Origin of the sequence: Bartonella sp. ML70XJBT (assembly GCF_028618425.1) — a bacterium.
In the GTDB taxonomy this organism is placed as follows: Bacteria; Pseudomonadota; Alphaproteobacteria; order Rhizobiales; family Rhizobiaceae; genus Bartonella.
This window is the reverse complement of the sequence record NZ_JAQISX010000006.1, coordinates 1-108,077: the sequence shown is the minus strand read 5'-3', so window position 1 is coordinate 108,077 and position 108,077 is coordinate 1. Positions and strand designations below refer to the sequence as shown.

Annotated in this window: 85 protein-coding genes and 4 pseudogenes; 43 read left to right on the top strand and 46 right to left on the bottom strand. The window is 39.4% G+C overall.

Features of this window, described 5'->3' with window-relative positions; genetic code table 11:
• The first annotated feature begins 50 nt into the window (after positions 1–50).
• Positions 51–422, top strand: a complete 372-nt coding sequence (locus PVV65_RS04265; protein ID WP_273789330.1) for a helix-turn-helix domain-containing protein — start codon at positions 51–53, stop codon at positions 420–422.
• A 556-nt stretch (positions 423–978) separates the two neighbouring features.
• Positions 979–1,350, top strand: coding sequence for a helix-turn-helix domain-containing protein (locus PVV65_RS04260; RefSeq protein WP_273755000.1), 372 nt, complete (start codon positions 979–981; stop codon positions 1,348–1,350).
• Between the two features lie 1,127 nt (positions 1,351–2,477).
• Here the strand turns inward: PVV65_RS04260 and ybgC are convergent.
• The 7 genes from ybgC to PVV65_RS04225 form a co-directional block, all read right to left on the bottom strand.
• The gene (gene ybgC, locus PVV65_RS04255) at positions 2,478–2,918 is read right to left on the bottom strand and encodes a tol-pal system-associated acyl-CoA thioesterase (protein WP_273754998.1); all 441 of its coding nucleotides are present in this window, start codon (positions 2,916–2,918) and stop codon (positions 2,478–2,480) included.
• Between the two features lie 210 nt (positions 2,919–3,128).
• The gene (gene ruvB, locus PVV65_RS04250) at positions 3,129–4,220 is read right to left on the bottom strand and encodes a Holliday junction branch migration DNA helicase RuvB (protein ID WP_273789326.1); all 1,092 of its coding nucleotides are present in this window, start codon (positions 4,218–4,220) and stop codon (positions 3,129–3,131) included.
• A 13-nt stretch (positions 4,221–4,233) separates the two neighbouring features.
• Positions 4,234–4,848: a Holliday junction branch migration protein RuvA gene (gene ruvA / locus PVV65_RS04245; RefSeq protein WP_273755061.1), complete on the bottom strand. Its 615-nt coding sequence runs from the start codon at positions 4,846–4,848 to the stop codon at positions 4,234–4,236.
• Between the two features lie 13 nt (positions 4,849–4,861).
• The gene (gene ruvC / locus PVV65_RS04240; protein WP_273789329.1) at positions 4,862–5,377 is read right to left on the bottom strand and encodes a crossover junction endodeoxyribonuclease RuvC; all 516 of its coding nucleotides are present in this window, start codon (positions 5,375–5,377) and stop codon (positions 4,862–4,864) included.
• 268 nt (positions 5,378–5,645) lie between these two features.
• Entirely contained in the window at positions 5,646–5,837 is a 192-nt protein-coding gene (locus tag PVV65_RS04235) for a hypothetical protein (RefSeq protein ID WP_273789325.1), read from the bottom strand.
• Between the two features lie 184 nt (positions 5,838–6,021).
• The gene (locus tag PVV65_RS04230) at positions 6,022–6,540 is read right to left on the bottom strand and encodes a DUF1465 family protein (RefSeq protein WP_208440045.1); all 519 of its coding nucleotides are present in this window, start codon (positions 6,538–6,540) and stop codon (positions 6,022–6,024) included.
• Positions 6,541–6,753: 213 nt separating this feature from the next.
• Positions 6,754–7,896, bottom strand: coding sequence for an OpgC family protein (locus tag PVV65_RS04225; protein WP_273789324.1), 1,143 nt, complete (start codon positions 7,894–7,896; stop codon positions 6,754–6,756).
• A 360-nt stretch (positions 7,897–8,256) separates the two neighbouring features.
• On the opposite strand from PVV65_RS04225, the gene PVV65_RS04220 reads away from it, so the two are divergent.
• The 8 genes from PVV65_RS04220 (at position 8,257) to PVV65_RS04185 (ending at position 15,241) form a co-directional block, all read left to right on the top strand.
• Positions 8,257–8,919, top strand: a complete 663-nt coding sequence (locus PVV65_RS04220; protein WP_273789323.1) for a thiamine phosphate synthase — start codon at positions 8,257–8,259, stop codon at positions 8,917–8,919.
• Between the two features lie 370 nt (positions 8,920–9,289).
• Positions 9,290–10,030 carry a TIR domain-containing protein gene (locus PVV65_RS04215; RefSeq protein WP_273789322.1) on the top strand — a complete coding sequence of 247 codons (741 nt, stop codon included), beginning with the start codon at positions 9,290–9,292 and terminating at the stop codon, positions 10,028–10,030.
• Positions 10,031–10,593: 563 nt separating this feature from the next.
• On the top strand, positions 10,594–10,959 hold the full coding sequence (locus tag PVV65_RS04210) for a helix-turn-helix domain-containing protein (protein WP_273789321.1): 366 nt from the start codon (positions 10,594–10,596) through the stop codon (positions 10,957–10,959).
• Positions 10,960–11,371: 412 nt separating this feature from the next.
• Positions 11,372–12,415 carry a tetratricopeptide repeat protein gene (locus PVV65_RS04205; RefSeq protein ID WP_273789320.1) on the top strand — a complete coding sequence of 348 codons (1,044 nt, stop codon included), beginning with the start codon at positions 11,372–11,374 and terminating at the stop codon, positions 12,413–12,415.
• A gap of 412 nt (positions 12,416–12,827) precedes the next feature.
• Positions 12,828–13,193, top strand: coding sequence for a helix-turn-helix domain-containing protein (locus tag PVV65_RS04200; protein WP_273789319.1), 366 nt, complete (start codon positions 12,828–12,830; stop codon positions 13,191–13,193).
• Between the two features lie 475 nt (positions 13,194–13,668).
• Positions 13,669–13,812: a hypothetical protein gene (locus tag PVV65_RS04195; protein ID WP_241455922.1), complete on the top strand. Its 144-nt coding sequence runs from the start codon at positions 13,669–13,671 to the stop codon at positions 13,810–13,812.
• A gap of 49 nt (positions 13,813–13,861) precedes the next feature.
• The gene (efp, locus tag PVV65_RS04190) at positions 13,862–14,437 is read left to right on the top strand and encodes an elongation factor P (RefSeq protein WP_144752673.1); all 576 of its coding nucleotides are present in this window, start codon (positions 13,862–13,864) and stop codon (positions 14,435–14,437) included.
• A 12-nt stretch (positions 14,438–14,449) separates the two neighbouring features.
• A complete protein-coding gene (locus PVV65_RS04185) occupies positions 14,450–15,241 on the top strand; it encodes an inositol monophosphatase family protein (RefSeq protein WP_273754985.1) in 792 nt (263 codons plus the stop codon).
• Positions 15,242–16,477: 1,236 nt separating this feature from the next.
• Here the strand turns inward: PVV65_RS04185 and PVV65_RS04180 are convergent.
• Complete coding sequence (locus PVV65_RS04180; protein ID WP_273789318.1) at positions 16,478–17,905, bottom strand: hypothetical protein; 1,428 nt, start codon at positions 17,903–17,905, stop codon at positions 16,478–16,480.
• 292 nt (positions 17,906–18,197) lie between these two features.
• A complete protein-coding gene (locus PVV65_RS04175) occupies positions 18,198–19,988 on the bottom strand; it encodes an ABC transporter transmembrane domain-containing protein (RefSeq protein WP_273789317.1) in 1,791 nt (596 codons plus the stop codon).
• A gap of 188 nt (positions 19,989–20,176) precedes the next feature.
• Between PVV65_RS04175 and rpmE the strand changes: the two genes are divergently transcribed.
• A complete protein-coding gene (gene rpmE / locus PVV65_RS04170) occupies positions 20,177–20,398 on the top strand; it encodes a 50S ribosomal protein L31 (protein WP_005774581.1) in 222 nt (73 codons plus the stop codon).
• Positions 20,399–20,904: 506 nt separating this feature from the next.
• Positions 20,905–21,138, top strand: a pseudogene (locus PVV65_RS04165) (ABC transporter); the annotation flags it as partial.
• A 982-nt stretch (positions 21,139–22,120) separates the two neighbouring features.
• On the opposite strand, the gene PVV65_RS04160 reads toward PVV65_RS04165, so the two are convergent.
• From PVV65_RS04160 to tkt, 7 genes and pseudogenes are all read right to left on the bottom strand, one after another.
• Complete coding sequence (locus PVV65_RS04160; protein ID WP_273789316.1) at positions 22,121–22,462, bottom strand: hypothetical protein; 342 nt, start codon at positions 22,460–22,462, stop codon at positions 22,121–22,123.
• A gap of 779 nt (positions 22,463–23,241) precedes the next feature.
• Positions 23,242–23,346, bottom strand: a complete 105-nt coding sequence (locus tag PVV65_RS04155; protein ID WP_273789315.1) for a class I fructose-bisphosphate aldolase — start codon at positions 23,344–23,346, stop codon at positions 23,242–23,244.
• A gap of 10 nt (positions 23,347–23,356) precedes the next feature.
• A pseudogene (locus PVV65_RS04150) lies at positions 23,357–23,692 on the bottom strand (class I fructose-bisphosphate aldolase).
• Between the two features lie 200 nt (positions 23,693–23,892).
• The gene (locus tag PVV65_RS04145) at positions 23,893–24,924 is read right to left on the bottom strand and encodes a class I fructose-bisphosphate aldolase (protein ID WP_273789314.1); all 1,032 of its coding nucleotides are present in this window, start codon (positions 24,922–24,924) and stop codon (positions 23,893–23,895) included.
• A 109-nt stretch (positions 24,925–25,033) separates the two neighbouring features.
• Positions 25,034–26,227: a phosphoglycerate kinase gene (locus PVV65_RS04140; protein WP_273789313.1), complete on the bottom strand. Its 1,194-nt coding sequence runs from the start codon at positions 26,225–26,227 to the stop codon at positions 25,034–25,036.
• Between the two features lie 592 nt (positions 26,228–26,819).
• Positions 26,820–27,827, bottom strand: a complete 1,008-nt coding sequence (gene gap / locus PVV65_RS04135; RefSeq protein WP_273789312.1) for a type I glyceraldehyde-3-phosphate dehydrogenase — start codon at positions 27,825–27,827, stop codon at positions 26,820–26,822.
• Positions 27,828–28,007: 180 nt separating this feature from the next.
• Positions 28,008–30,014: a transketolase gene (gene tkt / locus PVV65_RS04130; protein ID WP_273789311.1), complete on the bottom strand. Its 2,007-nt coding sequence runs from the start codon at positions 30,012–30,014 to the stop codon at positions 28,008–28,010.
• A 347-nt stretch (positions 30,015–30,361) separates the two neighbouring features.
• On the opposite strand from tkt, the gene PVV65_RS04125 reads away from it, so the two are divergent.
• Positions 30,362–30,637 (top strand): DUF4164 domain-containing protein, encoded by a 276-nt coding sequence (locus tag PVV65_RS04125; RefSeq protein ID WP_005774573.1) that lies wholly within the window; start codon positions 30,362–30,364, stop codon positions 30,635–30,637.
• Between the two features lie 28 nt (positions 30,638–30,665).
• The gene (locus PVV65_RS04120; RefSeq protein WP_273789310.1) at positions 30,666–31,043 is read left to right on the top strand and encodes a cell division protein ZapA; all 378 of its coding nucleotides are present in this window, start codon (positions 30,666–30,668) and stop codon (positions 31,041–31,043) included.
• A gap of 737 nt (positions 31,044–31,780) precedes the next feature.
• Here PVV65_RS04120 and pyk read toward each other — a convergent pair.
• Together pyk and PVV65_RS04110 are read right to left on the bottom strand one after the other, a co-directional pair.
• Positions 31,781–33,217, bottom strand: a complete 1,437-nt coding sequence (gene pyk, locus PVV65_RS04115; protein WP_273789309.1) for a pyruvate kinase — start codon at positions 33,215–33,217, stop codon at positions 31,781–31,783.
• Positions 33,214–33,702: a DUF1036 domain-containing protein gene (locus PVV65_RS04110; protein WP_273789308.1), complete on the bottom strand. Its 489-nt coding sequence runs from the start codon at positions 33,700–33,702 to the stop codon at positions 33,214–33,216. Before PVV65_RS04110 ends, pyk begins: the two co-directional genes overlap by 4 nt.
• Before the next feature lie 265 nt (positions 33,703–33,967).
• On the opposite strand from PVV65_RS04110, the gene PVV65_RS04105 reads away from it, so the two are divergent.
• Positions 33,968–34,228, top strand: coding sequence for a DUF2312 domain-containing protein (locus PVV65_RS04105; RefSeq protein WP_039760779.1), 261 nt, complete (start codon positions 33,968–33,970; stop codon positions 34,226–34,228).
• 591 nt (positions 34,229–34,819) lie between these two features.
• Here PVV65_RS04105 and rimJ read toward each other — a convergent pair.
• The 4 genes from rimJ to PVV65_RS04085 all read right to left on the bottom strand — a co-directional run bounded on the left by rimJ (position 34,820) and on the right by PVV65_RS04085 (position 38,918).
• On the bottom strand, positions 34,820–35,383 hold the full coding sequence (gene rimJ, locus PVV65_RS04100) for a ribosomal protein S5-alanine N-acetyltransferase (protein WP_273789307.1): 564 nt from the start codon (positions 35,381–35,383) through the stop codon (positions 34,820–34,822).
• A 533-nt stretch (positions 35,384–35,916) separates the two neighbouring features.
• On the bottom strand, positions 35,917–37,782 hold the full coding sequence (locus PVV65_RS04095; RefSeq protein WP_273789328.1) for an ABC-F family ATP-binding cassette domain-containing protein: 1,866 nt from the start codon (positions 37,780–37,782) through the stop codon (positions 35,917–35,919).
• A complete protein-coding gene (locus PVV65_RS04090; protein WP_273789306.1) occupies positions 37,782–38,168 on the bottom strand; it encodes a glycine zipper domain-containing protein in 387 nt (128 codons plus the stop codon). The genes PVV65_RS04095 and PVV65_RS04090 overlap by 1 nt, the downstream gene beginning before the upstream one ends.
• A gap of 114 nt (positions 38,169–38,282) precedes the next feature.
• Positions 38,283–38,918 carry a thiamine diphosphokinase gene (locus PVV65_RS04085; protein ID WP_273789305.1) on the bottom strand — a complete coding sequence of 212 codons (636 nt, stop codon included), beginning with the start codon at positions 38,916–38,918 and terminating at the stop codon, positions 38,283–38,285.
• Between the two features lie 151 nt (positions 38,919–39,069).
• Here PVV65_RS04085 and PVV65_RS04080 point away from each other — a divergent pair, with 151 nt between their 5' ends.
• Positions 39,070–40,632 (top strand): M48 family metalloprotease, encoded by a 1,563-nt coding sequence (locus PVV65_RS04080; protein ID WP_273789304.1) that lies wholly within the window; start codon positions 39,070–39,072, stop codon positions 40,630–40,632.
• A 216-nt stretch (positions 40,633–40,848) separates the two neighbouring features.
• Here the strand turns inward: PVV65_RS04080 and PVV65_RS04075 are convergent, their stop codons facing one another.
• Together PVV65_RS04075 and PVV65_RS04070 are read right to left on the bottom strand one after the other, a co-directional pair.
• Entirely contained in the window at positions 40,849–40,995 is a 147-nt protein-coding gene (locus PVV65_RS04075; protein WP_273754953.1) for a hypothetical protein, read from the bottom strand.
• A 31-nt stretch (positions 40,996–41,026) separates the two neighbouring features.
• Positions 41,027–41,938, bottom strand: coding sequence for an RNA polymerase factor sigma-32 (locus PVV65_RS04070; protein WP_005774560.1), 912 nt, complete (start codon positions 41,936–41,938; stop codon positions 41,027–41,029).
• Positions 41,939–42,531: 593 nt separating this feature from the next.
• Between PVV65_RS04070 and PVV65_RS04065 the strand changes: the two genes are divergently transcribed.
• The 3 genes from PVV65_RS04065 to PVV65_RS04055 all read left to right on the top strand — a co-directional run bounded on the left by PVV65_RS04065 (position 42,532) and on the right by PVV65_RS04055 (position 45,370).
• The gene (locus PVV65_RS04065) at positions 42,532–44,118 is read left to right on the top strand and encodes a hypothetical protein (protein ID WP_273789303.1); all 1,587 of its coding nucleotides are present in this window, start codon (positions 42,532–42,534) and stop codon (positions 44,116–44,118) included.
• Positions 44,119–44,139: 21 nt separating this feature from the next.
• Positions 44,140–44,481: a ferredoxin FdxA gene (fdxA, locus tag PVV65_RS04060; protein ID WP_273754949.1), complete on the top strand. Its 342-nt coding sequence runs from the start codon at positions 44,140–44,142 to the stop codon at positions 44,479–44,481.
• Positions 44,482–44,785: 304 nt separating this feature from the next.
• Positions 44,786–45,370, top strand: coding sequence for a CarD family transcriptional regulator (locus PVV65_RS04055; protein WP_273754948.1), 585 nt, complete (start codon positions 44,786–44,788; stop codon positions 45,368–45,370).
• Positions 45,371–46,332: 962 nt separating this feature from the next.
• Here PVV65_RS04055 and rpmF read toward each other — a convergent pair.
• Positions 46,333–46,512 (bottom strand): 50S ribosomal protein L32, encoded by a 180-nt coding sequence (gene rpmF / locus PVV65_RS04050; RefSeq protein WP_005774555.1) that lies wholly within the window; start codon positions 46,510–46,512, stop codon positions 46,333–46,335.
• Positions 46,513–46,933: 421 nt separating this feature from the next.
• On the opposite strand from rpmF, the gene PVV65_RS04045 reads away from it, so the two are divergent.
• Positions 46,934–47,836: a polyprenyl synthetase family protein gene (locus PVV65_RS04045; RefSeq protein ID WP_273754946.1), complete on the top strand. Its 903-nt coding sequence runs from the start codon at positions 46,934–46,936 to the stop codon at positions 47,834–47,836.
• Between the two features lie 217 nt (positions 47,837–48,053).
• On the opposite strand, the gene PVV65_RS04040 is transcribed toward PVV65_RS04045, so the two are convergent.
• Positions 48,054–49,217: an MFS transporter gene (locus tag PVV65_RS04040; protein WP_273789302.1), complete on the bottom strand. Its 1,164-nt coding sequence runs from the start codon at positions 49,215–49,217 to the stop codon at positions 48,054–48,056.
• A gap of 798 nt (positions 49,218–50,015) precedes the next feature.
• Complete coding sequence (gene ispG, locus PVV65_RS04035) at positions 50,016–51,257, bottom strand: flavodoxin-dependent (E)-4-hydroxy-3-methylbut-2-enyl-diphosphate synthase (protein ID WP_273755056.1); 1,242 nt, start codon at positions 51,255–51,257, stop codon at positions 50,016–50,018.
• An 898-nt stretch (positions 51,258–52,155) separates the two neighbouring features.
• Between ispG and PVV65_RS04030 the strand changes: the two genes are divergently transcribed.
• Both PVV65_RS04030 and PVV65_RS09945 read left to right on the top strand, forming a co-directional pair.
• Entirely contained in the window at positions 52,156–52,443 is a 288-nt protein-coding gene (locus PVV65_RS04030; protein WP_273754943.1) for a hypothetical protein, read from the top strand.
• A gap of 803 nt (positions 52,444–53,246) precedes the next feature.
• Positions 53,247–53,384 (top strand): EexN family lipoprotein, encoded by a 138-nt coding sequence (locus PVV65_RS09945; protein ID WP_342752501.1) that lies wholly within the window; start codon positions 53,247–53,249, stop codon positions 53,382–53,384.
• An 820-nt stretch (positions 53,385–54,204) separates the two neighbouring features.
• On the opposite strand, the gene PVV65_RS04020 is transcribed toward PVV65_RS09945, so the two are convergent.
• The 9 genes and pseudogenes from PVV65_RS04020 to PVV65_RS03980 all read right to left on the bottom strand — a co-directional run bounded on the left by PVV65_RS04020 (position 54,205) and on the right by PVV65_RS03980 (position 65,743).
• Positions 54,205–55,209 carry an HlyD family secretion protein gene (locus PVV65_RS04020; protein ID WP_273754942.1) on the bottom strand — a complete coding sequence of 335 codons (1,005 nt, stop codon included), beginning with the start codon at positions 55,207–55,209 and terminating at the stop codon, positions 54,205–54,207.
• A gap of 23 nt (positions 55,210–55,232) precedes the next feature.
• Positions 55,233–56,864, bottom strand: a complete 1,632-nt coding sequence (locus tag PVV65_RS04015) for an MFS transporter (protein ID WP_273754941.1) — start codon at positions 56,862–56,864, stop codon at positions 55,233–55,235.
• Between the two features lie 24 nt (positions 56,865–56,888).
• Positions 56,889–57,305 carry a F0F1 ATP synthase subunit epsilon gene (locus tag PVV65_RS04010; protein WP_273754939.1) on the bottom strand — a complete coding sequence of 139 codons (417 nt, stop codon included), beginning with the start codon at positions 57,303–57,305 and terminating at the stop codon, positions 56,889–56,891.
• A 125-nt stretch (positions 57,306–57,430) separates the two neighbouring features.
• On the bottom strand, positions 57,431–59,038 hold the full coding sequence (atpD, locus tag PVV65_RS04005) for a F0F1 ATP synthase subunit beta (protein ID WP_273754938.1): 1,608 nt from the start codon (positions 59,036–59,038) through the stop codon (positions 57,431–57,433).
• 19 nt (positions 59,039–59,057) lie between these two features.
• The gene (locus tag PVV65_RS04000) at positions 59,058–59,981 is read right to left on the bottom strand and encodes a F0F1 ATP synthase subunit gamma (protein ID WP_273789301.1); all 924 of its coding nucleotides are present in this window, start codon (positions 59,979–59,981) and stop codon (positions 59,058–59,060) included.
• A 20-nt stretch (positions 59,982–60,001) separates the two neighbouring features.
• Complete coding sequence (gene atpA / locus PVV65_RS03995) at positions 60,002–61,537, bottom strand: F0F1 ATP synthase subunit alpha (protein WP_273754934.1); 1,536 nt, start codon at positions 61,535–61,537, stop codon at positions 60,002–60,004.
• On the bottom strand, positions 61,537–62,121 hold the full coding sequence (atpH, locus tag PVV65_RS03990; protein ID WP_273789300.1) for an ATP synthase F1 subunit delta: 585 nt from the start codon (positions 62,119–62,121) through the stop codon (positions 61,537–61,539). The genes atpA and atpH overlap by 1 nt, the downstream gene beginning before the upstream one ends.
• 1,132 nt (positions 62,122–63,253) lie before the next feature.
• A pseudogene (locus PVV65_RS10005) lies at positions 63,254–63,508 on the bottom strand (primosomal protein N'); the annotation flags it as partial.
• Between the two features lie 27 nt (positions 63,509–63,535).
• Complete coding sequence (locus PVV65_RS03980) at positions 63,536–65,743, bottom strand: primosomal protein N' (protein ID WP_273789327.1); 2,208 nt, start codon at positions 65,741–65,743, stop codon at positions 63,536–63,538.
• 998 nt (positions 65,744–66,741) lie between these two features.
• Here PVV65_RS03980 and fsa point away from each other — a divergent pair.
• Entirely contained in the window at positions 66,742–67,395 is a 654-nt protein-coding gene (gene fsa / locus PVV65_RS03975) for a fructose-6-phosphate aldolase (protein WP_273789299.1), read from the top strand.
• Here the strand turns inward: fsa and PVV65_RS03970 are convergent.
• The gene (locus tag PVV65_RS03970; RefSeq protein WP_273789298.1) at positions 67,392–67,985 is read right to left on the bottom strand and encodes an LPS assembly lipoprotein LptE; all 594 of its coding nucleotides are present in this window, start codon (positions 67,983–67,985) and stop codon (positions 67,392–67,394) included. The two genes, fsa and PVV65_RS03970, sit on opposite strands and share 4 nt — an antisense overlap.
• Positions 67,972–70,626, bottom strand: a complete 2,655-nt coding sequence (leuS, locus tag PVV65_RS03965; RefSeq protein WP_273789297.1) for a leucine--tRNA ligase — start codon at positions 70,624–70,626, stop codon at positions 67,972–67,974. Before leuS ends, PVV65_RS03970 begins: the two co-directional genes overlap by 14 nt.
• Positions 70,627–70,791: 165 nt before the next feature.
• Between leuS and PVV65_RS03960 the strand changes: the two genes are divergently transcribed.
• The 6 genes from PVV65_RS03960 (at position 70,792) to PVV65_RS03935 (ending at position 78,155) form a co-directional block, all read left to right on the top strand.
• Positions 70,792–71,481, top strand: coding sequence for a YggS family pyridoxal phosphate-dependent enzyme (locus PVV65_RS03960; RefSeq protein ID WP_273789296.1), 690 nt, complete (start codon positions 70,792–70,794; stop codon positions 71,479–71,481).
• A 1,080-nt stretch (positions 71,482–72,561) separates the two neighbouring features.
• Complete coding sequence (locus PVV65_RS03955) at positions 72,562–72,813, top strand: hypothetical protein (protein ID WP_273789331.1); 252 nt, start codon at positions 72,562–72,564, stop codon at positions 72,811–72,813.
• A gap of 652 nt (positions 72,814–73,465) precedes the next feature.
• A complete protein-coding gene (gene acs / locus PVV65_RS03950) occupies positions 73,466–75,409 on the top strand; it encodes an acetate--CoA ligase (RefSeq protein WP_273789295.1) in 1,944 nt (647 codons plus the stop codon).
• A gap of 473 nt (positions 75,410–75,882) precedes the next feature.
• The gene (ftsE, locus tag PVV65_RS03945; protein WP_273754926.1) at positions 75,883–76,542 is read left to right on the top strand and encodes a cell division ATP-binding protein FtsE; all 660 of its coding nucleotides are present in this window, start codon (positions 75,883–75,885) and stop codon (positions 76,540–76,542) included.
• Positions 76,535–77,488, top strand: a complete 954-nt coding sequence (locus tag PVV65_RS03940; RefSeq protein ID WP_273789294.1) for an ABC transporter permease — start codon at positions 76,535–76,537, stop codon at positions 77,486–77,488. Before ftsE ends, PVV65_RS03940 begins: the two co-directional genes overlap by 8 nt.
• Positions 77,489–77,492: 4 nt before the next feature.
• On the top strand, positions 77,493–78,155 hold the full coding sequence (locus tag PVV65_RS03935; RefSeq protein WP_273789293.1) for a YdcF family protein: 663 nt from the start codon (positions 77,493–77,495) through the stop codon (positions 78,153–78,155).
• A 1,331-nt stretch (positions 78,156–79,486) separates the two neighbouring features.
• Here the strand turns inward: PVV65_RS03935 and PVV65_RS03930 are convergent.
• The 7 genes from PVV65_RS03930 to PVV65_RS03900 form a co-directional block, all read right to left on the bottom strand.
• Positions 79,487–84,466: a type ISP restriction/modification enzyme gene (locus tag PVV65_RS03930; protein WP_273789292.1), complete on the bottom strand. Its 4,980-nt coding sequence runs from the start codon at positions 84,464–84,466 to the stop codon at positions 79,487–79,489.
• A gap of 1,561 nt (positions 84,467–86,027) precedes the next feature.
• Positions 86,028–88,013, bottom strand: a complete 1,986-nt coding sequence (locus PVV65_RS03925; protein WP_273754918.1) for a MacB family efflux pump subunit — start codon at positions 88,011–88,013, stop codon at positions 86,028–86,030.
• A gap of 3 nt (positions 88,014–88,016) precedes the next feature.
• Complete coding sequence (locus tag PVV65_RS03920; RefSeq protein ID WP_273754916.1) at positions 88,017–89,237, bottom strand: efflux RND transporter periplasmic adaptor subunit; 1,221 nt, start codon at positions 89,235–89,237, stop codon at positions 88,017–88,019.
• Positions 89,234–90,712 carry an efflux transporter outer membrane subunit gene (locus tag PVV65_RS03915; RefSeq protein ID WP_273754914.1) on the bottom strand — a complete coding sequence of 493 codons (1,479 nt, stop codon included), beginning with the start codon at positions 90,710–90,712 and terminating at the stop codon, positions 89,234–89,236. The genes PVV65_RS03920 and PVV65_RS03915 overlap by 4 nt, the downstream gene beginning before the upstream one ends.
• Positions 90,713–90,780: 68 nt before the next feature.
• Positions 90,781–91,590, bottom strand: a complete 810-nt coding sequence (locus PVV65_RS03910) for an exodeoxyribonuclease III (protein WP_273754913.1) — start codon at positions 91,588–91,590, stop codon at positions 90,781–90,783.
• A gap of 35 nt (positions 91,591–91,625) precedes the next feature.
• On the bottom strand, positions 91,626–92,237 hold the full coding sequence (locus PVV65_RS03905; protein WP_273754912.1) for an outer membrane lipoprotein carrier protein LolA: 612 nt from the start codon (positions 92,235–92,237) through the stop codon (positions 91,626–91,628).
• Positions 92,238–93,746: 1,509 nt separating this feature from the next.
• Positions 93,747–96,197, bottom strand: coding sequence for a DNA translocase FtsK (locus tag PVV65_RS03900; protein WP_273789291.1), 2,451 nt, complete (start codon positions 96,195–96,197; stop codon positions 93,747–93,749).
• Between the two features lie 784 nt (positions 96,198–96,981).
• Between PVV65_RS03900 and PVV65_RS03895 the strand changes: the two genes are divergently transcribed.
• A complete protein-coding gene (locus PVV65_RS03895; RefSeq protein WP_273789290.1) occupies positions 96,982–98,259 on the top strand; it encodes a ubiquinone biosynthesis hydroxylase in 1,278 nt (425 codons plus the stop codon).
• Between the two features lie 1,216 nt (positions 98,260–99,475).
• Here the strand turns inward: PVV65_RS03895 and PVV65_RS03890 are convergent.
• On the bottom strand, positions 99,476–99,763 hold the full coding sequence (locus tag PVV65_RS03890) for an H-NS family nucleoid-associated regulatory protein (protein WP_142416710.1): 288 nt from the start codon (positions 99,761–99,763) through the stop codon (positions 99,476–99,478).
• 128 nt (positions 99,764–99,891) lie between these two features.
• Here PVV65_RS03890 and PVV65_RS03885 point away from each other — a divergent pair, with 128 nt between their 5' ends.
• The 13 genes and pseudogenes from PVV65_RS03885 to PVV65_RS03825 form a co-directional block, all read left to right on the top strand.
• On the top strand, positions 99,892–100,506 hold the full coding sequence (locus PVV65_RS03885; RefSeq protein ID WP_273789289.1) for a hypothetical protein: 615 nt from the start codon (positions 99,892–99,894) through the stop codon (positions 100,504–100,506).
• Positions 100,506–101,138: a TrwN protein gene (locus PVV65_RS03880; RefSeq protein ID WP_273789288.1), complete on the top strand. Its 633-nt coding sequence runs from the start codon at positions 100,506–100,508 to the stop codon at positions 101,136–101,138. The genes PVV65_RS03885 and PVV65_RS03880 overlap by 1 nt, the downstream gene beginning before the upstream one ends.
• A 126-nt stretch (positions 101,139–101,264) precedes the next feature.
• On the top strand, positions 101,265–101,564 hold the full coding sequence (korA, locus tag PVV65_RS03875) for a KorA family transcriptional regulator (RefSeq protein ID WP_273789287.1): 300 nt from the start codon (positions 101,265–101,267) through the stop codon (positions 101,562–101,564).
• Entirely contained in the window at positions 101,527–101,841 is a 315-nt protein-coding gene (gene trwL / locus PVV65_RS03870; RefSeq protein ID WP_273789286.1) for a VirB2 family type IV secretion system major pilin TrwL, read from the top strand. Before korA ends, trwL (PVV65_RS03870) begins: the two co-directional genes overlap by 38 nt.
• Positions 101,842–101,978: 137 nt before the next feature.
• The gene (gene trwL / locus PVV65_RS03865) at positions 101,979–102,299 is read left to right on the top strand and encodes a VirB2 family type IV secretion system major pilin TrwL (RefSeq protein ID WP_273789285.1); all 321 of its coding nucleotides are present in this window, start codon (positions 101,979–101,981) and stop codon (positions 102,297–102,299) included.
• A 120-nt stretch (positions 102,300–102,419) separates the two neighbouring features.
• A complete protein-coding gene (gene trwL / locus PVV65_RS03860; RefSeq protein ID WP_273789284.1) occupies positions 102,420–102,737 on the top strand; it encodes a VirB2 family type IV secretion system major pilin TrwL in 318 nt (105 codons plus the stop codon).
• Positions 102,738–102,873: 136 nt separating this feature from the next.
• Positions 102,874–103,194 carry a VirB2 family type IV secretion system major pilin TrwL gene (trwL, locus tag PVV65_RS03855; RefSeq protein ID WP_273789283.1) on the top strand — a complete coding sequence of 107 codons (321 nt, stop codon included), beginning with the start codon at positions 102,874–102,876 and terminating at the stop codon, positions 103,192–103,194.
• Between the two features lie 137 nt (positions 103,195–103,331).
• Positions 103,332–103,649, top strand: coding sequence for a VirB2 family type IV secretion system major pilin TrwL (trwL, locus tag PVV65_RS03850; RefSeq protein ID WP_273789282.1), 318 nt, complete (start codon positions 103,332–103,334; stop codon positions 103,647–103,649).
• Positions 103,650–103,782: 133 nt separating this feature from the next.
• Entirely contained in the window at positions 103,783–104,094 is a 312-nt protein-coding gene (locus tag PVV65_RS03845; RefSeq protein WP_273789281.1) for a conjugal transfer protein, read from the top strand.
• A gap of 12 nt (positions 104,095–104,106) precedes the next feature.
• Entirely contained in the window at positions 104,107–104,415 is a 309-nt protein-coding gene (locus PVV65_RS03840) for a type IV secretion system protein VirB3 (RefSeq protein WP_273789280.1), read from the top strand.
• A gap of 2 nt (positions 104,416–104,417) precedes the next feature.
• Complete coding sequence (locus PVV65_RS03835) at positions 104,418–106,889, top strand: VirB4 family type IV secretion/conjugal transfer ATPase (protein ID WP_273789279.1); 2,472 nt, start codon at positions 104,418–104,420, stop codon at positions 106,887–106,889.
• On the top strand, positions 106,886–107,662 hold the full coding sequence (locus tag PVV65_RS03830; protein WP_273789278.1) for a type IV secretion system protein: 777 nt from the start codon (positions 106,886–106,888) through the stop codon (positions 107,660–107,662). Before PVV65_RS03835 ends, PVV65_RS03830 begins: the two co-directional genes overlap by 4 nt.
• Before the next feature lie 213 nt (positions 107,663–107,875).
• A pseudogene (locus PVV65_RS03825) lies at positions 107,876–108,077 on the top strand (trwi protein); the annotation flags it as partial.

The following is a 108,077-nucleotide window of genomic DNA, read 5'->3' as shown; positions in this document are numbered from 1 at the left end:
ACTCCCGGAATACCAACGCGAGGGCGCTCGCAACCGGCGGGGGGCTTAACATGCAAACCAAAAATTCACATTTTAACGATATTTCTATTGGCAAAAGAATTCGTCATAGAAGAATGTCAATGAGGCTTTCTCAAAAAGAATTAGGGAATTCTTTAGGTGTTAGTTTCCAACAAGTCCAAAAATACGAAAAAGGGTTAAACCGTGTAAGCGCAGGACGTTTGCTAGAAATTGCCAACTTACTGGAAGTTCCGATGAGCTTTTTTTACGCGGATATTGCTACAAAAGAAGATAATCTCACAAAAGAACATCATTCCCACTATGATCAAGAAATCTATAGTGAAAAAGAACACACCCTTTTGAAAACTTTTAGAGAACTCCACCCTAAAAAACAAAAGGCAATTTGGTGGTTAATTTTCGATTAGGTAAAAGCACGCACAAAGCTCCAATCCTTTATTGCATTTTTACAGATCCACGTTTTTACGCTTTTCTATCTTTACAAAAAAACTCCAAACCAACACCTTGCACCACTGCGTAAACACTGGTCCATTAACAATCGGGCTTCTTATGTAGCAAAATATCCCCTACGAACTTCAGATCATTACCCTTCAAACGGATAATACTTCATAAAGCACGCCTTGCCTTATCCCGAATATTCCTGCTCTCTTCATCATCCCTTAAAACAACACTGTTTTACGAATGTGCAGCATAGCCAATGCTTTAATTTTTCTTGCCAATCTCTTGAAAGTACTTTATCAATTAGAAGATATTTTGATCGTCTACGCACCGATCAAGAGGGAAAACAAGCCCTAAATCCGAGCGTACAATTATGCCCACTTTTGTGGGTGTCCCGGGATTCCGGGAGTTTTTGCTATGTCCAGGTGCTTACCAGCACTAAAAGCAAAAAGCTGACTCGGATTCAGTACTTGTTACTCCCGGAATACCAACGCGAGGGCGCTCGCAACCGGCGGGGGGCTTAACATGCAAACCAAAAATTCACATTTTAACGATATTTCTATTGGCAAAAGAATTCGTCATAGAAGAATGTCAATGAGGCTTTCTCAAAAAGAATTAGGAAGCCATTTAGGTGTCAGTTTCCAACAAATCCAAAAATACGAAAAAGGGTTAAACCGTGTAAGCGCAGGACGTTTGCTAGAAATTGCCAACTTACTGGAAGTTCCGATGAGTTTTTTTTACGCGGATATTGCTACAAAAGAAGATAATCTCACAAAAGAACATCATTCCCACTATGATCAAGAAATCTATAGCGAAAAAGAACACACCCTTTTGAAAACTTTTAGAGAACTCCACCCTAAAAAACAAAAGGCAATTTGGTGGTTAATTTCCGATTAGATAAAAGCACGCACAAAGCTCCAATCCTTTGTTTCATTTTTACAGATCCACGCTTTTACGCTTTTACATCTTGAGAGAAAGCAGCAAACGAAACATTCAAACCACGCTTCACGCCATAAAAAAGGTCTATCGACACGCTGGCTTCTGGTTATAGCGGATTTCTCAGCTGATTATTTTATAGGTTATCACCCTCTCTCAAAAAAAGTGTTTCCCAGCCTACCCTAAGATATTCATCCCCCCGCTTTCACAAGCCCCCCTTACATTTACATTGCGCAACGACTACCGCCCTAAAGAGCAGTGTTTTATGACATGATAGGATAAGCGTTTCCAGCTCAAAATCTGCGATCAATCTTGGCACTTAAAAAACTTTATAAAAGACATTTTATGCCTTTATCAATCCTTTTTATATCCCCTCATCAACCCGCGTGTGACAAGAAAAAATGTGACATGCAAGAAAATGATTTTGATGAATTCACAAAAGAGTTTACAAAGAAAAACTCTTACAAGCCTTCTCTGAAAATGACAACGTAATGAATGATCATGATCAATAAAGTTTCATCATGATAAGATGACACATTGCCTCAGGCGGATATTGTTTCTCTCATTTTCCCTCAAGTTTCATAAGCCCCCTTGAGCACAAAAAAAACCAAAAATAACCCACCATAAAATGCCTCACCCCATGCCCCTCATTCAATATCCCTTCTATGTAAATCTAATATAATTAAGTCTCATATAATCCCATGCAGTCTCATTGTGCTTTGAACACGCCCTTTTCAATGATGAACTTCATCTCTCTAGCACCATGAGATAACTTTAAAGCTTCTGTAACTTTAAAAAAAGCCTTTTTATCCTCTTGACTTCATGAAAACCATCCCCTTCATTTTCTTGACTCACTTGCAATATTAAATCATTATGACAATTGAAAATTGTTCATATATTTTTATATTTTTTCAATGACTTATATATTATTCTCTTATGAGAGTGTAAGCGAATGATTTTTATGGTTTCAAAATGGAAAAGAGCTTGAAATAAGAAAATTTTACGACACCCACGGGCTCTCATTTTAATTGAATAAAGCTATATTAGCTTTATCAATCAAACTGTTGTAAATTCAACAACCAAGAGTTTTAACCAAGCAGTTTTGCAAAAAGCTCTTTGGGTAAACGTCGCGGTTTTGCTTCTTCATTAATCAGAGCAATTTCAACTTTTGCTGTTACCAACGTAGTCGCCTCATGCACAATCGATTGCTCCATAAAAAAGCGTGCTCCTTGGATATGATTAACACGTGTTTTAACGACTAAAAGATGATCAATTTGGGCTGGTCGTAAAAAACTAATTTCCATATGACGCACAACAAAAAACAATTTTTCCCCTTCCCCCCCTGCAGCTAACATTTTATTATTAAAACCGGTATCCCGTAAAAACTCTGAACGTCCTCGTTCAAAAAATTCTAGATAACGCGCATGATAAACCACACCGGAAAAATCTGTATCAGCCACATAAACGCGCACCTGAAAATTATGAAAAGCATTTTTATGATTGCTTTTGAAAGGCGTTATTTCTGTCATTGACTTCATGTCCCGTAAAATCATTTAAGATAGCAAATTGTTTATCAATCAAAAGATTGAACATATTTTTGTGTTGAAGTTGTGAAAAAAAAAACACAAAATTCTCCATCGTCCTAAAGCTTTTCGATCAGAAACAAGAACCAGAAGAACGCTTCTTGTTCTTATAAGAGCTTACGATAAATCATCCGCACAGTTTTTAAAAAAGGTTCCTCAGTCATCTTCCCCATCCCATAAAGTTTTCTGCAGTGATGCATTATCTTGAGCATCAGAAAGTTGCGTACGCTTTTGTATCGACGTTGAAGCAGGCGCAGCAAGTCCTAAATGGCTCCACGCCTTTTCCGTGAGAATGCGTCCTCGAGCCGTTCTCTGAATAAAGCCTTGTTGGAGAAGATAGGGCTCAACGATATCTTCAATCGCATCGCGTGGTTCTGATAAAGCAGCTGCAATGGTTTCAATGCCCACCGGTCCCCCTAGAAAAGTTTCCGCAATCAGCAGCAAATAACGCCGGTCAAGTGGATCAAGCCCAAGATGATCGACCTCAAGGCGCGAAAGCGCTTCATCGGCAATTTTTTGATCAATTTGTTTTGCTTTTTTTACCAAAGCAAAATCACAAACGCGCCGTAAAAGCCGTCCAGCGATGCGTGGGGTCCCCCGTGCTCGGCGTGCAATTTCATGGGCACCATCATCACTGATCTTGACAGCAAAAAGCCGCGCATTACGCTGCACAATATATTCCAATTCCTCTATCGTATAAAAATTAAGACGAATAGGGATGCCAAAACGGTCTCTGAGTGGTGTGGTCAAAAGCCCCAACCGTGTAGTTGCTGCCACTAAAGTAAATTTAGCCAGATCAATTTTAACCGAGCGTGCCGCCGGTCCTTCCCCAATGATCAAATCGAGTTGATAATCTTCCATCGCTGGATAAAGAATTTCTTCAATCGCCGGATTTAAGCGATGAATTTCATCAATAAACAAGACATCGCGTTGTTCAAGATTGGTCAAGAGAGCAGCCAAATCTCCTGCTTTAGCAATAACCGGTCCTGAAGTAGAGCGAAAATTAACCCCTAATTCTTTTGCCATAATTTGTGAAAGTGTTGTTTTTCCCAGTCCCGGTGGTCCTACAAACAAAACGTGATCTAGCGCTTCTTGCCGCGTTTTTGCGGCTTCAATAAATATTTTTAAATTGGCCCGTGCCGCCTCTTGACCAATAAAGTCATCAAGAACTTGTGGTCTTAAGGAACGATCCGGATCGTTGGGAAGGGGCGCAGCTCCTAAAAGGCGTTGATCTTCATCTTTATGCATTGTTACCTTTTATTCAAGTAGGAGAAGAAAGCAATTTGAGACTATGGCGGATCAAGAGGGCAGAAGAAATAGTTTCTCCTTCAAGGCTGTTCATGGAAAGAGCAAGAGCCCTGGCTGCTTGCTCACGTTCAAAGCCTAACTTCATCAACGCAGAAAGCGCATCCTGCGCAGGTTGATCAGCCCTCTCATGCTGCGGAATTGAAATAGTCTTGACCGCTTGTTCAAAGGGGAGCGTTTTACTTTTCAACTCACCCACAATTCTTTCGCTGACTTTTTTACCAACGCCCGGTGCTCGACTAATCATCGCTCCATCGTTTAAAGCAATAGCTTGTGCAAGTTCATCTGGTGATAAAGTGCCCAAGATTGCTAGAGCAACCTTAGCCCCTACGCCTGGAACATTTTGGAGCATACAAAACCACTCCTGTTCAGCTCTTGTCGCAAAACCAAAAAGGCGGATTGCCTCTTCCCGAACATGCGTTTCAATAAAGAGACTTAATGCCTCCCCAACAGAGGGCAAAGAAGGACGCAACCGATTTGAGATAAAAACAACATAGCCCACACCATGAACATCAAGAACGATATAATCCTCAAAGATATGTTCAAGCGTGCCCTTTAACTTGCCAATCATATCGCCATCCCAATCACATCGCTATCCTTGCCTGATAAGATTGCTCAATCCTCTTACGATGCATGCTATGGCAAAGAGCAAGAGCAAGGGCATCTGCCGCATCATTACTATCAAATTCAGCCCGTGGGAGGAGAACTTTTACCATCATATGAATTTGTTCTTTAGCGCCATGCCCAACACCAATAACCGATTTTTTCACCTTATTGGGTGCATACTCAAAAACAGGACACTTTGCCTGTGCAGGAACCAATAGCGCAATCGCACGTGCTTGCCCAAGTTTTAGCGTTGCTGTCGCATCTTTGTTGACAAACACATGTTCCACCGCGGCTTCATGGGGCATAAATTGATGCACAACCTCTGAAAGACCTTTATGGATCTGACAGAGTCTGGAAGCCAGATCACACTTTACATCGGAAGAAACCGTCCCTGCTGCAACAAACTGAAGACGATTACCCGCAAGATCGATAACGCCCCACCCAGTATACCGTAGTCCGGGATCAATGCCTATAATACGAATCGTCTCTGCCATAACCCCCAGTTTATACACTTTTCCCCCTTTTGAATAAAGGCTCGCCCACAAAGAAAACAGCAGTAAAACATAAAACCAGCAAAAAGAGGAGCCTATATCATGAATTAATACAGTATAACACATGAACAAACAGAAGCTTTATGAGATGTAAAAATGCCATCGAACAAAACAATATACACCTTACAAGAAAGCAAAACCAACGCATAAAAAATCCCCTTTTATCTCATCTTTCCCCTTTTATCTCATCTTTAATGTCATAATGATTAAATCATCGAAAGCAAGCACAGAGAGGATTTTGATATATCAATGGCAAAAATTCTTCTCTCTGGATAATATATACGCCATCGAGTCTTTTTTCGTTATACCGCCCAAAGGCTGTCTTCAACAATTCGATTTGTTTTGCCAGCGGATTTTCATCTTCTAAAGTATTGGAAGCGGCTGCTTCCCACCCCGCACGCATAGATTTTATGCGTGCCTCTCAAACGGGCGTGAATGAGCAACAAATTGGCGGAAAATTTCCGGAAGTTCGTTCCAATGAGGCGTTTCAAATTCCAATGAGGGAGTCTGAAGGGAAACTTTGACGATTTCTTTTTTTATTTAGTCTGATGACATTTCCCCTTGGACAAAAGCCAAAAGAATATCCTCTAAGAGCGCCCAAAAGCGGTTTTAAGTAATTCGATTTGTTTTCCTACTGGATTTTCATCTTCTAAAGTACTGGAAGCAGCCGCTTCCCACCCTGCGCGCATATATTTTATGCGAGCTTCTAAACGCAGTGAATGAGCAACAAATTGGCGGAAAATTTCCGGGAGTTCGTTCCAATGAGGGGTTTCAAATTCCAATGAGGGAGTCTGAAGAGAAACTTTGACGATTTCTTTTTTTATTTGTTCTGATGACATTTCCCCTTCGCGCTCTGCCCGAAGAAGAAGGAGTTGAGAGGCTATTTGCATCAGCCGTGTACTTAAATACATCGCCTCTTTTGCATAGAGTGCAGAAATTTCCGCTGAAAGGGAACGCGCGACAACTTTCCCTTCTGAATCGATATAGGCTGCTGTTTTTTCAATCAGCGCCATCGTCTCTTCATAGAGACGATTAAAAGCATTTTCAAAAGCATTATGCTCAATCATGATAATAGGTTCATCATAAGGACGTTTATGTACGCTCACGCTTTTATACTCCAAGGATCAGCACAAAACCACACTGTTCAATATTATATCACTCAATTATATCACTTAACGAACAGAGTCTTAAAAAGTTTCTTTTGTTGCTGTGTGAAATGCTTTTTTTTAAAATGACTACCTCTTTTAATTTTTTTGTGCAATGCGCTTTTTATACTAAGGTTAACGCAGCCGCACAAGGATCATGGGACCGTGTTTTTCTTATAAACGGATCAATTTCCTTGAAAAAGCCCCCTGCAAAGACTGTCGTTTTTCACAATAATAGGCAACACCAAATTGCAGAGCTATCCCCGTTATCATTAAGAGGGTATCGGAAAAAAAGGTTGCTGTCATCACTGTTTTGATAATTTGTCCAAACATCGCAAAAATAGTTCCTGTTACAAAGACCGGTAAACTATGTTTTCCTAAGATTGCTAAAGGATGTTTCTCTGAAACAGAAAACCATTTATTGACGCACGGCAACGAAAGAATAAGAAAAGATAATGCAAGAACATGGAGCAAACGTGGCAAGCTTAAAAAAGTTTTATTAAAGTTGAGCAATGGGGAAGACCAGCCCAACCAACCCAAAATGCCCCACCAGTTTAAGCGAACCCATAATAGTGCCACCAAGAGATAACCTGCCGCACACATTACCCAAAAAGACTTAAAGGCGATTGTTTTTCCTTGTTTAAGCGCTAAAGTACTGGTCAAGCCTATGACAAACAAGAATTGCCAAGACAAAGGGTTCAAAAACCATTTTCCCTTTATAGGATAAGAAGGAGGGGCAATTTTATACAGTCCGCAGATGAGATAGAGTATAAATGAGCCCAAAAGCAGCCACTTTGTCTGTTTACGCCCCACATATAGGATAAAAGGTGCAAAAAACATCAAAACCATATAAAGCGGCAGAATATTATTATAGCCTAATTGATGTCCCAAGCTTAAACTATGCAAAAATGCTGTAAGCGGCTGTGCGACAAAAAGCCCCATATTGTTCATTGCTAACAGTTTTTCTGTTCTCCATAAGAAAAAGGCCCCTAAAAATAGGCTTAATGTGACAAAAGTAGTCAAAAGATATGCGCCATAGAGCTGCAAAGCCCTATACCAAAATTTACGTAGAATGAAGGAAAAAGGCTTCTTCTGTAACCGCGCATGAAAGCTTAAGCCCAGCGAAACGCCTGAAAGCAAAACAAAAACTTCTGCAGAATCAGAAAAGCCAAAATTTTTGTGGGTTATATGCTCATAGAGCGTTCCGGGAATATGGTTGATAAAAATCGTCAATAAAGCTAAAGAACGAAAAACATCAATGCGTGTATCACGACGAAAAGGCTGCGTCTTATGATCAACAACGGCTTGGTATTTCATAAAAATGGACTCCCACGCGTCACAAAACTTTGAAGTTACATAAAATGGTGGTTACCCTTATCGCAAACAAGCATGAAAAGGATGAAACTTTAATTTTTAAGAGTCAAGTTTCTTTTTAAGTATTTATTTTTAAAAGGCAAAAGAACTAAAATGACCACACGTATATCACAATAAAAAGGCGCCATCTTATGCTTAACAATACACTCATATATCATCAATAGATTCCCATAGGTTACAAAGCTCTTAAAGCCATATGAAAAAGGCATTAGGATCATCCGCAAACAAAGGAAGGATGAAACTTTAACTTTTAAGTATTATTTTTTTAAAGAGATATTATTTTTTAAAAGACTGGGATATGGTATGACACAACGAAAAAATAAACAGATTGAATCCCCTCTTTTTCCTCAATTGGTTTTAACCCTTGATGTTCGGCGCAATATTACACACAGCTTTTTGCATCCTATTTTGCAAACAAAATCTTTTGCCTGTGTCATCCTTTACGATTCTGAACAGCAGAGAGATGATGGCTCTTTTTTACAAAAACAGGCTCAAACTTACGCAGAAGATATTCAAAACAATGATGCCGCTCTTCTTATCGCTGGTGACAGCCGCATTGCTGGACGTATAAAGGCTGATGGATTGCACATAGAAGATGATCTTAACGCTCTTGAAAGCTTTAAAAATCAGCAAAAGGAACAAAAAATCATCGGCTTTGGCAATCTACGCAATCGCCATAGTGCTATGCTTGCAGCAGAAACAGGGATTGATTATCTTCTCTTTGGCAAATTAGGGGCTGATAAAAAACCCCAAGCGCACCCTCGCAATCTTCAGTTAGCTACATGGTGGGCAGAAATTATGGAAACCCCCGCCATTATTCAAGCCGGCAGTGATTTTGCAACTTTTGATGAAGCCTTAAAAACGGGATGTGAATTCATTGCCATGGAAGAAGTTATTTTAGGGAACGACAATCCTTTACACCTGCTTCAACTTTGCCAAGAAAAATGTAAAAACACGCCCTTGTAAAACGCCTCCTTTTTTAATTGACTCTTGTGAAAGAAAAAGCCCCCCAGATTAAAGCATACTCAAAACACGCGCCCCACCCCACCAAACCTTACAGACACGCACATTCTATAGACTAAAAAGAACCGCCCCGCCCTTCTTTAAACAGCAAGCGATTGTGTAAGTTTTGATGAAGAGACCGCCTGCGAATTCATTGCCGTGAAAGAAATCATCTGTACCTACGATAATCTTTTCATAGTGCTTGAAATGATAAAAGAAAAATCATAACAATGTATTATACAAACCAAACCATTACGATCGCGGGAAATCATCGTTTTTTATATTCATAATGAATACCAACAACTGATGATAGAATATGCGGGGGACATAAAAAATGGAATACAAATACAGAGGAACGTTTAAAGATCTTGGCGATATAATTTTCAACGCTGGCTATTGGATTTTAGGAGGTAAACTTCTACAAGATAAATCGCCAAAAGCATATAGGATCGAAACCTTCTGTGGCGGAATTGTTATTTGGTTTGAGAGCACAGGAAAAATTGTCTTTCAAGGCAAAACTCACATAGCAAAAAAGCTAAAAGAAGTTTTGACTCCATATCTAGAAGAAACATTAACGAATCCTTCTCCAAAGATCGCTTCCGATACATCAAATAAAAAAATTTTTATCGTTCATGGTCATGATCATGGCTCCTTAACAAAGCTTGAAAATACTCTTCTCAGGCTTAGGCTCGATCCATACATCTTGCAAAATACAAGTGGTATTGGTCTAACCATCATTGAAACTTTGAAAAAAGAAATTTGTAAGGATTCTATAGGGTTTAGTATTGTATTGCTAACGCCCGATGATATAGGCTATGCTAGATCTGACGGTGAAACAAAAGCGCAATTTCGTGCGCGACAAAATGTTATTTTTGAAATGGGCATGTTAACCGCTGTGCTTCCTCTTGAGAGAATTGCTATTTTATACAAAGAAGGCGTTGAATTGCCTTCAGATGTTAATGGAGTTTACTACCTTTCTTTTAAAGAAGACGTAAAAGAAACATATCTCAAACTTATGAAGCGGTTAAAGGCAGCTGGCTTCCATATAGATGCAGATGCAATTGATGCATTATGAATTTAAACAATACTCATCTTTAATTTTGAAAGTACACGCCCAAACCACATGGGCACCCCACCACTTCCCACAGACATACACATTCTGTAGACACCAAATTACCCCCCGCTCTTCTTCAAACAGCAAGCGATTGCGCAGATTTTGATGAAGAAACCGCTTGTGAATTCATTACCGTGGACGAAATCATTTTACCGCTTTCAACAAACACGGAGGTAGATGTCATGATTTTGGGGCTCGTTCCAGAGAGGTTGAGAGGCGAGAATAGCCTCTCATTAAAAAAACAAATTTTATAAGTCAAAAAACTATTTTTATTTGCCAATCTTCTGAAATTACTTTACACATTAAAAGGTGTTTTGGTCGCATACGCAACGACCAATAGGGCCTTGAAAACCCGAAAACTCAAACATGAATCTACCCCACTTTGCAGGTATCCTAGAATTCTGGGAGTTTATGCACTGTCTAGGTGCTTACCAGCACTAAAAGCAAAAAAGGCTGATTAGGTTTCAGTATTTTCAAGCTCTCGGAATACGCATAAGAGGCGCTCGCAACCGGCGGGAGGAAAAATGCAATCTCAAAATCTTAATATTGATCTTTTGGTTGGCAAAAAAATTCGTTTGAGACGAAAAATACTTAAAATGTCTCAAAAAACCTTGGGGGATGCTTTAGGCGTCAGTTTCCAACAAATTCAAAAATATGAAAATGGCTTAAATCGCATAAGTGCAGGGCGTTTAATGGAAATTTCCGATATTTTGAATGTTCCGATTTCCTTTTTTTATGCGGATATCACCACAAAACAACAACCTCCATACCATCACGATGAAATTATCTCGAACACTGAAGAATACCTGTTGCTCAAAAAATTTAGAGTGCTAACAACAGTAAAACAGAAAGCAATTTTGCAGTTACTCTCGGATGAGAATGCAAGCTAACATCATGTAACTCGTGCACACCACGTTCTCGATAACGCGATACACACTATAGAGCCTATACGCTCTCTTCTCCTCAACATTTCACGTTTTTCATAAGCAGTTCTTCATAAGCAGTTTATTGTGTATTTGTAAAAATAGCCTCATGGTAGACGCTTTTTTATTTTAGGGTGATGCATATTGATAAGAGAAGGTACCTCTGTTAGTCATTCTTTCATTATCGTTGTAAAGGTGTTTAAAATAGCACTGTTTAAAACAGTCTGGTTCTTATCAACGTTTATGCTATCTTTATAAAGGGACCTAAAAACCTCCCTTAACTGAAATGAAAAATAAGAAAGCCATGGGATTTTGATGCGGCTTGTAATGATGAAAAAAAAATGTGAAAATTCTGATCGATAATGAGGAGGAGATATCGATGATTAAGAGAGGTTTTAAACTGCTTATCCTAGGAATGATAGGGCTTACAAGTTCTGTTATAAATTCTGCTGGAAACACTGATGAATCCGAAAATTTTGAACACTCTTTCAATACGATTCAAGAATCTTCCCCCCCAGAAGAACCTTTTCACCCCTTAAAAGCTGGAGACTATGACCAAGCCTATGACTATTACATCCAAGGCTATTATTTAAAAGCTTTTCGAGAAGCCCTTCGACGCGCTGAAAAAAATGATCCTTTTGCGCAAACGCTTCTTGCCCGAATTTATATGGAGGGATGTGCTGTTCCTGTTGATGGGGCACGGGCTGCTTTATGGTTTGAACGCGCTGCAAAACAAGGAGAACCCCAAGCGCAACTTCGCTATGGGCTTATGTTGTTTGATGGAAATTTTGTAAAACAAAATCAAGAACTTGGTGCACAGTTTATTCGAAAAGCTGTCAAGGCAGGCGTTAAGGAAGCTTATTTTTATTATGGACAATTGCTTCTTTATAAAGCCTCCCAGGAAAAACAAAATCTTCCCGGCGTTTCTTCTTCAAGCCATGAAAATGAAGCCATCGAGCAAGCTTTAAAATGGTACCTAAAAGGGGCTGCTCTTGGAGATGCTGAAGCTGCTTTTGCGGCGGCAAAAATTCTTTCCTTAGGCACATTAAATCGACCAAAGGATGATCGTAATGCCCGCAAACTGATGGAAGCCGCGGCTCAAAACAACCACTTAAAAGCGCAACTTTATTTAGCAAAATGGCTGATAGAGGGCCGTGGAGGAGAAAAAGATTTTGACCATGCCTTTCATTTGCTGCTTCACAATGCCACCAACATGGTTGCCCCTGCTCAAATTTCTCTTGCAAGACTTTATCGAGACGGCATCGGAACAAAAGGCGATATAATAATGGCAGCAGCATGGTATATGCTTGCAAAGGAAGCCAAAATGCAAGCCCCTGATCTTGAAAAAATGCTCCAAGGTATGGACAACAAACAACAAGAAAAGGCGCGCAAAGAAGCAATAAAGCTCCTTCCTGTTTTTTAAAATGCCCTGTATCATTTGCTGAACACTATCCAATGTGCAAAATAAGCTATCCGCTTGTAAAATATTGTTCTCAAAATATGGAAAGATCAGAGGATCAAAAGAGCGCTGCTTTCTTTGTCTATAAATGAAAAACACAGCACTTCTCGTTTAAAAAGCTGTTTTTTATTGCCAATCTGCTGAAATTACTTTACACATTAAAAGGTGTTTTGGTCGCCTACATGGCGACCAATAGGGCCTTGAAAGCCCAAAACCTAAGCATGAATTTATCCCACTGTGTGGGTATCCCGGAATTCCGGGAGTTTTTGCACTGTCCAGGTGCTTACCAGCACTAAAAGCAAAAAAGCTGATTTGAGTTCAGTGTTTTAGACTCCCAGAATACGCATAGGAGGTGCTTGCACTAAGCGGGGGGCAAATGCAATCCCAAAATCTTAATATTGATCTTTTGGTCGGCAAAAAAATTCGCTTAAGACGAAAAATACTTAAAATGTCTCAAAAAACCTTAGGGGATGCTTTAGGGGTCAGTTTCCAACAAATTCAAAAATATGAAAATGGCTTAAATCGCGTAAGTGCAGGGCGTTTAATGGAAATTTCCGATATTTTGAATGTTCCGATTTCCTTTTTTTATGCAGATATCACCACAAAACAACACCCTCCATACCATCACGATGAAGTCATCTCGAACACTGAAGAATACCTGTTGCTTAAAAGATTTAGAACGCTCACCACTCTAAAAAAGAAAGCCTTTTTACAGCTCATTATGGATGAGAATGCAAGCTAACACCACGCACTAGCACACCACATTCTCTATAAAACGAAACGCGCTATAAGGTGCACCACGCTCTTTTCTTACCTCATACACCTTTAAAGGACACAAAGCCCCTTCCCGATCCAATTTCTCAGCAATCAGGCTTCTCAGAACACAACTCCGCTTTCCGTTTCATGGGATTGATTTCACAAGATTATTCGGACAAGTTTCCCCGCACAATATCCACGCGTCATTCTCATAAAACAACGCCTCATGGTTTTACAAAATTTCTATCACCAGTATTTCTATCATCCGTCTCAATGAGATTTTACAACACAACGGAATAAATTTCCCCAAAATCCTCAAAAGTCTCAAAAATTTTTGTGCAATTTTTTAAAAAGCTTGCGTCTTGGCACTTTTTATGGTCTTGCAAAGAACTGAAAAGCAAAAATACATCAAGGTCCCTTTTGTCCTTAAGCTTTTCTCTGCAAAGCTCATAAGAAAACTTATGAGAAAACCCCATGAGCAAATCCATGGTAAGACAGATGAAAAGCCCACAAAGACCATGAGGAAACCGCAAAACGAACAAGAGGTTTTGAACCTAAAAACAACAAAAGAGTTTACTGTTAAGGCAGCAAAAAAAGCGCCGTAAGGACAAAGTAAGAAAACTCTTTTTGCAAGAATAGAATTGGATAGAAACGATGAAAATTAATGGCAATGAAATTCGCCCTGGTAATGTGATTGAGCATCAAGGAAGCTTATGGGTTGCTGTGAAATGCAACGCCGTAAAACCTGGAAAAGGTGGTGCATTTAATCAAGTTGAGCTAAAAAATTTGCTTGATGGTACAAAACTCAATGAACGTTTTCGTTCTGCTGAAACGGTAGAGCGCGTACGCCTTGAACAAAAGGATTTTACCTTTCTCTATCAACAAGGGGATGCCCTCGTCTTTATGGATTCAGAATCGTATGAACAATTGGAATTGCAAAAAGATTTTGTTGGAGAACGTGCTGCTTTCTTGCAAGATGGGATGACTGTCACAGTTGAACTTTATCAAGAAAAGCCTATCGGCATTTCCCTTCCTGATCAAGTTGCTGTCACGATTGTGGAAGCTGATCCAGCTCTCAAAGGACAAACGGTGACCTCCTCTTATAAACCCGCCATTCTTGAAAATGGGATTCGTATTCTTGTTCCCCCTTTTATGAATGCCGGTGAGCGTATCATTGTCGACACCAACGAGTTGATCTATTTGCGTCGTGCAAATGAAAAAGATAAATAAAGGAACAACAAGATGGCCCATTCTGCAATCATGAATGTCATGGTGCAAGCTGCCATGAAAGCAGGACGCTCGCTCGTGCGTGATTATGGTGAAGTACAAAATTTGCAAGTGTCTTTGAAAGGGCCAGCCGATTACGTCAGTCAAGCAGACCGTAAAGCGGAAAAAATTATTTTCACTGAACTGAGCAAAGCACGCCCTAAATTTGGTTTTCTGATGGAAGAATCTAAAGAAATCATTGGAGAAGATTCACAACATCGTTTTATCGTTGACCCTTTAGATGGCACCACAAATTTTCTCCATGGCATTCCTTTTTTTGCCGTTTCCATTGCTTTAGAAAGCCAAGGCAAAATCGTTGCGGGGGTCATTTACAACCCGGTAAGTGATGAACTCTTTACCGCAGAGCGGGGTAGTGGTGCTTTTTTCAATGACCGGCGCTGTCGTGTTTCTGCGCGGCGCAGACTAGAAGATTGTGTCATTGCCACAGGCATGCCTCATTTTGGCCGCCCAGGTCATGGAACCTATCTCATTGAATTGCGCAATGTCATGATGGAAGTTGCTGGCCTTCGCCGTTTTGGCGCAGCAGCCCTTGATTTAGCCTATGTTGCAGCAGGTCGAACCGATGGCTATTGGGAAGACAACCTGCAAATTTGGGATATGGCTGCTGGAATCTTGATGGTTCGTGAAGCCGGTGGTTTTGTCACCGATAAAGAAGGCGGTGATGACATATTCCGCAAAAAGAATATCCTCGCCGGCAATGAACACATTCGCACCAAATTAGAAAGAATTCTCAAAAAAGGTATTTAAACCTCAAAAACAATTTTTAATGTGTCATCGCCAATTCACGGGCTTATTTTAAAGAGACATCTCTCAAGACACCCAAACCCATTTCGCCACTACGTCCGTGAATAATAGATAGTGGTAAATCCATTGATCACCACCACCTCTACGCTTATGAAGTAACAAGCCAGCACCATCGTTATATTTGCCAACTCGTGGATGTTGCCGAGAGCCCTTGCATTAAGAAGGTTCATAAGAGCCATTTTTAATCCTGTCTTATACAAATTTATCCACACACTCATCCCACTTTTAACGTACAAGCGAATGGTTTTGATTGATTTAACATAGAGAGAATTTAAATAAGACAATCTTAAGATATTCGAGACTCTCATTCAACATACAAAACAGTGAATTATCATTATAAATCAATGTATCATTGCCATTACCCCATTTTCTGTTGCCAAAGTCATGAGCCCTCTCTCATCAAATTGCGCAATGTGATGATAAAAGCCTCAAATCTTCCTCATTTTAGCACTGCTGCTCTTGATTAAGCCTATATTGCCACTCGCCAAACCAATGGCTTTTGGGAAGACAGCTCACAAATTTGCAATAAAACGATCCACATACTGATAATTCACAAAACCACCGGTTTTGTCACGGATAAAGAAAGTAGCAATGATATCTTCCGCAAAAAAAATATCCTCGCCGGCAATGAACAGATACGCACTAAGCTAGAGAAGAGCCTTTTAAAAAAGCTTAAACTTTATAATCTTTAAAAAACCCGTTAAGGCTCCTTAAAATCGGTCCCCCTCCTTAAAATTTTATAAAATCTTAAAAAAAACAATGTGGAAGGAAGCTCTCAATTTTCTTTACAGACACAACAGAAAATAACCCATGAGATAATGACAAAACACCTTCACCAAACAATCAACACCCCCCCCTAAAGATTCAATGACAACTTAGCCAATATTATTAAACCTCCTGTTGTTTCATCGACCTCCCCTACAAACACGCTAAAAAGAAACATCGCAACAAAACACTTCAAGAGCAACAAGCACACCAAAAACAAGTCCCCTCCTCCTCTTAAGAAATCCCCCTACACAGCGCAAAAGCTTGCCTCCAAACGCCTCTCCTCTCTGCTAAGAGCTGTCACATATACCTCTCACTGCTTTTCAATATTTTTTATAAAAATACGCAATTATACAAGTTTCCATGAATATACTCATTCATATAACAACGACCAACCTCTCCCTCTTTTAATTCTTATTCCAAATACTGTATCAAATACGCATGGGATTTATAAAAACGCACATTTTTATTCTCGAGAATTGCTTCCTGCATTTCTCTCATAAACTGTTTTTCCTCCTTTTCGAGTTCCTTTTCCAGTGCCTCCACCTTCTCATCACCGAAAATGACTTTTAATTTTTCTTTTGAATTTCCTATTTTGACAAGCATTTTCCAAAAGATCCATTGATTATCACATTTCTTACTTGCCCCCTTCATCCATTCTCTAACACCTAATTTATAAGCTTTTTCAAATGTCGGAGTCTCTTTAGCAATGCACAAACCTTTTTTCTTTTCCTTATCTCTTTCTCTATAAACATCAATGTCATATCTGACTGTGGAAGAAAGACAATCTTCATCAAAGGCAATATATCCTTCTTTCACCGTATCAATAAGCTGCTTATAGTAAATCAAAGTTTTTCTTGCCGCTTTATAAGCATTAGAAATATCATACAATAATGACAGAAGTTCTCTCTTACAAATGCATAGTAATTCAGAATCCCCCGGCATATTATAATACCAGCGCGGCAGGATCTTTTCTAGCGTTTCATATTCTGTGTATTTAGGTATATCTTCAAAGTAGATTTCCATAGATGCTAGCTCTTCATAACGCCCTGAAGCTTTATCTTTTTGTTGTTGTTCGTATTCCGCTGTAATCATATCATCAATCATATATAACCACCAATGAAACAACAACATCGTAGGCTTATACTGCTTTTTTTTCGTAAGAGGATTTACAAATTTTCGCAATTTTATGCCATTCTGCCTCATTAATCGTACGACTTTACGATAAGTTTGCTTAAAAATTGGGCGCCTCATTAATTCATTTATTCTTTCAATCTGCTCAGTAGTAAATTCTACTCTCAGCGCATCCTCATAAAGAAAAAATGTATCTGCATATCCTTGAGCACAAATATCTTTCACCACCACCGGATGTTGCTGTTCGCTAATTTGAGAAAAGTCTCCAGGACTTTTTATCTCCAGTATACTTCTCTCCCATTGCCTTACTCCCTCATCCCATTGTTTAATCCATTCTTGTGATATTTTTCGCGTTTTTTGAAAAAGCCTTTGCTCTCCCTGTGCAAGAATATTTTGATATATCGCACACTCTCGATCTTTTAGCTGCAGCAATTTCTCATATTGCTCAATTTGTTCACTTAATTGCTTTTTCTGATAATTGGCAAGTGCCAGAATTAAATTCTCTATAAAATAGGCTATAATTGCTACAATTAACAAGGTCTTCATTGAGAATTCGAAATACCAAAGCGCACCGAGTATGATGATAAATAAAATCGTATCGCCGAATCCTGCATTCCAGCCTTTCTCTATTGCCTTCCAAAGTCCGTAAATTATAATTCCTGCTATGATTATTCCTACTATAACTATGACAGTATCGTGATCACTCATTTTGGCTCTCTTTTTTCCTCATCAACATTTCATACAGCTCTCTCATCAATCCCTCGATATAGTATCATTATGTGTATATATGATTCACAATATTCTACATATACTATTTTAATAGAAGTTGTATACAAAATATAGATGTTCCTATTAAGAAATACAACAATTTGTATTTAATTATACTGCTTTGGTGATTGATGCACTTTAAAGAAAAGCCAGCCCTCAAAATTGATAAGCATGACTTAAAAAAGAGTGCTGTTTATTGCCCTTAAAGAGACGGCTCTTGTATCAAGATCTCTTATTCGGGTGAAAATTGCAATTTTGCAAGATAAGCATAAGCGCCATTTTTTGCCACAAGTTCGGCATGGGTTCCCTCTTCCACAAGGACACCTTTCTCCATCACAAGAATACGATCCGCTTTTAAAATTGTTGCCAAACGGTGCGCAATCACCAATGTTGTGCGTTTTTTCATCAGCCCTTCTAAGGCTTCTTGCACAAGTCTTTCACTGTTTGCATCTAAAGCAGATGTTGCTTCATCAAGCAGTAAGAGGGGTGCATTTCTTAAAATTGCCCGCGCAATACCGATGCGCTGCTTCTGCCCCCCTGAAAGCATGGTGCCGCGTTCTCCCACTTGTGTATCCAAGCCATCAGGTAAAGATTCAATAAATTCAAGGGCATTAGCAGCTTTAGCAGCAGCAATAATATCCTCTTCCATAGCATTTTCAGTCCCGAAAACAATATTATCGCGCAATGTACCATCAAAAATAGCAACATCTTGGGGAACATAAGAAATTGCACCACGTAAATCCTTTAAAGAGAGGCGATCAATCTCCACACCATCAAGTCGAATTCTTCCACTTGTTGGGTCATAAAAACGCAAGATTAAAGAAAAAAGTGTGCTTTTTCCTGCCCCTGAAGCGCCAACAAAAGCAACCGTTTCACCAGCTTTGATAGAAAAGGAAAGCGCGCGTAAAATCTTCTCTTGCGGTCTAGAGGGATAAGTAAAATCAACATGATCAAAAACAAGTTCACCTCGAACAGGTTTTGTCAAAGAGACAGGATCTTTAGGCGCTAAAATCATGGGTTGTTCTTGCAATAATTCAGCCAATCGTTCAGCAGCGCCTGCGGCTTGGATTAATTCAGCCCCCAATTCCGATAATTGCGCAAAGGTTGAGGCACCAAAAACGGCATAAAGGACAAATTGCCCTAAAGTGCCCCCTGTCATCGTTCCATTCAAAACATCACGCGATCCAATCCACAACACAGCAACCACACTGCTAAACACAAGAAAAATGGCAAAGCCCGTAAAAAAGGAACGCAAAATCACAGAAGTCCGCGCTGTCTGAAAGGCGCGTTCTACCAACTGAGAAAAACGTGTCGAAACAAGTTTTTCAGCAGTAAAAGCTTGCACCGTGCGAATAGCACTGACCTGTTCTGTTGCCACAGCATTGGCATCAGCAAGACGATCTTGCGCCGCACGCGTACACGCACGAACTTTGCGTCCAAAAACCACCAAAGGAATTGCCACAACAGGAATAGCAGCCAGAACCAGCAGAGATAATTTAGCATTGGTGATCACCATCATCACGACAGCGCCGATCACGATAATCAGCTGACGCAAAGCCGTAGAGGCGGTTGAGCCAACGGCCAATTTTATTTGTGTTGTATCTGTTAGAAGTCTTGAAACAATCTCGCCTGAATGCGACCGATCAAAAAAAGCAGGAGAAAGTTTCATAATATGGACAAATACATCACGCCGTAAATCGGCAACAATCCGTTCTCCCAATGTGATAACACAATAATAACGGCAAGCTGAAGAAAAGGCGAGAATCAAAGCTAATCCAAACAAAATTGCGAAATAAAAATTGATATATCCATGGCTTGAATGAGAAAAACCATGATCAAACATTTGGCGGATCGCTATGGGCAAAGCTAATGTGACAAGAGCTGCAACAGATAAAGCAACAAAAGCAAATATAAACAACCAGCGATAGCGCAAAAGATAAGGAACAAAAATGGCAAGCGAAGAGAATGAAGATTTTTTAAGAGAAGGCTTTGTAGATTTTTCTGAATGATGATATAATTTCATAAAACTTCGCTCACTCTATTAAATGATTTAAACACGTGACACAATGATGCATCTTGAACACTTGTTTTTTGATGCATGCTCAGCTATAGGAATAAATACTTTAATCAGTGTATCAAAAAGACAAAGGAAGCGCACTTAAAAAATCGAGTAAGTGTTCTTTCATTCTATAAACGCAAAAGGTTTGACGCATGAAAGCGAATATTCATCCTAACTATCATAAAATTACCGTTGTTATGACGGATGGAACCCAATATACAACGCGCTCCACTTGGGGAAAAGAAGGGGATACCCTTAATTTAGACATTGATCCAAGAACGCATCCCGCATGGACAGGTGGGTCGCAGACACTCGTAGACCGTGGCGGACGCCTTTCTAAGTTCAAAAATCGTTTTGGCAATATCGGTATGTAAAAAACTCATTCTCATGAGGCATAAACATTTCAAATAAAACGATTGCAAACAGTTCATCTTTTTTGAACTGAAAATACCCATGAAGAGGACATTCTTGCCGCTGCTCAAGCGGCTAATGCACTTGAACTTATTCAAGCTTTACCAGATAGCTTGGTGACAAAAGTCAGAGAGCGTGGTACCATCCTTTCTTAAAGGCAAAACAACGCATGAGTATTGCACGTGCGATTTTTAAAATGCCCCCTTTGTTGCAATCTGGCACCATCATTAATTTGCCAAATCCCAATGTTGCTACAGCCCTTGGTACTTAAGATATTCCATTATGGGCATTTTACTTTATAGTTTTTATCCATAAGGGCTTCCCCCCGCTTGTAACGTGCAAGCGAATGGTTTTGGTTGATTCAACATAAAAACAGATTTGAAACGAGAGAATTCTCCAATGTTTGGAACTCTCATTCATTATACAAAACAATGAATTATTATAAATAAAAGCGTTGCTGCTTAATTGAGCAACATCTGCTTTAGATGCAAACAGTGAAAAGTTGGTGCAAAAAGCCTTAGAAGGCTTGATGGAAAATCGTATAACTTTGATAAGTGCTCACCGTTTGGCAATAATTTTAAAAGCGGATCGTATTCTCGTGATGGATAAAGGCGTCCTTGTGAAAGAGGGAGCCTATGCTGAACTTGTGGCAAAAAATGGTGTTTATGCTTATCTCGCAAAACTGCAACTTTCACCCAAATAAGAGCTCTTGATACAAGAGCAGTACTTTTAAGGGCATAAATACCACTCTTTACAGCCATGCTTATCAATTTAAAAGGGCTCATGGAAAAAGAGGAACAAGAATTGAGATGTTTTTCTTCTTAAATTCTGGCTGTTCTTTTCTCTGCGTGAGAAGAATCATTTTTTATAAAAACGCTTCCTTTGTGTGCAGAATATAAAACGATAGCAAGTTAGTCTCTATGGATCATTAAGGTGTGCAAAGAGCTCTCTTCATAACGGCACTGTCATGTTGATTTATAAGGATAAATTCATTGTTTTTCATGAGAGATCATCATATCATAGGATTTTCTCATATCAACGCCCCATAGTGAATCACACAAAATCTCTTGCTTAGACATCACACAATAGGTAATCAACTAATTCGACATCTATACCCACAAAGCGAAATATTACGTGCCAATTTTCCTTTATAGTCATTAACCAAGAGCCTTCAAAATGACCTTTTAGCAAATAGAGCTAAAAGGATGAATCATTCAAAAATTATTTTATGATATAGCTCTATCACGAGCATCTAAAATACGCCTTTGTTGCTAAATATAAACGACTTTTCCCCTTATAGCGTATTAGTTTTTTAGAAGGCTTTAGACCCTTTATATTAAAATCAAAAAATCATAATTGGATTATATTGCATAAAGATGCTTTCTCAATTTTCCATTTAGCACACGATAACATACCATTTAGGCCCCCTGAGAAGCTTTCTCCCCTTATAGCATAATTTCATAAGCCGCGTGAAAAGAACACGATAAGCCGTTTTGAGGTCTTAAGATCAAAAGATACGGTTAATCCACCCTATAAGACTTCCTTTGAGCTTTTAAGGTCCCCAAGATTTGTTATAGTCCCTTCATTAAATGCAGCTCTAATGGCATGATAGAGAGCATTTATTAAGAATTTGAGAGGCTGTCCGCCTCTCATTTTGATTTATACACAACCAAAGTACGCTCTCTTTATTCAGGGAGAATAAGAACATACCCTGGAGGCGCTAAACGGTATAAGAGAGCATCATACCCCCACATAGCATACATGCTGCAAACAGAAAAAACGCCTTCACCAATTGCTAAGGGTAATGTGAGCGATATACCGGCTTCATCTGCTGTTGCTTCGCGACGTTCTAAGAGATATCCAAAAAAAAAGAAAAGGCACGCGAATCCACTCGCACCCGCAAAGAATTTTAGTACGATATGAACCAATCCACGCATATTGAATAGGATAAGAAAAATTGTAAAAATAAACACGCTGAATATTCCAGCGAATACCCCACATACGATATGGCAAAATTTTCGCATCATAATTGCAGAAACGCTCTTTTCTGCGTATCGATTTTTTTTGGTGCTTGTATTCTTAGAAGATATGCTGTCCACAACTCCCCCCTCGATTTTAAAGCCAAAATGCTACGAAATTAATTTTTTATAATGATATCATCATAAAAGACAAGAAAAATTTATTCATTTTAACGAAAAAAGAAGTGTTTTATTGAGATATATTTTCTTTCGCAAGAGTTATTCAACCCGTTTGTCAATGACAAGATGACCTCCATTGAAAAGAAAGCTATCCTGACGCACAAAATCTTCATAAGCTGTATGTCTAATCTACTTAGAAATCACAACTCCCCAATCGAGCCGCTTATCTGCTTTTGAAACTGCAATCAAATGGATTTCTGCTGATGATAAACAATGATAGCATGAAAAAAGAAAATATCACAATATCAAACTCTTCAATATAAGATCATCTTTATGATTTTTATTTAAAAAGTAAGCACCCCCCCTCATGAGCGATAACACACTGCTGCGCATTCATAAATTTTCTTTAAAGCACCATCTCCCCTTCCTATAAACGCACCTCTCCCGCAATCTTACCTCACAATGCCACGCATAAAGACTTTTAAAACGCCCAAGGAGAAAACTCTCTAACAAAGCTTTCAAACCTAAAACGCCCCCATCATTTTTATCATGATGAGAGTTCCAAAATCACGCAGAAACAGGCAAAATATCCCCGCATTTAAGCATAGAGCAATTCAAGTGCTTTCCTTTTCTTGGCTCTTTTGTCCCCTGTTCTTTTGTCCTTTGTCCTAAAGCGCCAAATGGTTCATCCGCGCACGATGATAAAATGCCTTTTGGGCAACAGCAATATTTTCATGGCAACCAGCCCATGCTTTTAAAGCAGCCGCTTGCAAGGCGCGTCGATCAAGAAAAGGTCAATTTCCAAGGCAAAGCGCCCAAAGAATTCATAGCCGATAAATGTGCCGTTACTTCCTGATCAGATAGCCCGAAAGACAAGAAAAGCAATTCTTAAGAACAGCGGAAGGGACAGTTTGTTTAAGCACACGGACGGTCTTTTCAGCGACCTCTTCAACACCAGCCTTGGCGTACATCCTTATCCCCAATCACCCTATTGGGCTTTAAAATCATTCCCTCTAAAATAACACGGGCTTCAAATAATTCTTTAAAGACAGTTGTCAAAACAGTGCGTGTCACCTCAAAGCAACGAGCAATGGAATGCTGACACGATGATCCATCCATTAGCACTGACCATTCAACAATCGGCACACTCCTATCTCGAAATTATTAAACCAAAAAAAGAACTATACTCTTATATCAAAGATATCAAAAAACACAATTCGCAAGAGCTTGTGCACTTTGATTGCCTTCTTAGCTAGCAAAACGTTTGCATCAAGGACAATCACCGCACAACCCTTATGGGAATTCAAGTCTAGAGCAATTCAAGCGCTTTCCTTTTCTTGGCTCTTTGTCCATTGTCCTAAAGCAGCCAAATGGTTCATCCGCGCACGATGACAAAATGCCTTTTGCGCAACAGCAATATTTTCATGGCGACCAGCCCATGCTTTTAAAGCAGCCGCTTGCAATGCCCGTCCATAAGAAAAAGTCAATTTCCAAGGCAATGCCCCTAAACTATTCATGGCAGACAAATGAGCTGTCGCTTCTTGATCTGATTGTCCTCCAGAGAGAAAAGCAATTCCTGGAACAGCACAAGGGACAGTTTGTTTAAGCACACGAACGGTCTTTTCAGCCACCTCTTCAACACCAGCCTTGCGCGCATCCTTGCCATCAATCACCATATTGGGTTTTAAAATCATCCCCTCTAAAACAACACGGGCTTCAAACAATTCTTTAAAGACAGTTGTCAAAACAGCGCGTGTCACCTCAAAGCAACGGGCAATGGAATGCTGACACGATGGTCCATCCATCAGCACCTCCGGTTCAACAATCGGCACAATATTGAGTTCCTGACATAAAGCAGCATAACGGGCAAGAGCTTGTGCATTTTGATTAATGGCGCTTCTTGTTGGCAGCGTGTGTGCATCAATGGCAATCACCGCACGCCATTTCGCAAAACGGGCGCCCAAAGCATAATAGTCTTTTAACCGCTCACGGAGACCATCCAACCCTTCAGTAATTGTCTCTTGGGGAAAAGCAGCCAAGGGCTTAGCACCGGTATCCACTTTAATTCCTGGTAAAGTGCCCGCCTCCCGAATAAGATCCGTCAACATTTGCCCTGTTGATGCTTTTTGTCGAATGGTTTCATCAAATAAAATAACACCAGAGATAGCACTTTCCATAGCTTCTTTTGCGCTAAAAAGCATTTCACGATAAGCACGGCGGTTATCCTCATTGGACTCAACACCAATGCTTTCAAAACGCTTACCAATTGTTGCCGTACTTTCATCGGCAGCCAAAATACCCTTACCAGCATGCACCAGAGAAAGTGCTATATCTTCAAGACGTTCATTCATAAAAAATTCCTCTTTATTTTATCGCATTTTCAACATCAACAATATGATCATCATACTTGACACAGCCCATGATCTTACAGCTTTTTCAATTTTCCCTTCAACAAAGTCTTTAAGCTTGCATGAGAGCAAGAATACCAGGAAGCACCTTACCTTCCATCCATTCCAAAAAAGCCCCTCCTGCAGTTGAGAGATAAGTAAAATCATTAGCAACACCCGCATGATTAAGAGCAAAAACTGTATCGCCTCCTCCCGCAACTGAAACCAACTTGCCCATCAAACTGCGTTCTGCGGCATGGCGTGCAACGGCAATTGTTCCTTTATCAAAGGGAAGCATCTCAAAAACACCAAGAGGTCCATTCCACACAAGAGTCGCAGCCTTATCTATCGCGTTTTTGATATGAGCAATAGAGCGCGTTCCAATATCCAATATCATGCCATCCGCAGGAATATCGCTAATATCATAAAGACGATGCGGTGCATTTTTTTCAAAGCGAAATCCAACGATAGCATCCATAGGCAGCAGAAGTGTACAGTGACATTCCTGCGCTTTTTTAATAATTTTTTTGACCGTCTCCATCAATTCGTGTTCACACAGTGACTTCCCCACATGAATGCCTTGCGCGGCTAAAAAACTATTGGCCATCCCACCCCCAATAACCAAGGAGTCGACTTTTTCCACCAAATGATTGAGAACAAAAAGCTTACTGGAAACTTTTGCCCCTCCCACCAGAGCGACCACAGGATGCGTTGGATTTCCAAGTCCTTTTTCTAAGGCCTGCAATTCTCCTTGCAGCGATCTCCCCGCATAAGAGGGCAACAAATGCGTTATTCCCTCCACCGAAGCATGGGCACGATGAGAAACCGAAAAAGCATCATTGACATAAAGATCCCCATTATGGGCCAAAGCTTCTGCAAAAGAACAATCATTCTTTTCCTCACCGGCATAAAACCGAACATTTTCGAGTAATACAACACCCCCATTTTGCAATGTCTCCACCGCTATCTGTGCAGCTGAACCAATACAGTCAGGCGCAAAAGCAACCGGCTGTTTTAAGATCTTTTCCAGCACCGGTACAACAGGACGAAGTGAAAATTCTGACTCGACCTTTTCTTTAGGACGACCACAATGAGAAAGCAGAATAAGCTTAGCTCCCCGCTTTTGCAGTTCAACGAGCGTTTCTTTATGGCGTTTAAGACGCGTTTCATCGCAAACTTTACCCTGTGCCATAGGAACATTAAAATCCACCCGCACAAGCACACGCTTTCCAGCAACATCAACATCATCAAGTGTACGAAAGCCCATTCGCTATTTCCTCTTCACTTTCCGTTGTTTTAAACAAAAATGCATCGAACAAACCTGCTTAATTTTCTTTCCACTAAAACCTCTTCTTTTCTTTTATAGGTCTTCTCTTTGTTTTTGCATGAAAAGGACCAACAACAGCCCTCCTTCTCTCAACTCTCTGTCTGAAAATCAAAAGTGTCCATTGTCAAAAGTATCCATGGTCAAATGTACAAAAGCCCCTTATTGCTCTTAATCTTCTCCATTCCATTGTTTCCAATAAATGCATTGGCTCAATTTTATTTTCACTAAAACACTTTTTTACTTTTATGCAAAAGAGTCTACCTTTTTCGTTTTCTGACGTTTTCTCAAAAGTTGGTCCGTGTCAGACGTTACTTTTTCAAGCCTTACTCTTTCAAGCAACTTTTAAAAGCGCATAGCACCTCGTATCAAAAACACCATCAATCTTTCAACAGCATCTTCTCTCTAGCGCATAAAAACAGTAACCTGTCTCGACTTTCTCAAAAGAATGCGCCTTAATTTGTACAAAAGCGAGGCTTTTTCTTATAAAACTTTTTCCTATAAAAAGAGGACCCTAAGGTCCTTCTTATGGTATCTATATTGTCTTAGCAAAAGCCACCGCTGTATCACTCATACGGTTAGAAAAGCCCCATTCATTATCATACCAAACGAGAACACGACAGAGCTTACCATCAATCACTTTGGTTTGATCATTGTGAAAAATCGCTGAATGTGGATTATGATTAAAATCACAACTCACAAGCTTTTCTTCCGTAATGTCCAAAATGCCCTTTAGAGGACCTCGTGCAGCAGTCGCAATAGCCGTATTAATTTCTTCAATTGTTGTGGAACGCTGAGCAGTAAATGTCAAATCAACCACAGAAACATTAGGCGTTGGAACACGAATGGATACCCCATCAAGCAATCCCTTTAATTCTGGCAAAACCAATCCCACAGCTTTTGCCGCTCCGGTTGAAGTAGGAATCATCGAAAGAGCGGCCGCACGCGCACGATAAAGATCACGATGCATGGTATCTAAAACAGGCTGATCCCCCGTATAAGAATGGATTGTTGTCATAAAGCCCCTTTCAATGCCCACCGTGTTATGCAAAACTTGTGCAACGGGCGCCAAACAATTAGTTGTACAAGAGGCATTTGAAACAATACGATGTTCTTTACTTAAAGACTGATGATTAACCCCATAAACAACCGTCAGATCTGCACCCTCTGAAGGCGCAGAAACCAGAACACGCTTTGCCCCTGCATCCAAATGAGCCTTTGCTTTATCACGTGCCGTAAAAATGCCCGTACATTCCAACGCGATATCGATATCCAAATCTTTCCAAGGCAATTGTGCTGGATCACGCTCTGCACAAACCTTTATTAAACCAGTTCCCACATCAATGGCATCACCCACCACCTTAACATCCTCAGGAAAACGGCCATGAACTGAATCATAGCGCAACAAATGGGCATTTGTTTCCACCGATCCCAAATCATTAATTGCGACCACTTCAATATCTTTTCGTCCACTTTCTATCAGTGCCCGTAAAATATTGCGTCCAATACGACCAAACCCATTAATTGCAACACGAACTGTCATTTCACATGTTTCCTCATCTAATTTTTTAAAGCATAACATTTAAAACACAACAAATGGGCATTTTCCAATCCCAAATCATGAATTTCCAAGACGTCAATATCTCGATCAATCAACCACTTATCCACAACACTGTACAGAGTATAATACCTTATAAATATCCGCTCATGACAACACACACTGTCATTTTGTCTTTTCTTCTTCGCTCTTTTCCAGCTTTCTTTCAACAATTGCCACGACATTTTCAAAAGTAAGACCAAAATGTGCATAAAGGTCATCAATTGTTCCACTCGCCCCAAAGCCCTCCATACCAATAAAAACCCCATCACAACCAATAAAACGGTTCCATCCTTGAGCAACAGCAGCTTCAATCGCGATTTTAATCGGCGCATCGCCAATGAGAGCCCGCTGATAGGAGCAAGACTGTTGAGAAAAGAGTTCAAAACAAGGCACAGAAACCACACGTGTTGGGATATTTTTTTCTTCTAAGACTTCACGTGCTTTGACTGCAATTTGCAACTCTGAACCGGAAGCAAACAGTGTCACTTGTGCTTCATCACTGGCTGTTAACAATTCATAAGCACCAAGCATACAGAGATTTTCTTCTTCATACTCTTGACGCAACAGCGGTAGATTTTGTCGACTCAAAGCCAAGGTAGAAGGCGTCCCACGTGCTTTCAAAGCCAATTGCCAACACTCGATTGTCTCCATAGCGTCAGCAGGGCGGAATACAAGATGATTAGGCATAGCGCGCAGGCAAGCCAAATGTTCCACGGGTTGATGGGTCGGACCATCTTCCCCAAGCCCAATAGAATCATGGGTCATGACATAAACCACCCGCAGCCCCATAAGAGAAGACAAGCGCATAGCAGGACGCATATAGTCAGAAAAGCATAAAAACGTTCCACCATAAGGAATAAAGCCTCCGTGAAGAGCAAGCCCATTCATTATGGCGCCCATAGCATGTTCACGAATACCATAATGGAGATAGCGCCCTGAAAAATCCTCCGCCGTGATACTTTTCATCTGGCTGCTTTTTGTATTATTAGATCCTGTTAAGTCGGCAGAACCACCAATGGTCTCACTCACAACTTCATTGATCACTTCCAAAGCCATCTCAGAAGCTTTACGCGTAGCAACAACAGGAGACTCTTCAACAAGCTTCTGTTTATAAGCATCCACAGCACCATCAAATCCCCCCACAAGATCACCACGCATCAACCTTTCAAATTCCACCCGCTCTGAGACAGGAAGATCAGCCAATTTTTCTTCCCACTTTTGTCGCCTTTTAGCGGCATTAAGCCCTGCCAAGCGCCAATTATCAAGAATATCGGCTGGAATAACGAAAGGCTCTGCCTCCCACCCTAAAGCGATACGGGTCTCAGCAATTTCCCGTGCTCCTAAAGGGGCACCATGAACTTTATTGCTTCCCGCTTTATTGGGCGCCCCAAAGCCTATCGTTGTTTTACAGGCAATCAACGTTGGTTTATCACTTTTGCGTGCTGCTTCAATAGCTTGTGCAATAGCGGCTTGATCATGCCCATTCACTTTGAGTATATTCCAACCAGATGCTTTAAAACGCGCACCCTGATCTGTACTATCCGCGAGGGAAATTTCTCCATCGATAGAAATATTATTATCATCCCACAACACGATAAGCTTATTAAGTTTCAAATGTCCTGCCAAGGAAAGTGCTTCTTGCGAAATGCCTTCCATCAAGCATCCATCCCCCACCAAAGCATAAGTATAATGGTTGATAAGATCACCAAAACGGGCATTTTGCAACCGTTCTGCAAGAGCCATCCCCACGGCATTCGCTAACCCCTGTCCCAAAGGTCCTGTCGTTGTTTCAATTCCTGCCACATGCCCATATTCTGGATGGCCTGCAAGCTTTGCCCCTAATTGGCGAAAACTTTTTATATCCTCAAGTGAGATATCTTCATAACCAGAAAGGTACAGCAGAGCATAAAGCAACATAGACCCATGTCCTGCTGATAAGACAAAACGATCACGGTTAGGCCAACGAGGTTTTTTAGGGTCATGAGCAAGGAATTGTGTATAAAGAACCGTAGCAATATCGGCGGCTCCCATTGGCAAGCCGGGATGACCAGAGTTGGCTTTTTCAATTGCATCAATAGCAAGAAAACGGATAGCATTGGCCATCTGATTCTGTTGGTGGGTATTTGTCATGAATGATCGACCATTTCGTTAAATACGTTATACTGTTGCTTTTTCCGTATTCTCTTAATTCTCTTTAAATTCCTTAAGAAATACTCTTTTTTCATCATCAGCGTGAGACTTTTTGTCATCACTTCACGTAACACTAATAACACATTCCCCTCACGCATCCTGTATATCCATGTCATTTATGACAATACGCGCAAAAAATCCAGCCTTTAATTTATATCTCACCCCTGCTTTGCTTGATAAAATATCCTACATACTTAAAAATAAAAGAGGCACACTATGAAAATGTAAGTGATTCGTTTTTGCATAACGCATTGATAAAAGATACAATTACTCAAAGGACAAAAGTAATGAACCAAGAGACTACGGTTCTGCAAGACGCTCTAGAGCACCTAGAAAAAGCACTGAGAACCTTAGAGATCACCATAATAAATCGCAACGCCGTTATTGATAAAAATAACGAATGGGAAGAAGAAATTCAACGCATGAATGCTGACCGCAGCCACCTTGCCCAAGCGCTTGACAAAGCTGAAGCCCAAATTGAACGCTTAGAATCCGTTAACAAAGAAGTTTCCAAACGTCTTATTAAAGCAATGGAAACGATTCGTGTCGTCATTGATAGATAAAGGTTTAGATAAATAAAGGTTTGAACGTATGGAAACAGTTTCCGTTACCATTGATGGTAAAAACTATCGCATGGCTTGTAATAAAGGACAGGAAAGTCATCTTATTGCGCTTGCAGCTCAATTGGATCAATATATCACCCATTTAAAGAAAAATTTTGGAGAAATTGGCGACCATCGTTTATCGGTCATGGCGGGCATAATGATTATCGATGAAATGGAAGAAATAAAACGAGAAAATAAAAAGTTACAAGAAAACTACGATGCTCTTTTACGACTCCACAATGAAAAGGAGCGCGCTATGGGAAGAATTATGCGTGACACCACACAACGCATTGAAAAGCTCACCAACCAATTGCTCAAAGATGATCAAAGTAGCAAAAACATTCAAGAACAGGAAGACTTTTAAACGCGCATCATCACGAAAAAAAGCAAGCCGATTTGATTTCCACTCCACACCTCAAAAGGCACAAAAAACTCTCTTGAATATTTCATTGATACACAAACACTTCATACTTCAAAGCTTCCGCCTCATACCACTGCGCTTGCAATGAGATATCTCACACAACAAATGACCAAAACCAATGCCCCCAAACCAATGTCATTGTTTAAAAAATCATAATGCCTAAAGCCAATTACTTTTACATAAAAATGGTGCATGAACAGCATACTTTTTAAAATACGTTCACCCATTACTTTATTCTCATGCCTGATCTTCATGATTTTTGGGGATACATAATTTTATTCAATTCTATTTGCTCTATTTGCAAAAGTTTTATCCATTCACAAAAGCTTAAAATGAAAAAAAATTTTAAAGCTCTCATTCAAATAGCAAAAGAATAAATTTTCATGATCAATGAATCTCTCGCTTATAAAACATCAATAAAGCGATCTGAAACATATCTAAAAAGATGATAGAAAAAATTTTTCACCATAGGCGCCCCTCTTCAAAAGGAAAGATAAAATTCCCATATCACCGCATCCCACCCCAAAACTAATGCCCAAACGCTATAATACCGTACTGTTTCCACAATGGAAGATCAAAGCAATAATCGGTCTATTAGGACGTTCACGAGAAGTGCGCAGACCCCGTTGTTCCTAAAACCCCATTCAAAGGCGCATGAAAAAACACCATGTGTAAACGGATCAAATCCCCTTCGTTCCATCTGGAGAGACAGAGGCAATACGCAAAAGGTTTGTTGCACCAGGCGTTCCAAGGGGAACACCAGCTGTCACAAGGAAACGATCCCCTCCTTGGCAAAAACCTTCCTGAAAGGCAATGGTAGCTGCACGATCAACCATATCCTCTAAATTCTTTGCATCCCCAGTAACCACACAATGAAGTCCCCAAACGAGTGCCAAACGCCGTGCTGTTTTCACAATGGGCGATAAAGCAATAATCGGTCTATTAGGACGCTCACGAGAAGCGCGCAGACCCGTTGTTCCTGAAGCCGTATAGGCAACGATAGCGGCAAGTGAAAGTGTTTCAGCAATCTGACGCGCAGCAAGAGAAATTGCATCCGTCCCAGTTGATTCTGGTGTTGGATGTTGTGCTCCAACCTGAGCAGCATAAGTGTGATCTTGTTCAATTTGCCGCGCGATTTTGTCCATCATAAGCACTGCTTCTTCTGGATAACGACCAGAAGCAGATTCAGCCGACAACATCACCGCATCTGTTCCAGCATAAACCGCTGTCGCAACATCCGATACTTCTGCACGCGTTGGCACAGGAGATGTGATCATTGACTCGAGCATTTGTGTTGCCACCACCACTGGTTTCCCAGCTAAACGGCAAGCTTTAATCAGCTCCATCTGAATCGCAGGAACCTTTTCCAAAGGCATTTCCACCCCGAGATCTCCGCGTGCAATCATAATACCATCAGAAACTTCAATAATCTTTTCTATATGTTCCAAGGCTTGAGGCTTTTCGATTTTAGCCATCAAAGACACCTTGCCTTTTGTTAACCGGCGCACCGCTATAATATCTTCTGGACGCTGAATAAAAGAAAGGGCAACCCAATCAACAGACTGCTGTAACAAAGCCTGAAGATCAGCCTTATCTTTTAAGGTCATCGAATCAAAAGGCAAAATTGTATCCGGAAAACTTACACCTTTTCGATCAGAAATACGGGTTCCAGCAACCACACGACACTGAACAAAATGATCACCACACACTTCAGCGCGCAGTTCCAACTTTCCATCATCAATTAACAAGCGATCCCCTGGTTGAATCGCCGAAAAGACATCCTCATGAGGAAAAAAAACACGCTGTGCATCGCCAGCCACATCGCGATGATCTAACGTAAAGCTTTGCCCGACACGCAAATCTTCTTGACCTTTGTCAAAACACCCAATACGCAGTTTTGGTCCCTGAAGATCCACCAAAATACCAATGGGACGCTGAACCGTTTTTTCAACCTCCCGTATCGATTTGACCAAATCGCTCAATGTGTCACGATCCGTATGACTCATATTAAGGCGAAAAACATCCGCCCCTGCCCTAAAAAGCTTCTCAATCATTACACGAGAAAAAGAAGAAGGACCAAGAGTCGCAATAATTTTTACTTTACGGGCCCGTTTCATGGTGGAGAATTTCCTGAAAAAGAAGAGGCAACTGAATTGTTGAACAAAGAATCATCCGTCAACTGTACCATCCAACTGGTTTGATTACCGGTATCGATTTCCTTAAACTCAGCCTTTTGATATCCACGTGGGAAACAATCATGAACCCCTTGAATGGTAAATTGGCTATCTTGCACACACATGGTGACAGAGCCTGCCCAGCTTCCTTTTTTTTGTGCTCCTTCTGCATAAAAATAATAAAACCGCGAAGCAAGAGGTCCTTCGATTAAGGTTTTACATTCTGTCACAGGAACCACCCACCAGCCTTCGCTCACCCACCCTGAAAACGTACGATATCCAAGAGCAACCCCTACAGACTGTTGCGTTGTATTACACACCCTAAAGTCAGCCTTTGCACAAACAACAAGGGGAAATAAGAGCAAAATGCTCAAAAGAAAAACCTTTAATCTTTTCTGAAATGCCCAATATTGTTTTTTCAAAATCACAAAACTTCCTCTATAATATCAATTCCAAAAACGCATCATACATCTTTTTTTTCAAAAGCCTTTCAAGCCTTAAAACATATATTTTTATATTTTTCTTTTTATAGCCCTTTTATCAATGCATATATCTTAAAAATTTTACAAAATATTTAAAGTCAATTTGTAAAAAAAACTGTGGTGCTTGATTGATTTTTTATTTTTCAAGCTTTTCCAACATAAATTTAGCATCGAAAAAATAACTTAAAACATATAACCTGGAGAAAATACAATGAATGATACAGTAACCGATCAAACACACGCTATATCCGTCAACCAATTACGCTCTTTTATCGAACGAATTGAACGACTAGAAGAAGAAAAAAAAACCATTTCCGATGATATTAAAGACGTCTACACGGAACTTAAAGGCTCTGGTTTTGATAGCAAAGCTGTTCGAAGCATTATACGGTTGCGTAAAAAAGAAGAGCACGAACGAATGGAAGAAGAAGCCATCATTGAACTTTATAAAAATGCGCTTGGGATGAGTTAATAACATTGATAACATTGGAAATTTTCTTAAGAAAATGGAAAGAAACGCATAAATACACGAAAATTCTGTCCACTGTGGGTAGTTTGTGCAAAATAACACAAAATTCATATAACTTGTGAGAAAACAACTTCACAGGATACATAGCATTGCAACAGCCCTCACATTTGAAAGGATTCAGACAGGGTGAAAGGATTCATAAAAGCGCATTTTTACTTCTGATTCTGCAATCATTTTATCCATAGGGGCATTTTTATCCGTAGGGGTTCTGCTTATAAGCCAACCCCACTTGTGCATGAGTGCAAAGTGTTTTTGAGTGCTTCAACCTAAAAAAACAGGTGTAAAATGAAAAAAATCTTACGGTATTAAGGACTCTTATTCAAATTGAAAAACAATGAATGATGATGATCAATCAATCCATTATCTAGGATAAAAACATTTAAAGGAGGCCGCAGCAGAAATTTGCTAAACAAAGGTCTGAATTGTTTACAGAAGAGAGATGGTTAAGGATCTTCATCTTGTTAAGATCGTGAAAAATTCGGCATATTTAGACATCTGGTAAAAAGCCCCTTAAGAGAGCTTTATTCAAATCTTTTATTCAAATTTATTGACGGGCTTATAAAGGTCATTGATTAAAGAGGTTAGAATATGATCTCTCCATTTTCCAGAAATCATCAAATAATCTCTAGCATAGCCTTCTTTTTCAAAATGAAGGCGCTTTAATAAAAGTTCGCTTTTTATGTTCTCAGGTCTATAATTTGCCATCACTCTATGCAAATGATAAACATGAAAGATATAGCGTATGAGAGCCGATAAACTCTCAAACATAAAACCTTTGCCTTGTTGTTTCTCATCAAGAGAAAAACCAAGATGACAGGCTTGAAAAACACCACGAACCACATTTGTGAAATTTACAACACCGATGATTGTATTTTCATTTTTGAGTCGTACGGCATATCGATAGGCTTGCCCTTGTGCGCTTTCATAAGCAAATGCATTGGCGCGTGCTTTCCAAGCTCTTAGAGTGTGGTAATCGTCAGATCTCAACGGTTCAAAAGGGCGCAAATGATTCGCATTCCGCAAGTAATATGCAGACAGTTCAGCAGCATCTTCTTCACCAATCAATGTGGAAACCGTTCGCTTTGTTTTAATTGCCATCATTTTCTCCTGCTAGAAAGGTCACAATAACACGTTGATTTGTCGTGACATAATGTCAAATACTGTAAGCTTTTCGCATCACAAGGCTTCTCACATAAGAATCAATGAGGATCATTTGCTTGTTCCTTCATAAAAAGGATTGGTATGTTTAAGGTATAAGACAAAAACAAGAGAATGCTTTTTATAAATGCGCTCAAGTGCTACAAGTTACAGCAAAATTTGGGACTGACAAAGTGTGTGAGGGTGCTGCTTTGCTTGTATACAGGGCATTTTGAAAAACGCACCGCACCATTAATTTTTTCTTTATCAAGATTTTCTTATCAAAAATTGTGCAAAAAAGCCAAACATAAACAGTAAAGCTTGCTTTAAAACCTCATTAACCAGCGTTATAATTTTTACCCGCAGTCAAAAGTATGTTTAAAAAAAACTGCTCTTTATGAGCTCAAAGGCACTCTCGTCGTTCTTTAATATGTCCAAGCGCTCTACAAAAAGTGGTGAGACAATACGAATCTCTTAAAATACTTAGTGAAACATTACCGTGAACACGCTTCTATTTCTTCGCGTAAAATTTCAAGTTCTAGCCATTCTTCTTGCTTTTGTGTGCAAGTATTTTTCTTTTTTTCCAATGCAGTTGATAAATGCTCAAAACGTTCTTTATCACTGCGATAAAGAGTGGGGTCAGAGAGTTCTTGTTCAATTTTTTTGATTTCATTCTGTAAAACAGTAATTTCTTCAGGCAATTTTTCCAATGCATAAACCTGCTTATAAGACAATTTTTTTCGTGTCTTTTTCTCTCCCGCACTATCCAAGCTAGAATCTGTTGAGGAAGCATATTTTCCGCTCTTCTCTGCGCAAGATTTTGCAGATGCTTTACGGTGCGATAATTCTATTTCTTTGCGTTGAAAGGTCAAAGCCTGTTTATTTTGCGCCATCATATCACTATAACCGCCCGCATACAAAACCCAATGACCATCGCCCTCCGGTACCAACATATGCGTTACAGTACGATCTAAAAAGTCTCTGTCATGGCTTACCAACAACACTGTTCCCGCAAAATCAGCAATAAATTCTTGCAACAAATCCAAAGTTTCCATATCTAAATCATTGGTTGGTTCATCAAGAATTAAAAAGTTTGCCGGACGCGAAAGAAGGCGCACAAGCATGAGACGTGCTCTTTCTCCCCCAGAAAATTCTTTAAGGGGGGTGCGCGCTTGTTCCGGCAAAAATAAAAAGTCTTTCATATAAGAAACCACATGCCGTTCCTGCCCATTGATCACAAGAGTATCACCCCGCCCCCCTGTGAGATAATGTGCCAAAGTTTCTTCTTCATTGAGAATACGTTGCTGATCAAGCAATGCTATAGAGAGGTTATAGCCATGCCTCACCGTTCCACTATCCACGGCTTCTTGCCCAATCAACGTGGAAAGAAGCGTTGTCTTTCCGATACCATTAGGCCCTACCAAACCGATTCGCTCCCCCCGCTGAATGCGTAAAGAGAAATCTTTCACGATAACGCGATCCCCATAGGATTTTGAAATTTTTTTTGCTTCGAGCACCAATTGACCAGAATCATGACTTTTAGCAGCGCTCAACAGTGCACTTCCCGGTTGCCCTTTATAAGTTTGATGACGCTGCCTTAAGTTTTTTAATTCGCTCAAGCGCCTTACATTACGCTTACGCCGTGCGCTCACGCCATAACGCAACCATTGCTCTTCACGGACAATTTGACGCCCCAATTTATGCTGTTCGAGTGCTTCTTCTTCCAGAGCTTTATCGCGCCAATTCTCAAATTCTGAAAAACGCTTTTCCAGTCTTTTTGTTGTACCACGATCAAGCCATACCGTTGAACGCGTGACATTTTCCAAAAATCGTCGATCATGAGAAATCACCACAATCGCTGAACGCAAAGAAGACAAAACCCCTTCCAACCATTCAATGGTTGGTAAATCAAGATGATTGGTCGGCTCATCTAAGAACAAAATATCAGGTTTTGCTGCAATGGCCCGTAACAATGAAACACGTCTCTTTTCACCCCCCGAAAGCGTTTCTAATTTTTCCGTGCCCGAAAATCCTAAATTTGTGCGAAGCATATTGATCCACTGAACATCCGGTGTCTCGTCCAATCCTGCTTCCATATAAGCGTTAATATCTGCAAAATCTGAACAATCCGGATTTTGAGCGACATAACGAAGTGTTACGCGAGGGTGGCGAAAAATTTCGCCCCCATGAGGCTCTAATATGCCTGCGGCAATCTTTAATAGAGTCGATTTTCCACAACCATTACGGCCCACCAGCGCAATACGCGCCCCCTGCTCAACCGATAAACAGGCTTGGTTGAGCAAAGGCGTTATCCCCAGGTTTAAGAAAATGCGGTCAAGCCGCAGCAATGGCACCGCCATTAACGAACGCGGCGCGGACAAGGTGCTTTATACATCACCCCTCTTGCATCACGGTAAGTACATAATTGTCGTACTGGAACTCTTTGCGCACAAGGTGCTTGGTAAACATGTCCTCTGCGAGAACGATATGTGCACAATTGTGAAGCTTGTTTTTGTTGTCTTCTTTGATTTACAGCCTCACCCGTTACTGCTCCAGCCAAAGCCCCAAATGCCGCACCAGTAAGCGCTGCTCCAGGCGTACTTCCACCAATAGCCGTACCCGCCAAGGCACCAATTGCAGCTCCTCCTACACCGTAACGAGCAACGCGTTCATCAGTTGTCGTACAAGCCACCGAACTAAAACCAATCGCAGAGACGACGGCCACTTTTAAAATTGATTTTAACATAGTAAAATCTCTCCTTCTCAAGATCAATACATAATATATTGTTACATATCGTTTATGTCGGCACTCAATCACTAAGCCCCCCCCTGCCTTATTCAAAAATATATTGGAAGAGCTTTACGAAATAGGCACAGACGCTAACAATATAGCTTTTCCAGAACCTAAATGGCAAGAAAAGGTTCCACAAATATGGTTAGAAAGTGTTAAAGAAGAGCCAAATGACACATTTTTATCACAAATTGGCCATTTTACTCCTTCAAGCGTTAAGCCTTGTAAATCAGAAAAACCGATAAGACTAAACAAACATCCTTCAGGCAAATCATATGACACAAGTTTTGGCAAAACTGGCCAACCTTCTTCCAAACCGCTTGTCAACAATACTGAAACACCTTTCTCAGCCATCATCAACGATTGCGTCATATGAGAAAGGCTATGATCACTTCGCTCTCCTCCCAAAGCTCCACACAAAATAAGCTTTTTAGCACCCTTTTGTAGTGCTCTTTCACAAGCCAAAGCACTATCTGTCATATCTTTATCAGAGGGAAAAACTTCACGCGGAACATGGCTATATTCGTCGATCAGAGTCTGATCAGATGAATCGAAATCCCCCAACCATAACTCAGGCATCACATTAAGTGCTGCCGCATGACGCATCCCACCATCCGCAGCAATCACCCGACTATTTTGAATTTGATTAAGCAAACGATCAGTGATAAAAAGATCCCCATTTAACAATATCGTAAATGTTGTCATGCCACATTTTGCCTTTCACAAAATTTTCATCTCGAGCATCCCTTTATCCATGAGAGCTATTTTTTATAAACAATAATCGTGATATAGCCAAATGAATCCTCATCCCTAAAGCTTCTCTCAAAAAAAACACACACACGATACAAAGATACACATGAAATTTGCAACATTACACCGCAGAAATAACCTGCACCGCGATCCAATACACGCCATTTTTCAACGAAATTTTCTTTTTCGCTCCCCTCTGTATAAAGCAACTTTCATCAGTTTAATGCTTCTCCTTTCTGCTTGTCATACGCATCTTTATCAAAATGATAGGCTCTCTTCCAATTCCTCTGAAACAATCAAACATACCGACAGTCATAATATCTATGTCACATTAAGTTCTCTGCAACACCCCCGTATTTTACAAATGTATGGTGGCGCCTATCATAATGCAAAACTTGAACGCTTTTTAGCAAAAATTATCCGTAAACTAACCATTGCATCCCACCATTCTCCTCAAAGCTATTCTGTCACAATTTTAAACTCAGAAAATGTCAATGCATTTGCACTCCCCAATGGCTCGATCTACATCACCCGGGGTATGCTAGCACTTGCCAATGATTCTTCAGAAGTTGCCGCAATTTTAGCCCATGAGATGGCCCATATCAGAGCCAATCATGGCATTTTACGCCTACAAAAAAAAGCCCAATTGAAGAAGATGACAAATCGTATATCTCCACATCTTTTTTCTTCTATGGGTAAAAATCACAATCCTATATACAACAAGCAACAACTTGCACAATTTTCCCGCAACCAAGAGCTGGAAGCTGATTCCCTTGCCCTTGAAATGCTCCAACAAGCAGGATATGATCCATTTGCTTCACCGCGCTTTCTTCAAACAATGGAAGCCTATAGTGCTTTTCAGAATATTTCTGGTATCCCAAATGCTTCCTTAGACTTTCTAGCATCTCACCCAACCACCCCTCAACGCATTCGGCTTGCGATAGAAAAAGCCCATAAAATCAATCAACAAAATAGTGGAAATACTGATCGTGATTCTTTTCTCAAGAGCATTGATGGCATGACTTTTGGAGGAAGCTTTTACACAGGATTTGTACGCGACAATGAATTTATTCATCCAAAATGGCGCATCGCTTTTTCTGTTCCCAACAATTTTACAATAGAATATTCAGCACAAACCGTTTGGGCCAGCGGCCCCAATAAAATTGCGATTCGCTTTGATGCCATTCCCCGACCTGCAGGAGTGTCTGCAAGTGATTATTTGAAAAGTGGGGGGATTATCGGGCTAGACCCATCATCTATCCACCCCCTCATAATTCAAGGGCTCTCCCATCAAGGACATTTAAGTCAAAATTTACTTGGGGCACAAGCCCGTGCGACTCATGAACAATGGCAATTTGATGTGGTTGTCATTCCGTTCAATAATCATATTTTTCGTTTTCTAACAGCCGCCCCCTATAATTCTCAAAATTTTGCAGAAACTGCCCAAAAAACGGTCCAAAGCTTTCACCCTCTTTCAACTTTAGAGTTAAAAAAATTGAAACCCTTAAAGATCAGTATTATCCGCGTTAAACAAGGAGAAAATGTTGCAAACCTTGCCAATAAAATGCAACACATACCAAACAAAGAAAAACTCTTTCGGGTTCTCAATGCCCTCTCACCAACTCAAACGTTACGCGCCGGTACAAAAGTAAAAATTATCACCGAATAAGTTTTTTTTATCTGCGACAATCTTGATTCTTTTCTGTCTTTAATCACACCCCCCCAAAAAAATATTCGTAGATGCAACCAGCTTCATCACGCCCGACACCCTCACCTATATCCCCTAAAAAAGCCTATCGCGGCTTATATAGTGTGAAGATCTTCCAAAATGAACTTATCAAAGAGAGCAAAACGCAATTTCTGCATAAATATTCTCAAACAAACATTACCCTCCAATCTTCTTCTGCTCATAAAGACGGGGCTCAAGGCGCCCCCCCCCAAAGGCGCCCCAAAAGGAGGCGTATAACTTGACAAAGCAAACTGGACCCTCAACCAAAGCTTCATCATGCCCTACGCCCCCACACCTACGCACTCTCCTTCCCCTTCACAAAGTCTTTCACGGCTTATATATCGTAAGCATCTTCTGAATGAACCGTAAGGAGAGCAGAACGCAATTTCTGCAAAGCTCGTGCTTCAATTTGGCGTACGCGTTCTTTTGAAATTCCTAATTTTTCACCCAAAACTTCTAAAGTAGCCCCCTCTTCATTTAAGCGACGAAAGCGAATAATTTCTAGCTCCCGTTCATTGAGAATTTGCAGCGCATCGTAAAGCCATTGCGTACGGCGTTGACCATCAATCACTTGCTCAATTAAAGCATCAGGAAGCGGACTCTCATCGACCAAAACATCCATCTTCGCAATGGGATTATCACTGTTTTCAGAAACAGAAACACTCAAAGAATTATCCGAACTGGAAAAACGAAAATCCATTGTTTCCACATCGCGTACGGAAACACCAAGCTTTTCAGCGATTGTGCGAAAAATATCCTGTTTTGATAAAGCACTATCATCTTGCACCAGTTTTGCACGCAAACGCCGCAGATTAAAGAAAAGTGCTTTTTGCGAAGAACTGGTTCCTCCTCGAACAATTGACCAATTTCGCAAAATATAATCTTGAATAGAAGCCCGTATCCACCATGTTGCATAAGTTGAAAAACGCACTTCCCGATCAGGTTCAAAACGTGCAGCAGCTTCCAACAGTCCCACATATCCTTCTTGTACCAAATCCCCTAGGGGCATTTTGAAGCGTTTAAAGCGGTTTGCAATAGCAATCACTAAACGCATATGAGCTGCAGCAATTTGATGCATGGCATCATCATCGCGTTTATCTTTCCATCGCAGAGCCAAATCATGCTCTTTTTGTCGTTCAAGATAAGGTGCTTGCATAGCAGAACGCATCATATTCCGTCCTAAGCTTTTGTCTGCATCGCTATAATTTTTGCTGCTTTTATAAACAGCATTTGAAAGATTACCCATAATAACCCCTTGCGATTAAAATTATCAAAATTGATTTGGCAACGACATCATTGTTCTTTCTTAAGTTCTTTCTTAAAAAGAACTCAAAAGTTGTCCACTTCTGAACTCTCTACTTTAGCGTGTAAATTTATAATCGCAATTGTTTTTTTTATGACCATGGTAAAACTTCTTGCCATAAGACATAATTTCACCTGCAAAATACCCCCACAATATGCCTTTTAGTCTATGAAATATTTGAAAAAAACTTTTTCTTAACTTTTCATGACAAAACAGCAAAAAAATAAAATGCTCAGATAAAATACATGCTGTTTTTTTGATGACCGATTCCATTTCCTTTTAATTTTAGAGAATCTGTTTATGCTTTTTACGCTTTCAACTTTACATTACAACCAATAAGTGTAATCTACAAATATAAACTATCCCAACTGAATGAAAACTGAATAAAAAAGCAGCATCTAAGTTTTAAAGACGCAAAAAGAAACATCAAAAAACGACAGAATGATTGAAGCAAGCGCAACAAACGTGTTAAAGAAAGAACAGCATTATGGAGTTGTCGCAAAAGGCTTTTTAGCACTGTCACACTGAGAAAGAAAATGATCATGGATAGCAAGATTGTTCAACAGAATGAGATTCTTCAGGATGATATTCTCATTGAAAAATATGGAAGGGGTAAATTTGAAGGTTTTCGTTTTTATGCCAACAAAAATAATAGTGATCAAACAGCTGAGCATCAATACTCAATAGAGAATGAAAATTTGATTCTTGCGTTTTCCAAACGCGCAACGCGCTTTTGTTCTTGTGCAAATGGTGATTTTACCCTCAGTTCTGATGGCATTGTGCGCTGGATTGGTCAACCTGTGGGACAACTTGTTGCGACAGAAGATTTTTTCAAACCCAAACTGATTGTTTTAGCAGACACGCAACTCATCGGAGAATCCCGCGATAACGTCATAAAACGATTAGAACGCTTTGTAACCTTTCATTTTGAAACGGCTTTAAAGCCCCTTTTTGATTTGCGCAATGCTGATAATTTAACAGATTCAACCAACAATCTTGCCTTACAACTGGTCAACGCTTTAGGGGTTTTACCCCGCCGCGAAGTTTTAGACCTTGTCAAAAACCTTGGGCAAGAATCACGTGCCGTACTTCGACGTCTAGGTGTGCGTTTTGGTGCTTTTCATATCTATGTTGCAGGCATGCTTAAACCTGCTCCGGTCCAAGCCATTACCCTTTTGTGGAACCTTCAAAATGCGGGACAAGACCAAACGGGCTTGGGTGAGATTTTTACAGCGTTATCTGCCGGTCGAACCTCTTTGATTGTTGAGCCTACCTATAACCGCCAATTTTATCAATTAGCCGGGTACCGAATCTTAGGACAACGTGCCGTACGGATTGATATTTTAGAACGTCTTGCCAATCTCATCCGCCCCACCCTTCAGTGGAAACAGGGAAGTGATCCCAAACCCGATGGCGCCTATGACGGCAAAAGCTTTTTTGTGACCCCAGCCATGATGTCCATTCTTGGGGCCAATGGGAATGATATGGAAGAAATCCTCAAAGGACTTGGCTATCAATCATACAGTATAAGCAGTACTATTTTTGAACAAAATCTTCTTGCACACCAAGCCTCTTTTTCTGTCAAGGCGACAACACAAGAAACCCGACCAGCAGAGTTTGTTGGCAATCTATGGCAAACAATCAGTATTTCAGAAACAACACAAGAAGAAAAAAATACTTCATCTCTGAACAGTTTATCCTCTCATATTGAAAAACATCCCCATAAAACCAATTGTTTACCAGCAGCTGAACCTGTTGGAAATTTTACCAAGCCCACTCCCCCTCTCGCGGAAGATAAAGTTATTTTATTATGGCATTATAGGCATCAATTTCACCACCACACACAAAAAAAACGTGATAAATCTGGACATAAGTGGAAAAATAAACCGAAGAGCGCTGTAAAAAGAGGGGACAGTGCAAATGGAAATTCCTCTCAAGAAGCAGCTCCACAAACAAAACGTTCTCATAAGTTTCATAAATCTCAAGGCAAGCGTGAAAATTATAAGCCTTTTCAAAAAGAAAAACCTCTTAACCCTGATTCACCTTTTGCAAAACTAGCTGTGCTACGCGATCAACTCACCAACCATAAAGACACACACACATTTTCCTCTAAAGAGCATTAAAGTAACAAATGGAGTTTGATCTTGACCCACGTCGTAACCGACAACTGCATTCACTGCAAATATACGGATTGTGTTGAAGTTTGTCCTGTTGATTGTTTTTATGAAGGTGAAAATATGTTGGTCATTCATCCTGATGAATGCATCGATTGCGGTGTTTGTGTGCCAGAATGCCCAGCAGAAGCCATTATACCTGATACAGAACCAGGACTCGAACAGTGGTTAGAACTTAATCTTCATTATGCAAACAAATGGCCTAATCTGACAACCCGAAAAGAACCCCTTCCTCAAGCCAAAGAAATGGATGGCGTTCCAAACAAATTAGAAAAGTATTTTTCAGAAAATCCAGGAAGTGGAGAAGAGTAATGCTACAGTGTACAGCGCTCTCTTGCAACAATTGAAAGACTTCTCTTGTAAAAATAAAAAATCCTCAAGCGAAATGATTGATTCTTTTGAAGTTTGATGTTAGTGTTATTCTAACATGATCATCTTTCTAAGTATTTTTCTTTGCTTTTTTTAGTAGAGCAATGTATTTTTTTTGAATTTAAAAGTACTCGGCTTTTATGCTCACTTAATTGATACAATATACTTGGTTAAAGAAAACTCAACCCTCAGGTTTATAACCTGTTTTCCGATGCATTTGTTGATCATAAGGGAGTAAACTAAGATTATGGCATCCCAACATGGAACGTCCTCAAAGACTAAAGAATTTGCAACCTCTGAATATATCGTCTACCCCACGCATGGAGTAGGACAAATTATAGCGATTGAAGATCAAGAAGTTGCTGGACATAAATTAAAACTCTTTGTCATTCATTTTGCAAAAGATAAAATGGATGTCAAAGTCCCTATTGCAAAAGCTCTTTCCGTTGGAATGCGTAAATTATCTGCTGAAGATTCCGTCGAACGCGCGTTAAAAGTTTTACATGGAAAAGCACGCGTTAAACGGACCATGTGGTCCCGTCGTGCTCAAGAATATGATGCTAAAATCAACTCAGGAGATCTTATTTGTATTGCTGAAGTGGTCCGTGATCTTTTTCGCTCTAACCTACAGCCCGAACAATCCTACTCTGAGCGTCAGCTTTATACCGCTGCTCTTGAAAGAATGGCCCGTGAAATTGCAGTTATTAATAGCCTTTCTGAAACAGAAGCAATTAACCTCATCGAGATGCACCTTTCCAATAAGCCCAAACGTGAATTTAAAACTGAAAGAGAAGAAACAGCTGAAAACAGTAAAGCTGTCTACGCTGCATAATACACTCTTTCATAACAACAGAATAGTTTGATAAAACCAGCCAAAAGCTGGTTTTATTTTTTATCATTCTCTGTATTCTCAAGGATAAAGTTTCTTAAAGCGCCAATCAACATTCTAATTTTCGACGAATTGCACTCGCCACCACTTCATGCGCTTTCATAGCAAGCTCATTGACTAATTATCATAACACATCATTTTTATATTCAATCATCAGTCTGAATCCAGAAAGATTTTCTCCCATTAAACCATTCAAATAACTCCCTCACACACCCCATGTAATTCAACATATTGATTTATAAAGATAATTTATCATTTTTTCTTATATTGAATGCCCCCCTCGAATATCGTAAGATTTTTTTGTTTCCAATTTATTCCATGTTCAATCAATTAAAAATACTCGCTTACTCGTTACAAGCGGAGAGGTTATGTGAGTAAAAACTTTACAAAAAAGGCGTGTCTATTATGAACCATTTCAAGAGTCAAAAGCTATTCTCACACCTACGAGTTCGCAAAGTGTATGAGAGTGCTAGCCTGCAATTTCATGAAGCCTAAAGGTAAATAAATTTTATATTATTTCATGGGGCTTTTGTTATACCCTTTACGAAGCACTATCGCAAAATGGGCTGAAAAGCACGTTGCAAGAGGTTCTTAAAAAAACACGAGATGATGTTACAATACAAAGATATCCCTTTTGGAGCGTTTTATTTTATATGATAGTTGTTTTCATCAAAGAACAAGGAAAGCATGAAACAAACCGTCATCTCTATTCTTTAAAAGACACTGCACACAAGCCAATCCTTTGTCGTCTCTCAAGAAAACAAGAAAATCACCTCCCACAATAGAATCATCTTCTTACGGAAAAATCTTACCCTCTATTCCAGAAAGCAGAAAATGCACGATCAAAGAGCGTGCATTCACCAAGAAGTCAAAGGAAACCTAAGCATAGAAGAGAGATAAAACACTCAATCCTTAACCACTAAAACGGAACGTCCACGATACATTCCCGTTTTTAGATCAATATGATGAGGGCGACGCAACTCACCAGAATTTTTATCCTCGATATAAGTCGGCGCCTTCAGAGCATCAGCCGAACGGCGCATGCCCCTCTTCGCTGGAGAGGTTTTTCGTTTAGGTACAGCCATAAAAAGTCACTCCAAATCCATTAAAACAGAAAAAGCAATGTCAAAAATGACAATGCTTCATTTAAAAACACCATAAAATTTGAAAGCATTATATACTGATAAAAAAGAAGAGGCAATGTCAAAATAACCTTCCTTTTAGCAAAAATGATGTCACATTGACCAAATGAAGAGTAAAAGCACCACAAAGTTTATAAGTTTTATACACCCATGAAAGTATTTTCATAAAGTTAACATTTAATTTTTTATTTGGCATTATTTTATTGAGCTTTAAAAGAGATTTGCGCATACAGTAGAGATACGCATAATAAAGAGAGATTGATTTTTAATAAAAACCTACCCCCATTGATAAAAACAAGAAAAAGCAATAGCCTCTCTTTGAACATCATCATTTTTCATTTTTGTAAAAACAAAGGAAGCAAGAATGCACGAATTTACTACCCTTCTTGCAAAACATGGCCAAAGCATTGAAAGCCGACTGAGCACACTGTTAAGTGATCAAATCCAAACTGGTGAAATTTCACGCCCTGAAAACTTAATCAAAGCCATGCGCTATGGGGTGCTAAACGGTGGAAAACGCTTGCGTCCTTTTCTCGTGATTCAAAGTGCTGCACTTTTTGATATCCCTGTAGAACATTCACTTGATGTTGCATGTGCCTTAGAATGTGTTCACTGTTATTCACTCATTCACGATGATCTTCCGGCCATGGATAATGATATCCTCCGACGCGGGAAACCCACCGTCCACATAGAATTTGATGAAGCAACAGCAATTCTAGCAGGCAATGCCCTCTTGACATTTGCCTTTGAAATCATTGCCCATAAAGCTGATGCACTATCTACAGAGATGAGAATACAATTGATCACAGCTCTTGCACAATCAGCCGGACTTGGTGGTATGCTAGGGGGGCAAATGCTGGATCTTGAAGCTGAAAAAAGACCACAAGAAAGTACTGACATCATCACACTACAACGCATGAAAACAGCTTCCCTGATAAGCTTTGCTTGCCAAGCAGGCGCCATCATTGGCAATGCGTCAGAAGAATTATCGACAAAGTTGGCGTCTTTTGGAACCTATCTTGGTTTAGCCTTTCAATTAACCGATGATCTTCTTGATGTTACTGTCAACACACAGACTTTGGGAAAAACCGCTGGAAAAGATGAAACAGCACAAAAGGCAACTTTTGTTCGTCTCTATGGCATTGAAGAAACCCAAAAAAAGCGAGATGCCATCATCACAAAAGCAGAAGCCCTCTTACACCCTTTTGGGATCAAAGCACTCCCTCTCCAACAAGCAGCGCGCTTTAGTGCAATACGCAAAAATTAACGTCATCCGCCCCCCCTATTACATTCCGCTCTATTGTACAGAGCCTACACCATCCTCTTTGTTAAATGTCCAAGAGATTTTTTTAAAAAATCTTACCATTGATCTCCATGATATTATTGAGCTCATCATACAATGGATATGACAAGGATATGACAAACCAGAGGTATATTAAAACAAGCACATGAATTTATAAAACACACGTGTAATCATAATCTCACTAAACTTTTTTGCGCATTCCTTCTAAAAAAAATACTGCCAACAAGTAAACCAATAAATAAAGAGCAAAAATATAAACGAGTGAGAAAAAGCCAAATATATCAACCATATACGCACTCATGTAAAAAAATACCAATAAGCTAAATCTCCCAACAGTTGACAAGAAAGATTCATATGTAGCCCTGAAATGATCACTAATACTATCGTGCAAAACAACTTCTACACGCAGATATGTATACTTAATGAGATAAAAAATTATACAGACTAAAATGACAGCAATTTCTTTTCTTGGTTCAAAGAAAGTCATTGTAAAAATCAGAGATGCTGAAAGAAGCAGCAATAAAATAAAATTTATCGTCTCACTTAAGTTTGTAAAGAGAAAACTAGCCAAGAGCTGAGAGAGCAATATCAGCGAAAATGTCACTCCAAGATCAAAATAAGTGACATGAATATGATGATCTTTAAAGATCCACTGCCAATATTGCGAAAAGATATTGAAAAAGATCAGTGAAAAATAAAAGCATAAAGAGATATAAGGAACTTGAACAAAAATAGAGATCATCTCTTTAGCTTCACAAGCAAAAAAATTTGCCTGAAGAGAATTTCTGTGGCTAGGTCTTTTTTCTCCTTTCAGGTCATCAAGAAAAAATAGACCAAAGAATGTTGTCATCAACATTAAAAATGCCGCGATATACCATATATATTGGCTCGAATAATCAGCAAAATAAGCACCAATCAAACTAAAGATAAACATGCCAATGTAATTATATTGAGAACTTAATCCCAGCACCTTTTTAGTCGATGTCACTTTTGCTTTTGCATATTGCACAAGTAAAGCATTATAAGCCCCCGCAATCAATGTCAGCGATAAGGCATTAAAAGATTCTGCTAAAAGAAAACCGTAAAAGCTTGTAGAAACTCCCATAAGAAAGAGCCATATAGCAGCAAAAGCCGCTGCTAAAACAATCGATATTTTATAACTTTTTCGATCGGCAAAATACCCCAGAGGAATATCAGTAACCATTATAATAAAAGCCTGAAATGACTTAATGATCCCGATATCAATAAGCGTTAAGCCTTTTTCAAGCATATAAAAAACAATAAAGGCGCCTGTTAGAATTCTTATACCATTAAATAAAAAGCCAAAAGCTAATATACTTTTCATGCATTCCCCCAATAACGCCAAAAAAAGGCATCTATATACATTATTTTATATCCATATAAAGCTGATTTTATGACAAATAGGACTATAACCGCTATAAGGATCTTCAGTCCTATCAATTTTATAGCTGGAAAAATGCCTCAAAATACCGGAAGAATGAAACATGTTCTTTTTATAATTTGTCAAAGCCTTCTTAATATTCCACGAACGCAAGAACCGCCAACAAGCCAGCATCCACATTTACGGATCTAGCAAAATCTTCATATCGTTTTGCTGAATAGTCTTAACAAACTCAAACGCATCGATATCAGTCATAGGCTTTTGATAACATGCCTAACAGCTGGTTTTCCTTGAGATCATAAGCAGTGCAATAGCTCTCACCGTACAAAGCAATCTATAACACACAATACATTGATTTATAATCATCATTCATTGTTTTGCATGTCGAATGAGCATCTTGAATATTGTACAATTCTTTCACCCACTCATAGTGCATCAATTCAAATTACTTAACGGACCCTATTACAAACAGAGATGATAAGTGCGTAAAAACGTTAGAAGTAAAGACTAAAATGTCTCTTATGGTACCATCTCAAATCTTAAGAACTGTATAGAAAAAGCGCAAGCATATGATGCTGCTGGTTGTTCTTTTATTAAACTTAAAAGATGGGGAACTCTATAAGTTCTATACCCTAGAACTTTACCATTATAGCATTTCATAAATCCTATCGTGAAATGGAAACCTTAGGAGATATCTCTTTAAAACAAGGTATCTCTTTTACTTCAACCTTGTGCAATTGTTTAACCTTGTCCAAAGCGTTTATGAATATAATCACTCAAAAGCCCCTCGAATTCTTCAGCAATATGATCACCGCGCAAAGTTTTTACCTTTTGTCCCTCAATAAAAACGGGGGCCGCTGGACTTTCTCCCACTCCAGGCAATGAAATTCCAATATCCGCATGTTTTGATTCCCCCGGTCCATTGACAATACACCCCATCACAGCAACCTTCAAACCTTCAACCCCAGGATATTTTTCACGCCAAACGGGCATATTTTTGTGTAAATCTGTTTCAATTTTTTGCGCCAATTGCTGAAAGACCGTTGAAGTTGTACGCCCACATCCAGGGCAAGCTGCAACCACGGGGAGAAATTGCCGAAATCCCATCACTTGCAAAAGTTCTTGCCCCACTTTTACTTCTCGTGTCCGATCCCCACCCGGTTCCGGCGTTAAGGAAATTCGTATTGTATCGCCAATCCCTTGCTGTAATAAAATGCCCAAAGCCACTGAAGAAGCCACAATCCCCTTTGTTCCCATCCCTGCTTCTGTTAAGCCCAAATGAAGAGCATAATCACAACGTTCTGCCAAGGCAATATAGACAGCAATAAGATCTTGAACATCACTCACTTTAGCAGAAAGAATAATTTTATCACGCCCCAATCCCATCTCTTCAGCCCAAAGAGCCGACTGTATAGCGGACTGCACAACCGTTTCCCGCATAACTTCAGCCACAGATAAGGGATTCTCTTGTCTCGCATTTTCATTCATAAGCTGTGTTAACAACGCATTATCAAGAGAGCCCCAATTCACGCCAATGCGAATAGGCTTATGATACCGACAAGCAATCTCAATAATTTCTGCAAATTGACGATCTTTTTTGGCACCAAAACCGACATTTCCAGGATTGATGCGATATTTGGCAAGCGCCTCAGCGCATGCCGGATGATCAGATAAAAGCTTATGGCCAATATAATGAAAATCCCCAACCAATGGGATAAAAAATCCTAACCGCTCTAATCGCTCGCGTATTTTTGGTACAGCTGCCGCTGCTTCATCACGATCAACCGTAATACGAACCAATTGTGAACCCGCTTGCCAAAGAGCAGCCACTTGAGAAACGGTTGCATCAATATCAGCGGTATCTGTATTCGTCATTGACTGTACAACGACCGGATTCTGCCCCCCAACCATTACATCACCAACAGCAACACCAACAGAGTAACGGCGCTCAAGAGGTTTCGATAAAAAATAGGTTGTGTTCATCACGTCCTCAAATTTTTTAAAATCTGCACTATCAGTCATCATTGACATTGACTTTCTCCGCGCTTTAAAAGACGAAAATACACCGCCCACCAAATCTTAACAGATTGCTTAAAGCTCCATCTGTTTCCCCCGATGCAATTTAAGCTCATAAGCGAGGTCCATTTCATAAATGCCCCAGATAAATCTTACCACGCCTGTTCAGGTTCATAATTTTACACTTGGTTGCTTCAAAAAGAAACTGAAATCAGACAAGGAAAAGACCGCATTTTTAAGCGGCCCCCCTATACACTACATCCACATCATCGAAAAACAATATTTTACAACACAAACAAATAAAGCTTATCAAAGTACAATTTTTTAAAATACACGAAATCTACCACCTAATTAAGACAACATATTGATTTACAATAGTCTCTTTTTTATAAATTTGAATAGAAAACTTAAACATCGTCAACTTCTCTCATTTAAAATCTGTTCATCATCAATCAAAGCCATACCCCTTACACACCTAAAAACGCCCTTGGAGATAGAACTAAAAAAGTAAAAATGCTTGAGAAGCTATCTCCAAAAGCGATAGCAACACTTTGAACACGCACCAGAAAATGAAGTGCCAATTTGATCCTTTCATGAAATAATGATGGGAATACGCGATAAGCTTGATACCTCTCACGTAGGATTATTCCTTGCAGGAGATTTTATCTTATATTCTTTATCCTCTCATCATGAGGTGAACACAAGCCCGTTAAGAAACACCTCATTAAATCCAAACGCTTAAATTTTCACCTCACCCCCAAGCCGCATAATCGATGCAACTTTTCAATTTTTAAGCCGTTATAGCAAAACCCCAAACACAATTCCAACGATCATGCAACAATTTAACACATGAAGGAGTCAACAGATGTGTCTATTTTCAACCAACGCCAAAAATGCTAAAATTAAAAAACGTATTGCACAATTAAAAAGAGAACTGGTCCCCGTAAATCGCTGGAGTTCTCAAAATGATAGCTTTGAAAATATTTCTGAGCTGTTTAACACATGGAAACAAAAGGGGCGTCATGCGCTTTATCACCTAAACGAACAGGCAACAGAATTAAAGAAAAAAGCAAAAGAAAACCCTAAAAAAACCCTCGCATTAGCAGCCGGATTAGTTTTAGCAAGCATCTTACTCATACGTAAAAATTACTAATACTAATAACTTTTCCCTTTTAATGCCCGATTCAAAGCGGGCATTTTTCCTGTCGTTGATAAAGCATAATACTTGACACCTCTAGCGCCCAAAAGAATAAATTTTCACCCCACAGTCTATCATCCAGCTTTTTATCAATGCAATCTCTCTCACCCATGCAATCCACACCATCACACACAAAAGAATAATATTTCTAAAGAAAGAAAACAAACTCTGCTATGGATATGCAGTCCATATGAATATTTAGTGTGTTAAATACACCTGGTCCCTCACCTCAAAGGAGGGAATATTCACGGTAAAATAAAATAACACCCCAATTTAATCTCAAATTTCTCCAAGATTCATTGTAAATATAGGCTAAAATAACAAATTAATACTGGTGATTATATTTTTACTCTATCTGTTCTTACTTATTATTGTAATGAGAAAAAAGGGAGGATATTTTTATATTGAGAGCTCACACGTCTCTCACGAACAGATGTTTTTTACAAAAATTTTCCTTTAAACAAAAGAAATGTTTCGCAACAACCGTGTGTACAGCATCCTTTGAATTTCACATACATGCCTCCGCAGTAATTCTTCTATTTTTTTCAACGAACTTTGCCAAAACATAGAACAAATAAGACAAGCTATTTACAAAAAAGTGCGTAAAAACACAAAAACATTCAACAGCTCATTGACCAACTTAAAAGTCCTAAAAATGATAGAGAACGACACAAAGATTATACCAAACCACTTCGTGGTCATTAAACTGAAAAAAGGAGCAAAATCATGAACAAAGCCATTATCACAGCACTGCTGTTGTGCACTGCTATTATCACTGCGCTGGTTGCGAAAAAACCTACAGCGTAGCAGAGTTAAAAAAAGATAAAAAATTATTCGAAGAATGGGCAGTGAGATGTGGGTGGTCAAGAACTTCAACAAATTGTGAAAATGTATGAGTAGCCGATCACGAACTTGCCATAGAACGTCAGAAAAAAGCTGAAGAAGAAAACCCGTAAACGTAGAGAAGAATGGGAAAAGTGGAAAGCTGATGCTGAAAAACGGGGAGCTGAAAGTGAAGCTAGAGGACGAGCTAAACTTGAAGAATTACAGCGAATACAAGAAGAGAATATTCGTAAAATGTTTGAACCTAAAGAACAAACTGAAAAACAACATCACGTCTTTTATTTGTTTATCTACTCTGATAACCGCATCTTGTACACTCCATTTATAGATTACAATATTATACGTTCGTCACTGTAAAGCTATAGCGATACAGTTTTCAAACTTAGTATCCTTGTTACACACACAACACATGCCTCTAGCTATGAGACTTGGGTCAGAGAGATATATGAAGCCTTATACTCTTGCAAATGTCCCACAAGGAATACACTCGAATAAAAAAGAAGCACTTCCCCCGCACCTGAAAAGACGAGGATTTTACCCAGCTCTGATACTCATCTGGCATTTTTTCCAGCCAAGCCTCTATCACTGTCCACCCATACCGTCCCACATCACCACACCTCAAAGGACGCTGTTACGAGAGTATAGAAAAGCACCTTATCAATCCTCCCCTCGACTGAATTATTAAAAGAAAAAGAAGGGATTAAAGAGGCATGCGCTTTAATGTTCTTTAGAGCATTATTTTACATCATTACCAATGAGAGTTTTAAGAGCTTTAAGAGATAGATCATCACAAACCAAACTAAATCTTCTAAAGTGAACAACCACTTGCTATAAGAAAATGGTACAAAAATTAAATTGAAAAAACCCAAAATTTTATCCTCCAGAATCGACCCGCTGCGAAGTATCCACATACGTAACCACAGACATCCCAGGAATGAGCTTTTCGACCCCTTCCTGACCAGGATCTAAAGCAATCCGTACTGAAATACGTTGCGCAATTTTGATAAAATTACCAATTGTTGTATCTGTTTTTAACAATGAAAACTCTGAACCTGTCGCTGGAGCAAAACGAACCACACGCCCTGTTAACTTTTTGTTATTCAATGCATCAACAGAAAAAACAACCGGTTGTCCCACACGCATCTGAGAAAGTTGCGTTTCTTTATAATTAGCAATAATCCAAATATCATCAGAAATGACCGAGACCAATTGCGTCCCCGGCATAACATATTGTCCTACCCTAGCGCCAACCAATCCAATATAGCCTGTTCGAGGCGATAAAATCTTTGTATGATCGAGATTGAGTTTTGCCAACTCAACCCCCACCTTTGCTCCCGCAACTTCTGACTGTAAACTTTGCCGTTCAAGATTTAATTGTTTTTGCAATTGCCGTTTTGTTTCCAGTGCCGCCAAGAGTTGTGAAAGAGGACGAGAAACAGAATTTGCTACCCCCCCAAAGCCTAACTTTTTATCAGGAACAACATTGGAGAATGCTCGTGAACGGGCCAATTCGACTTCTGCTGTATTAATTTCACCCTGCAAAAGCTGTGCTTGCAATTCAATACTAGCCAATTTTGCATTTTTTGAATCGAGAACAGCCTGTGCTCGTGCAAGCTGCTGACGAAAAAGAGAATCATCAAGTTCAAAGAGTAGCATTCCTTTTTCAACGCGTTGATAATCTTGCACATAAATCCGTGCGATCACCCCAGAGATCTGTGAACTAACCAAAGTAACATCACCTTTAATGGAAGCATTATCCGTTATTTGAATGTTGCTCACAAAGGGAGGTAGTCTCCAAGCCCACAAAATCAGCAAAACTCCCGTAATACCTGATAGGAATGCAACAATCGTAGCCTTTGACCGTAATGCTTTTATCATTTTTGCACCCCTCTTCTATGACATCACTTTTTTTCTAATGCACGCACAGAGCATGACTTAACAACCATTGTGACAAGAAAAATAACGAATACAACCATTGAAATATAAAAATAAAGCCGAAAAACGTCATCATAAGCAAAAATATTTGCTGTTAACTTAAATTTCTCTATCAACAGAGAAGTCCCCTGATCACTCCCCAAGCCATGAGCAACAGAAGCACCATAAGAAGGCGAAAATAAAGTATTCATCTCACCAGAAATAAGCGGATCAGTTACAACAATATTTTGTGTCAAGGATTCAAAGTTCTTATGAGCAAAATAAAACTGTAGGCTGCCAAAAAAAGCAGATCCCATCAATCCCCCCGTTACTTGCGTGAGCAAAAAAACAGCAATAAAACTCAAGACATAACGCGGTCCTCGCTCACCAGCGATCACAAACCCTTTGAAAAGAGCAGGAGGCAAAAAAAGGGCATAACTAAAACTCACCAATCCTTGACTCAACATCATGTCTCGTGGGCGCGTTAAATGGTTTACACGACTGTCTAAATAAGCGCCAAGTGCCAAACAACCCAAAGATAACAAATAAAAATAATCCTCACGCCCTGCGCGTAAAAAAAACACACAAACAGCTCCTCCTAACAAAATCCCCAATGTCACCGCAAGATACATGGGCGCCATCTCACGATTGAGCAAACCAAAAAGATTAAAAAAACCAACAGGCAAATTGGATCGCTCCAACAAGAAAACATGAAAAATCAATAAAATAAAGACAGATTGTATCATTTCTTTACTGAAAATCCAACGCAGATCAATCAATGGTTTTTCTCTATTAAGCTCAATCATAATAGCAACAGCCAAAGAGAAAATAGCCAGTGCGAGTCCCCAACCAATCCATGGTGCTTCATACCACCAATACAATACGCCAACAGACATAATCACAGCATTGAGACCAAGACCAAGAGCAATCAAACCATAACTTATCCAATCTAACTTTTGAATAACCTTACTACGGACAACAGGGGTCAGGGGCAGAGTATAGATACAGACCAAACTGATGAGAACCAGCCCCATTTCCAGAGCAGAAAGACTGGAAAAACCACCATTTTCCAGCAAATCAGGAGAAATCAAATGGGATAAAGGTGCTGCTAAAGCCGCATTCATATAATTCAAACTAAGACCAACAGTAAACTTCTTTGCCGGTGCAAAAGCCTCCATCATATAAAGCAACGCAAGCGAAGCCAAAGGTGCAGCAGCAATCCCAGCAAAAAAACGAATAATCAGCGCAGAACGCAAATCGGTCACAAAAAGCTGTAAAACGCAAACCAAAACGAAGCCAAGGATCGACAGTTCAGCAAAAGCACGCAATCCAAATTGATAGCGAATTTTGATCAACATAATCGCCACACTTACATTTGGTGCCATATAGGCTGCAACCAACCATGTTGTCTCGGCTAAAGTTGCGTGAAAATCACCGGTCAGATGAACAATATTAGACTGAACAATATTGGCCCCTAAGCCATAAGCCCATTGCAAAATAAGAGAAGCAAAAATATAAACAAAACATTTCGGCAAAGGTCCTGCAAAAACACGACCAGGGCGTGGGAAAGGTTTTCCGCCCCTTTTAGCAGACACAACCGTACTCCTTTTTCCGCTCATGTCACTTTTTCCTAATATACCCTGCTACGCTTCTATCAAAACAGAACCATCCACTGACAATTGCTGGAAAAAAGCCTCTATTTTAGAATTGTCCGCATTACTCGTTCCCCCCTCTAACGTCGCTTGAACCTGCAAGATCCGCTGTTCTAAGACATCAAAAGAAAGATGCTCCACAGCCACAACATGCTCAACCAATAAGGAGCAGCCGGAAAAGGTAATATTTGCAACACCTCCGCAAACAGCAAAGAGCTTTTCTCCCGCAGTGGTGCGAACACGAACACCCCCCAACACAATGCTTGCCACCAATGGTGCATGATGTGCCATAACGGTCAAAGAACCTGAAGCTGAAGGAAGAACAACAGACACCACCTGTTCTGAAAACACAATCTTTTCAGGCGATATAAGCTCAAACAAAAAATGCTCTTCTCTATTGTTTTCCACAAAAGTCTCCACAGTACCCAGAAGGGCTTACCGCCCTCTTTAACAACTTATCTTTTTCAACAACCTGCCCTTATTTAACGACAAATATTCACGACAGATTTATCTTCAAGTAAAAAGCTTCTGATTTAAGAAGCCTCTGCCATGAGGCGTTTTCCTTTTTCAATGGCTTCATCAATCGAACCAACCATATAAAAAGCAGCTTCTGGCAAATCATCATAATCGCCCGCACAAAGACCTTTAAAGCCTTTGATTGTGTCTTCCAAAGGAACAAGTTTCCCCGGCGAACCCGTAAAGGCTTCTGCCACATGGAAAGGTTGCGAAAGGAAACGTTCAATTTTACGCGCCCGGCCCACCAGCAGTTTGTCATCTTCAGAAAGCTCATCCATCCCAAGAATAGCAATAATATCCTGAAGCGCTCTATAACGTTGTAAAATGGTTTGCACTTGACAAGCAACCGTATAATGCTCTTCCCCCACAATCAACGGATCCAACATACGCGAGAAAGAATCAAGCGGATCCACGGCTGGATAAATTCCCTTTTCCGCAATAGAGCGCGAAAGAACAGTTGTTGCATCCAAATGGGCAAAAGACGTTGCCGGCGCTGGATCTGTCAAGTCATCAGCCGGAACATAAATCGCCTGAACGGAAGTAATAGAGCCTGTTTTTGTACTGGTAATACGTTCTTGCAAAGCTCCCATATCCGTTGCCAAAGTAGGCTGATACCCCACAGCAGAAGGAATACGCCCTAAAAGAGCAGATACCTCAGCCCCTGCTTGTGTAAAACGGAAAATATTATCCACAAAGAAGAGAACATCTTGTCCTTCATCGCGAAAGCTTTCTGCAATAGTCAACCCTGAAAGAGCCACACGCGCACGCGCTCCTGGTGGTTCATTCATCTGCCCGTAAACAAGCGCACATTTTGATCCTTCTGTTGAACCATTATTCTCTTTTGGATTGACATTCACGCGGCTTTCGATCATTTCGTAATAAAGATCATTTCCCTCACGTGTCCGTTCTCCCACACCAGCAAACACAGAATATCCACCATGTGCCTTTGCAATATTGTTGATAAGCTCCATAATGAGAACGGTTTTTCCAACACCAGCACCACCAAACAAGCCAATTTTACCCCCCTTTGAATAAGGGGCTAACAAATCCACGACCTTAATACCCGTGACAAGAATCTCTGAAAAGGTCGATTGTTCAACATATTCAGGCGCTTCTTGGTGAATAGAGCGCGTTTTGGTTGAAGGAATTGGACCCACATTATCCACCGGCTCTCCAATCACATTCATAATACGCCCCAATGTTGCTTCTCCTACGGGAACACTAATTTGTGCTCCTGTATCCACAACCTTTTGGCCCCGCATTAGACCATCGGTCGTATCCATCGCAATCGTACGCACGGTATTTTCACCCAAATGCTGTGCAACTTCTAACACCAAGCGATTACCTAAATTCTCTGTTTCCAACGCATTGAGAATATTTGGTAATGCCCCTTCAAATTGCACATCAACGACAGCACCAATAACCTGCTTGATCTCACCAACAGCGCCTTTTGCACGTTCTTCTTTTTTCACCGACGCGTCTTTAGCGGCACGACGTGCAGACGCAGATGAAGTCTTGACATCCACTTGAGATTTCGAAGCGTCTTTTTTCACACCGGAACGAGCAGCTGGTTTCTTTTTTTCACCTTTTTCTGCTCCTTTGCTTGAGGTTACTGCTTTTGCCATCAATCCTTACCTTTTCCATTTAAAGCGCTTCAGCGCCCGCAATAATTTCGATCAATTCTGTCGTAATTTGTGCCTGACGTTGACGATTATAAGCCACCGTCAATTTATTAATCATTTCACCTGCATTACGCGATGCATTGTCCATAGCTGTCATCTTTGCGCCCATTTCACCAGCAACATTTTCGAGTAAAGCTCGAAAGATTTGCACTGAAAGATTGCGTGGTACAAGCGCCTCTAAAAGAGAAGCAGCATCAGGTTCATATTCATAAACAATTGCCTCAGAAACAATCCCTTGTGAACCTTTAGCTTCTGTCTGTCCCCCAATATCTATTGCCTCAACAGCTGCTTTTGGAGTCCCCATTGGGATCAAGCCAAAAGCTGTTGGACGCTGATTAATTACGGAAACAAATTCAGAATAAAATAGTGTACAAACATCAAAAGCGCCTTCATTGAACAAATCAACAATGCGTTGACTAATCATCATTGCCTCGGCAAAACCAATTCGCTTTACAGCATGTAAATCAATGTGATCAATCATCAAACTTTTGTAATCACGTGATAAGATATCCGCACCTTTTTTGCCCACAGTGATAATTTTCACAATTTTACCAGTGGTCAACAGTGCTTTAATCTGCTCACGAGCACGACGAGCTATTTGCACATTAAAAGCACCACATAAACCACGCTCAGCCGTACACACCACCAAGAGATGCACATCATCGCGCCCCGTACCACGCATAAGAGCCGGTGCATCAACACCATCCACATCCTCCGCAACACTGGTTAAAATATCGGCCATCCTCTTCGCATAAGGACGTGCCGATTGCGCCGCCTCTTGCGCACGATGCAACCGCGCTGCTGCAACCATCTGCATAGCTTTGGTAATTTTCTGTGTTGCTTTAACCGAAGCGATACGGTCTCTAAGATCCTTTAATGAGGCCATTCAAGCATTCCATCAATTCATCACGAAAAATTTTTCGCATACGTGTTAAGAACAGTTATCAACTTATCTTTTATCTCATCTGTTATCTGCTTTTGCTCAGAAATTGCTTTTAAGAGATCTTGATAATCACTCCGCAAAAGCACCAAAAGCCCCTGCTCAAACCGCGCAACATCAGAAACCGCTAGAGAATCAAGATAGCCATTCACCCCTGCGAAAATAACCACCACTTGTTCTTCTGTTTTGAGTGGAGAAAATTGTGGCTGTTTTAAGAGCTCTGTCAAACGCGCTCCCCGATTCAAAAGCCGCTGGGTTGATGCATCCAAATCAGAGCCAAACTGCGCAAAAGCTGCCATTTCACGATATTGCGCCAATTCACCTTTAATAGAGCCAGCAACCTGTTTCATTGCCTTAATTTGTGCAGCCGAACCAACACGCGATACGGAAAGACCAACATTTACAGCAGGACGAATTCCCTGATAAAACAAGTTGGTTTCCAAGAAAATTTGCCCATCCGTAATCGAAATCACATTTGTAGGAATATAAGCCGAAACATCATTTGCTTGCGTTTCAATGACTGGTAAAGCTGTCAAAGATCCCGATCCATTTTCCGCATTCAACTTTGCCGCCCGTTCTAAAAGACGCGAATGCAGATAGAAAACATCTCCCGGATAAGCTTCACGTCCCGGTGGACGACGAAGCAAAAGAGACATTTGACGATAAGCCACCGCTTGTTTTGACAAATCATCATAACCGATCAAAGCATGTTGCCCATTATCACGGAAATATTCGCCCATCGCGCATCCCGCAAGAGGTGCTATAAATTGCAAGGGAGCAGGATCAGAAGCGGTCGCCGCAACAATAATAGAATATTCCAATGCGCCACGTTCTTCTAAAACTTTAACGAATTGCGCCACCGTCGAACGTTTTTGACCAATCGCCACATAAATACAATAAACTTTGTCCTGCTCTCGCCCAGATCCTTTTTCATGAAAAGGTTTTTGGTTTAAAAATGTATCAAGCAAAATCGCTGTTTTTCCTGTTTGGCGATCACCAATCACCAATTCACGCTGTCCCCGCCCAATAGGAATGAGCGCATCAATCGCTTTTAATCCGGTTGACATAGGCTCATGCACAGACTGACGCGGAATAATCCCTGGTGCCTTAACATCAACACGACGACGTTCTGTTTCCTTAAGAGGTCCCTTACCATCTATAGGATTTCCAAGAGCATCGACCACACGGCCAAGCAAAGCGGGCCCTACAGGGACATCCACAATAGCGCCTAATCGTTTGACACAATCCCCTTCACGAATATCGCGATCTGAACCAAAAATAACCACACCGACATTGTCAACTTCCAAATTGAGCGCCATCCCGCGCACACCATTTGGAAAAGCAACCATTTCCCCAGCTTGAACATTATCCAAACCATAAACACGAGCAATACCATCCCCCACAGAGAGAACCCAACCAATTTCTGAAACCTCAGCCTTTTGGTCAAAGTTTTTGATTTGCTCTTTTAGAATTTTTGAAATTTCAGATGGTCTAATATCCATCAGCTGACCTCTTTTTTCAATGCAAGCTTAAGCGAAGACAATTTTGTTAGAAGAGACGTATCAATTTGAAACGCCCCGACACGAACGATTAACCCACCAAGAATTGTTGGATCCACAGTGATGTGTAGCAAAACTTTTCCTCCAACGACACCTTCCAAAGTCTCACACAACTCTTGTTTTTGTTGAGAACTTAAGGGGCATGCAGAAATGATTTGCGCAGTAACTTGCCCACGAGCGCGTGCAACGCAACGCTGAAAGGCATGTAAAATACCAAATACGGCACTAAGCCTACGGTTTGTTGCAATAACGCGTAAGAAATTACCAATAATCAGCCCTGCTTCTTTATCAGCAAACTTGATGTTTTCACAAACAGATTGCATCACCTTAATCTGCTCTTTGACTGAAAAGAATGGACTAAGCACGAAGTGCTTTAAATCTTCATTTTGCTCTAAGACAAGCAAGAAATCTTCCACTGCCTTTTCAATCTTTTCAACGTTTCTAGCTTCTTGAACGCAATTAAAAAGTGCTTGCGCGTAGCGTTGATCTACCAACGGCAGCGGTATGAGAGAAAATGAATCCGACACGAAATACCGCCTCTTTCCCTTGAGCGACTCTCTGATAGTTATCAGATGATAATGAAACAGACATTCTCAATCTTAAGAATCTTCTTCTTAACACCTAGAACAAAAACCATTCGGTTTCTAGCATAGACATAGCCGACTCGCAACACCACAAATGGCTGCTTTTTAAAAATTTTAAATAAAATATTCAAAATATTTTTGAAAAGGATTTTTTAAGATCTCCAAGGTGGCATCCTGATTTTTTTATGCTCCTTTTTGACATACTGTAAAAAAGTCACGCTCTTTAATTTTGCTTCAAACAAAGCAAGATCAGAAAAAACTGTCCTTCTTTAAAAATCATCTCTCTTATCTCTACAAAAGCTTTAGCGAGAAGCGAGAAACAACTGCGACTGCAATTGCAAAAGTCTTTTATTTCAAATGTATAAGCAAGATATAATAATGGATATCCCCTTTAAAATTAAGGAAAAAATTGATCATTTTTCTCTTAATATCCACTCTTTATTAAAACGTTTCACAAACTGCTATATTACCAAAGTATATTGTTTTGTAAAAACACTTTAAGAATACAATGCATTGATTTATGAGAAAATGCATCATGTTATCATACAAGATAATCCCCCCGATACCATAAGACTTTATGACTTCAAATCCTTTTATCAAAATCATTCCCTTTCGACCGCATAAGCAAAAGAGCAAACGATTAAAGAAAAACGCTTTCTATAAACACTCTCAAGATATCAAGAGCTTTTAGAAGCTCAATAATGGTGCCAATTTATGGCTTTAAGAAATAAAGATGGGGAAGCCTTTAAAGGCTTTTTCATTTATGCAAAGCGTTTACATTATTGACACGCAACATCATAAAATGAATTCAAGCTTTCTGAGAAAGATTTGCTAAAACAATCATATGAAAGCCCCCTACCTTTACGTTTGATCAGAAGCAAACCAAACAGCTCTCACACACTCCTCAATGTTGCGCCCTTGACACTTGAGACAATTCATAAGAAACAAGCTTTCTTGGATAAGTTTTACGCCATACGAGCGCCTCACCTTGTAACCTTCAAAAGGTGAAAAACTTAATAAATCAATGTGTTGTACGAATAAGGACGATACCTCTGTTCCTCTCATAACTTCCTCTCATAACTGAGATATTTTTCCCCGCGGTGCGGCTTGACGCAGGGCCCGCTCATAATGTTGTAGCGGCTTGACGCTGTTGTGCAGACACAATCAAAAAGGCAAGACGCCATAGGAGGGAAAATAATCATGCTGACGTACTATAATCTCTCGTTTGTAAAAATCTTCTGGTTTGCATGAAAGTAAGGCTTTCCGGATAATCCGGTTGATAGGTTTGTAATAGTCCTAAACTTTCCAATCCCACCCGCCCTGCTTCTCCCAGCCACTTGAGAGAGAAATTTTATTTTTAAAAAAAGCTTTGTGGATCAATATCAATTTGGACCCGAACAGAACTAGGCATTTTAGGACTATTGCTCAGCATTGCCCGAATGAACCCTTGTATATCAAAAGAGCGCTGACCTTGCAGTAAAAGCCGAAAACGATAACGCCCCCGAACCAGAGCTAAAGGCGCTTCTGCGGGGCCCATAACCGAGATATTTTTTTCCCGTGGTGCAGCTTGACGCAGGGCCCGCGCATAATGTTCCGCGGCTTGACGCTGTTGTGCAGACACAATCAAAGAGGCAAGACGCCCATAAGGGGGCAAATGATACTGTTGACGTGCTGTAATCTCCCGTGTGTAAAAATCTTCTGGTTTGCATGAAAGTAAGGCTTTTATGACCGGATGATCCGGTTGATAGGTTTGCAATAGTCCTAAACTTTCCAACCCCACCCGCCCTGCTCTTCCAGTCACTTGAGAAAGCAGCTGGAAAGTACGTTCACTTGCACGTAAATCGCCATTGGCAAGACCAAGATCAGCATCAATAACCCCCACCAGAGAGAGCTTGGGAAAATGATGTCCTTTAGCGACCAACTGTGTCCCAATAATAATATCCACATCGCCATTGGCAATGGCTTGCAATTCACTTCGCAACTGCCCAATTCCCCCTTTAAGATCTGTTGAAAGAATCAATGAGCGCGCTTGGGGAAAAATCCCTTTTGTTTCTTCTGCAATTCTTTCCACACCCGGTCCACAAGCTACGAGATGGTCTAATGTTCCGCATTCAGGACAGGCTTCTGGAAGGGATTGATGATAGCCACAATGATGGCATTTCAGTTGTCCTTGCGCACGATGTTCGACCAACCAACTTGAACAATCGCTACAATGAAAACGATGTCCACACACTCGGCATAAAGTTAAAGGCGCATAACCACGGCGATTAAGAAAAAGGAGCGCCTGCTCGCCTTTCTCAAGTGTTTGTTTTAAAGCTCTTTCAAGGGTAAAAGAAATAAAGCGTCCCTTTTGCACTCCTCCTTGGCGCATATCAATGACCCGCAACTGTGGAAGGGAAACTTCTTTAAAACGGGAGGGTAAATGCACCTTTTGATAACGCCCTTTTAAAACATTGGCTTGGCTTTCAATCGACGGTGTTGCTGAGGATAAGATAACAGGAAAATGCTCAAAAGAGCCCCGTGCAACAGCCATATCACGCGCATGATAAAAAATGCGCTCTTCCTGTTTATAAGCGCTATCATGCTCTTCATCGACAACAATCAAGCCAAGCGCATGAAAGGGAAGGAAAAGTGCCGAACGGGCCCCCGCAACGACACGCACCCGCCCTTCTGCAACTTGCCGCCAGACACGTTCTCTACGACGTGGTGTCAAATCGGAATGCCATTCTGCTGCCGCAGCGCCAAAGCGTGCATAAAAACGATCTAAAAACTGCTGTGTTAAAGCAATTTCTGGCAATAAAATTAAAACTTGGCTACCCCCTTTGAAGGCTTGAGCAACCGCTTCAAAATAAACTTCTGTCTTTCCAGAGCCCGTCACACCATCGAGCAAAAAAACTTGAAACTGAGAAGATAAAACACCTTCCCGCAACAGTTTTGCTGCTTCACTTTGTGCGCCCTGCAACTGAGGAGGACAAAAATCAGGATCGGGCATACCGACAAGATCAGGAGCAGGAACCTTAACATCTTCAAAAATTCCTAGTGCTTTTAAACCTTCAACAACAGAAACAGAAGTTCCAGCCGCATGTGCAAGACCAGAACGTGTCCATATCTTCTCACTGCGCACCAATTCCAAAACCCGTGACCGCGCTGGTGTGAAGCGTTCCACATCTCCCCCACAATAGCGCAATCCAAGCATCTGCGCTTCCGGCTCTAAAGCAGCCGGTACGGACAAAACCAATCGTGCAACAAGACCGAAAGGCGTCATTGTATAACGGCTAACAAACCGCAAAAATTTGATCATTTCTAGCTTTAATGGGGGACAATCAAAAACATGTAAAAGAAAGCGTAATTTTTCACGCGCCACCGAAGCAGTTCCTTGCCCATCCTTTGTTTTCTCCCCAATATCCACAACAAAACCGCAAAGCTCGCGCCCCATCACCGGAACCCGAACAAAAGAACCAATTTCCACTTCCATAGAATCCGGAACTTTATAACTATAAGCATGCGCAACAGGAAGAGGAACCAAGACAGATACAACCTTTTCCTCTATCATGTTTGAATTCACCTTTTTAACCAATCTATGATCTCCCCCTTATCTACAATCCTTTTCTACAATCCTTTTGTCTAAGATCGTCTTGTCTACGATTATCTTGAGCACCAACAGGTCCACACCTTATTTTTAAACACTCTTATAAAATTCATTTATAAATTCAGTGTGAGCTTCAATCATTCTTCCCTTTCACAATAAGCTTCTCACAAGAATCATTCTTAATACGCATTCCATTACAAAAACACCAATCTCATCCTCTATAGCAAACAAACAATGCTACTCTCCAGTGCAAATAAAACCCATCACGATTAAGCATTCAACACAACATTAATCACTATCATCACTGCACTCCTTAGCGATCCCATAATTGTAATTTCACGCCCAACATAAACACTTTTATTTTCTTTCCACCTCATATCTCAACTTATCATCAACATATTGATTCATAAAAATAAATCATTTTTACATATCGTCATAAAAACGCTCAATATGAGAATTTTTTTATTATAAAAAATTCTTTAAACGCAGGAAAACTTCACATGTAAAACGCATATCCTCTTTAATGATACTTTACGACACAAAAATATCCATTCACTGACATGCGACAATCGAAATAAAATGTCCCATAAGATAAGGAAGGCATCTTATAAAATTCTCAAATATCAAGAGTAATCACCAATGGAAAATGAGCAAAGGGTGCGACAATGCTCGCTTATTTCCATAAATATAAAGCAATCACGATGCAAAGATGCCACTACACAAAAATGCTCATGTGCAATGAATCCTACGTCTTATGACAAGCAACGCCATGAAATAGGCATAGAAAAAATACGAAATCTTTCTTTACAGAAAGCAAATGCATGATGAACACCATGGCATCCTTTTTTGCATTCCTATTTTTATAGAGATGTTCATTCTTCCTCTTGCTTTTGCTGTCAACAATAGCGCATAACAAAAAAGCAAGATAAAATGTGAAAAGCTTTAAATAAAAAGCTAAAAGGAAGAGGCTAGAGATGAAATTTTTTGTGGACAGCGCCAATATTGAAGAAATCCGAGAATTACAGAATTTAAGCCTTGTTGATGGTGTGACCACCAATCCCTCTCTTATTCTAAAATCAGGACGCAATATTCTTGAAGTGACAAAAGAAATTTGTTCTCTCGTTAGTGGACCTGTTTCTGCTGAAGTTGCCGCAACGGAATTTGAAAACATCATGAAAGAAGCGGCTGTTTTAGCAAAGATTGCTGATAATATTTGCATCAAACTTCCTTTAACTCTAGATGGATTAAAAGCTTGTAAAGCCCTTACAGCAGAAGGACTAAAAACAAATCTCACCCTTTGTTTTTCTGCCAATCAAGCTTTACTTGCGGCCAAAGCAGGTGCAACCTTTGTTTCGCCTTTTATTGGAAGACTCGATGATTGCGGACTAAATGGAAGTGAACTCCTTCATGAAATTCGCACAATTTATGATAACTATAACTGTAAAACACAAATCTTAGCCGCTTCAATCCGCACCGTTAACCATGTCAAAGAAGCAGCCCTAAGTGGTGCTGACGTTGCAACAGTTCCACCCGCAATCTTAAAAGCCCTCGTCAAACATCCGCTTACAGATAAAGGATTGCAAATATTTCTCAACGATTGGCAAAAGACAGGACAAAAGATTGCCTAAGGACGAGAAGTTTTATTGGAAAGATCTCTAGAAAGTAATAAAAAAATCTGTTCAGCAAGCTCTTCTGCTACACGCTTTTTTGCATCTTCTTCTGCTTGCATCGTTGCATATTCTTGACGAAGTCGCTCAAAAGAGGCATTCATTATTGCTGTTCCTTTTGCAACAGGCCTATTTTTCATATCCTTCAAGGTATAGGAAGCTTTGCTCATAACAGTTCCAACAGAAGGTCGTCCCTTTCTTTTTTTCTCAAAATCAACGTCTATCTGCATCGATTCTCTTGTCAAGAAGGATATCTGCAATGCCAATTGATAAGCCGGTTGAGAAGGTTTACCCCCCTTTCCATACAACAAAAACAGCAGATGATTGCGTACCATTTGTCCAAAACGATCCGAAGGCTCTTCCACAACAATAGAGCTAAGCTTTTGTGCAAGCCCCAAAGAAGCTTGCTCAGAAGAGTACCCATAAACAGCAGAATTCATTGCGCTTAAACTCTGCGACTCTTGACGATAGAGTGGTTCAACTTTACACCCATACAACTGGGAACAGACACCCGCTAAAACGACAAGAATAAAACTTTTAAAGAACGACATTCACAATCCTTTGTGGAACAATAATGATTTTTTTCATAGGTTTTTCGCCCAGCTGCATCTGTACAAAATCTAAAGCCAAAACCGCTTCTTTAATCATGGTCTCATTCGCTGTTGCAGCAACGGTGACCTCACCACGTTTTTTGCCATTAATTTGCACTGGCAAAGTATAGCTTTCTTCAACGATCAATGCGGAATCATAAACAGGCCAAGCAAGTTCAGACATTAAAGTTTTCTCCCCTAAAGCCGCATGACATTCTTCCGCTAAATGCGGAATAATAGGTGCAATCATGGCAAGGAAAAAATCCATAGCTTGACGTAAAGCGGCCTTCATTTCATCCTCAACATCTGCCACCTTATTTAACAAAGGTACCATAATATTCAAGAATTCATAAAGGCGTGCAATAGCCCGATTAAAGGCAAATTTTTCTAAATCATCTTCGACAGCGTGGAGCGTGCGATGCGCTGCCTTTGACAGATCTAAAGCCGCTCCCTGATGCCCCGCACAAGGGGCCACATCCTTTAAAACAGAAGCACTCAACGCCACATGGCGCCAAACACGCTGGACAAAGCGATGCGCACCTTCAACACCCGATTCTGTCCAGATGACATCACGCTCAGGGGGAGAATCGGACAACACAAACCAGCGTACCGTATCAGCGCCGTAAGATGCAATAATATCATCAGGATCAACGACATTCTTTTTTGATTTTGACATTTTCTCAATCAAACCAATCATCACTTCGCTTTGATCTGTCAATTTATAAGCACACCGTTTTCCATCTTTTTCAACAATCGAAATTTCTGCTGGAGAAACCCATCCTTGATCATCGCGATAGGTTTCATGCACCACCATCCCTTGAGTAAAGAGCCCCTTAAAAGGCTCATCCACACTCACATGACCAACCAATTTCATAGCACGCATAAAAAAGCGCGCATAAAGAAGATGGAGAATCGCATGCTCAATTCCACCAATATATTGTTGCACAGGTAGCCATTCAGTGGTTGCTTGTTTTTCAACAGGTTCTGCGGCAAAAGGAGCCGTAAAGCGTGCATAATACCAAGAAGAATCCACAAAAGTATCCATGGTATCGGTTTCACGTTTGGCTATTTGACCACAGGAAGGACAAGCAACAGCTTGCCACCTTTCATGCCGTGCAAGAGGATTCCCCGGTTGATCAAAAGTAACATCATCAGGCAAAATAACCGGCAAATCAGCCCGTGGTACAGGCACAACGCCACACGTTTTACAATGGATCATCGGAATGGGGCAGCCCCAATAACGTTGACGCGAAATTCCCCAATCACGCAATCGAAATTGCACTGTTTTTTTTCCTTGTGGTTGCCCATTGAGCACTTGCCCCTCAAGCCTTTTGGTAACTTCTTCAAAGGCTTGTTGGGGTGTCAAACCATCTAAAAAGCGAGAGTTAATCATCACCCCATCACCAACATAAGGTGTTTCAGCAATAACAAAATTTTCTGCTTGCTCTCCTTTTGGCAAAACCACTGGTTTTATCGGAAGATCATATTTACGCGCAAAATCAAAATCTCTCTGATCATGGGCTGGACAGCCAAAAACAGCCCCCGTTCCATAGTCCATCAACACAAAATTAGCGATATAAACGGGAATATGCACTGTTGAATCAAAAGGATGCACCGCCACAAGCGATGTGCGAAATCCTTGTTTTTCCGCTGTTTCAAGAGCTGCAGTTGTCATTCCACCACTCCGACAACTTTCAATAAAAGCCGCCAAGGTTTTGTCTTTTTTTGCAAGAGATTGTGCAATAGGATGATCAACAGACAGAGCCAAAAAGGAAGCACCAAACAAGGTATCAGGACGCGTTGAATAACAAACAACCTCATTAAATGGCTCACAAACATCATGAGCATCCCTTGCATCATCAGCTGTTGCCTTTAAAGCCCAACGAATCAGCAAACCTTGGGATTTTCCAATCCAGTTTTTTTGCATTGTGCGCACTTTTTCTGGCCATTGATCCAGTTCTTCAAGCCCTGCCAAGAGATCTTCACTAAAGTCACTAATTTTGAAAAACCACTGGGTCAATTCACGTTGTTCCACCAACGCCCCAGAACGCCACCCCCGTCCATCCACAACCTGTTCATTGGCCAAAACAGTATGATCAACGGGATCCCAATTGACCTTAGCCACTTTACGCGCCACCAGCCCCTTTTGATAAAAATCAAGGAATAGCATTTGTTGGCGGTGGTAATAGTCCACATCACACGTTGCAAATTCACGCGCCCAATCAAGTGAAAGCCCTAATTGCTTTAATTGCCCACGCATGACGGCAATATTTTCATAGGTCCAAGTTTTAGGATGTACTTTACTTTGCAAAGCAGCATTTTCAGCCGGCATCCCAAAAGCATCCCAGCCCATAGGATGAAGCACATTAAAACCTTTCGCGCGTTTATAGCGTGCCACCACATCCCCCATAGCATAATTGCGCACATGTCCCATGTGAATACGGCCTGATGGATAAGGAAACATCTCTAAAACATAATATTTTTTACGGCAATTTTCCCCTACAGTCTGAAAAATTTTCCTTTCATCCCAAATTTCTTGCCATTTTTTTTCTCTCGCACGTGGATTATAGCGTTCACCTATCTTATAATGCTCAATTGTCATTCCCATGGTACTCTTTTAATAAAACTAAACCAAAAACTTGTTTTATTATGCTTGACCATGGATTAACCTCATCGTCAACATTTTCGTGCAATATTTCCCTAAGTATTTTATAAAAATAACCAACCCCTGAATAATACTTGAATAAAAACGGTAAAGCACAAAAATATGGATACACACACGCTCCCCCAAGCTTCCTCCACTGAAGCATTGCAAAACCTTAAAAAAGACATTGCAACACTATGTCAAGAGCTACAACGCCCCGTGGAAGAAGTTGAACTTATCGCTGTTTCAAAAACTGTTTCTACTGATGATATACGTCCCCTTTTGCAAGCCGGTCACTCTCAATTTGCAGAAAATCGTGTACAAGAAGCAGCACAAAAATGGCTGGGATTACGTCAACAATTTGAAAATATTAAACTTCATCTCATCGGTCCCTTACAATCCAATAAAGCCGCTGAAGCTGTTAAAATTTTTGATGTCATTCAAACGGTTGATCGTGAAAAAATAGCCAAAATTTTGAGTATAGAAATGCAAAAACAACAAAAACATCTTCCCTGCTATGTTCAGGTTAACATTGGCTTAGAACCGCAAAAGAGTGGTGTTGCCCCACAAGAAGTAGCCCCTTTTGTTTCTCAATGCAAAAACAACTATGGACTTGATATCATTGGTCTGATGGCCATCCCCCCTATCGAGGAAAATCCTGGTCCCTATTTCGCCCTCTTAGCAAAACTCGCAAAACAAGCAGAACTCCCAAAGCTTTCCATGGGCATGTCTAATGACTTTAAAACAGCTTTACAATTTGGCTCGAATGTCCTTCGCATTGGCTCTGCTTTATTTGGCAAGCGCCCTGTGTAAAGCAATTTCCTCCCATATATAAATTCCCCTTGAAAACTCTACGAACAAGCAAAAAACAACAGGAATAAGAAAGATATTTCCCTCAAACTCAAAAAAGCACAACTCTAACAGAAAAATTCCCGTTTCTCTTTCATCCCATAAGTAAAAGGAACAAAAAAACTGCTCTTCCTAAACTTCTCACCAGCACATCCTTAACCCATAACATGGCTTCAAAACAGCTCTGCTTTAATTTTCACGGTTCTTCACCTTGGCTCTACTTCGCCCCCTCTGATCACCACTCCACCAAAAGCACCTTTAAAAAAAGAGCTCCTGAATATACCTGAATATAAAAGTAAAATAATAATAGGTGCGTTGCGCATAAATGAAAAAAACTGTCGTAGAATAAATAATCGCAAAAAAAACATTCAAAACGATTATCGTAATAATTTCCATTAAAAACCAAGAATTCTCTTAATTTCCTCAACACGCGTAAACAATTTCTCCACATACCAATAACGTAAAGTAAGCCAAAAGAAGCTTAGATCTATCAACATAGCACTTCAATTCTCTTACTAAGTCACTTGAGCACAATAAGCACCTCAAATGCCAAAGCGAACATAAAAAACAGTGCTAAATAACATGATAGCAATCATAAAGACAACGCGATAGCGCAGAGACTTTTTTCACACTGCAAGAAGCAAGAGGCAACCAACAATTGCTAAAAAAGGCATTAACCCCATTCACACATACACACAATAACAACACAACGGAGTTCAATTATAAATATGTTTCTTTATTATAAAATTATAACTCAAAAAAAAATATCAGGTGCAATTTTTATAAACTTAAAATTTAATTAAGAAAAAACAATGATGTTATTCTTATATTTTTTAAATATTATAAATGATATTTTTATCTATACATAATATATTTATTATTTATACAGAATTTTTATTGTCATTTTTAAAATTTATTTTTTTATACTGTTTTTAATAGAGATAATTCAAGTTGGCGCCCATTGCACAAATTTTGCATAACACAGTGGGCTTCGAAAGGGGTTTTATGATAACAGTCCATTCTTATACGGAAGAGAGGATTAAAATGGGCAGTTCAAGTTTATCACATGCTTCACATGGTGTAATAAATTTCTGGGGAGAATATAATACTGGTGGTTATATCTCGAATTCAAGTAAAGATGCACTCTTTAGTGCAGGTGCAACAACGGTAGGCGTTGGATTGGCAAATGTTGTTTTTCCGGAAATATCAAGATCTATAAAAGCAGCTGTAACAGCAGCCTATGGAAGAGGAGCAGTTGCAGATCTTTTCTCTACAGCCAAGGAGTGTCACAAGTAAACTCAAGAAGTATTATTTTAATTTATAGATAATAACCAAGCAAGATATCTCTGAAGTTAGGAGCCTGAGAAGCATTTATTTAATAAGAGTAAAATAACTGTCTGATAGCTATGGATAACATAGTTTTCAGAGATATTTATTATGGATTGCATTTTATAGTCATGATTTTGCTATAATAAATATTCATTTATGAAATTGTAATAATGTTTTATTGTTTTATTTTTATCTATCTATACGAATATTATCAAATTATTTTTTGTACGAAATTAAAAACTATCTATAATAATAGGATTATTTATAGGAATTATATTTCTATTTCTGATATTTTATGTAGATAATTTTATTTATATTAATATTTATTAAATTTATTCTTAAAAAACACTCTCATTTTCCCTTCTTTTTTATATGATATTTTTTTAATGTCTTTAATGTTTTTATAAAAAGCTCTCTACCACAATAGGCTCTGCCGCATTTAAGCATCCTAAAGAAGCATAAAATACGCTCTTCAATATTATCACATCAGATTTTAAAATTGACTATTCCAATCTTTGTCATTTAATCTACCCTCAAAATGAAAAGCTTATGGGGAAGTTTTGCCTAAAGATACTATGGCTCATTTTCTCTACAATAAATAAATGAAAAGAGGGAACTTATGTCTGAAAAAATTTATCCAATATCAGATGATATTAAAAAAAATGCTCTCATCGATGAAGAAACTTATCAAAAATGGTATCAAGAAAGCATCAATGATCCAGAAAGCTTTTGGGCAAAACACGGTGAATGTATTGAATGGTTTAAACCTTTTACAAAAGTAAAAAATACGTCTTTTAATGATGATGTATCAATTAAATGGTACGAGGATGGAATAACAAATGTTGCCTATAATTGCATTGATCGCCACCTGAAAAACCATGGAGATAAAATCGCTCTGATTTGGGAAGGAGATAATCCCTATCATGATAAAAAAATAACCTATCACGAGCTTTATGAACATGTTTGTCGTCTTGCCAATCTCTTGAAAAGTCGTGGCATTAAGAAAGGGGATAAAGTAACCATTTATCTTCCCATGATTCCCGAAGCAGCCTATGCCATGCTTGCTTGTGCCCGCATTGGTGCTGTTCATTCGGTTATTTTTGCAGGCTTTTCTGCTGAGGCGATAGCAGGACGCCTTGTTGACTGTGAATCAACCTTCATTATTACCGCTGATCACGGCTTGCGTGGAGGCAAAAGAATTAACTTAAAAGACAATGTTGACCATGCCATTAAGATTGCTGCCCGTCAAAATGTGTATGTTGACCAAGTCATGGTCATACGGCGAACTTGTGGACCAATTGATTGGGTAGAGGGACGTGATTTTTGGTATCATGAAGAAATCGCTCATACCAAAACAGACTGTCCAGCAGAACCCATGAATGCTGAAGATCCGCTTTTTATTCTTTATACTTCCGGCTCTACAGGCAAACCCAAAGGTGTTTTGCATACCACAGCGGGCTATCTTATTTATGCCGCGATGACCCACAAATATGTTTTTGATTATCATCTGGGTGAAGTTTACTGGTGTACAGCCGATATTGGTTGGATTACGGGGCATTCTTATTTAGTTTATGGACCTTTATGCAACGGTGCAACCACTTTAATGTTTGAAGGCACACCAACCTTTCCTGATAAGGGAAGATTTTGGGAAATTGTCGACAAACACAAAGTCAATACGCTCTATACGGCACCAACCGCTATCCGCGCCTTAATGGGAGCGGGAAATTCATTTGTTGAACGCTCGAAAAGAACTTCCTTACGTCTACTAGGAACCGTAGGTGAACCAATTAATCCAGAAGCATGGGAATGGTTTTATCACACTGTTGGCAATGATCATTGTCCAATTCTCGATACATGGTGGCAAACAGAAACAGGGGGACATATGATTACACCTTTGCCTGGAGCAATACCCCTCAAAGCAGGATCAGCCACACGTCCTTTTTTTGGTGTTTACCCCCAAATCGTTGACGCTGAAGGCAATGTTTTAGAAGGTGAAGCAGAAGGCAATCTTTGTATCAGCGATTCATGGCCTGGACAAATGCGCACGCTTTATAAGGATCACGAGCGTTTTATTCAAACCTATTTTTCCACCTATAAAGGAAAATATTTTACAGGCGATGGCTGTAAGCGCGATAGCGATGACTATTATTGGATTACAGGACGGGTTGATGACATTCTCAATGTCTCAGGGCACAGGTTAGGAACTGCGGAAATTGAATCTGCCCTTGTTTTGCACCCTGCTGTATCAGAAGCCGCTATTGTTGGTTACCCTCATCCCATTAAAGGACAAGGAATTTATAGTTTTGTCACTCTCATGGAAGGCAAAACATCCAGTGACCAATTGCGGAAAGAGCTTATTCAACATGTCAGAAAGGAAATAGGCTCCATTGCTATCTTGGATAAAATTCAGTTTGCTCCGCAACTTCCCAAAACGCGATCAGGAAAAATTATGAGACGTATTTTACGCAAAATTGCTGAAAATAATTTCGATAATTTAGGAGATATTTCAACCCTTGCCGAACCACAAGTTGTTGAAGATCTGATTGCCAATCGACAAGATTAAAGAAAGACGACAAAATACAATATACGGTGGTTTTTGTTTTTCGCACAAATATCTCGACATTGTTATGAAAACCACCGATGAGAAGAAAAAATTCCAAATGGGAATATGCTCTTCATGGAAATATGCATATGAATTAAGAAAATAAGATAAAAAGAGCAACTGAGCTTTTTAAAATTGCCTTTTTAATGGTTTCAAGCCTCCTCAATGCAAAAAAGTCTCTGGAGAAGAAGGAAAGATAATTCTGATGTTTATACTAGAATCACTTTGAATTTCCTGCTAAAATCATAAATAAAGGGAGAAAGAGCAAGTATAAATAATAATATTTTTGAGCAAGAATATTTATCGATAACAAAAGCGCAGAAAAAGCCATGAAATTTAAAATGAACAAGCTTACAGCAAAAGCCTAACGCAATGAAAAGGAAAAAATTTTTAGAATAAATGCTACAAGATAAAATCAGGAGTAAGAACAAAAAGTGATTCATTTTGAAAATGTTGGTCTGCGTTATGGAATGGGCCCAGAGGTCCTTCGCGATATTAGCTTTCATATTCCTGCTGGCTCATTTCAATTTCTCACGGGGGCCTCTGGAGCGGGTAAAACATCATTGATGCGTCTGATGTTTTTGGCACTCAAACCAACGCGTGGTCATATTGATTTATTTGGAACAGACACAGCTTTACTCAAACGACAAGAGCTCCCAGCTCTGCGACAACGTATTGGTGTGGTTTTTCAAGATTTTCGTCTCCTTGACCACATGACCACTTATGAAAATGTCTCTTTGCCCTTACGCATTAAAGGGCAAGAAGAAGCAACCTACCGCAGTGAAGTAGAAGATCTTCTCTGTTGGGTAGGTCTTGGGGATCAGATTCATGTTTTACCACCGGTTCTTTCCGGTGGGGAAAAACAAAGAGTCGCCATTGCGCGCGCGCTTATTGATCAGCCTGAAATCCTTCTTGCGGATGAACCAACAGGAAATGTCGATCCGCCCTTAGCAAAACGCCTGCTACGTTTGTTTATTGAATTAAACCGTTTTGGAACGGCTGTAATCATTGCCACCCATGATATCGCCTTAATGGAACAAGTTGCAGCACGACGTATGCTTCTCCATAATGGACGGATGACGATTCATGAATAAATTTTTCTCCATTTTTACCAGCAATAAAAAAAACACAACGGCGATTATTCCCAGTAGCAACATTTCTGGGCAAGCGCTGGTTGCCGTGATTGCTATTATGACATTTCTCTCAAGCCTCACCTTAATTGGTGTTGATTTAATCCAGCGCTCTGCCAAAAATTGGAGCAATCAAATTAGCTATGAAGCCACAATACAAATACGCCCCATTGACAATGTTGATATCAACAAAGCACTTCATGATGCAGTAACATTGGTTAAAACCTTTTCTGGTGTACAAGATGCAAAAATTGTTGACCAAAACGCCACCGAAAAGTTACTCGAACCATGGCTTGGAACAGGTTTTAATTTAAACGAATTGCCCCTTCCCCGCCTTATCATTGTCACCTTAAAAGAAGATGAAACAATCAATTTTCCCGCCATCAATCATGCCATTAAAACCCAAATTCCAGGCGGTCAATTTGATGATCACCGTGTTTGGGTCCATCGTTTTGCAACCATGGCATACACCACTGTTTTCATTGGTTTTTCAATTTTAGCATTGGTTTTAGGCTCTCTTATCCTCACCATCATTTTTGCCACGCGCAATGCATTGGCAGAAAATGCCCATATTATCAATGTGTTATATTTTCTTGGTACTGAAACTCTTTTCATTGCGCGTCAATTTGACTGGCATTTTTTTAAAACTGCTCTGCGCGGTGCTTTATATGGTGGTATCACAAGTATATTTCTGTTTTCGTCCCTTTGTCTTTGGACAAATTATAACTTAGGAAAAGCAGAAGCTAGCCAAGTAACCGCTTTATTTGGACATATTTCCATAAATTCCATTCCTTATGGAAAAATTATTCTCCTGATTATTTTTGTTTCTTTTCTCACCACTTTGACAAACCGCATGACTATTTTAGCGCAACTGAAAAAAATTGATCAATGTGAAAACGGTTTATTTTAATTTTATGACTCACAACAGCTCCAACTCATTGATGCAACACGATTTAGAACGTCCTATTTCAAAACAGCTCCATAGCTGGTCTCCCCGCTGTTTATTTCGCTATTTTCCACCCACAACCCTTACTCTTGCGGTCATTGTTTTCATTTTTTGGGGTGGTTTTATTATTTTTTCTGAAAAAACCGAACGGCTTTTCCCTCCAACGCCTCTTCCCAAAGCCGATGCCATCATCGTGCTTACAGGCGGAGAACACCGAATAGAAACAGGACTTCATCTCTTACAAAAAGGACTTGGTTCACGACTCCTCATCAGTGGTGTAAACACTTCAACCAATCTAAGGGGTTTTATGCATAATATGCATATTAGCCCACAGCTTATCTCCTGTTGTATTGATATTGGGCATCAAGCAGTTAACACCAGAGGAAACGCCGAAGAAAGCGCCGCTTGGATTAAAAAGCACCACTATAAAACCCTTTATATTGTCACCCATGATTACCACATATGGCGCTCAATGCGTGAACTTAAATATCTCATGCCCGATATCCATTTCATTGCTTACCCTGTGAAAAAGAGTGATGCTGACAGTACAATACAACAGATTAAGCAAGCCCGCATTCTTATAATCCAATATATTAAAACGCTCCAAGTCTATATCAGAACCGCCTTCTGATCTGTTCCTCCTAGTCCTTTACTCTTGTGACCTTGCTGCCTTTTGACCACTTCCTAGTGTCTTCTCCATACCCCTCGAGTTACCGCCATAAAAGCACAACAAAGCTTCCCCTCATACAAAGCAGAACACTCCAAGAAACGTATCACTATCTTACACATTCATCCCGAGACATCTCTTACATCCCAAACATTATCCCACACATATATATACCATGCTTAATATAAAAACAGCTCTTGTAAATAAAACTCCCCAGACAGCTATAAGATCTCCAAAGTTGTTATAGAGATCTATCGCCCTCTCTTTACGTTTCATAAAAAATGCAAACCACCCCATCCTATATTTTGCCCGCTCCTCATATGACAATAACTCTTAAGCCACTTGGAACGATCGGTAAGGGGCATGCTTTACGCCCTTTTTAAACACTAACATGCCAATCTCATATGACATGCAAGAAAGTAATTTTAATAAATTTAAAATGAGAAAAATTTATGATCCTTAGATTTTTCATTCAACAGAGAAAACATTAAACGATCATTATAAGTCAATAGATGAACAACAATCTCTTTATTCTATAAAGCATCTTCATGAGAGCATTTTAGATCATAGATAGAAATAAGCTCAAAACGCACACCACCACAAACATCCCACACACTTCATAGCAATCTTTTTTTAAATCATTTCCCTTTCTAAGATCCCTTTTTATTTGGTTTTCTCCCCACAAATCTATAAACAATAACAGTCTAGATTTTTGTCTAATGCGCCCCCCTACTCACTTCCAATCACACCCGCTCAAAAGACAGATTGCATGAGAGTTATAACTTCATCCCCGCATCTCAAAAGAGAAAGATTCCTATCAGCAATGGTTTGTAAACAGTCCACTTTCTCTAAACAAGCTCTGCTCGACTTCCCCATTTATAGGATTTACGCTCATAAAGTGCGATAAACAAACTTCACCTGAGAATATTCACCCCTGTTGCTAAAACTCCTGTTGCTAAAACTCATGTATCAAAATTTTAGCTGTCTTATTGCGCAGGATATTTTATTCTCACCAAGACAAATCCTCTTCATCTTAAAAGAAGAGCCTTAAATACCGTAAAATTCCCTCTTTTCAAATCTATTCTCTGTTGAATCAATCAAAACTGTTTTGTTTGCACATCACAGGAAAAGAGAACCTGCGTAGCATAAAACTGTCCCAAAATAGCATGCCTCTTATGAAAAGTCTCAAGTGCCAAGGGCTCATCGCAAAATTGGGGACAGTGGATGATAGTTCCGACTTGGATCACACTCCCTTAAAGAAGAGTGTTTTATCACCGCCCCCAAAAACTCTCATTTTACCGCACAATGGACAATTGAACCTTTTCGGACAACTGAACCTTTTCAGTTTCTCGCACTTCCAATTTTGGAAGATTACGCACAATTTTCATGGTTTCTAAGCTTACCGTAATAACCCGTTGAAACAATTCCAAAGGATAAGCTGGATTACCCACCGTCTCAACAGCATAACGATTAGCATCATTAACAATGCCGCTTGCCTTATCTGTTTTGACAATCTGCCGCTCCATCACCCATTCAAGAGCAGGCCTGCCATTGACCACATAATCATAAGCTTCAAGAGGAATATTTTGCATCGTAATATTGCTATTATAAACCACAGTGCTTTTATCAATAGCCCCACGCTTACCCGCAAATTTCATCGCTTGAACACGATAAAAACTCTCCGCGTCAGCAATCACCCAAGTTTTTGGATCACCTTGTTTATAGGTCACCGGATAGGGCTCAACCTCTTCATAATTCATATGCAGATCACCAAGCTTTCGCCCCGCTGTCACAAAAGCCCAAAAGTCTTCTACTTTTTTGACCGTTGGAATCCGTGGCAATTCTTTAGACAGATTATGCGCATAACGCGCACAGTAATCCTCAGAATGCAAAATTCCATAAACATAATAAAACAAATCATCTTTTGTAATTACTTCACCAGGATAAGCTGCTTTAAAATATGCCAACCCTTCATCCGTGAGTGCATCACGCCGCTGTAAACCAGATTTTTTTCTGCCTTCTGCAAAATTTGCAAATAAATGAACCTGATCTTCCTTTTTACCTCCTAAAGACTCAGAATCTTCATAAACATACCGTGGAAAACATTGTCCAGTATCCATTGTATGAAGATTAGACAAATTCTTAGTCATAAGAACAGAAAAACCACTGCTTGCTCCAACTCCTGTAACTTGTATCACCCTATTTTCAAACGCTTGTTTCATCAGAAATATCCGTGGCATTTGATATATTCTCTCATTAAAAGCGCGATTATAATAGAGCCACTGTCGTGTAAAAGGACGATAAAGACTCTGAACTAAACAATCACTTTTAAACTCGAAAAACTTCCCTCTTACTAATTCTTCTTTAAGACCACTGCTCCAACTGATTTTTTTAGCATCTGTATTGACAAAATCATTTACAGCATTTGCACGCACTTTGCGGTTAGAATGTCCATACGCAACATTAAAACGCTGGACTTCACTATTATAAAAAGAAATCATATTGCTCATATTATTGGCTAGAGTTTCACAACTTGAATTATTTGCCCAAGCATCACGACCAGTTTGTATACCACGAGAAAAAGTGTTAAATAGCTTTTTATTGCTACCCTTTTTATCACCTAAGGCTAAAAATTTCTCAAAATCACTGTTGCGCTGATTCAACCAATCGCCATGCTCATCTGGTGTAATCATCTGCCAACCATGTTCATTCTTGATACCACTAATGCAGCCCAATCGCTTAAGCTCATAGAGTTTCTCTTTTGTCGTGAGATTATTACCAATATCATGATAATAAATTTTACAAGGTCTTGTGGCATTGGGATTTTTAACAAACAGCGTCACCGCAATTCCTGTCATGCTGCCACTACCGAAAACATTTTGCCCTTCTTGCGCACGCCCTTTACTCAAAATATTTTTACGAATATCACCCCGCAAATTGAGAACATAAAGACTCGAGAACTCTTTACTCAATTCTTTTCGTAAGCCATTCGTAGAATATCCATTGATAAAACCTGAATTTGTCACAAAACCAATCACACCACAGTCTTTTATGCGATCACTTGCCCAACGAATAGCACGAATATAACTGTCATAAAGTCCATTAACATTGCTCGCTTTAGATTGAGCAGCATAAGTTTCACGAATACGACAATCCAATTTTGGATAGCCAATATTTTGTGCATTGTCGTTTTCATTTTTTTGTCCAGAAGAATAAGGAGGATTGCCCACGATAACACGAATATCGAGCTCCTTCTGGCGTGACCTGCGGGTGCTGTTAGCCACCAACAAATCACTTATCAAATCTTTATCTTGTTCATAAAGCTGAAATGTATCGGTCAGACAAATTCCCTCAAAGGGAACATAATCACCGCCCATCAAACCATGATAAGTTGTCTCAATATTAATAGCTGCAATATAATAGGCTAAAAGCACAATTTCATTGGCATGAATTTCATGACAAAATTTGTGCTTCATTTCTTCTGGTTTTATCAAGCCTGATTGTAAAAGCCGTGTGATAAAAGTCCCCGTTCCGGTAAACGGATCCATGATGTGCACACCCGAAGAACCAAGCGTTTGGCCAAATTCTTGCTCTAAAACATCATTGACAGAATGAATGATAAAATCCACCACCTCAACGGGGGTATAAACAATGCCTAGTTTTTCGACCGTGCGTGGAAAAGCATAACGGAAAAATTTATCGTAAAGCTCTATAATTAACCTCTGCTTTGCTTGTGGATCGGTAATGCCACTAGCGCGTAATTTTACACTGGCGTAAAATTTCTCAAGATCTTTGGATTCCTTATCAAGATTGGCTTCATCAAGCACATCAAGCATCTGTTGCATAGCACGCGAGACAGGATTTTCACGCGTAAACTGATAGCCTTCAAACAACACCTGAAAAACAGGACGCGTAATGATATGTTGTGCCAACATCTCAATCGCATCAGCCTCTGTAATCGTATTGTTTAAGTCATCACGCAGTTCTGCTAAAAACTGGTTAAAAGCTTGACGCGCCCTCGTGTCTGGCTCTGCCAGAATCCCTGTTAAGCGCGTGATATGATTCTTAGCAATTTCCGCAATATTGCTCGCCCAGTCCTCCCAATAATCACGCGTACCGCATTTTTTAACGATCTTTGCCATGATCGCACGCGAAAGCTCATCCACAGAGAAGGAAAGTTGCCCTTTGTTCTCATCTGTAAAAAGGAAATCACGCTCAGGACTTCCAATGCCCGATCGTGCTGGTTGTGAGCGAACCGGAAGATTGTCGACAACGGCCGTCACAGCTTGTAACTCAGTACTCTGTGTCACCCCAATAATCTCAATCATATTGCTGATATCTTGCCCTAGAGATGCCTTATTAATTGTCGCATCAAAACGATCATCATGCGCACGCAAAGCATTTAAAATTTGCCAAACAACCCGATATTTTTCATTGTTATTCAAAGCTTGTTCCACTGGAATCCCAGAGGGAATGCCTATTGGCAGAATAACATACCCCATCTTTTTACCCTCAGAGCGACGCATCACCCGTCCAACCGATTGGACAACATCAATCTGACTCTTGCGTGGATTTAAAAACATGATAGCATCAAGAGCTGGAACATCGACCCCTTCAGACAAACAACGAGCATTGGTCAAAATACGACAAACATCATCCCCGCTCTCAGCTTTTAACCAATCAAGAAGAGCACCACGATCTTTGGCATTGAAAGTGCCATCAACATGTTCCACTTCACATTTTAGAAATGGCTCTTTTTCGATGTTCTCTTTCGTATACTCAAGATACTCTTTAACAACCGCAGAAAATTCATCGCGAACTACTTTAGAACTTTGAATAGTTTTACAAAACGCCAAAGCACGATGCATGGGATAGAGATCCGTGCCAATATCAGGCTTGATATCTTGTTTTGTCAGCGCCTTATAACAGCCGATAATTTTCGTGGCATCATCCAAAACAAGCTCAGACTTGTCATCACTAAGACGCTTTTGAACAGCGGAACTTACTAGTTTTTCATCCATTGCTAAAACAATAACCTTATAGTCCGTTAAAAGATTATTTTGTACAGCCCAAGAAAAACCCCGATAAAAAAGTGTTTTGCCAAACAGCTTTTCATCATCCATCGAAGCAAGAACGGCATTCACTTCATGTGCACGACTTTTTACATTATCACCAAAAATGCGTGGTGTCGCTGTCATATAAAGACGTTTCTTGGCACGAATAATATCGTTGGAATGCACCTTAACAAAATTGGATTCATCCTCTCCCACCAGCGTTGCACCTGTTGTACGGTGCGCCTCATCACAAATGATAAGATCAAATGTTGGGAAACCATAATTTTTCTGCGCATCAGAAACCACCTGAAGAGATTGATAGGTTGCAAACACCACGCTCATCTTATCTGCAACACTCTTCTTTGCCTGTTCTGCAAGTTTTGCCGCATCGGTTGTCGCCGGAAAAGCAAGATCAAACACATCAATTTCAGCAACATCATGCGTATTTTTACGACGCTTTCCCACTTGTGTATCAGAACAAACCGCAAAGGAACGTAAATCAATTTCAGCATCAGTTGTCCATTCACGCACCGTCTGTGACATCAGTGCCAAGGAGGGCACAAGAAACAAAACAAACTTTCCTTGACCGGCTAAATCCTCAGCAATCTTAAGACTGGTAAATGTCTTCCCCGTCCCACAAGCCATAATGAGCTTACCCCGATCAGCCTGAGCAAGCCCCGCACGCACAAAACGCAATGCCTCCCCCTGATGGGGACGGAGTTTCTTTTTACCCTCCAGCGCAATGGTGCCTCTAGCTGCAAAAGTCTCCCAACGGATTGGACTTTTTTGCATATCGGAAAGATTGATCCGTGTAACGGGAATTTTTTGCCCCTGTATCATTGTTTCAGCATTGTCAGTCCAAGCATTTAGTGTACTATCTACGATCACACGCCGCTGAAACGGTTCTTTCCCTGATGCAGAAATAAAACTATCAATATCTGCTTTTTTAATCCGATAGGATTCCTCATAAAATTTACATTGAATTGCTGCAAAACCATCTTCATGACGAAGCTTTGCCACCAGATCAATACCGGTATCACGACCATCATGGCCATTTTCATGTGCCCAATCTTTAAAAGTTTGAACCTTTTCATAACACTGAGACTGGAGAGGGTCATGGGTCAGATAAGCAAGAGCAAAACGCTCAAAATACGTCCCCTTATCCCGTTCGGTACGCGCTTCCTCACGATATGTCTGTAAAAGCGATTGTAGCGTCGTCATGCTTTTTCCCCAATGAAAAATACCCTCAATTATCGAATCTAGACCAATTCGTCACTGCCTCTTGTATTTTCCCCAAAAGGTTTAAAATGTCTTAATTTTAAGATGTTCTTTCTATCCTTGACGACATAATATGAGCAAATCTCTTTTCCCCTCCCAAACTATATGATGAATTGACTGATGTCTCCTCTCTTATGGAAATAAAAGGAAAGTGTGATGATTTTGAAAATTTTTTTTTGCCTTTTGTAAAAAGACACAATAAAGCGAGCAATAATTTTAGGATTGAGCTTAAAAAATGAGAGGGGGGAAATGGACACGACACCTGCAAACACACAAGACATAAAGGAAGAAACCCCGCACACAAAACAGCGCATTCTAAGAACGATAACGCGTATAATATTCAACATATTGATTTTTTTCATCTTTCTTTTTCTTTTGTTCTTTCGTGGTCCGATTCTTGCCGTATTAAACTTTCTAGCGTTCGGATCGGCTTTATCGTTACTTTTTTATTGTGGGGAGTATACTAGGAGGGCTAGGAGGAACAATATCAGAAAACACAATAATAGTCATTGCTTTGGTTGTTTTTCTTTTCGGCAGCTTATCTGCGGCTTGGTTTTACGATGCTCTCTTACTCCGTCTCGCTCCTGCTAATTATGAGCTTATGCTTTTTCAATAAATGAAAACCCCTTTCATTCACACATCATTCAAAATGAGAGGCTTTCCACCTCTCAAACTTTTTTATCCTCCTCACCAAAATCATAAGAGCAAACCTGCATTTTACGAAGTTGCGTCTTACAATCCCACCCTTATGGAAACACCGATAGCATCCTTATCGCAGACAACCAAATAGCTTGTTTATCTCAGTCCTCAAAATGAAATGGAACAGAAAATGCCCATGTCTCAGGTCATGCATTGAAACTTGAACACAATCATAATTTGTTTACATCAAGCCTAAACACCTGCAATTTACACTAATCCTTTGCCAAACCAAAAGTGATAAATCTTCATAACATTTTTTCCAAAAATCTTAAATCACTCAATAAGCTAGACAACAAATAAGAAAGGTTTGCGATTATATCTTTATGGAATGCAATACATTGATTGATAAAGATAAGAGTTCTCCATCTTACAGTTAAAAACCTGGAATATCTTAGGTTTCCTCATTTCAAATCTATGTCTCTTGAAACAAGTTAAAATCACTTGCTTGCAGCGTCACAAACAAAACTAGCGTGTGAGTAAAAAACGATAAGGAACAAACTAAAATGCCTCTTATGAAAAGTCTCAAGTCTATACTCTTCTCATGTAAAAGGCTGTAACATTGGGGTTAGAAAAGTGTGTACAATGATACCTGTTTACTCCTAATCAAACCTAAAAAGGGGTGCGTACTATAAATTTTATAGTATCCATGATGCCTTGAGCCAAACGATATCTAGTGCATGCTCTCTTTAACGAATGAAGCGTTTTTTAGGAAAAAATAGCAGATCACTAACGTTTTCCATCCATGCTTTACTTTACAAACACTTGATCCGATATAACAATCAACAAACATTGAGTTGATAAGGGCTTAATCACGCGAGAGTGCAACAACAGGATCAAGCCGTGAAGCTTGTCGTGCTGGCGAAAAGCCAAAACATATCCCAATGAGAGTTGAAAAAGTAAGAGATATAATGATCGAATCCATCGTATAGACAAGGTGAATAGGCGCCTTAAAGAGCAAAAACAAACCACCGATAGAAAGCCCAAAGAGGACTCCCAATCCACCGCCAATAACACAAACCAAAATTGCTTCAATGAGAAATTGCTGCAAGATATCACTTTGGCGTGCCCCAACAGCCATACGCACCCCAATTTCATTGATCCGCTCAGAAACCGTAACCAACATAATATTCATCACCCCAATCCCCCCTACAATCAATGAAATAGCAGCAATAGAAGACACCAAAAGCGTTAAAATCTGTGTGCTTTCTGTGATACGATCACGAAAGAATTGAGAATTTCTAATGAAAAAATCTTCCCCACCATGACGCATAATAAGAAAACGCTTCACCATATTCTCGGCTAAATTTGAATCAACATGATCGGCGATCTTCACAGTAATTGCCCGAACTTGAGTCGTGCCAAGAAAACGTGTTTGCAAAGTTGTATAAGGCAAATAAATCTGCAATGTATTTGAGTCCCCTCCTCCCATATGTTGCGGATCTACCACACCAATGATGCGCACAGGAACATTGCCCAAATGAACAATTTTCCCTATGGGACTCCCATGACTATGTGGAAAAAGTACCGAAAGTGCTTCCTTTTCGATAACGAGATCAACCGCCCGCTCATGCACACTTTTTTGATCAAACAGCTGTCCTTGAACAGCTTTAAGTCCCTGTGTTTGAAAATATTGTTCTCCTACCCCAGAAATGATAGCATTAACTTCAACCCCACCAAAACGAACCATAGAACTTGCTGAAATCTGAGGTGTTACACCAGCAATATAAGGTAATTTAGAAAGAGCTTCTGCATCCGCCTCCACCAAACTGGTTATTTTCTCTGCTTGGGGGTCAGAGAGGCTTTTTCCAGGCAAAATTGTTAATGTGTTAGAGCCCAAACTCTTAAAATTTTCCATAATTTTTTCCCGCGTACCATTTCCCAAAGCAACCATGGCAATAATCGCTCCAATACCGATAATCACCCCAAGCATCGTTAAAAAAGTTCGCATACGATGGGCATTCATAGCCAACAATGCCATGACAAATGCTTCACGAAAACGTTCAAAAAAAGAACGAAAAAAACCCAGTATTTTTTGATCTTTCAGATTTTGTTTTTCCTGAAGAGATTGGGCATTTCTTTTTGTTTTCGCACCCTTTGACACATTGTCCGCAATAATTTCCCCATCACTGATTTCGATAATACGCTCTGCTCTTTTAGCCACCTGCATATCATGCGTTACAATAATAATAGTGCGCCCTTCTTGATGAAGTTCATCCAAAATACGTAAAACTTCTTGCCCACTCTGTTTGTCCAGTGCACCGGTTGGTTCATCAGCAAGAATAACCTCTGCATTATTTATCAATGCTCGCGCAATAGATACCCGTTGTTGTTGCCCCCCTGAAAGTTGATTGGGACGATGATTAATTCTCTCTCCCATACCTAAGCGTATTAAAAGTTCTTCTGCACGTTTTTTTCTCATACCCGGTGCACATCCTGCATAAATAGCAGGAATTTCAACATTGCCAAGGGCGGTTAATTCATTCAATAAGTGATAGCGCTGAAAAATAAATCCAAAATGATTACGCCGTAAGGCTGATAATTCATCAGCAGAAAGAGAAGCTGTTTCTTTTCCTGAAATCCAATAACGACCAGAACTTGGTCGATCAAGACATCCCAAAATATTCATCAATGTGGACTTTCCAGAACCAGAAGCCCCCACAATTGCTACCATTTCCCCACGCTTAATGGTCAAGTTGATATCCTTTAAAACAGTAACAAATGTTTCACCCGCAGGAAATGTGCGCACAATATTTTCTAAAACGAAAACAGCCTCTGCTTTTTCTGCTTTCATGCTTTAGCTCTCATCTTCATTATGTTCACCAGGAATATTTGGCATCACTCCATCACTCGAACCAGTAATAACCACATCCCCCTCATCAAGCCCTGAAGCAATCTCTGCCATCACTTTGTTATTAAGCCCTACAGTCACTTGTTTTGCCACTACTTTATTTTCCCTCACCAACACTGAAACCCATGCTTTTCCTTCTTTTGTTTCATCACGCAAAGCATCACTTGGAACCAGCAAAACATTCTGAGCACGTCCTAAAATAATATGCACTTGAGCAGTCATATAAGTTCGCAAAAAGTTGTCTTTATTATCAACATGCACAATCCCATTATAATAAATTGCCGACGATGGGAAAGAGCTACCGCCTAAACCAGAGTTAATACTCACATCAGCCCGAATGGATTCAGGCGCTGGTTCAACCCTTTCTAATGTTCCCTCATAACGACGGTCTGCATTACCCAATACCGTAAAATAAAGAGGTTGTCCGGCGCGAACTTTAAGAATATCCGCTTCCGAAATTTGCGCTTTAATTGTCATCTTTGACAAGTCACCTAAAATAACAATTGTGGGCGCTGACTGAACAGCATTAACATTCTGACCTTCTTCAACAACTGTTGCTAACACTGTTCCCGCTGAAGGTGCAGTTATCCGCGTATAACTAAGATTAACCTCTGCACTCTCCACATCAATTTGAGCTTGCACAATCTGTTGACGCAACTGAGCAATTTGTGCTTCGCGTATTTTCACTTGTGTCACGGCATCATCAAAATTAGCTTTTGAAATTGCACGCGACTCGATCATTTTTTTCTGCCGCGCTAAATTTTTCTGTGCAAGAGCAAGATAAGCTTCTTGTTCCATTAAATTTGCATAATAATGAGATAAGGCTGCTTTTTTTCTTTTCAGATCATTTTCTTGATCTGTAGGATCAATTTCTGCCAAGAGATCGCCCTCTTTCACAACACTTCCCGGAAAAACGCGCATAGATACCACCCGCCCCGTAGCACGTGCACCAACAGCCACCAACCGATAAGGACGCACAATTCCAGAAGCCAAAACACTTTCCTCAATATCACCACGCTTCACCACAGCTGTCATATAGGCTGGCGTGGATGTTCCAAAAAAAACAGAGCGTAGCCATAAAAAAATGATAATAATGAAGAGAGAAATAAGAAAGAATGAGAGCTTTTTACGTTTTGTAATGAAATTTTTGATGAAACTTTTTTTCATTGGCTTACCTTTGCAAATGAATGGGAAACACCATCAACGACTTCCGGACGTGACACATCAACGACACCATCCCATCCACCACCTAATGCTTTCATCAGAGCAATATATTGGGTAGCTAAAGCAATGCGGCTATCTTTAAGTGCCATTTGCGCAGAATAATAAGAACGATCAGCATTTAATAATTCAAGAAAACTGGTATTGCCATTTTCAAAAAGATTTTGTGACAGTTGTAAAGAATGCAGAAAAGCTTTATTTGCAACGATAAGCTTTTTAAGACGCTGATGTTCCTTTGTTAGTCTCACGAGCGCATTTTCCACATCTTCTAAAGCCCTTAATACAGCAGAGCGATAAGTAATAAAAGCCTGATCACGCTGCGCTCGCGCCATCGCAACAGAAGCAACAATCTGTCCTCCATTAAAGAAGGGGAAACGAAGACCAGGTCCAAAAGACCAACCAATGGTTGAACTTTTCCATAATTGATCTATTGCTGTTGCTGCTGTTGAAATATTCCCCGTTAATGTAAGTGAGGGATAACGTTCTGCCTCACGTTGACCAATGCGTGCTGTTGCTTGTGCATATTGGCGCTCTGCCCGCCGTAAATCGGGACGTGACAACAAGATATCGGCCGGAATTCCTGCTGGTATTGGCCATTGTGGTTGTGGAATTTTCACGTGTTGGGCATTTTTTTGCAAAAAATCCTTCAAAGCCGTAGGAACATGACCGGTTAAAACGGAAAGGCGATGCATAGTCATTTCCAAACTTGCTTCCATCTGAGCGATATCAGCTTCTGTATTGGCCATTTGCGCTTTTGCATTTGAAACATCGAGCTCAGAAATATCACCCGCTGTTAATTTTGCCTGCATCAATTCATATGTTTTGCGCTGCGTTGTAGCAATTTGCCGCACAATCAATAACTTTTGTTGCCAACCACGCATTTGAACGTAATTTGTTGCTACATCTCCTAACAATACGACCATCGTCGCACGCATATCTTCTACGGTTGCTTCAAGACCATAATGCGCCGCTTCAACGCCTCGCTTATGCCCTCCAAAAAAATCAAGCTCCCAACTTGCATCAAATCCACTACGATACTGGCTCAACGTATCAGATTGTCCAGAGCCGCTACGCGTTCCTGAAATCGTATTTGACACACTTGGCAACAAGGATCCCACCACTTGCCCTAAACTCGCACGTGCTTCACGAACCCGAGCTCTGGCAACCGCAACATCATTATTTCCAGAAATTGCCTCAGCCATTAACGCATTTAAAACCGGATCATTTAACTGTCGCCACCACCCAGCAAGGGAAATTGAACGCTGAGATATCTGCGCAGACTGCCCTCCCCATTTGGGGGGAACAGAAAAAAATGTCTTATGATAATTCGGACCAACCATACATCCTGACAAAAGAAAACAAAATAAGATACTAGAAAGTAATCCACGAGAAGCGCCCCTTTTGAGATTTTTGATATGCATCCAGTCTCCCGCATTCTTTCAGAATCATTATGCAATATTAATACTTTATTTACCTTGTTATTTCAAAATTAACGTGAAAAATCAAATACTGTTTGCACAGGAATATGATCTGAAGGACGTTCCCATCCGCGCGCATCACGAAAAGTCGTAAGATCCGCCACAAAAGGCGCTAAATCTGGAGACGACCAAATATGATCAAGCCGGCGCCCATAATCGGTCAACGCCCAATTGCGCGCACGATAACTCCACCATGTATAAAGCTTAGTGGGAACAGGGATATGCAACCGCATGAGATCAATCCATCCGCCCTGACAACACAAATTTTGTAAACGCTCGGTTTCAATGGGGGTATGGCTTACAACCTTCAACAATTGCTGATGAGACCAAACATCCTCTGCTAAAGGAGCAATATTCAAATCCCCCAACAAAAGAGAAGACAGCCCCTCTTCCTGATCGGCGCGAATAAAAGACATTTCTTCTAAAAAATCAAGCTTATAACGAAATTTTTCATTCACCTCAGCATCAGGGATATCGCCTCCAGCAGGAACATAAAAATTATGAATCCGCATCAATTTACCATGGGCTTCCACAATCACTGAAATATAGCGACAATCTTTATTTTGACAAAAGAAACGCTTGTTCACCTTTTTAAAGGGCAAACGAGAAACAATCGCCACCCCGTTATAAGATTTTTGTCCACTTAGTGCGATATGCTTATATCCTGCTGCTTCAAAAGCCTCCACTGGAAATAAAGCATCGGGACATTTTGTTTCCTGTAGACACAAAACATCGGCCGGAAAGAGTTTTAAATACTGAAAAACCTGTGCAAGACGCAACCGAATAGAATTAATATTCCAAGTCGCAATACGAAAGAACATCTGTTTTTAATCCCAATGACATAATAACTATTGCTTCATTTCTTCGAGGGAAGTGTAAACATGCCCTGAACAAAACGAACGCCTGTCCGCACATTCATAATCTGCACAGTCGTTTCCAAGTTTTGTTGGTCAACAATTGTCCACTGCCGTAAAGCAAAGCTTTTGGAATCAAACACCATTCTTATTTGCCCAGCCCCAATCGTTTTATCACGCAGAACAATCGTCACAGCCCCTGGATCTTCGCGAAATGCCAATAAACGCCCAGATGATACGTCAATTTTATCATCCAACAAAAACTTCATTGGCGTTTGTGAAAGTTGTGAAAAGTTCCAAGTATTTAAAGCCCGATTGTTAATGCCCACAAATTGACCATCCGCAATGATTTGTAGAGGCATTTTCTTATAAATAAAGCGAACTTTCCCCGGACGCTCAAGATAAAATGTTCCTTGAGACATTTTTCCCTTTGGACTAAATTGAACAAAGTCACCTGTCATTGTTTTGATTGCCGCAAAGTGGTTGGCAATATTTTGCGCTTTTGCTATCTTATTAGATGCTTGCGAAAGAACAGGAAAAGTTAAACACCAAAAGACAAGAATTCCCACAAAACAAAAGCCCCTCTTTTTTTGCGGTAAAAAAGACGTTTTCATAAAAAATGCTCCCAAACAATATCGAATTGACTTTATCATTTATAATTAAGTCATCACAATGATGAATAAATACCCTGCTTTACAAGATAAAGATATTGTTTGAAAACACTATCAAAAAGTTTTTAAAAGTATGCTTACTCAACAGTCCTAAAATTTTCCGTTTACTCTCGTGATTTGCTGGACGAACGATGCTTCTTTCTTGCATCTTTTCAAGCAATGTCGCTGCTCAATTATAACCAATACCCAAACGGCGTTGACTATAAGAAATTGAAACTTTATCACCACGAAGCACAACGATAACAGTTCGACGATAGAAATCATTGATTGCAGAAAAAGCAAAAAGTCCTTCTTTAATTTCTTGCTATCTCTTGCGGTATCATTTCCAAGCCAAAACCATCACACACGTGTGCCAACCCTAAAATGTTGCGACAAGTCCTTGAGCCATTAGAACAGGTTCAAAACAAACATTTTTAGTTCTTTCTTAATCATTTTTATCCACACAAGCTTCCCTACTCGTAACCTGCAAGCGAATAGTTTTTGGTCGATTCAATACAAACAGGTTAAAAATGAAAGAATCTTACGATATTGCAATCTCTTATTCCAAATGAGTAATGCGATTATTATTATAAATCAATGCATTATATAAATAATAAGTTTTCTTTTGAATTTTCGAAATTATCCCTATTTCTTAACTTTTCTACTGATTGGCTAAACACATAATCTCTTCTTTTTCACCCCTAATCCCTAAAGCTGCATGAATTATGGTCAATACACGGATGGAGTTAAGTTCTAAACATATTACTCGCGAACCTGAAAACTTTTTTCAATGACACAATGGAAAAAATGCTCCTTTGACTTACCATACACCCGTAAAGAATAAAAAAATTCTCAATCAATTCGTTCTGTAACCAATTTGGAGTTTGAATCACAAAAAGTTCAAAACCTGCCTATAAGCACACTTAGCGAAGTCGAAATCTGCTTTTTGGATTCTAGAAAGTTCCTCTTAACTTCCTACCTCATATCATTCACTTAAACAAAAACTCGACACACGAGCCCTTTTCTAAAAGCAGACAGGCAAGTCAGATAACGCAACCAGTTTTGCCGTGAGATTAAACGGCGAGAACAGCAAAAATACTTAAATATCAAGCCGTTCATGGCTTTATACCACCACACCTCAAATGAGGCTATTTTACATCAATATATTGATTTATAATGATAAATCATCATTTTTTCAACTGAAATCATAACGCCGAAGACTGCAAGATACTCTCTATATATTAAATCAATTCAAATTATTTACTTGCATGTTACAAGAAAATCTAACGTGCAAGTAAAATGATATAAAATAAGGAATATCTCTTATGAAAAGTTTCAAATACTATAGGCCTATCGCAAATTGAGAACTTATGTACGATGATGCGAGCTTTCTACGGTACAATAAGGCAACGATTTGTTTTTATGAAACATTATTTTTATTAAGACATTAAAAGAAACGATTATAAAGATTTTTCAAAAGCGTTCTTCTTCGGCTGGAACTAAAATTTCTCGTTTGCCTGCATGATTTGCTGGACTAATGATACCTTCCTCTTCCATCCTCTCAATCAATGTTGCAGCACGATTATAGCCAATCCCTAAACGGCGTTGAATATAAGAGGTTGAAGCCTTACGATCACGAAGAACAATAGCAACAGCTTGACTATAGGGATCATCTGCTGAAGGAGAAGCCGAAGAAACATCAGTGCCATCTTCTTCAACTTCTTGGGTAATTGTTTCCAAATAATCAGGTCGTGCTTGTGCTTTAAGATGCGCAACAATCTGCTCCACTTCATCATCCGCAACAAAAGGTCCATGCACACGCTGAATACGTCCTCCTCCCATCATAAAAAGCATATCGCCTTGTCCCAATAATTGCTCAGCCCCCTGTTCGCCTAGAATTGTTCGGCTATCGATTTTTGAGCTCACGGAAAAAGAAATGCGTGTAGGAAAATTGGCTTTGATCGTTCCAGTAATAACATCGACGGAAGGACGCTGTGTCGCCATAATCACATGGATACCGGCAGCACGTGCCATTTGTGCTAAACGTTGAACCGCGCCTTCAATATCTTTACCAGCGACCATCATCAAATCAGCCATTTCATCGATAATGACAACAATATAGGGCATAGGACTAAAATCAAGAGTTTCCGTCTCATAAAGAGGCTCACCAGTCTCATGATCAAAGCCCACTTGAACGGTACGCACCATTATCTCTCCTTGACCTTCTGACTCCTTGAGACGTGCATTAAACCCATCAATATTGCGAACACCAAGTTTTGACATTTTACTGTAGCGCTCTTCCATTTCACGAACAGCCCATTTAAGCGCAGTCACAGCTTTTTTAGGATCTGTCACCACCGGTGTTAACAAATGAGGAATGCCATCATAAACCGAAAGTTCAAGCATTTTCGGATCCACCATAATGAGACGACATTGTTCAGGCGTCATACGATAAAGCAATGATAAAATCATTGTGTTGATAGCAACAGATTTTCCCGATCCTGTTGTACCAGCAACCAAGAGATGCGGCATTTTTGCTAAATCCGCAATCACAGCTTCCCCGCCGATAGTTTTGCCCAAAGCAAGCCCTAATTTGGCTTTACTTTCAACAAATTCCTGTGCTTGCACAATCTCCCTTAAATAAACCATCTCCCGCTTTGCATTGGGTAACTCTATTCCAATCACATTGCGCCCAGGAACCACAGCAACACGGGCAGAAATCGCACGCATCGAACGCGCAATATCATCTGCTAAACTAATGATACGGGAAGACTTAATGCCAGCAGCCGGTTCAAATTCATACAAAGTGACCACGGGTCCAGGACAAGCATCTATAATTTTTCCTTTGACCCCAAAATCTAACAAAACCCCTTCAAGTTCTTGAGAGTTTGCTTTTAAAGCAGCAGGAGAAAGTTTTGCATCCCTGACAGACGGTGGTGGAACCGATAGGTAGTCTAAAAGTGGAAGAACAAAACCACCCTTTGAAGAAACTGTTAAAGATTTCAAACCACGACTTTTAACAGAAGAAGAAACATGAGCTTTATTTTGATTTTCCTCACACTTTTCTTTTTCACCCAAAAAAGTTGGTTCAATCCGATCAAATGACTTGCCTTGTCTCTTACTTTGAGAACACCTTTTGAAACAGAAGAGACGAAAAAAACGCGCTTGTAAAAAATAAAAAAGATGTAAAAGAGCGCCAAAAGTTGTGGCAAAAAAACCATGCTTCTCACGATCATTCTCTGCGCTATATTCCACATCTTCTTCCATCTCAAAAACCGGATCAACGATTTCGTTTTTAGGAATGTTTTTTTCTTTTCTTTTCTTTGCTTTGCGCCGCCATATCACATTGCCAGCAAAAGCAGCAGTAAAAAAACCTAAAAGAATAAAAACAACACTAAAGAGCATCCTGTAAAGCGAAGAAAGAAAAAGAGGAAAAATTGAAGAAGCAACACTTAAAACTTTATCTCCTAAAACCCCTCCCAATCCCATAGGCAAAGGCCAATGGGTAAAAGAAGCAACAGGCGTCATAAGGGAAAAAGCCATTAAAAAACAAATTGTTGATACCAACCATAAAAAAAAGCGCAAAGTCAAATTGTAGATATTCTTTTGTGCCAACAAGAGAAAAGACCAAAATAACGGCGGCAACAAAATAGCAAGACTTGCTAAGCCAAAAAACTGCATAATAGAATCTGAAAGAACCGCCCCCAGCCACCCCATAAGGTTTGTAACCTCATTTGTACTTGCATGGGTTAAAGAGGGATCAGCAACATTCCACGTCGCCAAAGCAAATACACAAAAGATAATAAAGCCCAAAAGCCCAAGCCCAATAAATACGCCAATCTGACGTAAAAACATCTCAACAAGTCGAAAACCTTGAGAATCTCGGGATTCCAATGAATCATAAGGGGAAGAACTTCGGTGCATCCATCAATTCCAAATATAAAACTTTCATATTTAAAGCGTTATAACTCCCCCCTTCTCTTAAAAAAGGACGAAGCTTACACTCAGTGCTGATCTGTAAACGATCATCTGTCAACAATCCAACTTCTTAATCTCGTGCATTCTGCCTTTTTCCTACTTCATGTCATTCATAAATCACCCTCTAATCCTTCCATAAAGCATAAAAACAGTCCTATCTTAAAATATTATCACACAAACAACAAAAAATACCTCATGTATAAAGTTTTACATGGGTAATAGAGCTTACGACAATCTCTATCACCCTCTTCAACAAAAGGTTATGTTACACCGTGCTAACAGTAAAATATTAATACCGTTTTAACCATCACATTTAACCATCACAAATGAATATTATTTTTCTTATCTGTCATTCTCAATGTATCCTTTTAGAACAAGCCTCTTAAAGGACATTCATATAAATTAAAAAATACATTCTCATCTTTGTCTAATTTTAGTTTTCTTTTCTATCAATCAAGTGTAAAAGAAATTGGAGAGGACATTCAAAAAAGGCTGATCCGATAAATCTGTAAAGTGAGTCACACAAGTAAAACAAAAGCGCACTAAAACACTGATTTATCATCAGATTGACACCAAAAAGACATTTCTTCCAAAGAGAAGTCTCTTCTTTGTAAAATAGGGGAAAAAGTACAAATCAAAATAGTGTAGATAAGTTGAAAGAAAAATATTTTTAAACAGCAAGCAAGCTTTAAACAATGGGAAAAGCCCCGTAAATAATGGAAAAAGCATTGTGTACTCTAATCACCATAAAGATATAAAACCCAATAAGAAAATAAAATCTCATAAAACCAGACAATGTGATCTTCTCATTGCGGGGGGGGCGGTTATCGGTTCAACGCTTGCAATAGCACTCAAGCAAACAGCCCCTGAACTGAAAATAAAAATCGTTGATGCTGCTTCACAAGGAGATATTCCTGCTTCTAACATACGAACCATTGCCCTTGCTGCTGCTGCTGTTCGCATGTTAAAACAATTGCAATGTTGGGACTCTATCAAACCCTATGCACAACCCATTCACTCAATGATCATCACAGATACAAGCATCAATGATCCTGTTAAACCCGCTCTTTTAACCTTTGAAGGCGACATTACTCCTGGTGAGCCCTTTGCAACTATGGTAGAACATCGAGAACTCATCAATATTTTAAAAAAACGTGTCAAAGATCTCAATATCCCTGTCATCGCAAACACACGTGTCATTGATTTTCATCAAAACAACCAACACACAACTGTCACTTTAGATAATGAAGAGGTTTGGCAAACAAAATTGCTTATTGCAGCCAATGGTGCCCACTCGACATTACGCCAAAAAGCAGGTCTTAAAAACTTTTCTCACCCCTATAAACAAACAGCAATCATCTGCACAGTTGAACATGAAAAACCCCATAATGGTCAAGCAATTCAACATTTTTTACCGGCTGGCCCTTTCGCTCTTCTCCCTCTCAAAGGCAACCGATCCGCCATTGTGTGGAATGAAGATCATAAAACCGCACAATATTACCTCAAAGCTGATGCACTTATTTTTGAAACAGAGCTCGAAAGACGTATTGGTCATCGATTAGGAAAACTCTCTTGGAATGGTGAACGTCAAGCTTTTCCCCTAAATCTTTCTTTAACACGTCAATGTATTAAGCCCCGTTTTGCGCTCGTTGGCGATGCAGCCCATACCATCCACCCCATCGCAGGACAAGGACTCAATTTAGGATTACGCGATAGCGCTGCCCTTGCTGAAGTGATTATTGAAACAGCACGATTAGGTCTTGACATTGGCTCCCTCACCGCTTTAGAACGCTATCAAAGCTGGAGACGTTTTGAAATTGTCCGTATGGCTTTAAGCAATGATTGGCTTAACAAACTCTTTTCTAACGATAATCTTCTCTTACGAATGCTTCGCGATACTGGTCTTGGAATCGTCAATCAAGCGCCACGAATAAAAAAATATTTCATTCAAGAAGCTGCTGGCCTTACCCCAAATGCGCCTCGTCTTCTAAACGGCTTCCCGCTTTAAGTAAAAATTCATACCCTTTCATTTTTTATAACCTTTGGCTTTTTTACTCCCCCACAAAATCAAAGACTTCCATTCAATCCGATCTGTAAACAGCTCAGATTCTTGTCACGCAAGTTTTCCCTTAATTTGCCCTTCTCGTATTTCACTTAGCCATAGGGGAAAAACAAGCGAGCGATATTTTAAGAATATTCACTACACACTGAAAAAACATCTCATGAAAGTGATCTTATCATATTTTAAATGACGCTCTTTTAAAGCAAAAAAATAAACAAGACTTTCTTTATCAGACAAACTTTGACTTATAAGGAAGACTTCACTGTTCTTATGTAGAATAAGAACAGTGAAAATCGTAAAATGCCCTTATTTCCAATCTCCCTCCTGCTGAATCAATCAAAATCACCCTTTTCACATCACAAATGGAATTAGCATATAGATAACAAATAATTAAAGAAAGGCATCAAAGCCTCTCATGCCCTTCCCAAGTTTCAAGAGTTCCCAAAACATTGAAAGTTAGAAAAGCATATAATGGCGCCGACTTATACTTTTTATTGAATTAAAAATAATGGTGCAGAATAGAGATAAACTTTTATATTATATTGTTTTAGCCACGCCATAAAATAGCCTTAGATCATTAGAAAATATTTTCTTTAAAAAAAGCATGTAAATTGGCAACACGAGTACATCCCGTTGGGGTATTCTTTTTCTAAAGGAGACCCTTTAATTTATACAAAAATGCCAAGATTACAAAATCTGATATATAAAAATTGTTCCGTACTCTATACCAAAGAGTGCACAACATTGGGGCTAGCAAATACAACCAAGGTGTTGGCGTACTGCTTAAGTCATAAATTCTTCCGATTTAAACCCTTTTTGTAAAGAATCAATAAAACCATTTATTTGCATAGACTAAAAAAGAACAACGTTAAATAAAACGATAAAAAAGAGATAAAGTTCTCTCTCTCAAATGCCAAAAGCAATTATACATTTTAAGCTAGCAAGCATAATGATAATGCCAGCTTATGACAAAAATACCTTTTTCATTTAGATACACGTATCTCTGTTTTTTATCATTTTATTTGATATTTCAATAGGTTAATATATCTATACAGTATTTTTATACAATCAAATAAGCAAAAAGAGCCTACTTCTCACATTCATATCTCTTGATATTCCCTTGCCTTATAAATATAGCACATGTGTTATGCTACTTCTGTTGTTATGTTACTTCGAGTTCATCAAGTGTATACCCATTCTCCAACCACTCTTTAATCCACTTAGGTCTCCGTCCACGCCCATTCCATAATTCCCATTGGTTATTGGGATTCCTATAATGACGCTCTTTGCTCACAAGATCAGCGATATCAATTCCATGGGTATTAGCAATTTCAAGAATTTTTCGTCGCGCATTTTGCTTTTCTTTTGCTTGCCGTTTTTTCAATTCCACATCAATTTGTGTACGCATCTCTTGTAGTTCATCAAAATTCATATTTTTGAGATCATTCACCTTAATTACTCCCCTTGCAAAAAAGAATTGTCCTTTGCCATATTTTAAACACAATTATAGACAATTTTTGTCTATTTATTATCAAAATTAAAAATACGATACATATATCACTTTGACGGAGATGTGTTTTGTACCACAAAGAACTGTTTATTTGTGTTTCAGCTTCCACCATTGCATCCTTTTTCAGTTTAGTTGCTGAAATTGGAAAATGCAGTGCCCAAGCGCTATCACACCTCCCTGACTCTCATGAATCAGTAGTCAAAAGTAAATATAAACCGCCACTCTATAAACTATGGCAATATGCAACAAAGAACAAGCCCTCTCCCTATAATGATGGTGTTGTTCATTATAACAATAAGAGACATCCCCAAATACAAAAAAATTCTACTTGGTATAGATGTTCTTTAAATTTTTTTTTGCAACAAGGAAATTATATAAAACAAGCAACTTCAAGAGAGTCCCAAAGATCATTATTGCTTAAAAGTCGTACTTTTTTTCTTCATTCCAATAATATCGGTTGGTGCGGTCAGTTCTATTTTATAGCATACATTGATCTTGCTTCTGGGATATTCAGATATATTACCAATCTTTTCAGAAAAGAAAAAAATCTCCACCACAAGGAATATTCTAGGCAAAACAATTCTGTTTTACAAATTTATAAAAACAAGAAACAGCGACAAAAAGCACTAAACAGCGTTGGTATTTGTAACAATAAAATTCTTCATAATAAGGTGTATTACTGATGATTATTCCAGACTTCACAATGTTTGCTGCTTCATACATATCCGATATCCCTCCAGCTCTCATCGAACAAGAAGCGCGGGATAATTCCTATATAACAGGTAAGAATGATAAATTATTCCGTCAACTATCTCTGCTTCGAGAAAGAGCCGTAGAAACAGCAACAACTGAGCAATTTAAACAAAATAAACATAATTTTGACGCATTTTTTGAGCAAATCGATGTTGAAAATATGAAATGGCTTTCTTTTTTTGGGGCATTTGACTTTTGCAAAAATCTTGCATCTGTACAAAGCACTTTAACTTGCTGTTATGAACAAACAATATCAAAGTGTATCTTTAAGAAAGAAACATTGTGGTCTACTCTGAGTTTTTACAACACAGAAAACTTAAACAGTAGTGCTGATACACAGATTGTTGCTTCATATAGCGGAGTAAAAGCTGCTGTGCGAAGAAATGAAGATTTACAAGAGCCTGTAAAGCTTAAAAAAGAAGAACCAAAACAGACAACTAAAGTAGATTCTCTTCCTCTTTCTTCAGAGGAATTAGAAGATGCGTTTTTGCATAAAGAAAGTAGCAGCCGTGATGCTTTTGCCACAGAAGATTCTTCTTTACCGTCAAAGCAGCTAGAATGATGACTGATATTTTCATAAATGAAAATTAGAATTTTGATAGGATGGTATAATGAAAACTAGATAAGAAAATATTAAAGCTCTAATTAGTAAGATTAGACAAAATCTCTTCTAATTGAGGGCAAAAGAATGAAAATGATAGAACAAAACAGCGTTGATATAGCATTTAGTCAGAGAGCAGCACGTGAAATTACAGTTGTGATGCGCTCAGAGAGGGAATGGTATTTTACGTTTGTTGCCGATGATCCAATCACCGGAAAACCTAATAAATATACATTGCTTACACAAAGAGGAAAATTAAGAACTTGGGCTGACCCCAAATATCTCTTTAAGTTTCTTCATGAAAGAGGGGTTACTTGTGGGAGTTTTAATCTTAATCAGGATAAAGAACATGAAACAATCAAATATTCTTCACACAACAGCTCGTAATAAAATTGCTGCATTTTCTGCAGCTTTGACTGTGTTTTTTATGAATAATTCTGCATATGCCCAAGTGAGTCATTTGGCAAATGCAAAGAAGGCTTTAGATAGCTTGAAGGGCGATTTAGAAAAACTTATCCCTATTGCTGCTGGCGTTATACTTTTATGTCTAGCAATCGCTTATGCTGGGCGCTACATCGAAAAAGGTACGTTCATACGGTGGGCAGTTGGCGTTGTTATCGCTGGTTCAGCATCCCAACTTGCTACACTGTTATTTAATCGATAATTGTGACAATCATGTAATAAATACAGTTTATAAAAAATAAAATTTATCCATTAATTATACATAAACCAATAGCATTTTTATTTATACTGAAGATATACAATATGAAATATTAATTAGAAACTTAATAAGAGTGAAATATGAAACAATTAAATATTCTTCAAACAATAATTCGTAATAAAACTACTCCAATTTCTGCAGCTTTAACTGTATTCTTTATGAATAATTCTGCATATGCTAGTGACCCAGTAACTTTGACAAATGCAAAGAGTGCTTTAGAGGGCTTGAAGGACGATTTAGAAAAACTTATCCCTCTTGCTGCTGGCGTTATACTTTTATGTCTAGCAATTGCTTATGCAGGGCGCTACATCGAAAAAAGTACATTCATACGATGGGCAGTTGGCGTTGTTATCGCTGGTTCAGCATCCCAACTTGCTAAATTGTTATTTACTGGAGCTTAATTGTGGCAATCATGTAATAAATACAATTTATCCATTAATTATAATAAACTAATAGAAGTTTCATTTATACTTAAGATATACAATATGAAATATTAATTAGAAACTTAATAAGAGTGAAATATGAAACAATTAAATATTCTTAAAACAATAATTCGTAATAAAACTACTCCAATCTCTGCAGCTTTAACTGTATTCTTTATGAATAATTCTGCATATGCCCAAGTGAATCATTTGACAAATGCAAATAAAGCTTTAGAGGGCTTAAAGGATGATTTAAAAATTATTATCCCTCTTGCTGCTGGCGTTATACTTTTGTGTCTAGCAATTGCTTATGCAGGGCGCTACATAGAAAAAAGTACATTTATACGATGGGCAGTTGGCGTTGTTGTCGCTGGTTCAGCACACGAACTTGCTACATTGTTATTTAATAGAGCTTAATTGTTGAAATTATGTAGTAAATACAATTTATAAAAAGCAAAATTTATCCATTAATTATAATAAACTAATAGAAGTTTCATTTATACTGAAGATATACAATATAAAATATTATTTAGAAGCTTAATAAGAGTTAAATATGAAACAATTAAATATTCTTAAAACAATAATTCATAATAAAACTACTTCAATCTCTGCAGCTTTAACTGTATTCTTTATGAATAATTCTGCATATGCTAGTGACCCAGTAACTTTGAAAAATGCAAAGAAGGCTTTGGACGGTTTAGCGAGCGATTTAAAAATTATTATCCCTCTTGCTGCTGGCGTTATACTTTTATGTCTAGCAATTGCTTATGCGGGACGTTACATCGAAAAAAGTACGTTTATACGATGGGCAGTTGGTGTTGTTGTCGCTGGTTCAGCACACGAACTTGCTAAATTGTTATTTACTAGAACTTAATTGTGGCAATCATGCAATAAATACAGTTTATAAAAAGTAAAATTTATCCATTAATTATACATAAACCAATAGTATTTTTATTTATACTTAAGATATACAATATAAAATATTATTTAGAAACTTAATAAGAGTGAAATATGAAACAATTAAATATTCTTCAAACAATAGTTCGTAATAAAACTACTCCAATTTTTGCAGCTTTAACTGCATTCTTTATGAATAATTCTGCATATGCTAACCCGAAAACTTTGACAAATGCAAAGAAGGCTTTGGAGGGTTTACAGAAAGATTTAAACGCACTTATCCCTCTTGCTGCTGGCGTTATACTTTTATGTCTAGCAATTGCTTATGCGGGGCGTTATATCGAAAAAAGTACGTTCATACGATGGTCAGTTGGCGTTGTTATCGCTGGTTCAGCATCCCAACTTGCCACACTGTTATTTGAAGGTAAATAATCACGATTCTGTATAATACGTAATGTTTTTAAATGTCCGTTGATTACTAGGTATACACCAGAAATAATTTCGCTCATACTGCAAAAAATGAATATTATTTATAGCAACTTTAATTAAAATGGGGATAAAAAATATGAAGCAATTAAATACATTTCAAAGAAAACTATACAACAAGATTAGTGTTATTGTTATCATTTCAATGATGTTATTAATAACTCGATTTGCTTATGCTCAAACGGAAACAAAAAGCTTAGATATTTTCATGAGTGTGCAATATGGGTTAAGTATACTTGTTCCTATCGTTGCTGCCATCATTCTTTTATTTCTTTTGCTTATTTATATATTTCGCATCATTGCAAAAGCTACATTTATACGATGGGCGTTCAGTGTCATTATTGCTGGTGCAGCCTTCTATATTAGCCACATATTATTTCACCTCCAGTAACAAGAGCATCCCATGAAATCACAAGAACAAAAAGAATTCCCCCTCTTCAAAGGAGCAACACGTGTTCCAACAATATGGGGGGTTCCCATGATGCCATTTATCGTTATGCTTATGGGAGTTGCTGTTGTTGCTATGACAATAAGTATCTTTTTGTGGGTAATGGCGCCGCCACTATGGTTCATTATGGTGCAAATTACCAAAAATGATGATAAGGCATTTCGTATTTGGTGGTTATGGATCGATACTAAATTTCGCAATCGCAATAAAGGTTTTTGGGGCGCATCAAGTTATAGTCCCTCTGATTATAGTAAAAGGAGATAAACATGATAGCTGTTGAAAACAGCAAACGTCTCGCATCAGAGACACCTGTAAGCCTGTTCCTCCCCTATTCACATCATATTACAGATACGATTATCTCCACGAAGAATGCAGAATATTTGTCAATTTGGAAAATTGACGGGCGTTCGCATCAAAGTGCTTCAGAGGAAGATATTTTTCAATGGACAAAAGAACTTAACAATACTCTGCGGGGTATTGCATCAGCCAATTTGTCATTTTGGACACATATCGTGCGCCGCCGTGTTTATGAATATCCTGATTCAACATTTGATCAAATGTTTTGCTATCAGCTTGATGAAAAGTATCGGCAAAGTTTTACTGGTTATAATTTGATGGTCAATGATCTATATCTGACTGTCGTTTTCCAACCGATAGCGGATAAAATTATGTCGTTCTTTTCTAAACATGAGCGCGAAACGCTAGATCAAAAAAAGATGCGACAAGACTCATGTATCAAAGAAATCAATGACATCAATCGCACTTTAGGACAATCTTTGAAGCGTTATGGCGCAGAACTTCTTGGTGCTTATGAGAAAAATGGGCATGTTTATTCTTCGGCACTTGAATTTCTTGGAATGCTTGTCAATGGCGAATATCGTCCTATGCCAATTTGCTATGATCGTTTTGCTGACTATATGTCCATCAATCGACCATTTTTCTCAAAATGGGGCTCTCTTGGTGAGCTGCGCACAACCAATGGAATGCGTCGATTTGGAATGTTAGAAATTAAAGAATACGATGCAACGACTAAACCAGGGCAACTGAATGCTTTGCTGGAAAGTGACTTCGAGTTCATATTGACGCAGAGCTTTTCGGTGCTCTCTCGGCATGCCGCTAAAGACTATTTGCAGCGCCATCAGCGCAATCTTATCGATGCACGCGATGTGGCAACAAGCCAAATTGCACAAATTGATGAAGCACTAAACCAGCTTATCAGTGGGCATTTTATCATGGGGGAACATCATTGTACATTAACCATCTATGGTGATACAATTCAACAAGTTCGTGACCATATGGCCAAAGCAAGTGCAGCATTATTAGACGCTGCGTTGTTACCCAAACCCGTAGATTTAGCGATAGAAGCTGGCTATTGGGCACAATTTCCTGGCAATTGGAAATGGAGACCTCGCCCTGCCCCAATTACGTCACTAAACTTTTTATCATTTTCGTCTTTTCATAATTTTATGTCAGGAAAACCCACTGGAAATCCATGGGGACCAGCTGTCACAATTCTCAAAACAACCAGTAAGACACCACTTTATTTTAATTTTCATGCCTCCAAACTTGAAGAGGATTCAACCGATAAGCGATTACTTGGTAATACCGCCCTTATCGGACAATCTGGATCTGGTAAAACTGTGTTGCTCGGCTTTTTGTTAGCACAAGCGCAAAAATTTAAGCCAACAACTGTTGTTTTTGATAAAGATCGTGGTATGGAAATTGCCATTCGAGCAATGGGGGGAAGATACCTAACATTCAAGCCAGGAAGATCAAGTGGTTTTAATCCATTTCAACTTCCCCCTACACAAGATAATCTGATTTTTCTAAAACAATTTATTAAAAAATTGGCAGAAGCTGGTGGTGAAGTCACGCATCACGACGAGGAAGAAATTAATAAAGCTGTTATGTCTGTTATGAGCAGTAATATTAACCCATCGTTGCGTCGTTTGTCTTTTCTGGTTCAATTTTTACCAAATCCGCGTTTAAGTGATTACGATGCACACCCGTCTGTTCACGCTCGTTTACTCAAATGGTGCGAAGGTGGTGATTATGGGTGGTTATTTGATAATCCTCATGATGCTCTTGATCTTTCAACACATCAAATTTATGGCTTTGATATCACAGAATTCTTAGATAATTTGGAAACGCGTACTCCAGTAATGATGTATCTGCTTTACCGTACAGAAGGTATGATTAGCGGACAGAGATTTATGTATATCTTTGATGAGTTTTGGAAGCCTTTGCAAGATCCTTACTTTGAAGATTTAGCGAAAAATAAACAAAAAACTATCCGTAAACAAAATGGTATTTTTGTTTACGCAACACAAGAGCCTAGTGATGCTTTGGAAAGTAATATTGCTAAAACACTCATTCAACAATGTGCGACTTACATCTTTCTAGCCAACCCCAAAGCAAATTATGAAGATTATACAAAAGGTTTCAAATTAACAGATACTGAATTTGAGCTCGTTAAAGGACTTGGTGAGTTTAGTCGTCAATTCCTCATTAAACAGGGTGATCAATCTGCACTTGCTGAACTCAATCTCGGTAAATTCCATGTAACAAGCGATGGAAAAAGCGTAGAACACGACTTTAGTGATGAACTCTTGGTGTTATCAGGTACGCCAGATAACGCAGAGTTAGTCGAAAGAATTATCGCAGAAGTTGGTGATGATCCAGCAATATGGTTGCCAATTTTTTTACAGCACGCAAAAAATGACAGGAGGGAAACATGAAGAAACAAGTCATTTCAATAGCAGTAGCAATAACTTTAGGGGTTTCAAAGCCAGCAATGGCTTGGGTTTTTGGTGCTGGAGTAGCAGATTTAGCAGTATCAATTCCAACAACATGGCCTAATTTTTTTGGGAAGTCATCCTCAAAAACACCTCCATCCCAAAATTCTTCACCTTCACAACCGAAAACAGTAAATGCTACTAGTGGATTTATTATTGCCTTAAAAAGGCACTTTGAGCAAACAAGAAAGATACACGAATCCATAACGGGAAGTAAAAAATTCGACGCGCAAGAATATAAAAATATACAAACAGATAATACTAGTTTTTTTCTCAAAAATCCAGAGAAGCTCTACAATAGAGGTGCATCTTCTTCCCTATCTAACTCCCTTGACAATATTTTAAAAGAAGAAGAAACTTCTTCTGCCTCTATCCAAGAAACTCGCGATGCTATAACTAAGCGTATTCAATATGCCTCCCTCGTTGATAAGGCCGTAAGTTTAAAAACTTTTCAAGAGGCGAACAATCGTTTTAAACAAATTGAAAAACTATTAAGCCAAATCGAAAACACACAAGATTTGAAAAGTATTGCCGAATTACAAGCACATATAATTGGCATGCTCACTATGCTACAAAACGAAACGGCCAAATTACAAATGGTCACACATTTACGAAGTGCTGAGCACTCGCTGATCAAACAGCAGAAAGATAAATACAGCATAAAAATTTTGAATAGCAAAAATACAAAAATGCCTACTATAAGATTTATCCGATAAAGTTCTTTACAGCGTTTTTCCTTTTTTATGCAAATAAAAGCTAATGTACAGAATTCAGTATTAATCTGAAAATTTAGAGAGACACAAGAATTTTGTCAAATCTACGACAATCGTGGTGAAGCTACCTAAGTGGAAGTGAATGTGTAAAAGTCTTTAGAATATATCTGTAATCTAAGGTGGTAAAAAATTGACTATTCGTTAAAGAGGAATGCCATGAACTTCACTATTTTTACGCAACTTTTTACTAAAATTGATCAAGGAACCAAAACATATATCACGGATATTTCTTCAAAAGCCATAGCTACAATCACACCCTTTGTATCAATCGGGGTAGCAATCGCTTTTATCATCTATGGATGGCTTATTATGCGTGGTGCTATAGATATGCCGCTCTCAGGATTTGTAAACCGTTTCC

Bases quoted from the DNA above. Each gene is read 5' to 3' on its own strand.
- PVV65_RS04265 (WP_273789330.1), top strand. From the start codon at position 51: ATGCAAACCAAAAATTCACATTTTAACGATATTTCTATTGGCAAAAGA.
- PVV65_RS04260 (WP_273755000.1), top strand. From the start codon at position 979: ATGCAAACCAAAAATTCACATTTTAACGATATTTCTATTGGCAAAAGA.
- ybgC (WP_273754998.1), bottom strand. From the start codon at position 2,918: ATGACAGAAATAACGCCTTTCAAAAGCAATCATAAAAATGCTTTTCAT.
- ruvB (WP_273789326.1), bottom strand. From the start codon at position 4,220: ATGCATAAAGATGAAGATCAACGCCTTTTAGGAGCTGCGCCCCTTCCC.
- ruvA (WP_273755061.1), bottom strand. From the start codon at position 4,848: ATGATTGGCAAGTTAAAGGGCACGCTTGAACATATCTTTGAGGATTAT.
- ruvC (WP_273789329.1), bottom strand. From the start codon at position 5,377: ATGGCAGAGACGATTCGTATTATAGGCATTGATCCCGGACTACGGTAT.
- PVV65_RS04235 (WP_273789325.1), bottom strand. From the start codon at position 5,837: ATGCGTGCGGGGTGGGAAGCAGCCGCTTCCAATACTTTAGAAGATGAA.
- PVV65_RS04225 (WP_273789324.1), bottom strand. From the start codon at position 7,896: ATGAAATACCAAGCCGTTGTTGATCATAAGACGCAGCCTTTTCGTCGT.
- PVV65_RS04220 (WP_273789323.1), top strand. From the start codon at position 8,257: ATGACACAACGAAAAAATAAACAGATTGAATCCCCTCTTTTTCCTCAA.
- PVV65_RS04215 (WP_273789322.1), top strand. From the start codon at position 9,290: ATGGAATACAAATACAGAGGAACGTTTAAAGATCTTGGCGATATAATT.
- PVV65_RS04210 (WP_273789321.1), top strand. From the start codon at position 10,594: ATGCAATCTCAAAATCTTAATATTGATCTTTTGGTTGGCAAAAAAATT.
- PVV65_RS04205 (WP_273789320.1), top strand. From the start codon at position 11,372: ATGATTAAGAGAGGTTTTAAACTGCTTATCCTAGGAATGATAGGGCTT.
- PVV65_RS04200 (WP_273789319.1), top strand. From the start codon at position 12,828: ATGCAATCCCAAAATCTTAATATTGATCTTTTGGTCGGCAAAAAAATT.
- PVV65_RS04195 (WP_241455922.1), top strand. From the start codon at position 13,669: ATGAGAAAACCCCATGAGCAAATCCATGGTAAGACAGATGAAAAGCCC.
- efp (WP_144752673.1), top strand. From the start codon at position 13,862: ATGAAAATTAATGGCAATGAAATTCGCCCTGGTAATGTGATTGAGCAT.
- PVV65_RS04185 (WP_273754985.1), top strand. From the start codon at position 14,450: ATGGCCCATTCTGCAATCATGAATGTCATGGTGCAAGCTGCCATGAAA.
- PVV65_RS04180 (WP_273789318.1), bottom strand. From the start codon at position 17,905: ATGAGTGATCACGATACTGTCATAGTTATAGTAGGAATAATCATAGCA.
- PVV65_RS04175 (WP_273789317.1), bottom strand. From the start codon at position 19,988: ATGAAATTATATCATCATTCAGAAAAATCTACAAAGCCTTCTCTTAAA.
- rpmE (WP_005774581.1), top strand. From the start codon at position 20,177: ATGAAAGCGAATATTCATCCTAACTATCATAAAATTACCGTTGTTATG.
- PVV65_RS04160 (WP_273789316.1), bottom strand. From the start codon at position 22,462: ATGATGCGAAAATTTTGCCATATCGTATGTGGGGTATTCGCTGGAATA.
- PVV65_RS04145 (WP_273789314.1), bottom strand. From the start codon at position 24,924: ATGAATGAACGTCTTGAAGATATAGCACTTTCTCTGGTGCATGCTGGT.
- PVV65_RS04140 (WP_273789313.1), bottom strand. From the start codon at position 26,227: ATGGGCTTTCGTACACTTGATGATGTTGATGTTGCTGGAAAGCGTGTG.
- gap (WP_273789312.1), bottom strand. From the start codon at position 27,827: ATGACAGTTCGTGTTGCAATTAATGGGTTTGGTCGTATTGGACGCAAT.
- tkt (WP_273789311.1), bottom strand. From the start codon at position 30,014: ATGACAAATACCCACCAACAGAATCAGATGGCCAATGCTATCCGTTTT.
- PVV65_RS04125 (WP_005774573.1), top strand. From the start codon at position 30,362: ATGAACCAAGAGACTACGGTTCTGCAAGACGCTCTAGAGCACCTAGAA.
- PVV65_RS04120 (WP_273789310.1), top strand. From the start codon at position 30,666: ATGGAAACAGTTTCCGTTACCATTGATGGTAAAAACTATCGCATGGCT.
- pyk (WP_273789309.1), bottom strand. From the start codon at position 33,217: ATGAAACGGGCCCGTAAAGTAAAAATTATTGCGACTCTTGGTCCTTCT.
- PVV65_RS04105 (WP_039760779.1), top strand. From the start codon at position 33,968: ATGAATGATACAGTAACCGATCAAACACACGCTATATCCGTCAACCAA.
- rimJ (WP_273789307.1), bottom strand. From the start codon at position 35,383: ATGGCAATTAAAACAAAGCGAACGGTTTCCACATTGATTGGTGAAGAA.
- PVV65_RS04095 (WP_273789328.1), bottom strand. From the start codon at position 37,782: ATGGCGGTGCCATTGCTGCGGCTTGACCGCATTTTCTTAAACCTGGGG.
- PVV65_RS04090 (WP_273789306.1), bottom strand. From the start codon at position 38,168: ATGTTAAAATCAATTTTAAAAGTGGCCGTCGTCTCTGCGATTGGTTTT.
- PVV65_RS04085 (WP_273789305.1), bottom strand. From the start codon at position 38,918: ATGACAACATTTACGATATTGTTAAATGGGGATCTTTTTATCACTGAT.
- PVV65_RS04080 (WP_273789304.1), top strand. From the start codon at position 39,070: ATGAAATTTGCAACATTACACCGCAGAAATAACCTGCACCGCGATCCA.
- PVV65_RS04070 (WP_005774560.1), bottom strand. From the start codon at position 41,938: ATGGGTAATCTTTCAAATGCTGTTTATAAAAGCAGCAAAAATTATAGC.
- PVV65_RS04065 (WP_273789303.1), top strand. From the start codon at position 42,532: ATGATCATGGATAGCAAGATTGTTCAACAGAATGAGATTCTTCAGGAT.
- PVV65_RS04055 (WP_273754948.1), top strand. From the start codon at position 44,786: ATGGCATCCCAACATGGAACGTCCTCAAAGACTAAAGAATTTGCAACC.
- rpmF (WP_005774555.1), bottom strand. From the start codon at position 46,512: ATGGCTGTACCTAAACGAAAAACCTCTCCAGCGAAGAGGGGCATGCGC.
- PVV65_RS04045 (WP_273754946.1), top strand. From the start codon at position 46,934: ATGCACGAATTTACTACCCTTCTTGCAAAACATGGCCAAAGCATTGAA.
- PVV65_RS04040 (WP_273789302.1), bottom strand. From the start codon at position 49,217: ATGAAAAGTATATTAGCTTTTGGCTTTTTATTTAATGGTATAAGAATT.
- ispG (WP_273755056.1), bottom strand. From the start codon at position 51,257: ATGAACACAACCTATTTTTTATCGAAACCTCTTGAGCGCCGTTACTCT.
- PVV65_RS04030 (WP_273754943.1), top strand. From the start codon at position 52,156: ATGTGTCTATTTTCAACCAACGCCAAAAATGCTAAAATTAAAAAACGT.
- PVV65_RS04020 (WP_273754942.1), bottom strand. From the start codon at position 55,209: ATGATAAAAGCATTACGGTCAAAGGCTACGATTGTTGCATTCCTATCA.
- PVV65_RS04015 (WP_273754941.1), bottom strand. From the start codon at position 56,864: ATGAGCGGAAAAAGGAGTACGGTTGTGTCTGCTAAAAGGGGCGGAAAA.
- atpD (WP_273754938.1), bottom strand. From the start codon at position 59,038: ATGGCAAAAGCAGTAACCTCAAGCAAAGGAGCAGAAAAAGGTGAAAAA.
- PVV65_RS04000 (WP_273789301.1), bottom strand. From the start codon at position 59,981: ATGGCCTCATTAAAGGATCTTAGAGACCGTATCGCTTCGGTTAAAGCA.
- atpA (WP_273754934.1), bottom strand. From the start codon at position 61,537: ATGGATATTAGACCATCTGAAATTTCAAAAATTCTAAAAGAGCAAATC.
- fsa (WP_273789299.1), top strand. From the start codon at position 66,742: ATGAAATTTTTTGTGGACAGCGCCAATATTGAAGAAATCCGAGAATTA.
- PVV65_RS03970 (WP_273789298.1), bottom strand. From the start codon at position 67,985: ATGTCGTTCTTTAAAAGTTTTATTCTTGTCGTTTTAGCGGGTGTCTGT.
- leuS (WP_273789297.1), bottom strand. From the start codon at position 70,626: ATGACAATTGAGCATTATAAGATAGGTGAACGCTATAATCCACGTGCG.
- PVV65_RS03960 (WP_273789296.1), top strand. From the start codon at position 70,792: ATGGATACACACACGCTCCCCCAAGCTTCCTCCACTGAAGCATTGCAA.
- PVV65_RS03955 (WP_273789331.1), top strand. From the start codon at position 72,562: ATGGGCAGTTCAAGTTTATCACATGCTTCACATGGTGTAATAAATTTC.
- acs (WP_273789295.1), top strand. From the start codon at position 73,466: ATGTCTGAAAAAATTTATCCAATATCAGATGATATTAAAAAAAATGCT.
- PVV65_RS03940 (WP_273789294.1), top strand. From the start codon at position 76,535: ATGAATAAATTTTTCTCCATTTTTACCAGCAATAAAAAAAACACAACG.
- PVV65_RS03935 (WP_273789293.1), top strand. From the start codon at position 77,493: ATGACTCACAACAGCTCCAACTCATTGATGCAACACGATTTAGAACGT.
- PVV65_RS03930 (WP_273789292.1), bottom strand. From the start codon at position 84,466: ATGACGACGCTACAATCGCTTTTACAGACATATCGTGAGGAAGCGCGT.
- PVV65_RS03925 (WP_273754918.1), bottom strand. From the start codon at position 88,013: ATGAAAGCAGAAAAAGCAGAGGCTGTTTTCGTTTTAGAAAATATTGTG.
- PVV65_RS03920 (WP_273754916.1), bottom strand. From the start codon at position 89,237: ATGAAAAAAAGTTTCATCAAAAATTTCATTACAAAACGTAAAAAGCTC.
- PVV65_RS03915 (WP_273754914.1), bottom strand. From the start codon at position 90,712: ATGCATATCAAAAATCTCAAAAGGGGCGCTTCTCGTGGATTACTTTCT.
- PVV65_RS03910 (WP_273754913.1), bottom strand. From the start codon at position 91,590: ATGTTCTTTCGTATTGCGACTTGGAATATTAATTCTATTCGGTTGCGT.
- PVV65_RS03905 (WP_273754912.1), bottom strand. From the start codon at position 92,237: ATGAAAACGTCTTTTTTACCGCAAAAAAAGAGGGGCTTTTGTTTTGTG.
- PVV65_RS03900 (WP_273789291.1), bottom strand. From the start codon at position 96,197: ATGCACCGAAGTTCTTCCCCTTATGATTCATTGGAATCCCGAGATTCT.
- PVV65_RS03880 (WP_273789288.1), top strand. From the start codon at position 100,506: ATGATTATTCCAGACTTCACAATGTTTGCTGCTTCATACATATCCGAT.
- korA (WP_273789287.1), top strand. From the start codon at position 101,265: ATGAAAATGATAGAACAAAACAGCGTTGATATAGCATTTAGTCAGAGA.
- trwL (WP_273789286.1), top strand. From the start codon at position 101,527: ATGAAACAATCAAATATTCTTCACACAACAGCTCGTAATAAAATTGCT.
- trwL (WP_273789285.1), top strand. From the start codon at position 101,979: ATGAAACAATTAAATATTCTTCAAACAATAATTCGTAATAAAACTACT.
- trwL (WP_273789284.1), top strand. From the start codon at position 102,420: ATGAAACAATTAAATATTCTTAAAACAATAATTCGTAATAAAACTACT.
- trwL (WP_273789283.1), top strand. From the start codon at position 102,874: ATGAAACAATTAAATATTCTTAAAACAATAATTCATAATAAAACTACT.
- trwL (WP_273789282.1), top strand. From the start codon at position 103,332: ATGAAACAATTAAATATTCTTCAAACAATAGTTCGTAATAAAACTACT.
- PVV65_RS03845 (WP_273789281.1), top strand. From the start codon at position 103,783: ATGAAGCAATTAAATACATTTCAAAGAAAACTATACAACAAGATTAGT.
- PVV65_RS03840 (WP_273789280.1), top strand. From the start codon at position 104,107: ATGAAATCACAAGAACAAAAAGAATTCCCCCTCTTCAAAGGAGCAACA.
- PVV65_RS03835 (WP_273789279.1), top strand. From the start codon at position 104,418: ATGATAGCTGTTGAAAACAGCAAACGTCTCGCATCAGAGACACCTGTA.
- PVV65_RS03830 (WP_273789278.1), top strand. From the start codon at position 106,886: ATGAAGAAACAAGTCATTTCAATAGCAGTAGCAATAACTTTAGGGGTT.